At 69.0% G+C, this 100,815-nt stretch carries 100 protein-coding genes and 1 tRNA gene (1 of these 101 running past the window's edge); 46 read left to right on the top strand and 55 right to left on the bottom strand.

What is annotated here, in order from left to right; translation table 11 throughout:
• Positions 1–71: 71 nt before the first annotated feature.
• Positions 72–767 carry a hypothetical protein gene (locus tag ABN401_RS11980; protein WP_349685083.1) on the bottom strand — a complete coding sequence of 232 codons (696 nt, stop codon included), beginning with the start codon at positions 765–767 and terminating at the stop codon, positions 72–74.
• A gap of 122 nt (positions 768–889) precedes the next feature.
• On the opposite strand from ABN401_RS11980, the gene mntR reads away from it, so the two are divergent.
• Positions 890–1,324, top strand: coding sequence for a manganese-binding transcriptional regulator MntR (mntR, locus tag ABN401_RS11975; protein WP_349685082.1), 435 nt, complete (start codon positions 890–892; stop codon positions 1,322–1,324).
• A gap of 4 nt (positions 1,325–1,328) precedes the next feature.
• Here mntR and ABN401_RS11970 read toward each other — a convergent pair whose 3' ends face one another.
• Positions 1,329–1,757, bottom strand: a complete 429-nt coding sequence (locus tag ABN401_RS11970; RefSeq protein WP_349685081.1) for a glycohydrolase toxin TNT-related protein — start codon at positions 1,755–1,757, stop codon at positions 1,329–1,331.
• Positions 1,758–1,937: 180 nt separating this feature from the next.
• Here ABN401_RS11970 and ABN401_RS11965 point away from each other — a divergent pair, with 180 nt between their 5' ends.
• On the top strand, positions 1,938–3,368 hold the full coding sequence (locus ABN401_RS11965; RefSeq protein ID WP_349685080.1) for an amidase: 1,431 nt from the start codon (positions 1,938–1,940) through the stop codon (positions 3,366–3,368).
• A gap of 12 nt (positions 3,369–3,380) precedes the next feature.
• Here the strand turns inward: ABN401_RS11965 and ABN401_RS11960 are convergent, their stop codons facing one another.
• Genes ABN401_RS11960 through tadA form a run of 3 tightly spaced genes read right to left on the bottom strand, consistent with a single transcriptional unit; the run spans position 3,381 to position 5,514 of the window.
• Complete coding sequence (locus ABN401_RS11960) at positions 3,381–4,553, bottom strand: class I SAM-dependent methyltransferase (RefSeq protein ID WP_349685079.1); 1,173 nt, start codon at positions 4,551–4,553, stop codon at positions 3,381–3,383.
• Positions 4,554–4,612: 59 nt separating this feature from the next.
• Entirely contained in the window at positions 4,613–5,029 is a 417-nt protein-coding gene (locus ABN401_RS11955; RefSeq protein WP_349685078.1) for an MliC family protein, read from the bottom strand.
• A 26-nt stretch (positions 5,030–5,055) separates the two neighbouring features.
• Entirely contained in the window at positions 5,056–5,514 is a 459-nt protein-coding gene (gene tadA, locus ABN401_RS11950) for a tRNA adenosine(34) deaminase TadA (protein ID WP_349685077.1), read from the bottom strand.
• 12 nt (positions 5,515–5,526) lie between these two features.
• Here tadA and ABN401_RS11945 point away from each other — a divergent pair, with 12 nt between their 5' ends.
• From ABN401_RS11945 to ABN401_RS11930, 4 genes are read left to right on the top strand one after another with little or no spacing between them, the layout of a single operon-like run.
• Positions 5,527–7,041: a pseudouridine synthase gene (locus tag ABN401_RS11945; protein ID WP_349685076.1), complete on the top strand. Its 1,515-nt coding sequence runs from the start codon at positions 5,527–5,529 to the stop codon at positions 7,039–7,041.
• A gap of 3 nt (positions 7,042–7,044) precedes the next feature.
• Positions 7,045–7,620 carry a 16S rRNA (guanine(966)-N(2))-methyltransferase RsmD gene (rsmD, locus tag ABN401_RS11940; protein ID WP_349685075.1) on the top strand — a complete coding sequence of 192 codons (576 nt, stop codon included), beginning with the start codon at positions 7,045–7,047 and terminating at the stop codon, positions 7,618–7,620.
• 56 nt (positions 7,621–7,676) lie between these two features.
• Positions 7,677–8,660, top strand: coding sequence for a dienelactone hydrolase family protein (locus tag ABN401_RS11935; protein WP_349685074.1), 984 nt, complete (start codon positions 7,677–7,679; stop codon positions 8,658–8,660).
• Positions 8,657–9,679 carry a Kelch repeat-containing protein gene (locus ABN401_RS11930; RefSeq protein WP_349685073.1) on the top strand — a complete coding sequence of 341 codons (1,023 nt, stop codon included), beginning with the start codon at positions 8,657–8,659 and terminating at the stop codon, positions 9,677–9,679. Before ABN401_RS11935 ends, ABN401_RS11930 begins: the two co-directional genes overlap by 4 nt.
• 139 nt (positions 9,680–9,818) lie before the next feature.
• Here ABN401_RS11930 and mutL read toward each other — a convergent pair whose 3' ends face one another.
• Positions 9,819–11,672 carry a DNA mismatch repair endonuclease MutL gene (mutL, locus tag ABN401_RS11925; RefSeq protein ID WP_349685072.1) on the bottom strand — a complete coding sequence of 618 codons (1,854 nt, stop codon included), beginning with the start codon at positions 11,670–11,672 and terminating at the stop codon, positions 9,819–9,821.
• A 213-nt stretch (positions 11,673–11,885) separates the two neighbouring features.
• Here mutL and ABN401_RS11920 point away from each other — a divergent pair, with 213 nt between their 5' ends.
• Positions 11,886–12,461 (top strand): DUF4287 domain-containing protein, encoded by a 576-nt coding sequence (locus ABN401_RS11920; RefSeq protein WP_349685071.1) that lies wholly within the window; start codon positions 11,886–11,888, stop codon positions 12,459–12,461.
• A gap of 116 nt (positions 12,462–12,577) precedes the next feature.
• Positions 12,578–13,027, top strand: a complete 450-nt coding sequence (locus ABN401_RS11915) for a helix-turn-helix domain-containing protein (RefSeq protein ID WP_349685070.1) — start codon at positions 12,578–12,580, stop codon at positions 13,025–13,027.
• Between the two features lie 304 nt (positions 13,028–13,331).
• Here ABN401_RS11915 and ABN401_RS11910 read toward each other — a convergent pair whose 3' ends face one another.
• On the bottom strand, positions 13,332–14,480 hold the full coding sequence (locus ABN401_RS11910) for a GNAT family N-acetyltransferase (RefSeq protein ID WP_349685069.1): 1,149 nt from the start codon (positions 14,478–14,480) through the stop codon (positions 13,332–13,334).
• Between the two features lie 193 nt (positions 14,481–14,673).
• Entirely contained in the window at positions 14,674–15,132 is a 459-nt protein-coding gene (locus tag ABN401_RS11905) for a RidA family protein (protein ID WP_349685068.1), read from the bottom strand.
• Positions 15,133–15,231: 99 nt separating this feature from the next.
• On the opposite strand from ABN401_RS11905, the gene ABN401_RS11900 reads away from it, so the two are divergent.
• The 3 genes from ABN401_RS11900 (at position 15,232) to ABN401_RS11890 (ending at position 17,131) form a co-directional block, all read left to right on the top strand.
• On the top strand, positions 15,232–16,158 hold the full coding sequence (locus ABN401_RS11900) for a hypothetical protein (protein ID WP_349685067.1): 927 nt from the start codon (positions 15,232–15,234) through the stop codon (positions 16,156–16,158).
• Between the two features lie 246 nt (positions 16,159–16,404).
• Positions 16,405–16,480: transfer RNA gene (locus tag ABN401_RS11895), tRNA-Thr, on the top strand.
• Positions 16,481–16,498: 18 nt separating this feature from the next.
• Entirely contained in the window at positions 16,499–17,131 is a 633-nt protein-coding gene (locus tag ABN401_RS11890) for a TetR/AcrR family transcriptional regulator (protein WP_349685066.1), read from the top strand.
• A gap of 269 nt (positions 17,132–17,400) precedes the next feature.
• Here the strand turns inward: ABN401_RS11890 and ABN401_RS11885 are convergent, their stop codons facing one another.
• From ABN401_RS11885 to ABN401_RS11875, 3 genes are all read right to left on the bottom strand, one after another.
• The gene (locus tag ABN401_RS11885; RefSeq protein WP_349685065.1) at positions 17,401–18,153 is read right to left on the bottom strand and encodes a prepilin peptidase; all 753 of its coding nucleotides are present in this window, start codon (positions 18,151–18,153) and stop codon (positions 17,401–17,403) included.
• A gap of 179 nt (positions 18,154–18,332) precedes the next feature.
• Entirely contained in the window at positions 18,333–20,222 is a 1,890-nt protein-coding gene (gene feoB, locus ABN401_RS11880; protein WP_349685064.1) for a ferrous iron transporter B, read from the bottom strand.
• Entirely contained in the window at positions 20,223–20,495 is a 273-nt protein-coding gene (locus ABN401_RS11875) for a FeoA family protein (protein ID WP_349685063.1), read from the bottom strand.
• Positions 20,496–20,777: 282 nt separating this feature from the next.
• On the opposite strand from ABN401_RS11875, the gene serS reads away from it, so the two are divergent.
• The 9 genes from serS to ABN401_RS11830 all read left to right on the top strand — a co-directional run bounded on the left by serS (position 20,778) and on the right by ABN401_RS11830 (position 29,720).
• A complete protein-coding gene (gene serS, locus ABN401_RS11870; RefSeq protein WP_349685062.1) occupies positions 20,778–22,190 on the top strand; it encodes a serine--tRNA ligase in 1,413 nt (470 codons plus the stop codon).
• Positions 22,191–22,361: 171 nt separating this feature from the next.
• Entirely contained in the window at positions 22,362–23,195 is an 834-nt protein-coding gene (surE, locus tag ABN401_RS11865) for a 5'/3'-nucleotidase SurE (RefSeq protein WP_349685061.1), read from the top strand.
• 58 nt (positions 23,196–23,253) lie between these two features.
• On the top strand, positions 23,254–23,898 hold the full coding sequence (locus ABN401_RS11860) for a protein-L-isoaspartate(D-aspartate) O-methyltransferase (protein ID WP_349685060.1): 645 nt from the start codon (positions 23,254–23,256) through the stop codon (positions 23,896–23,898).
• A gap of 277 nt (positions 23,899–24,175) precedes the next feature.
• Positions 24,176–25,228, top strand: coding sequence for a peptidoglycan DD-metalloendopeptidase family protein (locus ABN401_RS11855; RefSeq protein ID WP_349685059.1), 1,053 nt, complete (start codon positions 24,176–24,178; stop codon positions 25,226–25,228).
• Positions 25,229–25,355: 127 nt separating this feature from the next.
• Entirely contained in the window at positions 25,356–25,682 is a 327-nt protein-coding gene (gene yajC / locus ABN401_RS11850) for a preprotein translocase subunit YajC (RefSeq protein ID WP_349685058.1), read from the top strand.
• A 32-nt stretch (positions 25,683–25,714) separates the two neighbouring features.
• Positions 25,715–27,307, top strand: a complete 1,593-nt coding sequence (gene secD / locus ABN401_RS11845; protein WP_349685057.1) for a protein translocase subunit SecD — start codon at positions 25,715–25,717, stop codon at positions 27,305–27,307.
• Entirely contained in the window at positions 27,307–28,275 is a 969-nt protein-coding gene (gene secF, locus ABN401_RS11840; RefSeq protein WP_349685056.1) for a protein translocase subunit SecF, read from the top strand. The genes secD and secF overlap by 1 nt, the downstream gene beginning before the upstream one ends.
• A gap of 199 nt (positions 28,276–28,474) precedes the next feature.
• Complete coding sequence (locus tag ABN401_RS11835; RefSeq protein ID WP_349685055.1) at positions 28,475–29,095, top strand: hypothetical protein; 621 nt, start codon at positions 28,475–28,477, stop codon at positions 29,093–29,095.
• Complete coding sequence (locus ABN401_RS11830; protein WP_349685054.1) at positions 29,088–29,720, top strand: squalene/phytoene synthase family protein; 633 nt, start codon at positions 29,088–29,090, stop codon at positions 29,718–29,720. Before ABN401_RS11835 ends, ABN401_RS11830 begins: the two co-directional genes overlap by 8 nt.
• On the opposite strand, the gene ABN401_RS11825 is transcribed toward ABN401_RS11830, so the two are convergent.
• Positions 29,689–30,600, bottom strand: a complete 912-nt coding sequence (locus ABN401_RS11825; protein ID WP_349685053.1) for an oxygenase MpaB family protein — start codon at positions 30,598–30,600, stop codon at positions 29,689–29,691. The two genes, ABN401_RS11830 and ABN401_RS11825, sit on opposite strands and share 32 nt — an antisense overlap.
• A 219-nt stretch (positions 30,601–30,819) precedes the next feature.
• On the opposite strand from ABN401_RS11825, the gene ABN401_RS11820 reads away from it, so the two are divergent.
• The gene (locus tag ABN401_RS11820) at positions 30,820–31,206 is read left to right on the top strand and encodes a hypothetical protein (RefSeq protein WP_349685052.1); all 387 of its coding nucleotides are present in this window, start codon (positions 30,820–30,822) and stop codon (positions 31,204–31,206) included.
• On the opposite strand, the gene trmFO is transcribed toward ABN401_RS11820, so the two are convergent.
• Positions 31,207–32,604, bottom strand: coding sequence for a methylenetetrahydrofolate--tRNA-(uracil(54)-C(5))-methyltransferase (FADH(2)-oxidizing) TrmFO (gene trmFO / locus ABN401_RS11815; protein ID WP_349685051.1), 1,398 nt, complete (start codon positions 32,602–32,604; stop codon positions 31,207–31,209).
• A gap of 98 nt (positions 32,605–32,702) precedes the next feature.
• On the opposite strand from trmFO, the gene ABN401_RS11810 reads away from it, so the two are divergent.
• The 3 genes from ABN401_RS11810 to ABN401_RS11800 are packed head-to-tail and all read left to right on the top strand — an operon-like array spanning position 32,703 to position 35,403.
• Positions 32,703–33,512, top strand: coding sequence for a hypothetical protein (locus ABN401_RS11810; RefSeq protein WP_349685050.1), 810 nt, complete (start codon positions 32,703–32,705; stop codon positions 33,510–33,512).
• Complete coding sequence (locus tag ABN401_RS11805; RefSeq protein WP_349685049.1) at positions 33,509–34,483, top strand: hypothetical protein; 975 nt, start codon at positions 33,509–33,511, stop codon at positions 34,481–34,483. Before ABN401_RS11810 ends, ABN401_RS11805 begins: the two co-directional genes overlap by 4 nt.
• Positions 34,484–34,512: 29 nt before the next feature.
• Entirely contained in the window at positions 34,513–35,403 is an 891-nt protein-coding gene (locus ABN401_RS11800; RefSeq protein ID WP_349685048.1) for a hypothetical protein, read from the top strand.
• A 3-nt stretch (positions 35,404–35,406) separates the two neighbouring features.
• Here ABN401_RS11800 and uvrA read toward each other — a convergent pair whose 3' ends face one another.
• The 4 genes from uvrA to ABN401_RS11780 form a co-directional block, all read right to left on the bottom strand.
• Positions 35,407–38,340 carry an excinuclease ABC subunit UvrA gene (gene uvrA, locus ABN401_RS11795; RefSeq protein WP_349685047.1) on the bottom strand — a complete coding sequence of 978 codons (2,934 nt, stop codon included), beginning with the start codon at positions 38,338–38,340 and terminating at the stop codon, positions 35,407–35,409.
• Between the two features lie 139 nt (positions 38,341–38,479).
• Entirely contained in the window at positions 38,480–38,920 is a 441-nt protein-coding gene (locus tag ABN401_RS11790; RefSeq protein ID WP_349685046.1) for a flagellar basal-body protein FlbY, read from the bottom strand.
• The gene (locus ABN401_RS11785; RefSeq protein WP_349685045.1) at positions 38,917–39,234 is read right to left on the bottom strand and encodes a rod-binding protein; all 318 of its coding nucleotides are present in this window, start codon (positions 39,232–39,234) and stop codon (positions 38,917–38,919) included. Before ABN401_RS11785 ends, ABN401_RS11790 begins: the two co-directional genes overlap by 4 nt.
• Positions 39,234–40,340: a flagellar basal body P-ring protein FlgI gene (locus ABN401_RS11780; RefSeq protein WP_349685044.1), complete on the bottom strand. Its 1,107-nt coding sequence runs from the start codon at positions 40,338–40,340 to the stop codon at positions 39,234–39,236. Before ABN401_RS11780 ends, ABN401_RS11785 begins: the two co-directional genes overlap by 1 nt.
• A 181-nt stretch (positions 40,341–40,521) precedes the next feature.
• On the opposite strand from ABN401_RS11780, the gene ABN401_RS11775 reads away from it, so the two are divergent.
• Both ABN401_RS11775 and dksA read left to right on the top strand, forming a co-directional pair.
• Complete coding sequence (locus ABN401_RS11775) at positions 40,522–40,947, top strand: flagellar assembly protein FliX (protein ID WP_349685043.1); 426 nt, start codon at positions 40,522–40,524, stop codon at positions 40,945–40,947.
• Between the two features lie 180 nt (positions 40,948–41,127).
• Complete coding sequence (dksA, locus tag ABN401_RS11770) at positions 41,128–41,562, top strand: RNA polymerase-binding protein DksA (RefSeq protein ID WP_349685042.1); 435 nt, start codon at positions 41,128–41,130, stop codon at positions 41,560–41,562.
• 4 nt (positions 41,563–41,566) lie between these two features.
• Here the strand turns inward: dksA and ABN401_RS11765 are convergent, their stop codons facing one another.
• From ABN401_RS11765 to flgK, 13 genes are all read right to left on the bottom strand, one after another.
• Entirely contained in the window at positions 41,567–42,325 is a 759-nt protein-coding gene (locus ABN401_RS11765; protein WP_349685041.1) for an SDR family NAD(P)-dependent oxidoreductase, read from the bottom strand.
• Positions 42,326–42,364: 39 nt separating this feature from the next.
• A complete protein-coding gene (locus tag ABN401_RS11760) occupies positions 42,365–42,718 on the bottom strand; it encodes a VOC family protein (RefSeq protein WP_349685040.1) in 354 nt (117 codons plus the stop codon).
• A 7-nt stretch (positions 42,719–42,725) separates the two neighbouring features.
• Entirely contained in the window at positions 42,726–44,240 is a 1,515-nt protein-coding gene (purF, locus tag ABN401_RS11755; protein WP_349685039.1) for an amidophosphoribosyltransferase, read from the bottom strand.
• A gap of 29 nt (positions 44,241–44,269) precedes the next feature.
• A complete protein-coding gene (locus tag ABN401_RS11750; protein WP_349685038.1) occupies positions 44,270–44,866 on the bottom strand; it encodes a CvpA family protein in 597 nt (198 codons plus the stop codon).
• A 172-nt stretch (positions 44,867–45,038) separates the two neighbouring features.
• Positions 45,039–46,403: a DNA repair protein RadA gene (gene radA, locus ABN401_RS11745; protein ID WP_349685037.1), complete on the bottom strand. Its 1,365-nt coding sequence runs from the start codon at positions 46,401–46,403 to the stop codon at positions 45,039–45,041.
• Positions 46,404–46,477: 74 nt separating this feature from the next.
• The gene (locus tag ABN401_RS11740; RefSeq protein WP_349685036.1) at positions 46,478–47,080 is read right to left on the bottom strand and encodes an ABC-type transport auxiliary lipoprotein family protein; all 603 of its coding nucleotides are present in this window, start codon (positions 47,078–47,080) and stop codon (positions 46,478–46,480) included.
• Positions 47,077–48,015, bottom strand: coding sequence for an MlaD family protein (locus ABN401_RS11735; RefSeq protein WP_349685035.1), 939 nt, complete (start codon positions 48,013–48,015; stop codon positions 47,077–47,079). Before ABN401_RS11735 ends, ABN401_RS11740 begins: the two co-directional genes overlap by 4 nt.
• Before the next feature lie 9 nt (positions 48,016–48,024).
• Positions 48,025–48,825 (bottom strand): ABC transporter ATP-binding protein, encoded by an 801-nt coding sequence (locus ABN401_RS11730; protein WP_349685034.1) that lies wholly within the window; start codon positions 48,823–48,825, stop codon positions 48,025–48,027.
• The gene (locus ABN401_RS11725; protein ID WP_349685033.1) at positions 48,822–49,940 is read right to left on the bottom strand and encodes an ABC transporter permease; all 1,119 of its coding nucleotides are present in this window, start codon (positions 49,938–49,940) and stop codon (positions 48,822–48,824) included. The genes ABN401_RS11730 and ABN401_RS11725 overlap by 4 nt, the downstream gene beginning before the upstream one ends.
• A gap of 107 nt (positions 49,941–50,047) precedes the next feature.
• Positions 50,048–51,595 (bottom strand): UdgX family uracil-DNA binding protein, encoded by a 1,548-nt coding sequence (locus tag ABN401_RS11720; RefSeq protein WP_349685032.1) that lies wholly within the window; start codon positions 51,593–51,595, stop codon positions 50,048–50,050.
• Between the two features lies 1 nt (position 51,596).
• A complete protein-coding gene (locus ABN401_RS11715) occupies positions 51,597–52,838 on the bottom strand; it encodes a putative DNA modification/repair radical SAM protein (protein ID WP_349685031.1) in 1,242 nt (413 codons plus the stop codon).
• A 57-nt stretch (positions 52,839–52,895) separates the two neighbouring features.
• Complete coding sequence (locus tag ABN401_RS11710; protein WP_349685030.1) at positions 52,896–53,825, bottom strand: flagellin; 930 nt, start codon at positions 53,823–53,825, stop codon at positions 52,896–52,898.
• Positions 53,825–55,945, bottom strand: a complete 2,121-nt coding sequence (flgK, locus tag ABN401_RS11705; RefSeq protein WP_349685029.1) for a flagellar hook-associated protein FlgK — start codon at positions 55,943–55,945, stop codon at positions 53,825–53,827. Before flgK ends, ABN401_RS11710 begins: the two co-directional genes overlap by 1 nt.
• 369 nt (positions 55,946–56,314) lie before the next feature.
• Between flgK and ABN401_RS11700 the strand changes: the two genes are divergently transcribed.
• From ABN401_RS11700 to sciP, 4 genes are all read left to right on the top strand, one after another.
• Positions 56,315–57,838, top strand: a complete 1,524-nt coding sequence (locus tag ABN401_RS11700) for a flagellar hook-length control protein FliK (protein WP_349685028.1) — start codon at positions 56,315–56,317, stop codon at positions 57,836–57,838.
• 3 nt (positions 57,839–57,841) lie between these two features.
• Complete coding sequence (locus tag ABN401_RS11695) at positions 57,842–58,591, top strand: flagellar hook assembly protein FlgD (RefSeq protein WP_349685027.1); 750 nt, start codon at positions 57,842–57,844, stop codon at positions 58,589–58,591.
• 12 nt (positions 58,592–58,603) lie between these two features.
• The gene (locus ABN401_RS11690; protein ID WP_349685026.1) at positions 58,604–60,046 is read left to right on the top strand and encodes a flagellar hook protein FlgE; all 1,443 of its coding nucleotides are present in this window, start codon (positions 58,604–58,606) and stop codon (positions 60,044–60,046) included.
• 173 nt (positions 60,047–60,219) lie between these two features.
• Positions 60,220–60,504: a CtrA inhibitor SciP gene (sciP, locus tag ABN401_RS11685; protein WP_349685085.1), complete on the top strand. Its 285-nt coding sequence runs from the start codon at positions 60,220–60,222 to the stop codon at positions 60,502–60,504.
• 66 nt (positions 60,505–60,570) lie between these two features.
• Here sciP and ABN401_RS11680 read toward each other — a convergent pair whose 3' ends face one another.
• Complete coding sequence (locus ABN401_RS11680) at positions 60,571–61,416, bottom strand: acyl-CoA thioesterase (RefSeq protein WP_349685025.1); 846 nt, start codon at positions 61,414–61,416, stop codon at positions 60,571–60,573.
• Positions 61,417–61,594: 178 nt separating this feature from the next.
• Between ABN401_RS11680 and ABN401_RS11675 the strand changes: the two genes are divergently transcribed.
• Complete coding sequence (locus ABN401_RS11675; protein WP_349685024.1) at positions 61,595–62,098, top strand: winged helix-turn-helix transcriptional regulator; 504 nt, start codon at positions 61,595–61,597, stop codon at positions 62,096–62,098.
• 9 nt (positions 62,099–62,107) lie between these two features.
• Here ABN401_RS11675 and ABN401_RS11670 read toward each other — a convergent pair whose 3' ends face one another.
• The 8 genes from ABN401_RS11670 to ABN401_RS11635 all read right to left on the bottom strand — a co-directional run bounded on the left by ABN401_RS11670 (position 62,108) and on the right by ABN401_RS11635 (position 70,948).
• A complete protein-coding gene (locus ABN401_RS11670) occupies positions 62,108–64,036 on the bottom strand; it encodes a S9 family peptidase (RefSeq protein ID WP_349685023.1) in 1,929 nt (642 codons plus the stop codon).
• A gap of 83 nt (positions 64,037–64,119) precedes the next feature.
• The gene (locus tag ABN401_RS11665; protein WP_349685022.1) at positions 64,120–64,683 is read right to left on the bottom strand and encodes a hemerythrin domain-containing protein; all 564 of its coding nucleotides are present in this window, start codon (positions 64,681–64,683) and stop codon (positions 64,120–64,122) included.
• Entirely contained in the window at positions 64,676–65,833 is a 1,158-nt protein-coding gene (gene mnmA, locus ABN401_RS11660) for a tRNA 2-thiouridine(34) synthase MnmA (RefSeq protein WP_432763557.1), read from the bottom strand. Before mnmA ends, ABN401_RS11665 begins: the two co-directional genes overlap by 8 nt.
• Before the next feature lie 112 nt (positions 65,834–65,945).
• Entirely contained in the window at positions 65,946–67,058 is a 1,113-nt protein-coding gene (locus tag ABN401_RS11655; RefSeq protein WP_349685020.1) for a hypothetical protein, read from the bottom strand.
• A gap of 47 nt (positions 67,059–67,105) precedes the next feature.
• Positions 67,106–67,765: a 3-oxoacid CoA-transferase subunit B gene (locus tag ABN401_RS11650; protein ID WP_349685019.1), complete on the bottom strand. Its 660-nt coding sequence runs from the start codon at positions 67,763–67,765 to the stop codon at positions 67,106–67,108.
• Positions 67,765–68,469 carry a CoA transferase subunit A gene (locus ABN401_RS11645; RefSeq protein WP_349685018.1) on the bottom strand — a complete coding sequence of 235 codons (705 nt, stop codon included), beginning with the start codon at positions 68,467–68,469 and terminating at the stop codon, positions 67,765–67,767. The genes ABN401_RS11650 and ABN401_RS11645 overlap by 1 nt, the downstream gene beginning before the upstream one ends.
• A gap of 182 nt (positions 68,470–68,651) precedes the next feature.
• Positions 68,652–69,494 (bottom strand): DUF1365 domain-containing protein, encoded by an 843-nt coding sequence (locus ABN401_RS11640; RefSeq protein WP_349685017.1) that lies wholly within the window; start codon positions 69,492–69,494, stop codon positions 68,652–68,654.
• 86 nt (positions 69,495–69,580) lie between these two features.
• Positions 69,581–70,948 carry an NAD(P)/FAD-dependent oxidoreductase gene (locus ABN401_RS11635; RefSeq protein WP_349685016.1) on the bottom strand — a complete coding sequence of 456 codons (1,368 nt, stop codon included), beginning with the start codon at positions 70,946–70,948 and terminating at the stop codon, positions 69,581–69,583.
• 178 nt (positions 70,949–71,126) lie between these two features.
• Here ABN401_RS11635 and ABN401_RS11630 point away from each other — a divergent pair, with 178 nt between their 5' ends.
• The 7 genes from ABN401_RS11630 (at position 71,127) to ABN401_RS11600 (ending at position 77,373) form a co-directional block, all read left to right on the top strand.
• On the top strand, positions 71,127–72,161 hold the full coding sequence (locus tag ABN401_RS11630) for an SAM-dependent methyltransferase (protein ID WP_349685015.1): 1,035 nt from the start codon (positions 71,127–71,129) through the stop codon (positions 72,159–72,161).
• A 10-nt stretch (positions 72,162–72,171) separates the two neighbouring features.
• Entirely contained in the window at positions 72,172–72,585 is a 414-nt protein-coding gene (locus tag ABN401_RS11625; RefSeq protein WP_349685014.1) for a DUF2177 family protein, read from the top strand.
• A 69-nt stretch (positions 72,586–72,654) separates the two neighbouring features.
• Positions 72,655–73,578 carry a peptidase gene (locus ABN401_RS11620; RefSeq protein ID WP_349685013.1) on the top strand — a complete coding sequence of 308 codons (924 nt, stop codon included), beginning with the start codon at positions 72,655–72,657 and terminating at the stop codon, positions 73,576–73,578.
• Positions 73,579–73,668: 90 nt separating this feature from the next.
• Complete coding sequence (locus ABN401_RS11615) at positions 73,669–74,568, top strand: SGNH/GDSL hydrolase family protein (protein ID WP_349685012.1); 900 nt, start codon at positions 73,669–73,671, stop codon at positions 74,566–74,568.
• The gene (locus ABN401_RS11610; RefSeq protein ID WP_349685011.1) at positions 74,565–75,365 is read left to right on the top strand and encodes a GDSL-type esterase/lipase family protein; all 801 of its coding nucleotides are present in this window, start codon (positions 74,565–74,567) and stop codon (positions 75,363–75,365) included. Before ABN401_RS11615 ends, ABN401_RS11610 begins: the two co-directional genes overlap by 4 nt.
• Positions 75,366–76,769 carry an MBOAT family O-acyltransferase gene (locus tag ABN401_RS11605; RefSeq protein WP_349685010.1) on the top strand — a complete coding sequence of 468 codons (1,404 nt, stop codon included), beginning with the start codon at positions 75,366–75,368 and terminating at the stop codon, positions 76,767–76,769.
• 10 nt (positions 76,770–76,779) lie between these two features.
• Entirely contained in the window at positions 76,780–77,373 is a 594-nt protein-coding gene (locus tag ABN401_RS11600; protein ID WP_349685009.1) for a hypothetical protein, read from the top strand.
• Positions 77,374–77,464: 91 nt separating this feature from the next.
• Here the strand turns inward: ABN401_RS11600 and ABN401_RS11595 are convergent, their stop codons facing one another.
• From ABN401_RS11595 to ABN401_RS11580, 4 genes are all read right to left on the bottom strand, one after another.
• Positions 77,465–79,141, bottom strand: a complete 1,677-nt coding sequence (locus ABN401_RS11595) for an alkaline phosphatase D family protein (RefSeq protein WP_349685008.1) — start codon at positions 79,139–79,141, stop codon at positions 77,465–77,467.
• A 157-nt stretch (positions 79,142–79,298) separates the two neighbouring features.
• Positions 79,299–81,863 carry a TonB-dependent receptor gene (locus tag ABN401_RS11590; protein ID WP_349685007.1) on the bottom strand — a complete coding sequence of 855 codons (2,565 nt, stop codon included), beginning with the start codon at positions 81,861–81,863 and terminating at the stop codon, positions 79,299–79,301.
• A gap of 107 nt (positions 81,864–81,970) precedes the next feature.
• Positions 81,971–83,521 (bottom strand): DUF1501 domain-containing protein, encoded by a 1,551-nt coding sequence (locus ABN401_RS11585; RefSeq protein WP_349685006.1) that lies wholly within the window; start codon positions 83,519–83,521, stop codon positions 81,971–81,973.
• A 10-nt stretch (positions 83,522–83,531) separates the two neighbouring features.
• Entirely contained in the window at positions 83,532–85,277 is a 1,746-nt protein-coding gene (locus ABN401_RS11580; protein ID WP_349685005.1) for a DUF1800 domain-containing protein, read from the bottom strand.
• Between the two features lie 247 nt (positions 85,278–85,524).
• Here ABN401_RS11580 and queC point away from each other — a divergent pair, with 247 nt between their 5' ends.
• The 3 genes from queC to ABN401_RS11565 are packed head-to-tail and all read left to right on the top strand — an operon-like array spanning position 85,525 to position 87,340.
• Complete coding sequence (gene queC / locus ABN401_RS11575; protein ID WP_349685004.1) at positions 85,525–86,241, top strand: 7-cyano-7-deazaguanine synthase QueC; 717 nt, start codon at positions 85,525–85,527, stop codon at positions 86,239–86,241.
• Complete coding sequence (gene queE, locus ABN401_RS11570) at positions 86,238–86,873, top strand: 7-carboxy-7-deazaguanine synthase (RefSeq protein ID WP_349685003.1); 636 nt, start codon at positions 86,238–86,240, stop codon at positions 86,871–86,873. The genes queC and queE overlap by 4 nt, the downstream gene beginning before the upstream one ends.
• Positions 86,873–87,340, top strand: a complete 468-nt coding sequence (locus tag ABN401_RS11565; protein ID WP_349685002.1) for a GNAT family N-acetyltransferase — start codon at positions 86,873–86,875, stop codon at positions 87,338–87,340. Before queE ends, ABN401_RS11565 begins: the two co-directional genes overlap by 1 nt.
• Here ABN401_RS11565 and ABN401_RS11560 read toward each other — a convergent pair.
• The 5 genes from ABN401_RS11560 to ABN401_RS11540 are packed head-to-tail and all read right to left on the bottom strand — an operon-like array spanning position 87,337 to position 90,045.
• Entirely contained in the window at positions 87,337–87,609 is a 273-nt protein-coding gene (locus tag ABN401_RS11560; RefSeq protein ID WP_349685001.1) for a hypothetical protein, read from the bottom strand. The two genes, ABN401_RS11565 and ABN401_RS11560, sit on opposite strands and share 4 nt — an antisense overlap.
• A 49-nt stretch (positions 87,610–87,658) precedes the next feature.
• Positions 87,659–87,964: a BrnA antitoxin family protein gene (locus ABN401_RS11555; protein ID WP_349685000.1), complete on the bottom strand. Its 306-nt coding sequence runs from the start codon at positions 87,962–87,964 to the stop codon at positions 87,659–87,661.
• A complete protein-coding gene (locus tag ABN401_RS11550; RefSeq protein ID WP_349684999.1) occupies positions 87,945–88,202 on the bottom strand; it encodes a BrnT family toxin in 258 nt (85 codons plus the stop codon). The genes ABN401_RS11555 and ABN401_RS11550 overlap by 20 nt, the downstream gene beginning before the upstream one ends.
• Before the next feature lie 25 nt (positions 88,203–88,227).
• Positions 88,228–89,313, bottom strand: a complete 1,086-nt coding sequence (aroC, locus tag ABN401_RS11545; RefSeq protein WP_349684998.1) for a chorismate synthase — start codon at positions 89,311–89,313, stop codon at positions 88,228–88,230.
• A 12-nt stretch (positions 89,314–89,325) separates the two neighbouring features.
• A complete protein-coding gene (locus ABN401_RS11540; protein WP_349684997.1) occupies positions 89,326–90,045 on the bottom strand; it encodes a DnaJ C-terminal domain-containing protein in 720 nt (239 codons plus the stop codon).
• A 77-nt stretch (positions 90,046–90,122) separates the two neighbouring features.
• Between ABN401_RS11540 and pdxH the strand changes: the two genes are divergently transcribed.
• The gene (gene pdxH, locus ABN401_RS11535; protein WP_349684996.1) at positions 90,123–90,797 is read left to right on the top strand and encodes a pyridoxamine 5'-phosphate oxidase; all 675 of its coding nucleotides are present in this window, start codon (positions 90,123–90,125) and stop codon (positions 90,795–90,797) included.
• Positions 90,798–90,801: 4 nt separating this feature from the next.
• Here the strand turns inward: pdxH and ABN401_RS11530 are convergent, their stop codons facing one another.
• Genes ABN401_RS11530 through ABN401_RS11520 form a run of 3 tightly spaced genes read right to left on the bottom strand, consistent with a single transcriptional unit; the run spans position 90,802 to position 92,762 of the window.
• On the bottom strand, positions 90,802–91,437 hold the full coding sequence (locus tag ABN401_RS11530; protein WP_349684995.1) for a TetR/AcrR family transcriptional regulator: 636 nt from the start codon (positions 91,435–91,437) through the stop codon (positions 90,802–90,804).
• Positions 91,438–91,488: 51 nt separating this feature from the next.
• The gene (udk, locus tag ABN401_RS11525; RefSeq protein ID WP_349684994.1) at positions 91,489–92,142 is read right to left on the bottom strand and encodes a uridine kinase; all 654 of its coding nucleotides are present in this window, start codon (positions 92,140–92,142) and stop codon (positions 91,489–91,491) included.
• A 26-nt stretch (positions 92,143–92,168) separates the two neighbouring features.
• Complete coding sequence (locus ABN401_RS11520) at positions 92,169–92,762, bottom strand: hypothetical protein (protein WP_349684993.1); 594 nt, start codon at positions 92,760–92,762, stop codon at positions 92,169–92,171.
• A gap of 182 nt (positions 92,763–92,944) precedes the next feature.
• On the opposite strand from ABN401_RS11520, the gene ABN401_RS11515 reads away from it, so the two are divergent.
• Positions 92,945–94,594, top strand: coding sequence for a long-chain-fatty-acid--CoA ligase (locus ABN401_RS11515; protein ID WP_349684992.1), 1,650 nt, complete (start codon positions 92,945–92,947; stop codon positions 94,592–94,594).
• A gap of 3 nt (positions 94,595–94,597) precedes the next feature.
• Positions 94,598–95,311, top strand: a complete 714-nt coding sequence (locus tag ABN401_RS11510) for a DUF1499 domain-containing protein (RefSeq protein ID WP_349684991.1) — start codon at positions 94,598–94,600, stop codon at positions 95,309–95,311.
• Here ABN401_RS11510 and ABN401_RS11505 read toward each other — a convergent pair.
• A complete protein-coding gene (locus ABN401_RS11505; protein WP_349684990.1) occupies positions 95,296–96,198 on the bottom strand; it encodes an MBL fold metallo-hydrolase in 903 nt (300 codons plus the stop codon). The two genes, ABN401_RS11510 and ABN401_RS11505, sit on opposite strands and share 16 nt — an antisense overlap.
• A 67-nt stretch (positions 96,199–96,265) precedes the next feature.
• Here ABN401_RS11505 and ABN401_RS11500 point away from each other — a divergent pair, with 67 nt between their 5' ends.
• Positions 96,266–96,415, top strand: coding sequence for a hypothetical protein (locus ABN401_RS11500; RefSeq protein ID WP_349684989.1), 150 nt, complete (start codon positions 96,266–96,268; stop codon positions 96,413–96,415).
• A 144-nt stretch (positions 96,416–96,559) separates the two neighbouring features.
• Here ABN401_RS11500 and ABN401_RS11495 read toward each other — a convergent pair whose 3' ends face one another.
• Complete coding sequence (locus ABN401_RS11495; protein WP_349684988.1) at positions 96,560–96,961, bottom strand: protein tyrosine phosphatase family protein; 402 nt, start codon at positions 96,959–96,961, stop codon at positions 96,560–96,562.
• Between the two features lie 114 nt (positions 96,962–97,075).
• On the opposite strand from ABN401_RS11495, the gene ABN401_RS11490 reads away from it, so the two are divergent.
• A complete protein-coding gene (locus ABN401_RS11490; RefSeq protein WP_349684987.1) occupies positions 97,076–97,642 on the top strand; it encodes a hypothetical protein in 567 nt (188 codons plus the stop codon).
• A 159-nt stretch (positions 97,643–97,801) separates the two neighbouring features.
• On the opposite strand, the gene metH is transcribed toward ABN401_RS11490, so the two are convergent.
• The gene (metH, locus tag ABN401_RS11485) at positions 97,802–100,468 is read right to left on the bottom strand and encodes a methionine synthase (RefSeq protein ID WP_349684986.1); all 2,667 of its coding nucleotides are present in this window, start codon (positions 100,466–100,468) and stop codon (positions 97,802–97,804) included.
• Between the two features lie 151 nt (positions 100,469–100,619).
• Positions 100,620–100,815, bottom strand: the final stretch of a protein-coding gene (locus tag ABN401_RS11480; protein WP_349684985.1) for a homocysteine S-methyltransferase family protein. 872 nt of this gene lie beyond the right edge of the window; only the last 196 of its 1,068 coding nucleotides appear in the window; its start codon lies beyond the right edge, outside the window — the gene reads right to left on this strand; the stop codon is at positions 100,620–100,622.

Raw genomic sequence — 100,815 nt, 5'->3', positions numbered from 1 at the left:
ATAGTTCGACGCTCGACACCGAATGACGAAAGGGCCCCCCGGAGCGATCCGGGGGGCCTTTTTCGTTGCGGTCAGCGCCGCGTCTCGAAGGTCGGGATGACTAGGTCCGGGTCGACGTCCGAGGTGTCGATCGGCGAGGCGAGGGAAAGCCGCTGGTCGGTTAGACGCAGCGGGGGCGGAGACGGCCGCGCGGCCCGTGCCTGTGCCCGGCGATGGACCGCCTGGCCCGCGAACAGGGCGGCAGCTCCCGCCAGCGCGCCGGCGAAGAACAGCGAAAGACCGGCGAGCGCGCCCTCCCACCAGTTCGGCCGGGCGAGGGCGGAAACGCTTTCGGCCGCAGCCGGCCGCGACGGGGCTCGGGCCGTGGCGGGTTCTGGCAGGCGCATCAGGGTGCCGCCGCGCGCCATCAGCATCGGGACATTGGCGGCCGGCACGACGGCGTAGGCCCCCGGGCCGGTGCGCATCAGGGCGATGTCCTGATCCAGCAGGGCGGTGCCGAAATCCTGAAGCAGGGCCTCGTCGCCGTACCAGCCGTCGGCGCGGAAGGTGACCGGGCCGTCCACCGCCGGATCGACGGTCAGGTCGCGCGCCAGGGCCCCCACGACGACGTCCTGGGCGGCCTCGGGCGCCGGGGTGTCGGTGAAGCTGAAGACGTAGAACTGCAGCGGCTCGGCGGCCTGAGGCAGGACGGGGGCCGCCGCCCGCGCGGGGGCCGCATCGCTGAGCACGAGGCCGATCAGAAGGGCGATCACGAGACGCGGGGTCATGGAAGGGATCGATACCACCCTCTGTCCCTGGCGTCCCTTCACGACAGGACGATGAAATCGCGGGCTGATGGTCTAGTCTGGCGCGACTCGCGGGCCGTGACCCGCGTCTCGTGGAGACCGCCGTGGTCCAGGTTCCCGGCGCGGCGCGCAGAGCCGCCGCCTTTCGTCGAATGAGGGACGCCCGCTCCAGCGAGGTGGCGGAGGACTATGTCGAACTGGTCGGCGACCTGATCGCCGAGACGGGGCAGGCGCGGCTGACCGACCTCGCCGACTGCCTGGGCGTCGCGCCGGCCACGGCGGCCAAGGTCCTGCAGCGACTGCAGAGGGACGGGCTGGTCGAGACCCGGCCCTATCGATCCATCACCCTGACCGAGGCGGGCGAGCGGATGGCCGACGCCTCGCGCGACCGGCACCGGATCGTGCATGAGTTCCTGCTGGCGCTGGGCGTCACCGGAGAGACGGCGGAAGCCGACGCCGAGGGCATCGAGCACCATGTCAGCCCGGAAACTCTGCGCCTGTTCGAGGCCCTGACCGAACGGCTGCGCAAGGCGGGTTGAGCCGTCAGGGCAGGGGTATGGGGTCGGAAAAGCTGTCTGTCGGGATCAGCTGCAGCAGCTGGACCTGACGTCCGCCGCCCGGCTGTCCGAAGGCGGGGGCGGCGATGCCGACCTTCATCCGGGTGCCCGCCGGAACCGTGACGACGGAGTAGGCCTCCGCAATGTTCTCGGGCGGCAGGGCCAGGCTCTGGCGGACGCTGTCTCGGGAGGTGGGCGGTGTCGGCGAAAGCCAGGCCCCCAACCGGCTCGCGCCCCCGCCATAGGCGCGGTAGAAGATCATGACACGGTCGGTCTGGACCTCCTCGGCCGGACCCAGCCAGGCCTCGACCAGCACGGCCGGCGGCGGCGCATAGACGGCCGTGGGTGCCGACGGCGTGGCACAGGCCGCGAGCCCCAGCGTCAGGGCGACCGACAGCATGAGCACAGGGGCCATGAGCGCCCGGCGCGCGGCCGAGAAAGCCCGAGTGAGTCCAGTTGGCATGACGGTGTTCCCCCGCGCCGAAGCTACACCGCCGGCTCGCGGCGGCAAGTCGCAGATCGGCCGGGCTGTTCACAGACGCGATGCTGGCGCTAGGGTGACGGGACGCCGGTCCGGCGATGGGGAAATGCGATCATGAAGACGAGGATGATGCTGGCCGTGTCGGCGGCGGTGCTGGCGATGGCGAGCGCGGCGTTCGCCCAGACCTGGGGCGGTCCGGCGGCGGTGCTGCGCGACGAGACCCTGGCCAACAGCGTCATCCTGTGGGCCCCGGGCGTCGGTGCGGTCGAATGGACCCCGGCCGACGGCATCGACGGCATGCCCATCCTGCTGAAGGACAATATCGAGACCCGCGACATGCCCACGACCGCCGGCTCGCTGGCGCTGGCCGACAACGCGCCGGGCCGCGACGCGCCTCTGGTGGCCCGGCTGCGCGCGGCCGGGGCTGTGATCCTGGGCAAGGCCAACCTGTCGGAATGGGCCAATATCCGCTCGTCCAACTCGATCTCCGGCTGGAGCGCGGTCGGGGGGCTGACGGTCAACCCCTATGACCGGGCGCGCACGGCCTGTGGCTCGTCGTCCGGTTCGGCGGCGGCGGTGGCCACGGGCCTGGCTCCCGTGGCGATCGGCACCGAGACGGACGGCTCGATCACCTGCCCGGCCTCGGTCAACGGCGTGGTGGGCTTCAAGCCAACGGTGGGACTGGTCAGCCGCACCCACATCGTGCCGATCAGCCATTCGCAGGACACCGCCGGCCCTATCGCCATGGACGTGGCGACCGCCGCGACCGTGCTGAGCGCCATCGCCGGGTCCGATCCGGCCGATGTGGCGACCGCCGAGGCCGACACCCACGCCATCGACTTCCGCGCCGCGCTGGACGCCGATTCGCTGCGAGGCACCCGGCTGGGGGTGCTGCGCTATGGCGTGTCGAACTATTCCCCCGACACCCAGGCCGCCTTCGAGGCGGCGCTGGCGTCGCTGCGGGCTGCGGGGGCCGAACTGGTGGAGATCACCACCGCCCCGGCGATGCAGGGCCTCGGTCAGGCCGAGCTGATGGTGCTGATGTACGAACTCAAGGCCGATCTGAACGCCTATCTGGCCTCGACCGACGCGGCCCAGGTGCCGACGCGGACCCTGGCCGACGTCATCGCCTTCAACGAGGCCGAGCCGCGCGAGACGGTGCTGTTCGGCCAGGAACTGTTCGTCCAGGCCGAGGCGACCAGCGGGCTGGACAATCCCGAATACATCGCCGCGCGCGCCAACTCCCTGCGGATGGCGGGGCCGGAGGGCATCGACCGGATGCTGGCCGACAACGCGGTGGTCGCCCTGGTGGCGCCGTCCACCTCGCGCGCCTGGACCAACGACCGGGAAGACGACGACAACGGCCAGGGGTCGGCCAGCCGCCTGCCGGCGATCGCGGGCTATCCGCACCTGACCGTGCCGATGGGCATGGATCGCGGCATGCCCGTGGGGCTCAGCTTCATCGGGGCCAGGTGGGACGACGCCCGTATCCTGTCGCTGGGCTATGCCTACGAGCAGTCGAGCCCGCGCCCGCCCCGTCCCTGAGCCGCCGCGCCCCTAAACCATCCGCATCCAGAAGGAGGCGCCATAGAGGTTGATGTCGGCCATCTTGCCGGGCCTCAGCCGGGTGTTCGCCTGTGCCCGCAGCGCCGGGTCCAGGTGGGCGAACCAGCAGGGGAACAGGATCTCGAACCGCTCGGACCCGAACAGCAGCGCGGTGCCCAGCAGATACTGCTCGTTCCACAGTCGCGACAGGTGCCCCGAGATATAGTCGTACGGCAGGTAGATGTCGTGGATATGGACGATCACGCCCGGCTTCAGCCGCGGCAGGATTTCCATGAAGAAGACGGTGACGTCCGAGCCCTGGAAGCTGCGGTGCGAACTGTCCAGGAACAGGATGTCGTCGGCCTCCAGCGCGTCGAAGATCGACAGGTCGCAGTCTTCCAGCGGCGAACGGATGACCACGTCCACCATCTCGTCGATCTGGTTCCTCGGCTGGGGATCGATCGAGGTCATGTGGGTGCGCAGGCCGTATTTGTCGACCGCGCGCTTGGCGAACTTGGTGGAGACGCCGGAGCCGATCTCGATGAAGCGGGCCGGGTTCTCGCGCTTGAGGATCTGGGTCAGCACCATGCCGTCCAGCGGCGGGAACCAGCCGTTCAGCCACAGCGGGTTGCGCATCTCGTAGGTGCCGAAGGTCGGCACGTCTTCGTAATCGGAGATGCTGTCGCCGATCTCGTCGATCAGGGCGGCATAGCGATCGCGACCCTTTTCCAGGATGGCCGTCAGTTCGGGATGGGACGGGCGACCTTCGCCCTGGCGGACGATCGCCTTGTATTTGTAGTCCACGACGGTGAACGGATACTCGGCCCGCTCATGTGAGAAGGCCAGGACCGCGGGCATGGGCTTCAGGCCCGCGTGGGCCCGGTCGTGGGCGGCCTTGGCGCCCGGCGCGTCGCCGGCGATCTGAAGCGCGGCGGCCAGATCGTGCCAGGCCTTGCGGTTGTCGGGTTCGGCCTCGGTCGCCGTCCTAAGCGCGGCGATGCCTTCCTCGACCTTGCCCAGCTTGACCAGGCTGACGCCCCAGAGGTGGCGCGAGGCGACGTGGTCGGGCACCGCCTTCAGGATCCGCCCAAGGCTGATCTCGGCGTGGTTCAACAGGTGATACCGCAGCCATTCCGAGCCGGCGTCGAAGTCTTTCTTCTGGGCGGGGGTCAGGGTCTGGGACATGGTCGCCTTAAGGACGAGCCGGACCGCGTTGACAACCCTGTTCTTCGGCCCCGTCGCGATCAGTCGATGGCGCGGCAGTCGGAGGGTTCACGCCCGTCGGCCGTCCAGGTGGCCAGCAGGCCCTCGCCGCGCAGCTCATGGGCGCTGGCGCGGTACCAGATGCCGTCGACGGCCCGTTCCCTGTACAGATCGATCGCCTCGCCGCTGGAGTTCCGGACGGTGGCCATGTCGCGCGGGTTGTCGAAATCGACCGACAGGCGCTCGCCGTTGTCGCACAGATAGACGGTGCGGATGACCCGGTTCAGGGCCCGGTCCTGAACCTCCGCGCCGGTGCGCCGCCGCGCCGTCTGGGCGTCGATGGCCCGCTGGCGCACGGCCTCGCCGTCGGTCGGTGCCTCGCGCGGCTCAGGCCCGCAGGCGGACAGGGCCATCAGGGCGACCGGGGCCAGGACGACGGACGACAGAAACTTGAGCATCGAAAATCCCTAACAGCCAGGCTTGGCTAACGGGCCGGAGCGACCCCCGTTCCGCGCCGGGCACGGAAGAAGCCGCGCAGCAGATCGGAGGCCTCCGAGGCCAGGACGCCGCCCTCGATCGTGGGGCGATGATGCAGGGTCGGCTGTTCGAACAGGCGCGGTCCGTGGACGACCGCGCCGCCCTTGGGATCGTCGGCCCCCCAGACCACGCGACTGATCCGCGCGTGGCTGATCGCCCCCGCGCACATGGCGCACGGCTCCAGCGTGACATAGAGGGTCAGGCCCGTCAGGCGGTAGTTGCCGAGCGCGGCGGCGGCCCGGCGAATCGCCACGATCTCGGCATGGGCGGTGGGATCGTGGCCGGCGAGGGGGGCGTTGGCGCCCTCGGCGACGACGTCTCCGGTCGCCTCATTGACCAACACGGCCCCCACGGGAACCTCGCCCGCGTCCGCCGCCGCTTGCGCCAGGGCCAACGCCATGCGCATGAACCGCTCATCATGGCCCGCCATACCGACGACAACGACAAGAAGCCCAGGCCGCGTCAAGACCTGCGCGCGCACAAGCCGGGAGACCGGCCCAAGGGCGGCGCCTCGCGCCCCGGCTCGGCCTCGGCCGCCCGCTATGCGCCGATCGAGAAGGCGGCCGAGGGACGCGGCTCCGGCGGCGGCACCGGCCGCGCCTATCCGGCCGACAAAGGGGCCCGGCCCGAGCCGCGCGCGCCCAAGGCGCCTCGCGCGGGCGGCAAGCCCGGCGGCAAGGCCGGGGCCAAGGAGGCTCCCGCCGAGCCCAAGCGCACCGAACGGATCGCCAAGGCCATGGCGCGAGCGGGCATCGCCAGCCGCCGCGAGGTCGAGCGGCTGATCGGCCTGGGCAAGGTGGCGGTCAACGGCCGCATCCTGGACACGCCCGCCACCCTGGTGACCCGCGACGACGTCATTACGGTCGACGGCAAGCCGATCGCGGCGACCCAGGCGACGCGCGTCTGGCGCTACAACAAGCCGGTCGGCCTCCTGACCAGCCACAACGACCCGGCCGGACGGCCGACGGTGTTCGACGCGCTTCCCGCCGGCCTGCCGCGCGTCATCTCTGTCGGGCGGCTCGACATCAACACCGAGGGTCTGCTGCTCCTGACCAACGACGGCGAACTCAGCCGCGCACTGGAACTGCCGGACACGGCCCTGGTGCGTCAGTACCGGGCGCGGGCGAGGGGGCGGGTCACCCAGGCCGAACTGGACGCGTTGAAGGACGGGGTGACCGTTGACGGCATCCGGTACGGCCCCGTCGAGGCGACCATCGACAAAGCCAAGACCAACGAGGGCGGCGACCCTTCGGCGAACCTCTGGATCAGCGTCCAGATCACCGAGGGCAAGAACCGCGAGGTCAGGAAGGTGCTGGAATCGGTCGGCCTGACCGTCAACCGGCTGATCCGCCTGGCCTATGGCCCGTTCCAGCTGGGCACCCTGGCGGCGGGAGCGGTCGAGGAGGTCGGGCCCCGCGTCATCCGCGAACTGCTGGCCGCCCACATCCGCCCCGAGAACATGCCCCAGGGCAATACGGTGGAGACGCCGGCCCCCGTCCCCGGCCGCCGAACCGGCGCGCCCAAGGTGGTCGGCAAGTCCGGCTCGGCCATCGCAGACCCGTCGAGGAAGCCCAGCCGCGTCCGCGCCGCCGGCACCGCGACCGAGGAAGCCACCGCCCGCGCCGCGCGGCCTCCGAAGAAGACGGGCTGGGCCAAGGCCGCACCGCGCGATTTCAAGGCTGCGGCCGGCAAGAAGGCCTGGGCCCCGCGCGAGGGCGCCTCGGCGGACGGCGAGCGGCCCAAGCGCGCCTTCAAGCCGCGCGACGACAAGATGATCGGGCCGAAGTCCGCGACCTGGGCCCGCGACGCGGACAAGGCCAAGCGCGACTTCAAGCCTCGCGCCAGTGGCGGCGGCGGTAAGCCCGCCGGACGAACCGCACCAGGCGGTCCGAGGAAGCCGTCGGGTCCGCGCGGACCCCGCTCGGGCGGCTGATCCATGCGGATCGTCGCCGGCAAGCTGAAAGGTCGCGCCATCGTCGCGCCGGAGGGGCAGGGCACGCGCCCGACGTCCGACCGGGCGCGACAGGCCATCTTCAACGTGCTGGAACACGCCGCCTGGGCCGAGCCCCTGCAAAGCGCGCGGGTCATGGACCTGTTCGCCGGATCGGGCGCCCTGGGGTTCGAGGCCATGAGCCGGGGCGCGGCCTTCGCCCTGTTCGTCGAGACCGACGAGGACGCGCGCGGGGCCATCCGCGACAATGCCGACGCCTTCGGCATCATGGGGGCGACGCGTGTGCATCGACGCAGCGCCATCGACCTTGGCACCCGGCCCGGCTCGGACGGCGAGGCCTTCGACCTGGCGTTTCTGGATCCTCCGTACGGTAAGGGGCTGGGGGAACAAGCGCTGGCGCGGCTGATCGAGGGCAACTGGCTGACGCCCGGTGCGATCGTGGTGTTCGAACGCGGCTCCGACGAGCCGGAGATCGAGACGCCGGGCTATGAGCGGCTGGACGACCGTGACTATGGGGCCGCATGGGTGCTGTTCCTTCGGCGAACGCGCGACCGGGACTAGACTCGCCGGTCGGAAACCCGTGACCTGCGGCATCGTCAGCAGAACAGGCTATCACCATGTCGCTCAGCCTCATGCGCCGGACCGTCCTGTCCATGGTCGCCGTCGTCGCCTTCATCGGAGCGGGAGCGCAGGCGCGGCAGCACGAGGTGGTGGCCACGCCGCTGTCCGGTATTCCGCACGCGGTCGCCTATGCCACGCAGGGCGATACGCCCCGGCCGGTCGTCGTGATCCTGCATGGTGCCGAGGGCGGGACCGAAGCCGGGGACCGGTTCGGGCCGATCCTGGCACGGATGGGTTATGTCGGAGTGGCCATGCCCTACTATTCGCCCAATTGGGGCGACTTCGGTCCGCCGCCCGCCCAGCCGGAGCTCGCAGGCAGTTTCATCGACATCCGCATCGATCAGCTGGCGGCGCTGCGCGAGGCGCTGCGAGCGCTTCCCGCCGCCGACGTCGACCGGTTCGGATTGCTGGGCGCCTCCAAGGGCGCGGAGTTCGCCCTGATCGCGGGCAGCCGCTACGACTGGATCGACGCCATCGTCGCCTATGCGCCGACCGACGTGGTCTGGGAGGGCTGGGGTCTGGAGACCATCGAGGCCGAGGGCACGCGGTCGTCCTTTTCGTTTGAGGGCCGGCCCCTGGCCTGCATGCCCTATCGCGGTTTCGTCGAGGGTCTGCTGGCGGGACCCGGCAACGCCGATCTGCGCGCCATTCACGCCAACGGCCGCGCCGACCACCCCGAGCGCGAGGCCGAGGCCCGGATACCGGTCGAACGCTACGCGGGTTCGCTGATCCTGATCGCGGGCGAACGCGACGCCCAGTGGGATTCGGCCTCCGCTACCCGGGCCATCGCAGCGTCGCGGGCTCCCGCCGGGCTGGATACGACGGCGCTGATCTATCCTGACGCGGGCCACGACCTGGTTGGCGACGGCAGCCCGCGCGACGCCAGCCGCAGCGGCGGCACGCCCGAGGCCAATGCCGCCGCGCGCGCCGAGGCCTGGCCCCAGGTCGTCGCCTTCCTGGAGCGGACGCTGAAGCCATGACCTCGATCGACCGCCGCTCCCTTCTGATCGCCGCCGGAGCCGTCGCCCTTTCAGGCCCCGCGCGCGCCCAGGGCGGGTGGAACACGCGCGCCCCGCTCCCCTGGCCGGTGCAGGAGATCTATGCCGCCGTCTGGAACGGCCGGATCGTGACAGCGGGCGGGTTGGTGGGGCGACCGGGTGGCCAACCGCTGCATGTCGAGGACCGGGTCGGGCTCTACGATCCCGCCGCCGACGCCTGGAGCGAGGGGCCGGCGCTGCCCCAGCGCCGCCACCACCCGATGATGATCGGCGACGATGCGCTCGGCCTGTTCGCCGTCGGCGGCTATGGAGTCAGCCCGGCCGGGGAATGGACCGGCATGCGCGAGGTCTGGCGGCTGGACGGCGAGACCTGGGTCCGGGCCGCGTCCCTGCCGGAGCCGCAGGGCGAGGCGGTCGGGCTGGCGCACGGCGGGCGGCTGCATCTGGTCGGCGGGCGGTCTCCGGCCGGAGCGGCGAACGGGGGCTGGACCGATCAGGCCGATGTGGCGACCCACCGGGTGCTCGATCCGTCGGTCGGCGGCTGGCACGAGGCGCGCCCGGCCCCGACGGCGCGGAACAGCGCGGCCGGCGCGGTGCTGAACGGGGCGCTGTGGGTCGCAGGAGGGCGCACGGTGCGGGGCGGCGGGACCGGTCAGCTGGATCGCTATGACCCCGGCGAGGACCGCTGGGACACCCTGGCCCCCATTCCGCGCTCGACGGCGGCGGGCCAGCAGGTCGGCGGAGGTCTGGCCATGCTCGCGGTCGGCGGGAAACTGGTGGCCTTCGGCGGCGAGTGGTTCGCGCCCGGCGGGGGAGGCGTGTTCCGCGAGACCTGGATCTATGACCCGGCGACGGACGCCTGGACGGCGGGTCCGGACATGAAGACCCCGCGCCACGGCCTGGCGGCGGCGGCGGTCAGGGACACGGTCTACGCCATCGCGGGCGGGGCGGTGGTCTCGGGCGGGCAGGCGGTCGGCACTGTGGAGGCGTTGCGGCTCTGACGCCTCTCCCTCCCCGGAACGGGGAGGGTGGTCGGCGCGCAGCGGAGACCGGGTGGGGACGGCAAGGCAAGCCAGACTCTGACGTCGCCTGTGCATCGCCCGGCCGCCCCCACCCCGCCGCAGGGGGAGGAAGACGAGATCACCGCCGCCCGAACAGCTTCTCCAGATCCGCAAGCTTCAGCTCCACATAGGTCGGCCGGCCGTGGTTGCACTGGCCGCTGTGCGGGGTGGCCTCCATCTGCCTCAGCAGGGCGTTCATCTCCGGCGCGCTGAGCACGCGGCCGGCGCGGACGCTGCCGTGGCAGGCCATCGTCCCGCAGACCTCGCCCAGCCGTTCGGACAGGGCGAGCGCCGCGCCGTGTTCGGCCAGGTCGTCGGCGATGTCGCGGATCAGGCCCTGGACGTTGGTGTCGCCCAGCAGGGCCGGCGTCTCGCGCACCAGAACCGCCCCGCCGCCGAAGGGTTCGACGATCAGGCCCAGCTGCGCCAGTTCGTCGGCGCGGGCGATGACGCGGTCGGCCTCGGCGGGGTCGAGCTCGACGACCTCGGGGGTCAGGAGGGCCTGGCGGGTGACGGAGCCTTGCGCCATCTGGGCCTTCATCCGCTCGTAGACGAGGCGTTCGTGGGCGGCGTGCTGGTCGACCACGACGATGCCGTCGCGGGTCTGGGCGACGATGTAGGTGCCGTGGACCTGGGCCCGGGCGGCGCCCAGCGGCTGGTCGATGGGGTCGGCCGGGTTGGGCGCGCCGGACTGTTCGGGCCAGGCGGGAAAGCCGGGCGGCGGGCTCTCGACGCGGGCGCTCCTCTCCGACAGGCCGGGGATGTCCTGGTTGGCCGCCACAGGCCGGTCCCAGCCGGTCCAGCCGCTGAACCCGCCGGCGAATCCCTGCGACGCCTGGGACGAGGGGCTGAAGGCCGCGCCCGTGTGCGCCGTGAACCCCGCCATCACGCTGTCGGCGACGGTGGTCGAGGCGCGGTGGCCGGCGGCGGCGAGGGCGTGGCGGAGCGCGCCGACGATCAGGCCGCGCACCAGGGCGGGGTCGCGGAAGCGGACCTCGGCCTTGGCCGGATGCACGTTCACGTCGACGAACAGCGGGTCGATGTCGAGGAACAGCGCCGCCGCCGGATGCCGGTCGCGCGCCAGGAAGTCGGCGTAGGCGCCCCGCAGCGCCCCCTGCAGCAGGCGATCGCGCACCGGGCGGCCGTTGACGAACAGATACTGATGCGCGCCGTTGCCCCGGCTGTAGGTCGGCAGGCCCGCATAGCCGGACAGGCGAATGCCCTCGCGCGACTGGTCGATCAGGAGGGCGTTGGCCTCGAAGTCGCGACCCAGCAGGGCGGCGAGCCGCTTCAGCCGGCCCTCGTCGCCGGGGTGTTCGGCGGGCAGGCGCAGCACCGTGCGGCCATCGAGGTCGAGGGTGAAGGCGACCGCCTCGTGCGCCATGGCCTGGCGCTTGATCTCCTCGGAGATGGCCATGGCCTCGGCGCGCTCGGACTTCATGAACTTCAGCCGGGCCGGGGTGGCATAGAACAGGTCGCGCACCTCCACCCGCGCACCGTGGGGGCCGGGGAAGGCGGCGGGGGCGATCGGGCGCTGGTCGCCGCCCTCGACGGTGATCTGGTGGGCGTCGCCGCCGGCGCTGCGGCTGGTGATCGTCAGGCGGGCGACCGAGCCGATGGAGGGCAGGGCCTCGCCGCGAAAGCCCAGGGTGTGAATGCGCAGCAGGTCGACGTCGCCGGCGTCGTCGGGCTCCAGCTTGGAGGTGGCGTGGCGCTCGACCGCCAGCGCCAGCTGGTCCGGGGCCATGCCGTGGCCGTCGTCGGCGATCAGGATGCGCGACAGGCCCCCGCCGTCGGCCTGAATCTCGATGCGGCGCGCGCCCGCGTCCAGGGCGTTCTCGACCAGTTCCTTGATGGCGCTGGCCGGACGTTCGACCACCTCGCCGGCGGCGATGCGGTTGACGGTCTCGGGCGGGAGGCGGCGGATGGGCATGGGATTCGGCAGGGTAGCGCGTTGGTGCGCCCCGGCGAAGGGCGGGCCGCAGGCCGGCAAGAGGTTCTTCACAGCGGGCACGGCGGAAGGAAAGCCACGGAGAGCACAGCGGGACCCCGTGCGTGCACGCGACGATGCTCTCGCCGTGTTCGCCGTGATACGTTGTGATCGCTGTGATGAACCCCTTTCGGGGTTCGGCTCGGAGCCAAGACCATGACCACGATCCAGATGACCGAGCGTCAGAAGACATGGTTCGCCTCGCTGCAGGCGAACCTGGAGGCGCAGACCGGGCGGTCGCTGGACGCCTGGGTCGAGGTGCTGAAGGCCTGTCCGGAGACGGGCAGGAAGGCGCAGGCCGCCTGGCTGAAGGCGAACCACGGCCTGGGCATCAACCACGCCTCCACCGTCATCTCCGCCGCCGATCCGGGCGGGCTGGGCTGGGACGATCCCGACGGCCTGCGCGCGGCGTTGTGGAAGGATGCGGGCTCGCTGGCGATCCTGGAGGCGGTGGAGCGGATCGCGGCGGGCGTCGACGGCGTCGTCCCGACCCAGAGGAAGGGTTACACCGCCTGGAGCCGGTCCGTTCAGTTCGCCGCGATGCGCCCGCTGAAGGGCGGCCGGGCGTTGCTGGGCCTAAAGCTGGAGCCGGAGGCCTCGGCGCGGCTGTCGGCGGCGGTGAGGAAGGAAAGCTGGTCTGAGCGGCTGACGGCGGTGGTGGAGCTGGACGCCGCGGCGGCGGTGGACGGAGAGATCGCGCGGGTGTTCGCGGCGGCGGCGGAGCGGGGGTAGGGCGTGATCTCGCTACAACCCTCACCCAATGGAGGTGGAGGCGCGCAAAAAAACGACACAGATGTCACCTATTAGAATAGATCACTTGCTCGCTGCACAGGCTTTCTACTAAGTCGATGGTTATGGAAGCTACGATCTCACTTCAGGCCGGAACGACAGGGCTGCCACCAGCCCCTGAAGCGGTTCCAACTACGATCAAGGATAAGTGGCAGGGAGCGGTCACCCAGGGGTCAGGCTTTGTGGCCGTTCCAGTTGCCCTGCTGCGCTTGCAAACAAGGTATCGTCTGAGCCCAACCGAAATGCTGGTGCTGATCAATTTGCTGGCGCACTGGTGGGATCCCGCACGCGCCGTGTTTCCCCGCTCGACTACGATTGCCAAGCGCATGGGGATCGACACTCGCACTGTGCAGAGGGCCACCTCCAAGATGGAGAAAGCTGGGCTGATTACGCGCGGAATCGACGCAGACGGTCGTCGCGTCTTCAGCTTCGAAGGACTGGTCGCCAAACTGGTCCGTGATGTTCCTGTCGCCTACTCGGCTCAGGCGCAGGAAACCCACGGGTCCTAGCGCGGATGATCCGGCTCCCGACCCTAAGGCCTCGGCAACCAGCCCCTCTAGAACTAGGGAACGAGGAAGCTGCGCCTTCTAAGCGGTGGGCCGGACGAGTCGACGTCAAGGTCGATGTCGCAGCATGCATTCGCAATGGCCTTGGAGGTTTGACCCTCCTCATCTTGGCCATTGCAACTCTCGTGAACCCTGACCACCCACCCATTCCGCTCGCAGCAGAAACAATTTCGGGGATGATGGCGAGGTAGTCGTCTCTCAGGACGGACCGTTGAGGCGTCTCGGAAGCGGACTATCAACTACGGCCCTAGCCCCGATACGGCGACAACTCCGCCGTCAGCCCTGCGATCTCCGCCTCCACGCCCCGCCGTTCCTGCTCCAGATACCGCTCCACCGGGACTCGCAGGGCCATGTCGGCGATGTGGTTGGCGGAGTAGACGGGGGTGGGAAGGTAGCCTCTAGCGATCTTGTGCTCGCCTTGCGCGCCCGCCTCGACGCGGGACAGGCCGCGCGAAATGGCGAAGTCGATGGCCTGGTAGTAGCAGAGCTCGAAATGGAGGAAGGGCACCTCCTCCAGCGCGCCCCACTGGCGGCCGTACAGGGCGTCGCGGCCGATGAAGTTCAGGGCGCCGGCGATCGGCGTGTCATCCCGGAAGGCCATCATCAGGGCGATGCGGTCGGCCATGGTCTGGCCCACCAGCGAGAAGAAGGCGCGGGTCAGGTAGGGGCGGCCCCATTTCCGGCTGCCGGTGTCCATGTAGAAGGCGAAGAAGGCGTCCCAGTGGGCTTCGGTGATGTCCGCCCCGGTCAGGACACGGATATCCAGCCCGGCCTGGGCGTCGCGGCGTTCGCGGCGGATGGTCTTTCGCCGGTTCGACGACAGGGCGGCGAGGAAGTCGTCGAAGGTCTGATACCCCTCGTTGCGCCAGATGAACTGCATGTCCTGGCGCAGCAGCAGGCCCTGGTCGCCCATCAGCCGCCACTCCGCCTCGGTCGGGAAGTTGACGTGCAGAGACGACAGGTCCAGCCGATCGCACAGGGTCAGGGCCCCCTGGATCAGGGCCTGGCGCACGGTCGCGGCGTCCGCGTCGGGGCGGACCAACAGGCGCGGGCCGGTCGCGGGGGTGAAGGGCACGGCCGACAGCAGCTTGGGATAGTAGCGCCCGCCCGCGCGTTGATAGGCCTCGGCCCAGTTGTGATCGAAGACGTATTCCCCCTGGCTGTGGCCCTTGAGCCAGAGGGGCATGACGCCCAGCACCCGGTCGTCGGGGTCGCGCAGCGTCAGGTGCCGCCCCGCCCAGCCCGCGCGCGGCACCGCGCTGCCCGAGGCCTCACAGGCGTGCAGGAAGTCGAACGACACGAACGGATCGCCGGTCGGCGCGGCGCAGGCGTCCCACGCCTCGCGCCCGATGGCCGAGAGGGTGTCGTGGACCTGGAGGGTGAAGTCGGCGGTCATTTTCCTTCTCCCCTTGCGGGTAGAGGAAGCGCGCACCGCGCGCGAGCGACGGGTGGCTCGCGAAGCGAGACGGATGAGGGGTGAAACTCGGTCTGCGAAATGAGGGCTATCCGAACCAGCGCGTGCGCGTTCCCATACCCCTCATCCGGCCCTCCGGGCCACCTTCTCCCACAAGGGGAGAAGGGACATTTCGTCACCGCACCTCCACCACCGCGTCCACCTCGACGGCGAAGCCGAGCGGCAGCTGATAGACGCCGACGGCCGAGCGGGCGTGGCGACCCGCGTCGCCGAACACCTCGACCATCAGGTCCGAACAGCCGTTGATGACCGCCGGAATGGCGGTGAAACCCGGGCCCGCCTGGACGAAGCCGCCCAGTTTGACGACGCGGACCACCCGGTCGAGGTCGCCGTCCAGCGCGGCGTTGATCTGGGCCAAGAGGTTGATGCCGCACAGGCGCGCGCCGGCGTTGGCCTGTTCCGGGGTCACGTCCTCGCCGACCGTGCCCTTCAACCCGCCCGAGGCGTCGTTCGACAGCTGGCCCGAGATGTGGAGCAGGTTCCCGGTCCGCACGAAGGGCACATAGTTGGCCACGGCCGCGGCGGGCTGGGGCAGGGTGATGCCGAGTTCGGTCAGGCGGGCGGCGATGCTCATGTCAGGGCTCCATAGGGGGTCGCGGGCGGTTTAGCGCGGCGGCAAGACGTCTCGCCAGTCCTTAAAGGTTCGCCAACCGCCGTGTGGCATGCTCCCCCGATGGAAACGCTCTCGCCCTCTCAAGTCGCGGCGTTCAACGCCGTGCGCGCGCGCCTGACGTCCGACGAACGGACGCGGGTCGACATCGCCTCGGTGGAAGCCGTGGACCCGGCGGTCGCCGCCGCGCCCCACTGGAACTTCGACCTGCCCAGCCACGCGGCCGACGCGGCGCTCGGCCCCGACGCCACCGACTCCCTGCGCCGCGCCCTGGTCGCGACCTGGGCGCTGGAACTGCCGGGCCGGGCCAAACAGGCGCGTCTGCCGGGCGAGGTGATGGAGCTCTATCCCTACTGGCTGGACAAGATGGCCGAGTTCCTGACGGCGGCGGGCGACGCCGACGCGGCCTACGACGCCGACCACTGGGCCAAGGACGTGCGCATGGCCCTGGTGCTCAGCGTGCCCGGCGCCCTGACCCAGACCATCGACCTGTCCTCGCCCATGGGTCCGGGCCAGGTGGTCAGGAACGGACGCGAGGGCCACGGCTGGAGCCAGCTAGTTCACTACGTCCGCGCACAGGGCTGGAAGAAGCCCTGGCTGGAGGTCCACACCGAGAGCCGTCAGCTGGCTGACTTCAACGAAGCCGGCTGGGACCGCGCCTGGGCGACGGCCGCGGCCATCTGCAAGACGCGGCCGGAGCTGGCCGGCATGATCGGGTCCAGCTGGTTCTACGATCCGCCCCTGGAGACCATCAGCCCGCGCCTGGCCTATCTGCGGCTGAACCCGCTGAAGGGCGGCGCCTTCATCATCCACCAGGGCCCGGCGCCGATCCATTCCGAGCGCGCCGGCGCCAGTTCGCCGACGAGGAAGGCCCTGATCGACAGCGGGGAATACACGCCGGCGTCCTGGCTGGTCGCCTGGCCCCGCGCGACCCTGATCCCCTGGGCCGAACAGCGGGCGGCGTCGATGTCGATGGCCGAAGCGGCTTGAATGCTGCGTAAAGTCCGAGCGGGGCGGCGAGCTGTGACTTTTCTTCTCCGCTCATCCCGGCGAAAGCCGGGACCCAGTTCTTAAGTGAGGCGGGGTCGATCGCTCGCTGCTGGTCGAACATGACGGCCATCGCCCAAAGCACTGGGTCCCGGCTTTCGCCGGGATGAGCGGAGTGGAGTGCAATGCGCTCGCCGTGGTCCCAGATCGCTTGCGCCCCTCGCGTCGGGCCAGCTAAACCCCGCGCAGGCCGGCTTAGCTCAGTTGGTAGAGCGCCAGTTTTGTAAACTGGATGTCGCGGGTTCGATTCCTGCAGCCGGCACCACTCTTTCGCGGCCTCCCCATGCCGGAACGCACCATCAACAAGCTGGGACACCGCATCGGGGCGCGGGGCGGACGCACGCGCGACGTCATCCTGGAGGCGACGCGGCGGCTGCTGGACCGCAGGCATCTGGGCGAGATCCGGGTGGCCGATGTGGCGAGCGAGGCGGGATTGTCGCCGTCGAATTTCTACACCTATTTCAAGACGGTCGAGGAGGCGGTCCTGCTGCTGTGCGAAGCGGTGGCGGCGGATTTCCAGCCCCTGGCGCGGCATCTCGAGGGCGACTGGTCGGCGGAGAACGCTTTTGGCGCCGCGCGGGCCTATGTGGTGGACGTCCTGGCGATCTGGGAGCGGCACGGCCCGGTGCTGCGGATCGAGCACATGCTGGCCGACAAGGGCGAGGCGGGCTTCGTCGACTCACGGGTGCGGCGTCTGCGGCGCGTCCACCTGGCGTTCGAGCGGCGGATCGCGGTGGCCCATGCGACGGGCTATCACGCGGCGGGGCTGGACCCCCGGCTGACGTCCTACGAGGTCGCCAATCTGGTCGAGTCGGTCGCGGCGGGCTTCGAGCTGATGCGGCGCGGCGAGACCCCGCCCGAGGCCATCATCGACACCACGGCCCACATCGTCGTGAAACTGGTGACGGGTCGATAGCGGCGTCTGGTTGTGGGGAAACGGTCCAACCTCATTCCGCCATCCTCGGACTTGATCCGAGGATCAGATGCAGGACGGTCTCGTAAGGCGAGGTGAGGCAGGATCGTGAGATCGCGTCCTCTTTCGAGTCGCGGACAATCCGATCCTCAGATCAAGTCCGAGGATGACGGAGGAGGTTACAACACCTAGTTTCAATACTTTGATTTCATTATCTCACCTTGATTCTTAGAAGTTGGACTCGTTGCACCCGGTACCCGCCGAGTCCAATCTCACCCCCCGATCGGGCCGTAGAGCCAGGTCAGCCAGAGGCCGATGGCCAGGAAGGTCCCGAACGGCAGGCGGTCGGCACCGCTGACCGATCGGCGGGTGATCAGCAGCGTCAGCACCACGCTGAACCCCGCCGCGCAGGCCCACAGCAGGACGGAGGGCAGACCCTGCCAGCCCACCCAGGCCCCGGCCCCCGCGAACAGGATCGGGTCGCCCCCGCCCAGTCCCTGACGGCCCCGGACGCGGCGATAGAGCTCGGCCAGCAACCACAGCGAGGCGAAGCCGGCGACCGCTCCGATGATCTGATCGATCGGCCAGCCGCCGGCGATCACGGCGGCGGCGATCAGGCCGGTGGCGATCAGCGGCAGCGTCAGCTCGTCCGGCAGCCAGAAATTCTCGGCGTCGATCAGGGCGATCAGCAGCAGCTGCCAGCCCAGGGCGGCGGTGGCGACGCTCCAGGTCAGGTCGCCCGCCCCGGACAGGGCGGCCCACACGCCGATCGCCGCGGCGGCGGCTTCAATCAGGATGTAGCGCGGCGAGACGGCGGCCCCACACATCGCGCACCGCCCCCGCTGGATCAGCCAGCTGAACACGGGAACCAGCTGCCAAGGCTTCAGCGTCTCGCCACAGCTCATGCAGCGCGAGCGGCCCAGGACTATGTCTTCCTCGCGCGGCATGCGGACCGTCACGGCGGCGATGAAGCTGCCGAAGATCAGGCCGAGGACGGCGAACAGGATGGGGATCAGCAGGTCCAACTCATCTCCGTGCACCCCGGCGAAGGCCGGGGTCCAGATGCGGATTCGATGGCGGGATCATTGCACAGAACAGCGTCATCATCGGACGTCCGTGTGTGGATCTGGACCCCGGGCCGGAGTTTATCCTCGGGCCGGCGAAGCCGGACCCGGGCGTCGGGGTGCACGGGAAGGGGGGTGGCTTACCCCCCTCCCAGCGCCACCGCCACGCGATAGGTCACGAACGCCGCCAGGTAGGCCAGGGCGAACATGTAGACGACCATGACCCACATCCATTTCCAGCTGTTCAGCTCGCGCTTGACCACGCCCAGTGTCGCCACGCACTGGGGCGCGAAGACATACCAGGCCAGGAAGGCCAGGCCCGTCGCCAGCGACCACTGCGCCGCCAGGGTGGTGGCCAGCAGGCTGCCCGCGCTCTCGGCGTCGGCGATGGCATAGACGGTGCCCAGCGCCGCGACCGCGACCTCGCGTGCCGCCATGCCGGGGATCAGGGCGACGACCATCTGCCAGTTGAAGCCGATGGGGGCGAACAGCGGCTCCAGCGCCTGGCCCGCCATGCCGGCGAAGGAATAGTCGATGGCCGGGCCGGACGCGCCCTCGGGCGGATAGGGAAAGGTCGAGGCCGCCCAGACCAGGATCATCAGAGGCAGGATGATCCGGGCCGCCCGCTCCATGAAGATCCTGGCCCGGGTCCACAGATTGAACAGCACGTTCCGGGCGTCCGGCCGCTTGTAGGCCGGCAGCTCCATCATGAAGGGCTCGACCGCGCCCCGCCAAAGCACCTTCCTGATGACGAAGGACACTGCGAGCGCCGAGACGATGCCCGCCGCATAGAGACCGAACATCACCAGCCCCTGCAGATTGGCGAAGCCCCAGACCGTCTGCTGGGGAATGAAGGCCGCGATGATCAGGGTGTAGACCGGGATGCGCGCCGAACAGGTCATCAGGGGCGCGACCATGATGGTGGTCAGCCGGTCCCGCTTGGCGTCGATCACGCGGGCGGCCATGACGCCGGGAATGGCGCAGGCGAAGCTGGACAACAGGGGGATGAAGGCGCGCCCGTGCAGCCCCGCCCCACCCATGATCCGGTCCATCAGGAAGGCCGCCCGCGCCATATAGCCCAGGTCTTCCAGCAGGATGATGAAGGCGAACAGGATCACGATCTGGGGCAGGAAGACCAGCACGCCCCCCACGCCCGCGATCAGGCCGTCGACGATCAGGCTCTGCACCAGGGGCCAGACCGGGCCGGTGTCGGGCACGACCGAGGCGACGCCCGCGCCGACGATGCCGAACACGGCCTCGATCCCGTCCATGGCGGGGGTGGCCCAGGCGAAGACGGCCTGGAACATGACGAACAGCAGGGCCAGCAGGATCACCAGCCCCCCGACGGGATGCAGCAGGACGCCGTCGATCCGGCCGGTCAGGGTGTCGGGGCGTTCGGGCGGACGCACGCAGTCGCGCATGATCCGCTCGGCGCGACCATGGGCGGCGCGGATGGCGGCGGCGTCCGGAGCCGTCCACTGGCCCTCGGAGCTTTCGGACCAGGCGGGCGCGGCAGCGGCCTCGATGGCGCTGACCAGTTCGGGGATGCCGCGCTTCCTCGTCGCGGTGGTGGTGATGACCGGCACGCCCAGGCTGGCGGACAGGCGCTCGAGGTCGATCCGCAGGCCCTGGCGTTCGGCGATGTCGAACATGTTCAGCGCCAGGACCATGGGCCGCCCCACGGCCTTCAGCTCCAGGATCAGGCGCAGGACCAGCCTCAGATTGGTGGCGTCGGCGACGGCGACGATGACGTCGGGCGCGACCTCCCCTTGCAGGCGGCCCAGCACCGCGTCGCGGGTGACCTCCTCGTCCGGGCTGCGGGCGCGCAGGGAATAGGTGCCGGGCAGGTCCAGCAGGGCGATGGACCGGCCGGACCTCGCCTGGACGCGCCCTTCCTTCCGCTCGACGGTGACGCCGGCGTAGTTGGCGACCTTCTGGTGGGCGCCGGTCAGGGCGTTGAACAGGGCGGTCTTGCCCGAGTTGGGATTGCCGACCAGGGCGACCCGGAGGGGTCTGACAAGGGCGTCCATCTATTCGGCGGCTTCGGCGAACAGTTCGACGGTCAGGTTCGCCGCCTCGTGACGGCGCAGCGCCACCCGCATGTCGTCGACCTGCAGCGCCATCGGGTCGCGGCCGAACAGGCCGTTGTGCAGCAGCTGGACGCGGGCCCCCTCGATCAGGCCCAGTTCCAGCAGACGACGCTCCAGCTCGGCGGCGTGCGCGTCGGTCCCGCCCGGCTTGACCCGGGTGATGACGCCCCGGTCGCCCAGGCGCGCGTCGGACAGGGAGATGACGGTGCTCATATTGCGACTGCTTATCAGGCGCGGGACGGGGGCGTCCAGAGCATGGGGTGAGCTTGTCGCTGCGGCCGTTGCTTTCTCCCTCCCCCTTGTGGGGAGGGACCGCGAGCGTCAGCGAGCGCGGGTGGGGTCGTGTGTGCGGAGTGCGATGTCCTGTTCGCACCCCACCCTGGCTCCGCTGCGCTCCGCCGTCCCTCCCCATGAAGGGGAGGGAGAGTTCGAGCGTTTGCCCCTTCCGGCGACGCCCGCTAGACCGTCCGCTCCTCCTGACGAAGACTGCCTGCCATGCACGACATCCGCGCCATCCGAGACAATCCCGAAGCCTTCGTCGCGGGCTGGCGGTCGCGCGGCGTGGAGGACGCGCAGGCGATCGTGGACCAGGCGCTGGCGCTGGATCAGGAACTGCGCGCCGCCCAGACGGCAGGGCAGGAGGCCCTGGCCAAGCGCAACGCCGCCTCCAAGGCCATCGGCGCCGCGATGGGCAAGAAGGACATGGCCGAGGCCGACCGGCTGAAGGCCGAGGTCGAGGGTTTGAAGGCCGAGATCGCCTCTTCGGAGGAGACCGAGCGGAGCGTAGGTGCCGCCCTGCGAAAGCTGCTGTCCGAGCAGAAGAACCTGGCGGCGGACGACGTGCCGGACGGCGAGGACGAGGCGGGCAATGTCGAGGTCTCGCGCTGGGGCAAGCCGCGGGAGAGCGGCCCGGCCAAGGACCACGCCGACCTGGGCGAGGCGCTGGGGCTGCTGGACTTCGAGGCGGCGGCGAAAATGTCGGGCGCGCGGTTCGCCGTGCTGAAGGGCGGGCTGGCGCGGCTGGAGCGGGCCATCGGCCAGTTCATGCTGGACTTGCAGACCGCCGAGCACGGCTATCTGGAGGTCAATCCGCCCTACCTCGTCCGCGACGAGGCGATGTTCGGCACGGGGCAGTTGCCGAAGTTTGAGGAGGATTTGTTCGCTACCGCAGCTCTCGGCCCCTTCGCATACTTGGCAGACACTATGGCCGAGTTCATGGACGCCGGACTGCCTGAGAAGGGTCTCGGCACATATGCCGCGTCTTTCCTCAACGAGGTCGACGATGCCCGCAGCGCCCGTCGCTACCTCATCCCCACCGCCGAGGTCTCCCTGACCAACCTTGTGCGCGAGACGATCCTGGCGGAGGACGAGCTCGCCACGCCCATGCGGCTGACGGCGCTGACGCCGTGCTTCCGCGCCGAGGCGGGGTCGGCGGGGCGGGATACGCGGGGGCTGATCCGGCAGCATCAGTTCTCCAAGGTCGAGCTGGTCTCGATCGCCCGGCCGGAGGACTCCGAGGCCGAGCACGAGCGGATGACGGGGTGCGCGGAGGCGGTGCTGAAGGCGCTGGACCTGCCGTTCCGGCGGATGCTGCTGTGCAAGGGCGACATGGGGTTCTCGGCACGGAAGACCTTCGACCTGGAGGTCTGGCTGCCCAGCCAGGGGACCTATCGCGAGATCAGCTCCTGCTCGAACTGCGGGGACTTCCAGGCCCGGCGGATGGACGCGCGCTTCAAGCGGGCCGGCGAGAAGAAGACCGAGTTCGTCCACACGCTGAATGGCTCCGGCCTGGCGGTGGGGCGGACGCTGGTGGCGATCATGGAAAACTATCAGGACGAGGGCGGGCGGATCGCCGTGCCGGAGGTTCTGCGTCGATATATGCCCGAGGGGGTTACGCATGTGGGGTGACCGCCGGTTTCCTTCTCCCCTTGCGGGAGAAGGTGGCCCGGAGGGCCGGATGAGGGGTACGGCGACGCGGACGAGGTGTGTCCTTGAAGCGCCCCTTTCAGCGACCGAGTTTCACCCCTCATCCGACCTCGCTTCGCTCGGCCACCTTCTCCCGCAAGGGGAGAAGGGGTCTTGAAAATCCTCCTGACCAACGACGACGGGATCGAGGCCGAGGGGCTGGCGTGCCTGGAACGCATCGCGCGGACCCTGTCGGACGACGTGTGGGTGGTGGCGCCGCAGGAGGAGCAGTCCGGCAAGGGGCGGGGGATCACCCTGACCGAGCCCCTGCGCGTCAACCGGTTCGGCGAGCGTCGGTTCGCGGTGACGGGGACGCCGACGGACTGTGTCGTGCTGGCGGTCAACGACCTGATGCCGGAGCGGCCCGATCTGGTGTTGAGCGGCGTCAACCGGGGGCACAATGTGGGGGAAGATTGCTCCTATTCCGGCACGGTGGCGGGGGCGTTGCAGGGGATGGCGTTCGGCATCCGCTCGATCGCCCTGAGCCAGAGCCTGGAGCGGTTTCACGACGAGGTGACGGCCCACTGGGAGACGGCCGAGGCCTTCGCGCCGGCCATCATCAGCCGCCTGCTGGCCCAGCCGTGGAACGCAGGCGTGGTGATGAACCTGAACTTCCCCGCCCGGCCGCCCGAGGCCGTCACCGAGGTCGAGGTGACGACGCAGGGCTTCCGCCAGGCCGGAGAGATGCACGCGGTCAAACGCACCGACCTGCGCGGCCGCGACTACTACTGGATGAGCTTTCGCGGGACGAAACAGGACCACGCGCCGGGCACCGACCTGCGCGCCATGGACGACGGCAAGATCTCGGTCACGCCCCTGCACATCGACCTGACGCACCGCGAGAGCGTCCACGACCTGAAGGGCATCCTCGGGGGCGTGCCGCCCAAGGAACTCTCCCCCCACTGGGGGGAGACAGGACGCCCAGCGTCCAGAGGGGGGCCCGAATGAACGGACTGGCCCCCCTCGGCCTCGCAAGGGCGAGGCCTCTCCCCCCAGGGGGGGGAGAGTGAATTTGCGCGACGACCGGGCCGGGCGGTTGATCCTGTCGCTGCGGCAGCAGGGGGTGACGGACCCGCGCGTTCTGGCGGCGATGGAGTCCATCGACCGCGCCGTCTTCGTCCATGAGAAATTTCTGGACCAGGCCTGGGAGGATCAGGCCCTGCCGATCGACTGCGCCCAGACGATCAGCCAGCCCTATATCGTCGGCCTGATGACCCAGGCCCTGATGGTCGAACCCCGCCACCGGGTGCTGGAGATCGGCACGGGCAGCGGATACCAGTGCGCGGTCCTGAGCCGGCTCGCGCGCTATGTCTATTCGGTGGAGCGGTATCGCAGCCTGATGGTCGAGGCCGAGGCCAAGCTGAAGACGCTGGAGATCGACAACGTCATCACCAAACATTCCGACGGAGGGCTGGGCTGGCCTGAACAGGCGCCGTTCGACCGGATCATGGTCACGGCGGCGGCCCCGACTGAGCCGACCGAACTGCTGAAACAGCTGAAGCCCGGCGGGGTGCTGGTGGCGCCGGTCGGGCGGACGTCGGTGCAGATGCTGCATCGCTATGTGGGCCAGGACGACGGCAGCTTCCGCCGCGAGAGCCTGTGCGAGGTCCGGTTCGTGCCCCTGGTCGAGGGGACGGCGAAGGAGGGGTAGGCGGGATGTCTCCTCCCTGTCGGCCGCTTGGCCGATGGGGAGGTGGATGCGAGCCCTTGCGAGCAGACGGAGGGGTTCTTGACCCGCAGGCAGTGTCGCCGCGTCAAGAACCCTTCCGTCACTTCGCTTCGCTGCGTGCCACCTCCCCATTCGCCAAGCTGCGAACGGGGAGGAGACTGAGACCCATTAACCTTTCCGCCCCACTTTCGCGCGCTTTGGCGGCTTGGCTTGGAGCGCGACGCGGGGCATGTCGGGCATGAAGAACGGGGAGGGGCCGATGGCTTTCGGACAATGGATCAGGGCGGGCGTGATCGCCCTCCTCGGCATGGCGGCGACGGCCTGCGTCAGCTATCCGGAGGCTCCGCGGTACTCGACCCGGCCGATGCCCGGATACGGCGGGACCGCGCCGGTTCCGCCCGGCTATGCGCCGCCCGCCTATGGCAACACGCCCGCGCCGCCGGTCTATGAGGCCCCGCCGCCCGCGACCGCTCCGGTCGAGCGGATCGAGGGTGGGGCCCTGCCGCCGCCCTCGAGCACGGGCGGTTCGACCTATTCGCCGCCGCCAGCTTCTGCGCCTCCCGCCTATGTGTCCCCCTCCGCGCCGGTGTCGGTCACCGCGGGCGCCGCCTACACGATCCAGCCGGGAGATACGATCTCGGGCGTCGGACGCCGGTTCCAGACCCCGGTCCAGACCCTGATCGACCTGAACGGCCTGGGGCCGCGCGGCGCGATCGCGCCCGGCCAGTCGATCATCCTGCCCGACAGCGCCATCGACACGGGCTCGGACCCCTATGCGACCGGGCCCACGCCCATTGGCGTCATCGTGCCCGAGAACGGGATCGCGCCGCCGCCCCCGCCGCCGCCGTCGGGCAATCCGGCCGCCCCGCCTCCGCCGCGCCAGCCCGCGAGCAGCGGACAGACGGGCACAGCCGCGCCCGGCTCGGTCGCCCTGCAATGGCCGGTGCGCGGCGAGATCGTGCGGCGTTTCGGGCCCGTCGGCCTGGGCGAGCGCAACAACGGCATCAACATCGGCGCGCCCGCCGGGGCCAGCGTGGTCGCGGCGGCGGATGGCCGGGTGGCCTATGTCGGCGACGACCTGGTGGGGCAGGGGCTGACGGTGCTGATCGTCCACCGCGACGGCTGGCGCACGGTCTATGGCCACCTGGGCTCGGCCACGGTCGACGACAACCAGGACGTCCGCGCGGGCCAGCAGATCGGCACGGTCGGCCTGACCGCCGGCGACGGTCGACCCTCGATCCACTTCGAGACGCGACGCATGCGAGGCGACGAGCCGGTGGCGATCGATCCGGTGACGGTGCTGCCGAGGTAGATCGCCCTCTCCCTAGGGGAGAGGGATCGATGGACGTTGCATCCCGTTACGCTCGGCCCTAGGTATCGCGCCTCGTTTTCAATGGGCGCCCGACTGCGAGGCCTGCCCTCCTGTCGGGGAAGACACCATGACCACCACCGCTGACGGCGGCATCGTCGCCTTGATCGTGCAGTTCCTGCCGTTCGTCGCCATCTTCGTGCTGTTCTACTTCCTGCTGATCCGGCCGCAGCAGAAGCGCGCCAAGGAGCACCAGGCGCTGATCTCGGCGGTCAAGCGCGGCGACGTGATCGTGCTGTCGTCGGGCCTGATCGGCAAGGTGACCCGCGTCGAGGACGCCGAGGTCAACGTCGAGATCGCGCCGTCGGTCAACGTCCGCGTGGTCAAGGGCATGATCGCCGAGGTCCGTAACCGCACCGCCATCGCCGCCAACGATTCCAAGCCCGCCAAGGCCTGATCCGCTCGTTCGCTGAACCGGAACCCTAGTCCATGATTCAGCTGTCGCGCTGGAAGGTCATCCTCGTCGTCCTGGCTCTGGTGTTCGGGGTGCTGTTCGCCCTGCCGAACATGCTGAGCCCGGCTCAACGCAAGGCGATGCCGGGCTTTCTGCCCAAGGGCACGCTGAACCTGGGTCTGGATCTGCGAGGCGGATCGTATCTGCTGCTCGAGGTCGACACGGTCGAGATGCGCGAGAAGCGCGTCACCAACCTGCTCGAAGACGTCCGCGTCGCCCTGCGTGAAGAGCGGATCGCCACGACCGCCATCGCCCGCGAGGAACGCGGCGCCCTGGTGACCCTGTCCAGCCCGGCGCAGCAGGACGCGGCCTTCGAGGCCCTGCAGCTGGCCGCCGGCGCGCCCGGCGCGAACGGCCAGTCGGACCGGCTGGCCCAGCGCGTCGGTTCGGACCGGGTGCGGCTGGCCTTCACCGACACGGCCTGGAACGGCATGGCCTCCCAGGCCGTGGACCAGTCGATCGAGGTGGTGCGCCGCCGGATCGATTCGCTGGGCACGCGCGAACCCTCCATCACCCGCCAGGGCGCCGACCGCATCGTGGTCCAGGCCCCCGGCGAGAGCGACCCGGCCGCGCTGGAACGGGTCATCGGCCAGACGGCGCAGCTGACCTTCCAGATGGTCGACGTCGACAATCAGGCCCAGGCGCTGCAGTCCGGCCTGATCCCGCCGGACGCCGAGGTGCTGCAGGACGAGGTCGGAACCCCCTATCTGGTCAAGCGCCGCATCCTGGTCTCGGGCGAGAACCTGACGCGCGCCAGCGTCGGCGCGGACCAGAGCGGTCGCCCCGCCATCGACTTCCGCTTCGACGGCCAGGGCGCGCGTCGCTTTGGCGAGGCGACGGCCCAGAACATCGGCCGGCCCTTCGCCATCATACTGGACGGGCGGGTCATCTCCGCTCCGAGAATCAATGGGGCGATCACCGGGGGAACGGGTCAGATCGAGGGCGGCTTCACCATCGAATCGGCCTCGGAACTGGTCAATCTGCTGAACGGCGGGGCCCTGCCCGCGCCGCTGTCGGTCGAGGAACGGCGAACGGTGACGGCCGAACTGGGCGCCGACGCCGTGGCGGCGGGGGCCCTGTCCACGGCGATCGCCTTCGTCATCATCATCGCCTTCATGATCCTGTCCTACGGCTTCCTGTTCGGCGGCGTGTCGGTGCTGGGGCTGCTGCTGAACGGCCTGATGATCATCGCCGCCATGTCGATGACGCAGGCGACCCTGACCCTGCCGGGCATCGCGGGTCTGATCCTGACCTTCGCCGTGGCGGTGGACGCCAATGTGCTGATCTATGAGCGGATGCGAGACGAGGCGCGGGCCGGGCGGTCCGTCATCGCCTCCATGGACGCGGGCTTCAACAAGGCCTGGGGCACGATCCTGGACGCCAACGTCACGACCCTGGTGGCGGCGCTGATCATGTTCATCTTCGGGGCCGGACCGGTGCGCGGCTTCGCCTGGACGCTGAGCATCGGCGTGTTCACCTCGGTGTTCTCGGCCGTGTTGGTGGCGCAGGTGCTGCTGGCCTACTGGCTGAAGGCGCGCCGTCCCAAGAAACTGCCGATCGCGGAGTGATGGCGATGACCTGGTGGCCCCTGATCAAGATCGTTCCGATCAAGACGAACCTGAAGTTCGTCCGCTTCGCCAAATTCTTCGGCGCGCTGTCGGCGGTGCTGTGCGTCGCCTCGATCATCAGCGTCGTCTATCCCGGCATGGTCCTGGGCATCGATTTCCGCGGTGGGGCGGCGATGGAGCTGACCACCTCGGACGGGCGGCCGCTTGACCTGGAAGAAGTCCGGACCGCCGTGGACGGCCTGGGCATGGGCGATGTGGGCGTACAGGGGATCGACGACGATTCCAGCGCCATCCTGCGCTTCCAGATTCCCGACGGTCAGGCCCAGTCCGAGGTGGTCCAGCAGGTGCAGCAGGCGATCACCGCCGATGTCGGAGCCGTCACCTATTCCGGCGTCAGCGTCGTCGGGTCCAAGGTCTCGGGCGAGCTGTTCACCTCGGGCCTGCTGGCGCTGGGCGCGGCCATCGTCTTGATGTTCGCCTATATCTGGTTCCGGTTCGAGCCGCAGTTCGGCTTCGGTGCCGTGGCGGGCCTGGTGCATGACGTCATCCTGGTGTTCGGGCTGATCGTGCTGTTCCGGCTCGAGTTCAACCTGAACATGGTCGCGGCCATCCTGACGGTCATCGGCTATTCGATGAACGACACCGTCGTGGTGTTCGACCGCCTCCGCGAGAACCTGCGCAAGTACAAGACCATGCCCCTGCGCGACGTGATCGACCTGTCGATCAACGAGACCCTGTCGCGGACCATCATCACCGGCGTGACGGCGATCATGGTGCTGGCGGCGCTGGCGGTGTTCGGCGGGGTGGCCCTGTTCGGCTTCTCGATCGCCCTGATGGCCGGCATCATCATCGGCACCTACTCGTCGGTCTATGTCGCCGCGCCCATCATCCTGCTGTGGGGCGTCAAGCGCGGCGAGTTCGCGGAAGAGGCCAAGGCGATCAAGCTGGGGATGGCGAGCCGGCCGTAGGGTAGAGGCGGCTTCTCCCTCCCCGGAAAGGGGAGGGTGGTCGAAGCGAAGCGGAGACCGGGTGGGGACGGCCGGTTTCGCTGAACTCCGCCATCGCCTGTGTGTCGCCTCGCCGCCCCCACCCGGTCCGTTCGCGACCACCCTCCCCCGCAGGGGGCGGGAGATGTAGAGTGCGACACGACTCAAACGGGGGACATCAATGGCCGGCCTGCTCACCAACTTCAGGAACACCCTGATCCTCAGCCTCGTGCTGGCGGGGATCATGATCTTCGCCTTCGGCCGCACCGCGCCGGGCGGGTTCGACCTCAGCTTCTGGCAGGCCGTGGCGCGTTGGGCCCACGTCGGCTTCGGCATCCTGTGGATCGGGCTGCTGTACTATTTCAACTTCGTCCAGATCCGCGTCATGCCGACCATCCCCGGCGAACTGAAGCCGGCGGTGTCGAAATACATCGCGCCCGAGGCCCTGTTCTGGTTCCGCTGGTCGTCGCTCTTCACCGTGCTGGCGGGCCTGGCGATCCTCGCCCTGCGCGGTCACGGCTACGCGATGGAGGTGCTGAGCTTCGGCCTGGCGGGCGGCGTCGTCCAGGGCGACCAGGGCTATATGCTGCTGGGCGTCGGCGTCTGGCTGGCCATCGTCATGTTCCTGAACGTCTGGGGCATCATCTGGCCGAATCAGAAGCGGGCGCTGGGCATCGTCGTCGTGGACGACGACAAGAAGGCCAGGGCCGCCCGGGTCGCCATGCTGGGCAGCCGCACCAACCTGTTGCTCAGCCTGCCGATGCTGACCTCCATGGCCATGTACCAGACCCTGTTTGGCTGAGACGACCGACCTCGATGCCCAGGTCCGGGCGGCCGACCCGGACCGCTGGCTGTCCAGCCGGTTCGTCGGCGACCGGGCGGCGCGCGCCGACCTGATCGCCCTCTACGCCTTCGAGGCGGAACTGGTGGCCATTCCCACGCGTGTGACCCAACCCCTGCTGGCCGAGATGCGCTACGCCTGGTGGCGCGAGCAGATGGACGGGGTGTTCGCCGGGGTGCCGAGGAAAGGGCATCCGGTGCTGGAGGCCCTGACCGATCTGGTCGCGCGGCGGTCGCTGGATCGCGCGCCGATCGATGCCCTGATCGAGGCGCATATCGGCCGGGTCCTCGGCCAGCCGCACGACCTGGACGCCTTCTATGTCGGGCCCATGCAGGCGGCGGTGCGCGTGCTGACCGGTTCGGGGCATGAGGCCGCCGGGGTCGAGGCGGGACGGATGTGGGGGCTGGCGCAGACCGGGCGGGTGGTGGAGGCGAGGGCGGTGAGGGCGGAGGCCAATCGGAGTCTGAAAACGCTTCCGGCCGCGGCCTTTCCGGCGGTGGCCCACGGCGCCCTGATCGGGGTTTCGCCCGGCGACCCAACGCGGGCGTTGCGCCTCACCTGGGCGGTGGCGCGGGGTCGGATCTAGTCACCGTCTCGGGCCAGCGCGTCACCTCGTCGGGCCAGACACGGCGGTTGGGCGAGCCCGCATAGACCCAGCCCAGACCCTTTGCCAAGGCGCGGGCCCCGCCGTGGACGAGCGGCGATGCGGAGGGCAGGCCGTGCATCCGCCGGGCCCAGGGCGGCAGCAGGTCGGCACCGGCCGACATGACCAGACCGGCGGCCACGCCCTCGGCCCGACCGCCGATCCTCTGACGCATGACCAGGTCGGCGACCTCACGCGTGCGGGCGTCGGCCTTCAGTTCGGCGCGCATCGACTGGATCAAGGCATCGGCCCCGGCGCGGTCGGTCGGAACCGGATCGGCCCCCAGAGCGAGGCCGACGCGGGCCATCTCCGCCAGATAGGCGTTTTGATCGGCGCGGCTCATGGAGGGCTCGGCATAGCGGACCCAGGCGTCGAGGAAACTGGTCGTCTCGGTCACATGGACCCAGGCCAACAGGCGTGGATCGCTGACGCGATAGGTTGTCCCGTCGGGCAGGGTGCCGCCCAGCCGATCGTGGATGCGGCGGACGCGGTCGATGGCGGCCTGACCGTTGGCGGCGTGGTCATAGGTCGTCACGGCGATGAACTTGGCGGTCCGACGCAGCCGCCCGTGCATGTCGGCGCGGAAGTCCGAGTGGTCCCACACGCCCGCCAGCACCGCCGGATGCAGCATCTGCAGCAGCAGGCCGGACACCCCGCCGATCATCATGGTGACGATGTCGCCGTTGACCCGCCAGGCGACCGAGTCCGGTGCGAACAGGGCGTCGGCGCGGCGCAGCGCCGGTCGCTCGCCCCGCTCATAGTCGTTGAACAGCTGATTGATGCGGGCGCGAACGCGGACCTTGATGGGTTCCAGCGGAGCCATGGTCAGACAGCCGCCGTCGAGCGAGCGGCATCGCTCTGGCGAAGGAATCGGGCATCGGCGGTGGTCATCAGGCGAGAACTCCCGGACGCTGGAATGGCCGCGTGGGAGGAGCCCGGCAAGTGCGAAAACCGTCGCGGAGCGTTGATGGATCCGCCTTCATTGGCTTGCTTCGGCGTCGCCGCCGCGCTTGTCTCGTCCGACGCTGTTCGAGGAAACGCCATGCTGAGCCTGCTGATCGCCCTTTCGTTCTTGCCCGCGCAGACCGCCGTGACCGAAGCCGACTACCGCGAGGCGGTGGGGTGCTCGGCCGTCGCCCGCGTCGCCGAGTCCTGGGCCGGCGGCAGCGACAGCCTGGGCGAGCGGATGCTGGCTGAGGGTTACAAGACCACGGCCGACCGCCTGAACGGCTTCGCCTTCCAGTTCGGCGAATACGGCGGCCTGACGGACGAAGAGATCGAGGCCGACATCGACGCGGCTCGCGGCGAGGCGAACCAGGCGGTGATGGCCAGCACGACCCCGGCCGAGTTCCGCACCTCCAAGGCCGAGCTGTTCCAGGCGGCGGACGTCTGCGCCCAGACCCTGATGCGGTTCAGCGCCGGGGGTTGATCAGGCCGCGTCGCGCCAGGCGGTGAGACCGGCGATCGCTCGCTCGCTCATCAACCGCTTCTTGGCCCGACCGCGATCCTTGGGCGGGATGCGGTTGCCCTCGCCGTCCTGTCGCGGAGCCTCCATCGGGGGCAGAAGTCCATAGTTGACGTTCATCGGGGAAAACCGCGCCCCCTCAAGGTGGCCGCCGGTGATGTGCTCGACCAGGGCGCCGATGGCGGTATGGGCGGGCGGGGCCTCCAGCGTCTGGCCCAGCCGTTCGGCGGCGGCGAGACGACCGGCGAGCAGGCCGGTGGCGGCGCTCTCGACATAGCCTTCGACCCCCGTGACCTGACCGGCGAAGCGCAGGCGCGGCATCGGCTTCAGCCGCAACTGGCGATCCAGCAGGCGCGGGCTGTTCAGATAGGTGTTCCTGTGGAGGCCGCCCAGCCGCGCGAACTGGGCGTTCTGCAAGCCCGGGATCATCCGGAACACCTCGGCCTGGGCCCCGTGCTTCAGCTTGGTCTGGAAGCCGACCATGTTGAACAATGTGCCCAGCGCATTGTCCTGACGCAGCTGGACGATGGCGTGCGCCTTGACCGTGGGGTCGCGCGGATTGGTCAGGCCGACGGGCTTCATCGGGCCGTGCCTCAGGGTCTCGCGGCCGCGCTCGGCCATGACCTCGATAGGCAGGCAGCCGTCGAAATAGGGGACGTTCTCCCACTCCTTGAACTCGGCCTTGGGACCGGTCAGCAGGGCGTCGATGAAGGCATCGTAGGTGGCCTTGTCCATCGGGCAGTTGACGTAGGCGGCGGCGTCGCCTCCGGGGCCCTCCTTGTCGTAACGCGACTGACGCCAGGCGACGTCGAAGTCGATCGTCTCGGCGTGGACGATGGGGGCGATGGCGTCGAAGAACGACAGGCTCTCCTCGCCGGTCAGCGTCAGGACGGCCTCGGCCAGGGCCGGAGAGGTCAGAGGGCCGGTGGCGACGATGACGTTGTCCCAATCCTCCGGCGGCAGGCCCGCGATCTCCTCGCGCACGAGAGTGACCAGCGGGTGGGCCAGCAGGCGCGCGGTGACGGCGGCGGAGAAGCCCTCGCGGTCGACGGCGAGAGCCCCACCGGCCGGGACCTGGTTGGCGTCGCCGCAAGCCATGATGACGGAATCGAGCGCCCGCATTTCGGCGTGCAGCAGGCCGACGGCGTTGTACTGCCAGTCGTCGGACCGGAAGGAGTTGGAGCAGACCAGCTCGGCCAGCCCGTCGGTGTGATGGGCGTCGGTCGTGACCCCCGGACGCCGCATCTCATGCAGGATCACGGGCACGCCCGCCTGGGCGATCTGCCAGGCGGCCTCGGAGCCGGCGAGGCCGCCGCCGACGACGTGGATGGGGGCGAGGGACGTGGGGGAGGGCGTGGACATGCGGCTTTCTAGCCACGCGAGGACGGTTCGTCAGCCGCAGTCTGTCAGGCGCGGCGTCGCAGGGCTATAAGAGCCGCCACGCTCAGCGAGGGGGCTTGATGAGCCACAGGGATGTCGGAAGCCGGCGGCTGAACCTTCAGCGTGCGCTGGGTGATGCGGTCGCCGCCATGCCCCGCCTGTGGGCGGGTGCGGTCGCGGCCTTGCTGGCGCTGGCCGGCGTGTGCCTGGTTCCCGTCTTGCTGCCGGTGCCCGATGATCTGTCAGGCATCGCTCCCGGCGTGGCGACGGTCCTGGCCCTCGTCGCAACCGGGGCTCTGGCACGGCTTTCGATCACGCCGGACCTGAAGGGCGCGCGGGCGCTGGGCCTGGGGCCCGGGGGGCTGCAGTTCAAATGGCCGGAGCTGAGACTGGTGGGCGCGGCCCTGCTGTGCCTGATCTTTCTGGCCATGATCGTGTCGATCCTGGGTCTGGTGGTGCTGGCCATCTTCGGCGGCGCGGAACTGGACGTCGCCGCGATCCAGGCGCGGGATTGGGCGGCGGTGGGCGCGCCGTGGAAGCTGGCTGTGCTGGCCGTCGTCGGGATCGGGGCCGTGGTGGTGCCGCTGGTCCTGCTGGTGCGGCTGTCGCTGTTCGTGCCCGCGACGCTGGGTCGGCGACAGATGGTGTCGCTGAACAGCATGGGCATCGCCTACGGCAGCTTCTGGGCCCTTCTGGGCGGGCTGATCGTGACGTCGGCACCGGCGATCGCCTTGCTGGGTCTGATCGGGGGTGGGGCACTGACCGGTGCGGTGGCCAGTGTCGTCTGGGTCGCCGGCGTGGTCGGGGTGCAGTTGCCGGTCACGCTGGCGTTCCTGGGGGCGGCCTATCGCCAGCTGGAGTATTGGTCGCCCGAGGAGGCGTCGGCATGAGGCCCGGGTTTTCGATCGGGGACGCGGTCGGCGCACCCTTCCGTCTAGCGTTCAAACGGCCGCTGGCGACCCTGGCCTGGGGACTGGTCCTCATGGTGCCGTCGGTCGTGGCCATCTGGGCATTCGCCCCTTTCGTCATCCAGGCACTGGAGACGGGCGACGCCGGAGTGCTGGCCGCCGAGGGCGCGGTCAGCGACTTCGAGAGCCTCAGCCAATACATGGCGTTTCAGGCGTGGAGCGGGCTGTCGAACATTCTGGGGCTGCTGGCGACCCTGCTGGTCACGACCGCAGTGATCCGGGCGGCCACGGCCGGTCGGCGCGGGGACAGCGCGGCGTTCCTGAGGTTCAGCCGGGACGAGTTCCACGTCGCGGTGATCGGTATCGCCATCGTGGTGGGGACTGTGGTGGTCTGGATGCTGATCGGCGGCCTGATCCTGGGGTTCGCGGTGGCGGCGGGGGTGTCCGGTGGACAGATGAACTGGGCGGCCCTGGTCGCCGTCGGCATCGGCCTGATCGGGGTGTTCGCGACCCTGGTGATCTGGGGCCGGTTGTCGCTGATCGCGCCGGCCGCGGTCATCCTGAAGTCCCTGGCCTTCGACGAGGGCTGGAAGGCCGGCCGGGGGCAGACGGGGCGTCTGTTTCTGCTGATGCTGATCCTGCTCGCCGTGACCCTGCTGATCGGGCTGTTCGTGTTCATGCTCCTGCTGATCGCGGCGGTGGCGATGGGGGCCGGACTGGCCAGCATGGGCGATCCGGGCGACTGGGACGACGCGGCGGTGGAGGCCTGGATGCTGGCCCAACTGCGAAATCCCTGGCCGATGCTGGGGATCGGGGCGGTGCTGTTGCCCGTGGTGGCCTGGCTCGCGGGCTTCTCGCAGGCGCTGTGGACCGCGCCGTTCGCGGTGGCGGCCGACGGATTGGTCCAGCGGTCCGATCCGGCCGGGGCTGACGACGACACCGCCGCCCGATAGGGTCGCGCCCAACAACCAGAGGATTCGCCATGCGCTTTTCAGCCACCGAGGCCGCGTTCGAAGGGTTCCGGATCGTGCGGAGGAATCCGCTGGCCATCGTCTTCTGGGGCCTGGCCTATGTGGTGTTCTTCGTCGCCTTCTTCGCCCTGGTGGGCGGGCAGCTGGCGGGGGTGATCGCCCAGGCCGAGGCGCTCCAGGGCGGCGAGCCGGACGTGTCGGACCTGCAGGCTCTGGGTCAGAGCTATTTCACCATCCTGGGGCTGGGCGCGCCGTTGGGCCTGCTGCTCAGCGCCGTGCTGAGCGCGGGCGTCGCGCGGGCGGTGCTGAACCCGTCTCAGAAGGCGTTCGGCTACCTTCGGCTGGGGCCCGACGAGCTGCGGGTGCTGGCCGTCAATCTGATCCTGTCGATCGCCTTGGGTGTGGGTTTCTTCGTTCTGGCCATGATCGTCGGCGTGGCCGCGGGCGTGGTGGCGCAGGGAAATCAGGGCGCGGGTGTGCTGGTCGGGGTGTTGCTCGGGCTCGCCTTCGCCGTGCTCGCCATCTGGATCGCGGTTCGCCTGTCGCTCGCCGTGCCGCTGACCATGGCCGAGAAACGGATCGCGCCGTTCGCCTCGTTCGGCGTGACCAAGGGGCATTTCTGGCCACTGCTCGGCATGGCGGTGATCGCCTTCATCATGTCGATCCTGGTCAGCCTGCTGGGCAGCGTGATCGCCCTGCCGATCATGATGTTCACCGGCGGCGGTCTGGCGCAGTTGGCCGGGCTGGAGGGTCAGTCGACGGCCGCGATTCTGCAGACCGCCGGTCCCGGCCTGCTGGCCTGGGGCGTGGTCAATGCGATCGTCTCGGCCTTGCAGCTGGCGGTGCTGTATGCCCCGTTCGCCGCCGCCTATCGCGACATCAAGGGGCCGCCGCACGCGTGACGGTCAGGCGCTGACAGTCTTCTTGGCCGGCTTGGCCTTGGCCTGAGGCAGGCCGGCGACGCGCGCCCTGCGGCGCGTCTCGTGGCGATCCAGCACCTCCTTCAGGTATTTTCCGGTCCAGCTGCGCGGGTTTTCGGCAACCTGTTCGGGCGTGCCCAGGGCGACGATCTCGCCCCCGCCGTCGCCGCCCTCGGGACCGAAGTCCAGCAGGTAGTCGGCGACCTTGATGACATCCAGATTGTGTTCGATCACGACGATGGTGTTGCCGCTCTCGACCAGCTCCTGAAGCACCTCCAGAAGCTTGCGGGTGTCCTCGAAATGCAGGCCGGTGGTTGGTTCGTCGAGGATGTAGAGGGTCTTGCCGGTTGCCCGCTTGGACAGTTCCTTGGACAGTTTGACCCGCTGGGCCTCGCCGCCCGACAGGGTCGTGGCCGACTGGCCGACCTTGACGTAGTCGAGGCCGACGCGGCTGAGGGTCAGCATCTTGTCGCGGATCGGCGGCACGGCCTTGAAGAACTGACCCGCCTCCTCGACCGTCATGTCCAGCACGTCCGAGATCGACTTGCCCTTGAACACGATCTCCAGCGTCTCTCGGTTGTAGCGCTTGCCCTTGCAGACGTCGCAGGTGACGTAGACGTCGGGCAGGAAGTGCATCTCGATCTTGATCAGCCCGTCGCCCTGACAGGCCTCGCACCGCCCGCCCTTGACGTTGAAGCTGAAGCGGCCGGGGCCATAGCCGCGCGCCTTGGACTCCGGCAGTCCGGCGTACCAGTCGCGAATCGGGCCGAAGGCGCCGGTGTAGGTGGCGGGATTGGACCGGGGCGTCCGGCCGATCGGCGACTGGTCGATGTCGATGACCTTGTCGAAATGCTCCAGCCCCTCGATCCGGTCGAAGGGGGCGGGGGCGTCGGACGCGTTGTGCAGCCGGCGCGCGGCGGCCTTGTACAGGGTCTCGATCGTGAAGGTCGACTTGCCGCCGCCCGACACCCCCGTGACGCAGGTGAACAGGCCGACGGGAATCTCGCCCGTGACGCCCTTCAGGTTGTTGCCCGTCGCGCCGCTGATCTTCAGCATCTTCTTGCGGTTGACGGGGCGGCGGCCCTCGGGCGGCAGTTCGATCTCGCGTTCGCCGCTCAGGTATTTGCCGGTCAGGGATCTGGGGTTGGCCAGGACCTCGGCGGGCGTTCCTTGCGCGCAGATTTCCCCGCCGTGAACGCCTGCGGCCGGGCCCATGTCGATGACGTAGTCGGCGGTCAGGATCGCCTCTTCGTCATGCTCGACGACCAGGACGGAGTTGCCGAGGTCGCGCAGGCCCCGCAGGCTGTCCAGCAGGCGGGAGTTGTCGCGCTGGTGCAGGCCGATCGAGGGCTCGTCCAGCACATAGAGGACGCCGGTCAGGCCCGAACCGATCTGCGAGGCCAGGCGGATGCGCTGGCTTTCGCCGCCCGACAGGGTGCCCGAGGATCGCGCCAGGCTGAGGTAGTCCAGGCCGACGTTGTTCAGGAAGCGCAGCCGGTCGGTGATCTCCTTGAGGATGCGACGACCGATTTCCAGCTGTTTGGCGGTCAGCCGCTCCTCCAGCGTCGAGACCCAGAGGAAGGCCTTGGAGATCGACAGCATGTTGATCTCGGAGATGTCCGAGCCGTCGACCTTGACCGCCAGGGCCTCGGGCTTCAGCCGCTTGCCGCCACAGGCCTCGCACGGCGTCTCGGCCTGGAACCGGCCCAGTTCCTCGCGGACCCAGGCGCTGTCGGTCTCGCGCCAGCGGCGGTCGAGGTTGGGGATGACCCCCTCGAACGGCTTGGAGACCTCGTACTTCCGGGCGTTGTCGTCATAGACGAACTTGATCTTCTCGGTGCCCGTGCCGTGCAGGATGACGCGGTGCGCCTGTTCCGGCAGCTCGCGCCAGGGCTTGTCCATCGAGAACCCGTAGTGCCGGGCGAGCGCCTGCAGCGTCTGGGTGTAGAGGGGCGAGGGGCCACGCGACCATGGGGCGACGGCCCCCTTGTGCAGGGCCTTGTCGCGGTCGGGGATGACCAGGTCGGCGTCGAACGCCAGCTTGACCCCCAGGCCGTCGCACACCGGGCAGGCGCCGAAGGGGTTGTTGAAGCTGAACAGCCGGGGCTCGATCTCCGAGATCGTGAAGCCGGAGACCGGACAGGCGAACTTCTCGGAGAAGACGATGCGCCGCGGCTCCTCGCCCTCCGGCGCGGACGCCCACTCCGCCGTGGCGATGCCGTCCGCCAGATTGAGGGCCGTCTGGATCGAGTCGGCATAGCGCGGCTCCAGCCCGGCCTTGGTGACCAGGCGGTCCACGACGATGTCGATGTCGTGCTTGAACTTCTTGTCCAGGGTCGGCGCGTCCTCGATGGCGTAGAATTCGCCGTCGATCTTGAGACGCTGATAGCCCTGGCGCTGCCAGTCGGCGATCTCCTTGCGATACTCGCCCTTCCTGCCCCGGACGACGGGGGCCAGCAGCAGGATGCGTTCGCCGTCGGGCAGGGCGGACAGCTTGTCGACCATCTGGCTGACGGTCTGGCTCTCGATCGGCAGGCCGGTGGCGGGCGAATAGGGCACGCCGACCCGAGCCCACAGCAGGCGCATGTAGTCGTGGATCTCGGTGACCGTGCCGACGGTCGAGCGGGGGTTCTTCGACGTCGTCTTCTGCTCGATCGAGATGGCGGGCGACAGGCCCTCGATCAGATCTACGTCGGGTTTGCCCATCAACTCCAGGAACTGGCGGGCGTAGGCGCTCAGGCTCTCGACATAGCGCCGCTGGCCCTCGGCGTAGATGGTGTCGAACGCCAGCGAGGATTTGCCCGAGCCCGACAGGCCGGTCATGACCACCAGCTTCTCGCGCGGGATGTCGACGTCCACGCCCTTGAGGTTGTGCTCGCGCGCGCCGCGCACGCGGATGAAGTTGTGCTTTTCGGTCATGGAGTCCGGGAAAACGCGAGAGAGCCGGACGGGTGTCCGGGGCAGCATCGCTATATGGGGACCAAGCCCGCCGATTCAGCAAGAACAATGTGGGAACATTGCGGCGCTGTTGCCACGCCCTGTCAGCAGGAAGGCACCATCAGGCCGTGCGATTCAGAGTGACCGCGCGGCTGTCGCCGGCATAGGCCTGGCCGCCTGAGCCATAACCCGTTCCAAGCGCGCGGGCGCCGGCGACTTCCTGGGCGATGGCGCGGACAAGGCCTTCGGAGATGCTGCGCGCGGCCTCGACTGTGCGGGCGTGGATGGCCAGGGCGGCCTCGAACGCCTCGGTGGCGCGGATCAGGGCGGTGCGGTCGGCCGCGGGGGCAGCAGAGATCAGGCCGGGGTTGGCCTTCACCTGGGCAGTTTCGCGGCGATAGGCGTTGGCCAGTTCCTGCGTCTCTGCCAGATCTGCGGCGACGTCCTGGGGGCGACGGGAGGCGAAGGCGTCGGTCTCTCGTTCCAGACGCGCCGTCAGTCGATCGGTCAGATCGGTGAGGCGACGCAGATAGGCGGCGGCGGTGGTCGGGTCCTGGGTCATGGGAGGGTCTGGGCGCTCTGCTGCGACTGCATGCGGATCATCTCGGCCATGACGGTGTCGGCCAGGCCGACGCCCCCGGACTGGACCGTCTTCTTGGCCATCTCGTCGATCAGGAAGCTGCGCCAGGTCGCCTCGGCTTCGCCGCCGCCGAACAGGCCGTCGGTCTGAAGGCCCTCGAACATCGGCTTCAGCATCTGGGACAGGAAAGAGGCCTCGAACCGCTCGGCCGTCTCACGCATGCGGCGGGCATCCGTGGTGGAGGGCGCGGTGGGGTTGGGCGCAAGCAGGGACGGGGAAACGGCGAGGTCGCTCATCAGATCACCTCGATATCGGCTTGCAGCGCGCCCGCCGCCTTGATGGCCTGCAGGATGGAGATCATGTCGCGCGGCGAGACACCCAGGGCGTTCAGGCCGTTGACCAGGGTGGACAGCGAGGTCGAGCCGTCGACCAGCCGGATCTCGCGGCCCAGCTCCTCTTCGACGGTCACGTCGGACTGGGGGACGACCACGGTCTCGCCCTGGCTGAAGGGGGCGGGCTGGCTGACCTGGGGGTTCTCCTGGACGGAGATGGTCAGATTGCCCTGGGCGATCGCCACGGTGGAGATGCGGACGTTCTCGCCCATGACGATGACGCCGTTGACCTCGTCGATGATGACCCGGGCGGGGGTGTCGACGGCGACGGGCATGTTCTCGACCCGGCTGATGAAGCCGGCCATGCCCAGCGCGGGCGGCGGGCGCAGGGTCACGACCGAGCCGTTCTCGGCCAGCGCCGTCGACGGATAGGTGGCGTTGATGGCGGCGGCGATCCGCTGGGCCGTGGTGAAGTCGGGATTGCGCAGCGTCAGGCGGACTTCCTGCAGGCTGTCGAGATTGAAGCCGGTCTCGCGCTCGACCGTGGCGCCCGAGGCGATCCGTCCCGCCGTCGGCACGCCGCGCGTGACCGAGGAGCCGGAGCCACCGGAGCCAGAGACCGAGCCCGTCTGGATCGACCCTTGCGCCACCGCATAGACCTCGCCGTCCGCGCCCTGGAGGCTGGTGACCAGCAGGGTCCCGCCCAGCAGGCTCTTGGCGTCGCACAGGCTGGATACCGTCACGTCCACCCGGGCGCCGGGTGTGGCGAAGGGCGGCAGTTCGGCGGTCACCATGATGGCGGCCAGGTTCTTGGAGTTGGCGTTGGCGCCCCGGATGTTGACGCCCAGACGCTCGGTCATGCCTTCCAGCGACTGACGGGTGAAGGGGCAGTTGCGCAGGCTGTCGCCCGTTCCGTTCAGACCGACGACCAGCCCATAGCCCACCAGCTGGTTGGTGCGGACGCCCTCGATCGAGGCGATGTCCTTGATGCGCGACTGGGCCACCGCCGGGCCCGCGAGGGCGACCGACAAGGCGAGAGGCGCGAGGAGGGCGGTAAGCAACTTCTGCATGGACCAGCTTTCGAGCGAGGTTCTGGGCCCCCCGATGCAGAGATCGTGCCGGGCGAAAACTCGAGCGTTATCAAGGAGCCGATCTTTCCGGTGGTCGGGGCACCGGCAAATCCTGCCCAGGCATTAACCAAACGGTGACGGTCATCCGGCGATGGTGAGCCATGCTCCGGAGTTCCCTGACATGAAGGTCACCGGCCCCTACGGACCCGGCCCGGCGACGCCCGGTCGGCCTGCGCGCGCCTCTGGCGGGTTCGCCGTCGGACAGGCCTCCGCGACCGGCGGGACGGCCCCGGCCCAGTCGGCCGCGCCGGCCTCGGGCGTGTCGGACGTCTCGTCCCTGATGGCGCTTCAGGGCGTCGAGAGCGCGACGGAGCGGCGGCGTCGGGCGATCCGTCGCGGCGGAGGTCTTCTGGATCGGCTGGAGGAGTTGAAGCTGGCCCTGCTGTCGGGCGAGACCGGCGAGGCGTCGCTGGAGCGGCTCTCGCGCTCCCTGCGCGAGGAACGGCCGGAAGACGCCGATCCGGTCCTGACCGGGGTGCTGGAGCAGATCGATCTGCGGGCCGCCGTCGAACTGGCCAAGGCCGAAGTTCGCCGCAGCGCAGCATAGGCCCCGGATTCCACAGACCTATCCCCGGATCGTCGAACCGGGTGATGAAGAAATGTCACGCTTTCGTCTGTAACAGAGCTTGGCCGCGATCACGGACGCGAGATGCGTGTTGCCGCGACTCTCCCACCTGCCTATACGCCGGGTTGCGCCACGGGGGGCGCTGTTGAGAGTGTGAGTGCGATGACCGCATTGGCCTCGATCCCATCGGACGAACCGGCCGGCTATCGGCCGTCGGACGACGAGCCGTTCATGAACGAGCGGCAGCTCGCCTATTTCAAGGGAAAGCTGCTGGCCTGGAAGGACGAGATCCTCCGCGAGTCCAAGGGCACCGTCGTCAACCTGAAGGCCGAGACGGAGAACCATCCGGACCTGGTCGATCGGGCCTCATCGGAGTCCGACCGCGCGCTGGAGCTGCGCACCCGCGACCGGCAGCGCAAGCTGATCTCCAAGATCGACGACGCCCTGCGCCGGATCGAGGACGGCTCCTACGGTTACTGCGAGGACACCGGTGAGCCGATCGGCCTCGGCCGTCTCGAAGCCCGTCCGACCGCCACCCTGTCGGTCGAGGCCCAGGAACGCCACGAGCGCCGCGAGCGCGTTCACCGCGACGACTGATCGATCAGATCAGCGCTTCCGGCGGCAGAGCGGCCTTCCACGCCTTGAACGAGACCCGCGTGGGCGGGATCACCTTGCCGCTCGCCAGCTCGACGACCAGAGGGCCGATCTCCGACGGGTGCGGGACGGTCTCGGGATCCTCGCCCGGATAGGCCTGGGCGCGCATCTGGGTGCGCATCCGGCCGGGGTCCAGCACGCTGACGCGAATGGGGGTGTTCTCGATCTCGTCGCCCCAAGACAGGATCATCGCCTCGGCACCGGCCTTGGTCGCGGCATAGAGCCCCCAGAAGGCCTTGGGCTCGCGCGCCAGACTGGTGGTCAGGTGAATCACACGCCCGGCGTCGGACAGACGCAACAGCGGCTCCAGCGACCGGATCAGGCGATAGGTGGCGGTGAAGTTGGTCTTCTCGATCTTGGCGAAGCCGCGCGGGTCGATGTGGCTGACCGGCGTCAAGCCCTGCGCGCCCAGGGTCGCGGCGGCGTGCACCCAGACGTCCAGCCTGCCGAACCGCTGGAAGATCGCCCCGCCCAGGCGGTCGATACCGCCGCCGTCGACCAGATCAAACGGCACCAGCGTCGCGTGGCGGCCGGTGGCGGCATAGACGGCGTCGTCCAGCTCCTCGAGCGCACCCTGGGTCCGGCCGGTCGCGACGATGTGGGCTCCTGCTAGAGCCAGGGCGAGGGCGCTGTGATAGCCGATGCCGCGCGAGGCACCGGTCACGAGGGCGATGCGGTCTTCGAGGGGCAGGGTGTCGTTGGTCATGGCGCCTGATAGCGCGTGCCGCCCCGCTTCGCCATGCGGTCAGGCGTAGCCGGGAGCCGGCTGCCACAGGCCGAAGCTGACGCCCTGATCGTCCGAGACCACGGCCGAGCGACCGGAAGGGCTGTCGGACGGCACGGCGGCGCGGCCCCCCAGTTCGTTCACCCGGGCGCAGGCGGCGTCGACGTCGGCGACCTGGAAGTACAGATGCGAGAAATCGCGCTTCTCGCCGCGCACGATGCCGAACGTCACCGACCCGTCGGCCTCGGTGACATGGGCATAGGTCGACTTCGAGGAGTGGGCATCGAAGGTCCAGCCGAACAGCCCGGAATAGAAGGCTTTGGCCTTTGTCAGGTCCGGGGTGTCCAGGGTGAAATAGCCGAGGCGGTTTTCCATCGAGGGATCAAGCGCTGACCAGCAGGGAAAGTTGCCGGTTGGTCAGTTCGCGGCCGCCCTCTTCGATCTCGCGATCAAGCAGGCGGGTCGGATAGTCGCCGGTGAAATAGTGGTCGGTGAACTGGGGCGCGGAGGCGTCGCGGCCGGTCTCGCCCATGGCGCGGTACAGGCCTTCGACCGAGAGGAAGCCGAGCGAGTCGACCTCGAGGAAGGCGCGCATCTCTTCCATCGTCTTGTTGGCCGCGATCAGCTGGTCGCGCTCGGGCATGTCGATGCCGTAGAAGTCGGGCCACAGGATCGGCGGGCTGGCCGAGCGCAGGTGGACCTCGCTCGCCCCCGCCGCGCGGACGGCGCGGACCAGCTTCACCGAGGTGGTGCCGCGCACGATGGAATCGTCGATCAGGACGACGCGCTTGCCCTCCAGCACCGACCGATTGGGGCTGTGCTTCATGCGCACGCCCAGCTGGCGGGCGCCCTGGCTGGGCTGGATGAAGGTGCGGCCCAGATAGTGGCTGCGGATGATGCCCATCTCGTAGGGGATGCCGCTCTCGTGGGCATAGCCCAGCGCCGCCGGGACGCCCGAGTCGGGCACGGGCACGACCACGTCGGCCTGGATCGGATGCTCCTGGGCCAGGCCGTGGCCCATGCGCTTGCGCACGCCATAGACCGAGCGGCCGTTCACGACGCTGTCGGGGCGCGAGAAGTAGACGTATTCGAACAGGCAGGGACGGGCGGCGCGGGCGGGGAAGGGCTTCAAGGAGGTCAGGCCGTCCTCGTCGATCACCACCACCTCGCCGTGCTCGACGTCGCGCAAGAAGGTGGCTCCGATCTGGTCCAGGGCGCAGGTCTCGGACGCCAGGACGTGGGCGGTCCCCAGCTTGCCCAGCACCAGCGGTCGGATGCCGAGCGGATCGCGCGCGCCGATCATCTTCTTGGGCGTCTGGGCGACCAGGGCGTAGCCGCCCTCGATGCGGGCCAGGGCGTCGATGAAGCGGTCGACGATGCGCGCCTTCCGCGACCGCGCGATCAGGTGGAGGATGACCTCGGAATCCGACGTCGACTGGAAGATCGACCCCTCGGCGACCAGCTGGTTCCGCAGGAACAGGAAGTTGGTCAGGTTGCCGTTGTGGGCGATGGCGATGCCGCCCGTGTCCAGATCGGCGAACATCGGCTGGATGTTGCGCAGGAAGCTGCCGCCAGCGGTCGAGTAGCGGGTGTGGCCGACGGCGGCATGGCCGGGCATGCGCTTGGGCAGGTCCGATCCGCCGAACGCCTCGCCCACATGGCCCATATGGCGTTCGGTGTGGAAGCGATCGACGTTGACCGAGGCGATGCCGCAGGCCTCCTGGCCGCGATGCTGAAGCGCGTGCAGGCCCAGGGCGACGATGGAGGAGCCCTCGTCCTTTTCGCCCCCCCACACGCCACAGACGCCGCACTCCAGGCGCGGGCGGTCGTCATCGGCGTCGCGATGGTGTTCGCGATGCACGACGGGGGCGGAGATGGCGTGGTCCAGCTTGATCATCGTGGCGGCTCCGATGACAGGCGAAAAACTTACTCTGGGGCGGTCGGCGGCGAGGTAGGCCCGGATTGCGCCGGGGGCAAGGCGTCTTCGTCGGAAAAGCCTCTGCGAACGGACGAATCCACGACCGGACTGATGGCGTCCGCGCCGCGGCCGATGCCGGGCAGGATGATCTGGATGGCGCGGGCGGCTCCGGCGCTGAGCGGGCGAAGCGCCGCCTCCGACAGCCAGCGCGGCGTTCGCTCGCCCGGCAGGGCCGCGACGATGACCAGGTGAATGGCCCCCAGCAGCACCAGGGCCCGGCCCGAGCCGACGAGGATGCCCAGCAGCCGGTCGATGCCGCCCAGCGTCGGGTGGGCCTGGGCCTTCTTCGACAGAACCGAGCCGAAGATGCGGATGCCGAAATAGACCAGCAGGAAGGAGGCGATCGCCGCGAAGATGGAGCCCGCCCAGTCCGGATCGATCAGGGCGCGCCCGACCGGGGCCGTCAGCGGCAGGGCCACCAGCGCCAGAAAGGCCGCCAGGACGAAGCTGAGCAGGGTGATGATTTCGCGCGTGCCTCCGCGCACCCAGCCGGCCGCGGCCGAGGCGAGGATGACGAGCAGGGCGAAGGCGTCGAAGCCGGTCATTCCCTACGTCTCCTCCCCATCTTCGATGGGGAGGGGGACCGCGAAGCGGTGGAGGGGTTCTTGACGCCCCACGGATCGTGTCTGGTTCAAGAAGAACCCCTCCGTCTCTTCGCTACGCTACGATCCACCTCCCCATTCGCCAAACGGCGAACAGGGAGGAGACGATGTGCTTCTAATAGCGACTCTGCGAGATTCGTTCGACGGCTTCGGTCAGTCGGCTGACGGGCGTGATCGCCACGCCACCGCCCTTGACCGTCAGGGGCGGCGACAGGGCCTGGTCGAAGCCCAGCTTGTGCGCCTCGCGCAGCCGGGCCTCGGCGCGGCCGACCGCCCGGACCTCGCCCGACAGGCTGATCTCGCCGAAGACGATACAGCCCTGGGGCAGGGGGGTGTCGGTCACGGAACTGATCAGGGCGGCGGCGGCGGCCAGATCTGCGGCGGGCTCGTTGATCCTCAGGCCGCCCGCGACATTCAGATAGACGTCCTGATTGCCGAACCCGACGCCGCAGCGCGCCTCCAGCACCGCCAGCACCATGGCCAGGCGCCCGGTGTCCCAGCCGATGACGGCCCGCCGGGGCGTGCCATAGGCGGACGGAGCGACCAGGGCCTGAACCTCGACCAGTACGGGCCGGGACCCCTCGATGCCGGCGAAGACGGCCGCCCCGGCCGCGCGCTGGGTGTTTTCGCCCAGGAACAGGGCCGAAGGGTTGGACACCTCCGTCAGGCCCGCGTCGCCCATCTCGAACACGCCGATCTCGTCGGTCGCGCCGAAGCGGTTCTTGCCGGCGCGCAGGATGCGGAACGGATAGCCCCGCTCGCCCTCGAAGCTGAGGACCGCATCGACCATGTGCTCGACGACGCGGGGACCGGCGACCTGGCCGTCCTTGGTGACGTGGCCGACCAGGACAACGGCCGGGCCGCCGGCCTTGGCCAGCCGCACAAGCTCGCCGGCGCAGGCCCGCACCTGGGTGACCGAGCCGGGTCCGGCCTCGTGCGCGTCGGACCACAGGGTCTGGATGGAGTCGACGACGACGATGTCGAATTTCTCGCGCTTCAGGGTGCCGAGGATTTCGCGCAGCGCCGTGGCGCTGGCCAGTTCCACGGGGGCATTCGCCAGCCCCATCCGCTTGGCGCGGGAGCGGATCTGTTCGATCGCCTCCTCGCCCGAGATATAGGCCACGCGCCGGCCAGCGAGCGCCGCGCGCCCGGCGACGTCGAGCAGCAGCGTAGACTTGCCGACGCCGGGATCGCCGGACAGCAGGATGGCCGAGCCGGGAACGACGCCGCCGCCGCAGACGCGGTCGAACTCGGCCACGCCGGTGGTGATGCGGGGCGGCTCGGGCGTTTCGGACTGGAGCGATTCGAACGCCAGGCCCCGACTGCGCGCCGTGGCGGCGGGCTTCAGCGCGCCGGGTGGGGCCGATCGGCCCTCCTCGACGATGGTGTTCCAGTTGCCGCACGCCCCGCACTGGCCCGACCACTTGCCGTGGACCGCGCCGCAGGACTGACAGACATAGATCGCACCGTCTCTGGCCATGCGCCGGGGATAGACGATGCGGTGCGCCGAGGGGAGGGGGCGTGTGTCCCCCTACGTCCGCGTTTGACGTAGCCCTAGCCGGCGTTCGCCTCGGTCCAGGTAACGAGGCGGGTGTTCAACTCACGCGTGGCCAGGTCGAAAGCCTGGGCAATGGCGGAGATGCGGTTCTCGCCCGCCGACTGTTCGAAGGTGAAGACCTCCTCGGCCACAACGGTGCGCTCGGGGAAGCGCAGCAGGCGGGCGCGGGCGCTGATCGCCACGACCGGCACGGCCCCCTCATAGTCGTAGCGCGCCTCGAAGCTGCGGACATCGACGTCCAGGATGCGCGTGACCGGCGTCAGCTCGCGTCGGCCGATCATCCGCACCGTCCGCGCCTGACCGGCGAACGCGCTCTCGATGCTTTGGACATAGAGCTGCTGGGCGGGCGAGACCCAGCGCGCGCCGCCGATATAGGCCGCCTCGACCCCGGTCACGCCCAGAATGCGGTCGCCGCGCGAGGCCGCGGGGAACTCGACGGCGCGCAGCCGGACCTGGACGGGCGCGTCGATCGTGGCCGTCATCGGGGCCCCGGCGCTCTCGCCGAAGCGATACAGCTGGACCGGGTCGGGCGAGGACAGCAGCGCGCAGCCGGACAGGGAGACGGCGGCGGCCAGGGCGACGGACAGCGTGCGGATCACGGCTGGACCTCCAACTCTTCGGATTGCGGACGGCTGATGAAGTCGCGCGGACTGGCGCGCACATCGTCGATCAGGCCCTGGAGCGAATTGGTCGCTTCCTGCAGGCCCTGAATGGCCTCCAGCAGCTGAGGCACGCCGGTGGTGGCGACCTCTCCGACCGGGCCTTCCAGAGCGTTGGCCGTTCGGTTGATCGAGGCGATGGCGGTACGCGCATCGGCGGTGGCGGCGTTGATGTTCTCGACGGCCTCGGCCCCGTCCTCGTTGATCAGACGGCGGGCGTCGGCGCCCAGGGCCTGGTATTCGGCGATGGCGGCGTTGGCGGTTTGGAGCGCCTTCTCCAGGTCTTCGAACATGCCCTTGCGCGCTTCCAGCTCGGCGGTGAGGGATTCGATGTTCCTCAGGCTGGTCGAGAAGCTGCGCACATTGTCGTCGGACAGCACGCGGTTGATGCGGTTCAGGGCGTCGACGGTCTGGGCCAGGACGGTGCCGGAACCGCTGAGCAGTTCTGCGATCGGCGAGGGCTGGCTCTGGATCACGGGCACGACGTTGTCGGGATACTGGGTCTTGAGCAGGGCGCTGCCGTCGGTGCCGGCGGTCACCTGGATGTAGTTCAGGCCGGTGATGCCCTGCGGCTCCAGCTGGGCGCGGCTGGTGACGCGGACCGGTGTGGTGGCGTCCAGGCGCACGCGGGCAATGACCTGGTCGCCCTGGTTCGGATCCAGGTTCAGGTCGGTGACTTCTCCGACCCGGATGCCGTTGAAGTGCACCTCGCCGCCCTCCGACAGTCCGCGCACCGGTCCGTAGAAGACGATGTCGTAGATGTCGTAGTCGTCGTTGAACTGCAGCCGGGCCAGCCAGATGGCGAACACCGCGAGCGCCGCCAGTAGGGCGACGGTGGCGATGCCGACGGCGGCGTAATGGGCGTCTCGTTCCATCGGGTCCCCTCAGGCGGCCTTGGTTGCCGCGCGACCGCGCGGCCCCAGGAAGTATTCCTTGATCCACGGGTGGTCGGATGTTTCCAGCTCCTGCACCGTGGCCTTTTCGATCACCCGCTTGTCGGCCAGGACCGCGACCTTGTCGCAGATGGCATACAGGCTATCGAGGTCGTGGGTGATCATGAAGACGGTCAGGCCCAGGTCGTCCGACAGCTTGCGGATCAGGTCGTCGAACGCCGCCGCCCCGATCGGGTCCAGCCCTGCGGTCGGCTCGTCGAGGAAGATCAGCTCCGGGTCCAGCGACAGGGCGCGAGCCAGGCCGACGCGCTTTCGCATGCCGCCCGACAGCTCCGCCGGCTTCTGGTGATGGCTCTCGGGCTTGAGGCCGACCATGGCGATCTTCATCTCCGCCAGTTCGCGGATGGTGTCGTGCGGCAGGTTGGTGTGCTCGACCATGGGCGAGGCGACGTTCTCCAGCACCGTCAGGCTGCTGAACAGCGCCCCCTGCTGGAACAGGACGCCGGTGCGCCGCTCGATGTCGGCGGCCTGGGCCTCGGTCAACGCGCCCCGGTCGTGGCCGAAGATGCGGATGGCGCCCCCCTCGGGGTCCTTGAGGCCGATGATGGAGTTCAGCAGGACGGTCTTTCCAGTGCCCGACCCGCCGACGACGCCGAGAACCTCGCCGCGGACCACGTCCAGATCGAGGTCCTTGTGGATCACCTGATCGCCGAACTGGCTGAGCAGGCCGCGCACCTCGATGAGGTTTTCAGGCTTGGCGGCGGCGGCCGTGTCGTTCGCCGGGGCGCTCACAGGTTCAGCTCCAGGAAGATCAGGGCGAACACGGCGTCGAGCGCGATGATGGCGAAGATGGCCTGGACCACGGCGGCGGTGACCCGGCGGCCCAGGCTCTCGACGTCGCCAGCCACGGCCATGCCCTGACGACAACCGATGGCGGCGATGACGATGGCGAAGACCGGGGCCTTGATCATGCCGACCATCAGGTGCTGGCCCATCAGGGGATCCTCGCTGACGCGCTGGATGAAGAAGGCGGGGCCGTAGTCCAGCTGGCTCCAGGTCACCAGCGCTCCGCCCATGAAGCCCGCCAGCATGCCGACGAAGGTCAGCAGCGGCATCATCACCAGCATGGCCGCCAGGCGCGGGATGACCAGGGCTTGAAAGGGGTTCACCCCCATGACCTGCATGGCGTCCACCTCCTGGTTCATCCGCATCGAGCCGATCTCGGCCGCGAAGGACGAGGCCGAGCGACCGGCCAGCAGGATGGCGGTGATCAGAACCGCAAGCTCGCGCAGCACGGCGACGGCCACCAGCTGCACCGTGAAAACGCCCGCCCCGAACTGGGTCAGCAGGTTGGCCCCCAGGAAGGCGATCACCGCGCCGATGAAGAAGTTGGTCACGGCGATGATCGGCAGGGCATCCAGCCCCGCCCGGTCGGCCTGGCTGACCCAGGCGGCCCAGCGGATGTCGCCCGGTCGGCGGACCGCGTGGCCGCTGGCCCCCATCAGCCGCCCAAGGAAGGCCATGGACAGCAGGAACTCGGCGCCCGCGTCGTGGACGCCGTGGCCGATCTTGGCGAAGAAGCGGGTAAGGGACGGAGGGCGTGGGGCGGGGCCGGCGGTCTGACGCTCCAGCGTCTCGACCATGGCATAGATGCGGCCGGCCTCGGGACGGGTATCGAAGGCTCCACTTGGGATGGCGCAGCCCGAGGCCTGGACCAGCGCCAGGGCTCCGGCGGTGTCGAACCGGCCAAGTTCGGTCAGGTCGACGCTTTGCACCGAACGACCTTCGAGACGGTCGCCAAGCTTCACCGCCGCCTTGCCGAGCGACATGGTGGTCCAGTCGCCGGAAAGCTTCAGCACGGCACCGCCGCCGCCCGCGTCCTCGATCTGGAAATCCGCCGTGCTCATGCGACCACCCTTAGCCGAGCCCGCGCGAATCGCGAACGCCGCAGGTTGCGTAACCGCGTAATCAAAGCGGGCGCGTCGTCGGACTGCAACAGCTGATGACTTACGGCCTACAGCAGGGCCCGGACGCGCTGCAGATCGCGCACGAAGGCCTCGCGCTCCCGGACCCTGGCCGCCTCGTCCGGAAGGCGGAGCAGATACGAGGGGTGGATGGTGATCGTGGCGATCGATCCGTCCGCCATGGTCAGGGCCTGACCGCGATCCTGAGTGACCGCGACCTTGCGGCCCAGGACCCCCAGCGACGCGGTGGCACCCAGCGCCAGGGTGACAGCGGGCTTCACCAGCCGCCGCTCCTGATCCAGCCACCAGCGGCAGGCGGTGACTTCCGAGGCGACGGGGGTCTTGTGCAGCCGCCGCTTGCCGCGCGGCTCGTGCTTGAAGTGCTTGACCGCATTGGTGACGAAGACGTCGTCGCGATCGATGCCGGCGTCCTCCAACGCCTCGTTCAGAACCTGACCGGCAGGGCCGACGAAGGGGCGGCCGGCAAGGTCTTCCTGATCGCCCGGTTGCTCGCCGACGATCATCAATTTCGCCTGTTTGGGCCCCTCGCCGCAGACGCCCTGGGTGGCGTCACGCCACAGCGGACAGCGGCGACAGGCCTGAACCCCATGGCGGAGCTCATCGAGGGTCGAGGCGACGAAGCCCTCGTCGTACGATCCGTCGCGGACATGGCGCGCGATGGCCTTGGACAGGCGGGCGTTGGGTTCGGTGGGGGCGGCCTGGACCATGGTGTCGGTGCGAGCGCGCGAAGCGGCGACCAGTTCCGGGATCAGCTGGGCCTCGGGCAGGTTCTTCCAGTACCGCTTTGGCATCTCGCCCTGCATGGTCCTGGTCTTCAACCGGGCCGGGTTGAAGGTCGAGGCGTAATAGGTCTTCCAGAACTCCTCGATCTCGTCCTCCCGGGGCGCGTCTTCGGGCCGAGCGCCGGGGCCGAACGTCAGGGCCTCTCCGTCCCAGAAGCAGGAGCCGTCGGGCGTCAGGATCGACCACCGCATCGTCGTGAAACGCCGGACGAAGAAGCCCGCCGTCCGTTCCAGCACCCTGTGGGCCGGCTCGAACCAGGCGACATACGCCTCGCCCGCCTCGTCCTCGACCAGCCGGAACCGGACGAAGGCCTTCATCTTGTGCGAGGCGCGACTGACGTTCTTGGCCCGCTCCATCGCGTCGGCGACGTCGGGGTCGGAGACGATCCTCATCAGATCGGGCTGGTCGCGCAGCCGCCACAGCAGCCGGTACATCAGGTCGAACCGGTCGGCGGAGCGATGCAGGATCACGTCCTGGGCCACCTCGACGAAGGCCTTGGGGACAGTGAAACTCTCCTCCCTCTGTGCACCCCGGCGAAGGCCGGGGTCCAGATCACGGACGCCGCTGGAGGAGGGTGGGGCTGACCCGGCGGTATCCTGAACGCCTCCTTGCGAGTGCGTTTCTGGACCCCGGCCTTCGCCGGGGTGCACGGGAGAGAAAAGGTCGCTGGTGTGGGCTTGTCCCCGCACGACGAACCGCGCCTCGGCCGGCTCAACCCCCGCCAGACGGAACCGCCGCGCGGCCGCGCGCCAGCCGTCGAAGTCGGTCTCGTGCGCCAGTTCCGCGGTGGCCATCTCAGAACAACGTCAGCTGATCCGGCTTGGGTTCCGGCGCGATCCGCGCGCGCAGATCGACGGCGTCGGTCAGGCCTCCGGGCGTCCAGTCCAGGGTGGTGATGAAGGGGCGCACCTTGTCGATGCCGCGACACAGCCGGGCGACGTCCTCCAGCCTCAGCGTCCTGTAACGCCGGACCGAGATCATGCGGTTGACCGACTTCACCCCCAGACCCGGAACGCGCAGCAGCCGCTCGCGCGCGGCGGTGTTCACGTCCACCGGAAACTCGGCCCGCCGGTTGAGCGCCCAGGCCAGCTTCGGATCGATCGCCAGATCCAGCATCCCATTCACGGTCGCCTCGCCGATCTCGGGCGGCGAGAAACCATAGAACCGCATCAGCCAGTCGGCCTGATACAGCCGATGCTCGCGCATCAGCGGGGGCCGGGATACCGGTAGGGCTGAGCTGGCATCCGGAATCGGACTGAAGGCGGAATAATAGACGCGGCGCAGGCCATAGCCGCCGTAGAGGGAGGCGGATCGATCGATGATCTCGGTGTCCGGCGCGCCGTCGGCCCCCACGATCAGCTGGGTCGACTGGCCGGCGGGCGCGAACTTTGGCGGGCGGGCCTTGGCCTTCTTCTCGGGACGGGCCGCCTCGACCTGGCGCCGCACGTCCGCCATGGCCTTCTTGATGACGCCGACGTCCTTCTGGGGGGCCAGTCGCCCCATGGCCTCGTCGCGCGGCAGCTCGATGTTGGCCGACAGCCGGTCCGCATAGAGGCCCGCCTCCTCGACCAGCTTGGGATCGGCTTCCGGAATCAGCTTGAGGTGGATGTAGCCACGGAAGTCGTGCTCTTCTCGCAACTTCTTGGCCACCAGGACCAGCTGCTCCATCGTATAGTCGCCTGAGCGGATGATGCCCGACGACAGGAACAGGCCCTCAATGTAATTCCGGCGATAGAAGTTCAGCGTCAGCTCGACCACCTCGTCCACGCTGAACCGCGCGCGCTGCACGTTCGAGGACGTCCGATTGACGCAGTAGACGCAGTCGTAGATGCAGAAGTTGGTCAGCAGGATCTTGAGCAGGGACACGCACCGCCCGTCCGGCGTGTAGGCGTGGCAGATGCCCATGCCCTCGGTCGAGCCGATGCCCTTGCCCCCGCGACTGTCGCGCTTGGAGGTCCCGGACGAGGCGCAGGACGCGTCATATTTTGCGGCGTCGGCGAGGACCGAGAGTTTGCGCCGGAGATCGAGCTGAGCCATATGTTGCCATTATGTTCTCATTCAAGAGTCATGGCTAGGGTCAGCAAGTCGCAGGCTTCAACGCAGATAGTTCAGCAGCGACACTTCGCGCAGTTGGCTGACCACCTGGGCCGAGGCCTGGACGGCGATCTGTGACAACTGCAGGTCCGTCACCGCCTGAGCCAGGTCCGCGTCGGTCCGGTCCGAGACCAGCTCGTTCAAGGCCGTGATCTGGGCGGTGTGGCTGACCGACATCTGGTCGATCCGCTTCTGCAACGAGCCGTTGCGGGACGCCACGTCGACCGTGTCGTTGCGCGCCGCGTCCAGGCGCGACAGCTGCGCGGTGAGGAAGGCCTTCTGGGCCTCGGTCGGCTTGCCGGTCAGGGGGCCTGTGGCGGGGTTGTCGTGGTAGTCCTTGATGTCGCGGAAGATCTGAAAGACGTCGGTGCCGAGTTCATTGGCCAGGTATCCGGTCTCGACCGAGGTGTTCTCGGCGACGCGGGACACGGGTTTGATGGTGTCGTTGCCAAAGGTGTCGGCCACGGTCGCGGCGGCGGCGAGATCACCGAGCGTGCCCACCGACACCGGCGGATTGCTGGTGTCGGCCCCGGCGAACAGATAGCCGCCTTGGTGGCGCGCGTTCAGACCGTTCGAGACCGACTGGAAGAAGCCCTCCAGTTCCAGCATCAGGGTGCCGGCCGAATCCGAGGACAGCACGCCCGCAACGGCTTCGCGCGCGCCGCCGACCCCGTCGATGATCTGGTTCAACGCCAGGTCCTGGGCCCCCAGGCGGGCGGCGACGACCTCGCCGGTGTCGAGGAAGCCCTGCACCCGGCTGACCGCGCCCTTCAGCGCGGTCAGGGTCTCGGAGCCGCGCCCGAAGCCGGTCAGGTCGGTGGCGACCTTCTGGGTCGAAACGCGCTGGGAGGCGTCGGCCTGACGCTGCTGCGAGGCCATCAGGTCCAGTAGGGCGGATTGATAGTTCCCGGTGGTGGAGACGCGGCTCATCAGACCATCCTCAGAAGCGTGTCGTACATTTCACTGGCCGCCTGGATCAGCCGGGCGGAGGCGTTGAAAGCCTGCTGATAGACGGTCATCAGCACCAGTTCCTCGTCCAGGTTGACGCCCTCGTGGTTCGACTGGCGAGCCTGGGCCTCGGTGGCCAGGGCGACGGCGCTGTCGCGGCGGGTCTTGGCGGACTGGGCCTTGCCGCCGATCTCACCGGACAGTTCGGACGCGTAGCGCGAGACTGACAGGCTGCCGCCCGGGCTGTCGCCGGCGGCGGAGAAGCGCGCGGTGACCTGTCCGGCGTCCGCCAGGCCCAGGGCACCCCGGCCGTCGCCTGTCGACAGGGCGGCGGTGCCGGGCGCGGCCGAAAGGTTCAGTTGGGCCAGCGCCAGCTTCGACGGGCTCTGCTGGATGTCGGTGCGCACCTTGAAGCCGTCCGCGCGCGAGGCGCGAACGCCGCCGCCCAGGCCGAACAGCTCGGTCGCCGAGACCCCCGACGGAACCTGGGTCGTCGTGTCGGCCAGGACGCTGAGGCGGGGCGCGGGATCTCCGGAGGCGGTGAACTTCAGCTCGCCCGTCGTCGTGTCCAGCGCGTAGGCGCCATAGCGGCCGATCCCGGTGGCGGTGCTGTTCAGGGCGGTGACCAGGTCGGCGACGGTGCCGCCCGCCGGGATGGCCACCTGGATGTCGCGGATGCGCGCGCCGTCGGCTCCGGTGAAGCGGAAGGTCAGGGTCTCGCCCGCTGTGAAGCCGTGAGGCGAAGTCGCCGTCAGGCCCAGGTCGTAGAAAGACGGACGGTCGCTGGTGATCAGGTCGTTCAGGCCGAAATAGTGCGAAAAGCCGCGCCCGGCCTTGGTGCTGGGATTGGCCGCATCGTCGGCGATGGCGATGCCGTTGGTGCCCGCCGCCGTCAGACTGAGCCGTCCGTTGGTGAAGCTGGCCGTCGCCGCCCCGCCCAGGGCGGTGTTCAGGTCGGCCAGGAAGCTGGCGGGCGTCGAGGCCGCGCCGTTGATGGTCAGGGTTCCGCCCGAGAAGACGATGTCGGCCCGCGTCGTGATCGCGCCGGTCGTGGGATTGACCACGGCGATGCTGGTCCCGCCGGTGAAGCCGGTCAGGGCGGTCTGAAGCGACTGGCCGACGTTCTTGCCGGTCAGGGTGGTCGGCGGCGGCACGGCCGAGTTGGCGTTGTGGGCCCGGTTCAGTTCGTCAGCGACATGGGCGACCAGTTCGGCCAGCCGCTCGGCGGTCTGGGGCGCGTCGACGTCGCGTAGTTCCAGCAGGCCCTTGATCTCGCCCGACTTCAGACCCTCGGCCAGCGGACGCTTGGTCGCGCCGGGCTCCGTGACCCAGATCTCGTTGAAGCTGGTCTCGGCGTTGACGGTGCCGGCCCTGTTGTACTCCAGCGTCGCCGCGCCGTTGCCCGCCAGCAGGACGCCCGCGCCCGTGCGGATCGACACGCCACCGACCGCCCGCTGGGTCACCTGCACGTCCAGGATCGACGACAACTCGCCGACCAGTCGGGCCTGCTGGGTCTGGGCCCCGGAGGCGTCGCCGTCCAGGACCACCGCCCGGGCGATATCCAGGTTCAGGGTCTCGATCTGCTGCAGCAGGCTGTTGGCCTTCTCGACCGCGCTCTTCAGCCGGCCGTCGGCGTCTTCGCGCACGGCCTGGATCTGGCTGGAGATGCGCGAGGCCTCGTCCAGGACGCTCTGCGACTTGAACAGGGCGTCCTGGCGGCGCGGGCCGCTGGTCGGGTCTTCGGCGGCCACGGCGAAGGACGAGAATATGTCGTCGATCTGCGAGAAGAAGCCGGTGTCGCCGCCCGGGTCGCCAAACAGGGACTGGATGCGGTCGTACAGTTCGTAGCGCACGCCCTGACGGCTGGCCTCGGCCCCGGCCGACAGGGAGGCCGCCTGGAGGAACCGATCCGTCGCCAGGCGGATGCGCGCGACTTCGACGCCCGAGCCCACGCCCTGGGTGGTCAGCGAGACCTGGTCGGCGATCTTGCGGACATATCCCGGCGTGTTGACGTTGGAGACGTTGTCCGAGACCACGCGTAGCTGGGTCTGGGCCGTCTGCAGGCCGGAGTTGGCGATGTTCAGGATGGAGTTCAGGCTCATCCGGTTAACCCTCCGCCCGGCAAGCCCTGCCCGGAACGTTGCGAAGTTTGCCCAGCCGCCATGGATCGGCGATCGGACATCCCGTTGTTTTGACTAGATAAAGAATCGCGACGGCGTTTCATGATCCAGTTGACGCGCAAGTGGCGGGCCAGTCGCTCGGTTGGCACCGCCACCGGGCAAAAAACGTCACCGGCGCGGCAAGAAGCGTCCGTCGCCCGACGGTTCAGGAGCGGCGCGTACACGGAAATTTCCTCGCTATGACAGTGGGTTGACGCCCCGGTCGGGATCTGGCCCGGCGTTTGCGACGGCGGTTCCGAAAGTTCCGGCGCAGCAGGCGCCACGCCCTCCAGACAGAACCGCCTGCGCCCCATGTCGACATCCGCCTTCGCCGCCGTCCTCGGCCCGATCACCGGGTCCACCGCCCCCGCCCGGGGGGTGAAGGCCGATGCGCGCCCGACGAGCGACGACGGGGATTTCGCGACGGCGCTGAGGGTTTCGCCTGCGAGCGACGTCGCGGCTGAACCGACGCCGGTCCGCGCCGGGAAGGGCCGCGAAGAGGTCGCCGCGACCGAGATCGCCGAGGCCGCGCCCGCCGTCGCGCCGCTCGTGGACGTCCCTGCGACGGTCGCGACGGCCGCTGTCCCGCCTCCGGTGCTTATCCCGGAAGCGCCCCAGGCTGATGTAGCCGTCGGTGTCGCTCCGGCCGCCCCGGCCCTGGTGGAAGACCAGGGTGACGCCGACGCTCTCGCGGGGGTCGCCCCGAGCCCCGACGATGAGCCCGCTCAGGCGTCCTCGCTCCCGGTGGTGGACCTCAAACGGCCTGCGCAAGCCAGTGCCGTCGTCGAAGCCGCTCAGGCCAAGTCCGCTGTAGCCGACCCATCGCAGCGAAAGCCGCTTCCAGTCGAGGCCGCCGAACCCACCGCCGCACCGACCGAGCCCAGGGTCGTCGCGCCACCCGCCTCGGACCGGGCCCGCGAGGTGGCGGCCGCGCGCTCCGCCGTTCAGAACTCCCTTCAGCCTCCTGTTCGGCCCGCCAAGGGTGCCGGGGGGGCGTCCGTCGCAACCTCGCCTGTGCCGGTCGAGGGCGCGGCTTCGCCTGAGGGTGAAGTGGAGCCCGCCGCTCCGCTGGCCCCGCCGCTGCCGGCCGAGCCGGGCCGCGTGCGCGACGTCATCGACCGGGCGACCACGCGCGCCACGAGCGACGCGCCCTCCGCCGATTCCAACGCCTCCGCCTCTGGTGCCGCCAAGTCGACCGAGTCGACGGGGTCGTCGTCGACCGCCGCCGTCCCGCCGAAGCCCGCACCCGCGAGCGAGATCGCACCACCGCCGGTCGCCTCGACTCTGGTGGCCGAGGAGCCCCCGACGACGCAATCGGGCGCCGCCCCCCAGCCCGTCCCGGAGGCTCAAGCCGCCGAGGCCGCTCAGGCACCGGGCCTGTCCACCCTGTCCCGGACAGCGGTCGAGACCACCGCCCAGATCGCCGCCCAGATCGTCCGCAGGCTGGAGGGTCGCTCGACCCGCTTTGAAATGGCCCTGACGCCCGAGGGGCTGGGCCGCGTCGACATCAGTCTGGACATCGAAGCCGACGGGTCGCTGCGGGCGACATTGGCGTTCGACAACCCGGTCGCGGCGACCGACCTGCGGGGTCGCGCCGACGAACTGCGCCGCCAGCTGACCGACGCCGGCTTCACCCTGGCCGACGACGCCCTGTCGTTCGCCGATCGCGATCCGTCGGCGGGGCAGGGCGGTGGTTTCGACCGCCCCTCGGACCGCCACAACGCCCGCGCCTTCGGGGCCGCCTCGCGCCTGTCGGTCGAGGCTGACGCGTTGGCCCAGGCCCCGAGCTGGATTCAACTCAGCCCGACGCCGAGCGGCGTCGATATGAAGGTCTGATCCATGATCGACGCCCTCACCACCACGACCGAGGCTGCCAGCCGGACGAACGCCAGCCGGACCAGCCTGGTCTCGAACTTCGAGACCTTTCTGAGCCTGCTGACCGCCCAGCTGAAGAACCAGGACCCGTTGTCGCCGCTCGATTCCAATGAGTTCACGGCTCAGCTGACCCAGATGACGGGCGTCGAGCAGCAACTGCTGACCAACGACCTTCTGACCAGTCTGCTCGCGGCCCAGCAGGGCGGGGGCTTGTCGGGGGCCACGACCTATATCGGCAAGGACGCCACGGCCGTCTGGTCGGCGGCGCGGCTCGAGGGCGGTGAGGCGGCCTGGAGTTATGAGCTGGGCGCGTCCGCCTCGTCGGCCGAACTGCAGGTCCTCGATTCGACCGGCAAGGTGGTCTGGACTGGCCCGGCCCCCGAACGGACCGAGGGCACCCATGACTTCGTCTGGGACGGCAAGACCACCGCCGGCGGACAGCTGACCGACGGCGGGGTCTACACCCTGAAGGTTGTCGCCAAGAACGGGACCGCGGACGTCGACGCCCAGGTCCTGACCCGCGGCCGGGTCACCGGCGTCGAGATGTACGACGGTCAACCCTACCTGACGATCGGCACATCCATCGTGCCCCTCAGCGCCGTGATCGGCGTCGAGGAGCGGACGGCCGAAACCACCGAACCGCCGGCCGAGGACGACCCCGGCCTGATGTCCTCGATCGCCTCTGCTCTCAATCCCCTCAAGTTGCTTTCCTAAGGAACTCCCGCCATGAGCATCAACTCCGCCCTTCTCGCCGGCGTATCCGGGCTGACGGCCAACTCGGCCGCCCTCGCCGCGATCTCGCAGAACATCGCCAACGTGAACACGGTTGGCTACAAGCGCACCTCGGCCGAGTTCTCGACGGTCGTGAACTCCCAGAGCGCGGGCACCGGCTATTCGGCCGGCGGCGTGCTGGCCAACCAGCGCAACTTCATCTCCCAGCCCGGACAGTTGCAGCGGACCACGTCCTCGACGGACCTCGGGATCGCCGGTCAGGGCTTCTTCGTCACTACCGAGAAGGCAGAGAACCTGGACGCCGGTGACGCCCGCCTGTTCACGAGGGCGGGCGCCTTCCGGGTCGATAGCTTCGGGTATCTGAAGAACACCTCTGGCCTGTATCTGCAGGGCTGGCCCGTGGATTCTGACGGCAATATCGCGACCGACCCGTCGGACCTGAACCGGCTGCGCTCGATCAATGTCGGCTCCGTCGGCGGCACGGCCGAGGCCTCGACCCGCGCGCAGCTGAACGCCAACCTGCAGTCCAGCCAGGCGGTCTCGCCGGACTTCGCGACCTACAACGCCACGACCAATCCGATGTCGATCTACGATGCCGAGGCGGGCACCGGGTTCAGGCCCGACTTCCGCATCACGGTGCCGATCTCGGACTCCAAGGGTGGCCAGAGGACTCTGGCCTATTCATTCCTGAAGACCGCGAACTCCAACGAATGGCTGGCCGAGGTGCACGTCATTCCCGCGACGGACATCGACAACGGCACGACGACGCCGGAAACGGGCATACTGAGGTCGGGCCGGGTCCTGTTTACCCAAGACGGCCGGCTGGACGTGGACGGCATGATCGCCGCGGAAACGGCGACGCCGGGCTCGATGCTGTTCGCCGATCCCGCCGCCGCCGTCGTCTCGCTGAACGCCTCCGACTCGGCCGTGGTGCCCAGCTTGACCGCTCCCAAGTGGGCCACCACCCTCGGTATCGACGATCAGGCGGTCACCTTCGATCTGACCGCCTCGGCGGGCGGGCTGACGCAGTACGACTCGGACTCCATCGTCCAGGCCGTGGTCACCAACGGTACGGCTTTCGGCAATCTGTCGAACATCGAGATCGACGACGAGGGCTTCGTCACCGCCATCTTCGATAACGGCGTGACGCGCCGGATCGCCCAGGTCGCCCTGGCCACCTTCACCAGCGCCGACAGCCTGACGACCGCCAACGGCAACGCCTACCGGGTCAGCCAGGGCTCGGGCACCTATAATCTGAAAGCACCGGGCACAGGTGGTGCGGGGCTGATCGGGGCGTCGCAGCTGGAAGCCTCGACTGTCGATCTGTCGGCGGAGTTCACCGGCCTGATCACCACCCAGCGGGCCTATTCCGCCTCCTCCAAGATCATCACCACAGCCGACGAAATGCTGGCTGAGCTCATCAGCATCAAACGCTGATATTCAGGTAACGCGTCGTTAGACTGAATGAATCATTACTCAAAAATCGCTGAACGGGGCCGGTACGGCGGGGCTGGATGTTATGTCTTCCTTCACCACGACGCTAAACCGGGCCTTAGCGGCGGCGCGCTACAAGTCTCGTTCATTGGTGGTGGTGAATGAGGCATAAGCCCATGTTGCAAGAGCGTCGCGTCAACAAGGACGGCGAACAATATGTGGTCGGTCCGACGGGCACGCCCCTGACGATGCGCGACCTGCCGCCGCCCAACACGGATCGCTGGGTCATCCGTCGCAAGGCCGAGGTCGTGGCCGCCGTCCGCGGGGGTTTGATCCCGCTGGAGGACGCCCTGACCCGCTATCGTCTGACGGCCGAGGAGTTCCTGGCCTGGCAGAAGGCGATCGACAAATGGGGCATGCAGGGCCTGCGCACCACGCGGATCCAGAACTACCGCTCCTAGTCCCGCCTCCCCGAATGCAGGACGGCCGCGCCCGGTGACGGGAGCGGCCGTTTCGCTGTCCGGCGTTCAGTCGCTTCGAGGCGGACGGGTGGGCACCAGCTTGCGTCGTTGCCGGGCGAGCGCGAGGGGTAGGCCGGACGGGGAAAAGGCGACGCCGTCGTCCAGCGCCCAACCACCGCCCACGTCGCGCACCGTGAACTGAAATACTGCCCATCCCTCCGGCGACGTCTCCGGGGTCAGGGGCTCGATGAAGTCATAGCGCAGGTCGACGCTGGCCGAGATGACGGGGGGGCCGCGCAGAACCGTCATGTAGGCGGGGAAGATGCCGTCCAGCAGGAAGCAAAGGTCCCATACGTCCAGAGGCTTGTGTTCGGCTGTACGCATCCACAGGCGCAGCGTGGGATCGGAGACGTCGTTGCCGCCCGCGAGCCGGGGCCCGCCGTCGAAGCGGCGCTCGATGTATCGGGTGAACGAGGGAGCCAGGGTCGGGTCTACGGCAGTGTCGTCCAGAGCCTGGAACGGGGTCGTGGGCGGCGTCAGCGGTTTGATGGAGGGGCTGGGCGAGACCTTGCCGAAGGTCGCGAGCGCAGACAGCGCCGGGCGACCCGGCTGACCCGCCTCGATCCTGGCGTAGGCGACGGAGCGGCCGCCGCGCAGCAGGGTCGGGGTAAAGTCGCACGCCTCGAACCGGGCCGCGGCCAGATACTGGATCGTCAGAGTTTGCAGAGGCACCGTCAATCCGAGGCCTTCGCTCGCGGCGCGCGCGGCCAACGCCGCCATCAGGCCGCCGAAGGGTGCCCCCTTGTCGGGGTCCATGGCCAGGGCCGCGTTCGAGAAATCCCGTGTCAGGTTCGTCGTCAGACGCCCGTCGCCCGAAGGCGTCAGCGTCAAAGCCTCGGTCAGAGTCTGCATGGACGCGGCCTTGTCTTGGAAAAGGAGACGGGCGGAAGCCTGCCTCCGCCCGTCAGTCATGGGAATGCAGGAAACGCCGCGTGCCAGACGCAATGTTCGTTGCCAAACGAGACTGACTGACCGCGTCGTTTTTGGCAACCCTCTTGCCAAACCGCTGACGCAGGGTCACTTTCAGGCCATGGGACGCACCGCCGACTATTCACGCCAGAGCTGCTCGATCGCCGCGACGCTGGAGGTCATCGGCGATCCCTGGACGCTGCTGGTCATCCGCGACGCCTTCCAGGGCATCAAGCGGTTCGAGCAGTGGCAAGAGCGGCTGGGCGTGGCGCGCAATGTCCTCGCCGCGCGGCTCAAGACACTCGTCCAGCACGGGATCCTGGAGCCCCGGCTCTATTCCGAACGGCCGCCGAGGAACGAGTATGTGCTGACCGCCAAGGGCCGGGCCCTGTCAGACGTCCTGATCGTCATGCACGGCTGGGGTTCCCAGCACCTTTACGGCGAGGTCGATTCTGGCGTGACCTTCACCCACAAGACCTGCGGGGCCGAGCTGAAGCCGCGCGTGGCCTGCTCCTGCTGCGGCGAGATCGTCCGGCGGCGCGACACCGACATCCACTTCCACGCCAACCGGCCGACCGTCGGTGATGTCCTGCCCAAGGAGGCCGCCTCCGAAGAGGCGGCCTAGGCAAAGGGCTTAGTCCGCGTCGCGGACGTACTGGTTCAGGAAGGTCAGATAGGCCTCCTGGGCGGTGATGCGGTTGTCCCGACGCTGGAATCCGTGGCCCTCGTTGGGGAACAGGACATATTCGACCGGCACGCCGTTGGCGCGGATGGCGGCGACCAGGTCGTCGCTTTCGGCCTGCAGCACGCGCGGATCGTTGGCCCCCTGGACCACCAGCATTGGCCGCTGGATGTTCTCGGTGTGGAACAGCGGCGAGATGGCGCGGTGGCGTTCGGCGTCGGTGGCCGGGTCGCCCATCTCGTCATACAGGGCCACGCGGTTGGCCCCCCACCAGGCCGGGATCGATTCCAGCGTACGCTCCCAGTTGGTGACGCCGAAGATGTTGACCCCCGCCTCGAAGGCGGTCGGATGAAACGCCAGGGCGGCGGCCGTCATATAGCCCCCGTAGGACCCGCCCATCACCGCGACCTGGTCGTCGGCGACCCAGTCCTGATCCCGCAGCCATTGTCCGCCGGCGACGATGTCGCGCAGGTCTTCCTCGCCATGACGCTTGTCGTCCATGTGGAAGAAGGTCTTGCCGTAGCCCGAGCTGCCCCGGTTGTTGGCCCCCAGCACCGCATAGCCGTGGTTCACCAGATGCTGGACCATGGCGCTGTAGCCGCGCCGCGTCTGGCCGCCGGGTCCGCCGTGGACCAGGACGATGGCCGGAACCGGGTTCTCGGCCGAGGCCCCGTGCGGGCGGTACAGGATCGACGGGATCATCACCCCGCCCTCGGCCGGGTAGCGGACGACGGTGGCCTCGACCAGCACGTCCTCATCGATCGCCGGGTTCAGCGCCGTCGTCAGGCGGTTCGCCGCACCGTCGGAGAGGCTGGCGGTGAAGATGTCGGACGGCGAGGTGTCCGACAGCACGGTGAAGGCGATCCGGTCCTCGGTCGGGTTGAAACGCACGGCCCCGACGTCGCCGCCGGGAATTCCCGTGACCGCCACCGGCCGGCCCGTCGTGGTGTCGGTGATGGTCACCTCGGTCGAGCCGTCGGCGTTCAAGGACGAGACGCGGTAGCGGCCCGACGGCGAGAAGGCGACGTTGGAGACGTCCCACTCCGCCTCGATCAGGGGGGCGGTGTCGCCGGTCGCCAGGACCATGCGGCGGGCCTGGGTGAACTCTCCGAACTGGTCGGTGCCGTAGATCAGCGAGGCGTTGTCGGGCGTGAAATCATAGACGCCGTGCGAGATGTTCTGCTCGGGCGTCACCAGACGCGGCGGCGTTCGCGCTTGCAGGTCCACCAGATAGATGTCGGAGCGGGCGCTGGAGACGTTCTTCGTCAACGCCAGCCAGCGGCCGTCTCCCGAGATGGCGTCGGGGAAGAAGCCGTCGTTCTGGAACACCATCCGCGATTCATAGGTCTCGGCGTCATAGGCGATGACGTCGAACGAGGCCGGGTCGCGGGCATTGGAGGTCAGGTAGAAGGTCTTGCCGTCGTCGCTCCAGTCCAGGAAGCCAGCCTTCAGGTTCTCGCCCGGCGTCAGGTCGCGCAGGGTGCCGTCCAGTTCGCGCACATAGACGTGGTTCAACTCGTCGCCGCCGCCGTCGGTGGTGACCAGAACCCGTCCGTCGGTCGGGAAGTAGCTGATGCCGAAGGTCGCCGTGGTGGTCGAATTGGTCAGCGGCACAGGCTCGCCGCCCGCCACGGGCAGGGCATAGGCGTTGAACACCCCCGTCTGGTCCGACGAGATCAGGATCGACCGGCCGTCCGGCGAGAAGGCGCCGACGCGCGAGCCGCCGTTCAGCTGATAGCTGCGGTTCTCGAAGAACTGGGCGGCGGAATAGGTCGGGTGGGCTGAGGCCTGGGCCAGGGCAACCGGCTCGCTGGGCGGCGCGGCGAGGGCGGGTGCGGCGGCCAGAAGCGCCAGGACGGAAACGAGGTGAATGGTACGCATTGGACGAGCCCCTTCGGTGTGATCACGATCTCCGCGCGAATAGGAGCACGCGCGAACCGCTTTGTCTGCGACAGAGTGGCGTCTCAGTGGGCGAAGGCGTCGGCGTGGCGGGTGATCAGGGGGATGACGATGTCCTCCTCGTCTTCCAGGTGCCGGTCGGTCTGGCGCGAAGCGCGCTCCAGCGCGTCGGCCAGATGGGCGGCGTGGTCGGCGGCGTCGGGCGCGCCGCTCGCCAGCGCTTGATGGAAGCCCAGCCCGGCCTTGAACAGGGCCTCCAGCTGGCCGTGGATGGCGTCGTGGTCGGCGTCCAGCAGGTCGATACCCGCCGTGATCCTGGGCTCGACCCGGCGCATGACCGGGAAGTAGTGGCCGGTCTCGACCCGGTGGTGCCCATCCAGATGCTGGAGGTAGGCCTGGAGCGTCGGGATCAGCCCACGATGCAGCGAGACCAGATCACCGCCCGCGTGCCAAGCCGCCACCTGACCGGCCATCGCAGCCTGCTTTTGGCGAAAGCCGCCGTGCATCTGCAGCCAGAAGCGCGCGACCTCGCCCAGTTCGGCGTCATGCCAGCGCAGCCGGGGATAGGTTTCCAGGAGCCAGCGGTGGGCCTCGGGCAGGGCCTGCCGAACATCCAGCGCGTCAGACAAGATCGACGGCCGTCGTCGTGGCGATGAAGCCACCGCCCAGCAGACGGTCGGGATCGGCGGGGTCATAGAGGGCGCAGGCCTGGCCGGGAGCCACGCCTTCCTCGCCGGTGTCGAACACCAGGGCCACCGCGCCGTCGCGCATGTCCAGCCGGGCCGGGGAGGGCGGCCGGGTCGAGCGGACGCGGGCCAGGACGGTCGTCCCGGCCTCGGCGGCGTGTTCGATCGAGGTCGCGTCGCCCAGCCAGTTGGTCTCGTCCAGCGTCAGGGATCCGGTCAGCAAGGCCTCGCGCGGGCCGACGACGACGCGCCGCGTCTCCGGCTCCAGCTTCGTTACGAACAGCGGCTCGCCCACGGCGACGTTCAGCCCCCGGCGCTGGCCGATGGTGAAGTCGGTGATTCCGCCGTGTGCACCCAGGACGCGGCCGTCCATGTGCACGATCTCGCCCGCTTCGCGCCCCTGCGGGCGTAGCCGGTCGATCAGGGTCCGGTAATCGCCGGACGGGACGAAACAGATGTCCTGACTGTCGGGCTTGGCGGCGATCCGCAGGCCCAGTTCGACCGCCACGCCCCGCACGGCGGGCTTCTCCAGTCCCGCCAGTGGAAAGCGCAGATAGTCGAGCTGATCCCGCGTCGTGGCGAACAGGAAATAGGACTGGTCGCGCGACGGGTCGATGGCCTTCCTCATCTGCGGCCGACCATCCGGACCGACGGCGCGGCCGACATAGTGGCCCGTCGCCATGGCCTCGGCCCCCAGATCGCGGGCCACGTCCAGCAGGTCGCGGAACTTGACCGTCTGGTTGCAGCGGATGCAGGGCACGGGCGTGCGCCCCGCCAGATAATCGTCGGCGAACTGGTCGATGACGGCGTCGCGGAACCGGCTCTCATAGTCCAGCACATAGTGGGGAATGCCGAGGGTCTCTGCGGCCAGGCGGGCGTCGTGGATGTCCTGTCCCGCGCAGCAGGCCCCCTTCTTCTTCAGCGCCGCGCCGTGGTCGTAGAGCTGCAGCGTCACGCCGACGACGTCATAACCCGCCCTGTGCAGCAGGGCCGCCACCACGGTGGAGTCCACCCCGCCGGACATGGCGGCCACGATCCGCGTCCCGGTCGGCAGGCCGACGGCCGCGCGCGCTCTCTCGATCGCCGCGTCCATGTCGGGCGCGGCGATATCGGGGATCGGGCACAAGGGCTCGGCCAGGATCGACGAAGAGGGCGTCATCGCGCGCATATAGAGGCGATGGCGGCGGAATTCGAGACCGTCGGACTCAGGCGGCCGCGCGGGTCTCCACCATCGGCTCCCGGGCGCGCGGCGTGAGTTCCGCCAGACGCGCCTGAGCGGCGGCGACCGCGCGTTCGGCTGTCGAGAGATCCGCGACCAGGGCGTCGCGGCTTTCGACCAGGCGTGTTCCGTCCGGCCGGACCTTTCGCGGCCGCTTGCCGGCCAGGCCCAGGGCCTCTCGCCAATCCGCGCTCCAGGCCTCGATACCTTCACGCGCGGCGGCGAGGGCGGCCGGGACCGTGTGGTCGGCGTTCTGGAGCGCGCGGATGCGGGGCAGGGCGGCGATCGTTCGCGCGCGAAGCCGGGCGAGCGTCTCCAGGCGTCCTTCGAGCGGGTGAGGCAGGGCGGCGACCGCGGCGGGGTCGCTCTCAGGGTGAGCCTCAGCCGCCTCGCTGACCGAGACTGGCGGTTGCTCCTTCTCGGCGCCCGGGGCGTGGATATCGCCAGGCGCGGCCTGGGTTTCCATGTCGCGGGAGGGCGGCTGGAACCGCGCTTCCGCGTCCGCCTGGGCTTCGACGGGGTCCATCTCGGCCTCGGCCGGCGCTGTTTCCGCGCCCGCTGGCGTGTCGCTGGCGTCCTCGAAGGCGGCTGCCGCTTCGGGCGGCACAGGACTGGCTTGCTGCTGCACCGCGCGGTCGGCCAGCCAGCCGCGGCCGGCGGCGACGTGGTCGTCGAGATCGGTCAGCCCGGCCCGGAGTTGGGTCCAGAGCGCCTCCAGATCGTTGCCGCGACGGACGATGGCCCCGCCGCGATCCGCCAGATCGGCCGCGCCGGACGCCGCCGTCTCGGCCGCCGCAAGGTAGGCGGCGCGGAAGGCTTTCAACCGCTTGCCCCGACTGTCGAACAGGCCCGCCAGGCCCCGTCGGGGCTCCAGCCGGGCGGCGTCCAGCCCCGTGACGCGATCCCGTACATGGGTCAGCAGGGCGGCGGCCTCGGCGTGGGGGGCGGAGCCGCTGATCGCGTCCAGACGTTCCAGAGCGGCCTCGACAGGGACAAGGACAGACTCGGCGAAGGCCGCACCGGCTTCGGCGTCGTCGGCCATGGCGGCCCGGATCGCGACGATCCGGTCCGAAGCGGTCGGCGGCGAGCCATCGGTCATGTCACCCTCCATCGCCCGGCTCTCTGACGGGGCCGATTTCGGATTAACTATGCCGCAGCCTTGAGGGTTTGTGAAATCGAGTAGGCCGCCTCGGTCCTGGCCGCGACCTCGTCCAGCGTCACGCCCTCGGCCAGCTCGATCAGCTCCAGCCCTGCGCCGCCCGGTTTGACGTCGAAAACGCACAGGTCGGTGATGATCCGGCTGACCACGCCTGTGCCGGTCAGGGGCAGGGTGCAGGCCTTCAAGACCTTGGACTGGCCGTGCTTGTTGGCGTGCTCCATGACGACGACCACGCGCTTGACGCCCGCGACCAGGTCCATGGCGCCGCCCATGCCCTTCACCAGCTTGCCCGGGATCATCCAGTTGGCGATGTCGCCGTTCTCGGCCACCTCCATGGCGCCCAGGATCGACAGGTTGATGTGGCCGCCGCGGATCATGGCGAAGCTGTCGGCCGAACTGAAATAGGCGCTCTCGGGGATTTCGGTGATCGTCTGCTTGCCAGCGTTGATCAGGTCAGGATCGACGTCTTCGTCATAGGGGAAGGGCCCCATGCCCAGCATGCCGTTCTCGGACTGCAGGGTGACCTCCATCCCGGCCGGGATGTAGTTGGCCACCAGGGTCGGGATGCCGATGCCGAGGTTCACATAGAAGCCGTCCTGCAGTTCCTGGGCGGCGCGTTCGGCGAGCTGTTCGCGGGTGCGGGGCATTATGCGGTCTCCCGGATGCGAATTGTGCGCTGCTCGATGCGCTTCTCGAACGTGCCCTTGATGATGCGATCGACGTAGACGCCGGGCGTATGGATCGCGTCGGGGTCGAGGGAGCCGGTCGGCACGATCTCCTCGACCTCGACGACCGTGACCTTGCCCGCCGTGGCCATCATCGGGTTGAAGTTGCGGGCTGTCTTTCGGAAGACCAGGTTGCCGCGCTCGTCGGCCTTCCAGGCCTTGACGATCGACAGGTCGGCGACGAGGCCGGTCTCCATCACATAGTCGCGGCCATCGAAGGTCCGGACTTCCTTGCCCTCGGCGACAAGGGTGCCGACGCCGGTGGCGGTGAAGAAGGCCGGGATGCCCGCGCCGCCCGCCCGAATGCGTTCGGCCAAGGTACCCTGCGGATTGAACTCAAGCTGCAACTCGCCGGCCAGATACTGGCGTTCGAACTCCTTGTTTTCGCCGACGTAGGACGAGATCATCTTGGCGATCTGACGCGTCTCCAGCAGCTGACCCAGGCCGAAGCCGTCGACGCCCGCGTTGTTGGAGATGACGGTCAGGGCCTTGACCCCCGTGTCGCGCAGCGCCGCGATCAGGTTTTCGGGGATGCCGCACAGGCCGAAACCGCCGGACATGACGGTCATGCCGTCGAAGGTCAGCCCCTCCAGCGCGGATTCGGCGTCAGCGTAGATCTTGCGCATCGCTCTCCCTTTTTCACTCTACGGTGAATATGGCCCTTGATCGTTGTCCTTACGGCGAGTGACGTGCGGCGGCAAGCTGCGAGACCTCGACCTGCGAATGATGGTGCGAACCGTCTGAATGGTCTGAAAATCCCCTCTCGGCCTGTCGGTGGAGATGGGGGCGCGAGCAAGGCGGAGCAAGGTCAGGACGTGTGGGGCGATCCCACCGTCAATGGCTCGGGCGGCGCGGGGCGGTCGCGATAGCGCGCGCCCTTCAGCATCATCTTCAGCGCCTCCCAGTGGATGCCGGCCGTGACCTTCCAGGTCAGGAGCGGATGGGTGACGAAGGCGCGCAGCAGTTCGGCGTCCGTCAGCGGACGGCGATGCCCGGCGAACGACGCCGTGAGGATCGGCGTGTCGCCCCGTCGAACCGCGACCACGACCGACACCGCCTCGCCTGGCGGCTGGACGGTGAAGTCGTAGGTCAGGGCCATGTCCATATAGGGCGAGACGAAGAAGCGTTTTTCGGTCGTCTGGCGGATCGGGCCGGACGGCTGATCCTCCGGCAGGGCGACGACGTAGCTGTGGCGCTCGTGGAAGGTGTTGGTGACTTCATAGACCAGGGCCGCGATCGATCCGTCGGGCGAGTGGCAGAAGTAGACGCTGATCGGATTGAAGCCGTAGCCCAGGATGCGGGGCATGGTCAGCAGCCGGATCACTCCGCCCCGAAGGTCGATACCCGCAGCCGACAGGTGGGTCTCGATCTGGGCGCGAAGTGGTGTGTCGGAGCGGTCGCCGTGGTCACGGGCGCTGACACTCATCAGGCCGAACCGGCCGTGGGACAGCAGGCGGAGACGCCGGGTGGTGGCCTCGATCGCGTCGATGTCGAGCAGCAGCATGTAGAGGCCGTAGCTCAAGCGGTGCTCGAAGTTGGCGACGCGCTGATGCACGACCTCGCCGACGTAGAGGGAGCCATGATCCTCACCCGGAGCGAAGCGAACGGGGGAGGGGGACCGCGAAGCGGTGGAGGGGGCGGCTCCAGACACGGCGCGCGCGTCCGCCCCCTCCACCAGCCTTCGGCTGGTCCCCCTCCCCCGCGAAGACGCGGGGGAGGATTGCTGAATTGTCGACCTCACGCCGCCTCGGCCACGGGGCTGGTCGCCGCGCCCAGCACGATCCGCCCGCTCTCGTTCGCGACCAACCAGGGCCGGCGCACGCCGCCCAGCTGCTCGGCCACGGCGAGACCCGCCTGCAGACCGTCCTCGTGGAAGCCCGAGCCGAACCAGGCCCCGGCGAACCAGACGCCGCCTTGACCCTGAAGCGACCAGAGCTCGGATTGCGCGGCCACGGCGGCCTGATCGAAGACGGGATGCTCATAGTCCCATTCGCCGATCACCAGGGCCGGATCGGGCTCCCGCGCCGGGTTCAGGCTGACGAACAGGGGCGGGCCGGGCAGGGACTGGAGCTCGTTCATCCAGTAGGTCACGCCACCCTCGCCCGAGCGGTCGGAATAGCCCTTGTGCGTCCATGCGGCCCAGGCGTGGCGGCGTTTCGGCATGGCGGCGGTGTCGCGGTGCAGGATCGCGCGGTTGGGGCGATAGGCGATCGCGCCGAGCAGCCGGCGCTCCTCGGCCGTGGGCTGATCCAGCAGATGCAGGGCCTGATCCGAATGGGTGGCCAGGACCACGGCGTCGAACCGCTCGGTCCGACCGTCGGCGAACCGCAGCGTGGCGCCGGAAGGGTCGCGCGACACGCCGACGACGCCCGCGTCCAGCACCGTGCGACCCTGGAAGGCCGCGTGTAGGCGGCTGACATACTCCCGGCTGCCGCCGTCGACCGTGCGCCAGGTCGGCTTGAGGTCATAGGTCAGCAGATTGTGGTTCATATAGAACCGCACGAAGGACGCCGCCGGATAGGCCGACATCTGGCCCATGGAGCAGGACCAGATCGCCGCGGCCTGAGGCAGCAAGTGCGCCTCCTTGAACAGGTCGCCATAGCCGTTGCGGCTTAGATAGGCGTCCAGCGTCTCGCCGGTCCGTTCCATCTCGGCCAGGTCCCTGGGGGCCTGCTTCTGGAACCGCAGCAGGTCGGAGATCATCCGCCAGAACTTCGGGCTGACCCAGTTCCGCTTCTGAGCGAACAGGGCCGGGATGCCGTGGCTCGAGTATTCAAAAGCTCCGTCGTCGATCGACACGGCGAAAGACATGTGGGCCGGCTTGGTCGGCACCGACAGGTGGTCGAACATCGCGACCAGGTTCGGATAGTTGTCGGCGTTGTAGACGATGAAGCCGGTATCAACCGCGACGGGCGCGGACGGGGTCGGGGCCTCCACCGTGTTGGAATGTCCGCCGATCCGGTCCTCGGCCTCGAACAGGGTCACATCGTGGACCTGGGACAGCAGCCAGGCGGACGACAGGCCCGATATGCCCGAGCCGACCACGGCGATCCGGCGGCGCGGCGCGCCCGGCGTGGGGTTCGACGAAACGAGATGGGCGCTCATGGGGTCTCCGGACGGCGAGGGACGACCAGATCAACTACGGCCGTGGGCCTGAGGCGGATGAGCTTTCATCCGAGCGTCACGGTCGTGCGTAACTGCCGGGTCGCCCCATGAAGCGCGGCCGTTGCGTGCGTCAACGGTTAGGCTTCGCAAGGCCCGGTCGCAATGTCAGGATCGTCGCATGAACTTCACCAATGTCGCCATTCGCCAGCTGCAGGACGCGCCCTTTCCCGACTTCGTCACCCGTCCCGCGATCCGCAGCCTGGTGACCGAGGCGCGCAAGAAGCTGGACCGCGAGGGACCGCACGACGCCGCCGCCTTCGCCCGCGAGATGGCGACCCGCGCCATCGCCGAGCACACCGACGCCGCCAACGACCAGCATTACGAACTGCCGCCCGAGTTCTTCCGCCTGTGCCTGGGCAAGCGGCTGAAATATTCCTGCTGCCTCTATCCGACCTGGACCGAGACCCTGGACGAGGCCGAGGAGGCCGCCCTGGCCGAGACCTGTCGCCACGCCGGTCTGGCCGACGGGCAGGCGGTGCTGGAGATGGGCTGTGGCTGGGGCTCGCTGAGCCTGTGGATGGCCGAGCGATATCCGCGCAGCCGGATCACCGCGGTATCCAACAGCCATGGCCAGCGCGGTCACATCGAGGCCGAGGCCCGGGCACGGGGCCTGACCAACCTGACCGTCATCACCTGCGACATGAACGCGTTCGAGCCGCCCGAGCCCGGCGCCTATGACCGTATCGTCTCGGTCGAGATGTTCGAGCACATGGCCAACTGGCGCGCCCTGCTGACCCGGGCCAAGGGATGGTTGAAGCCCGAGGGGCGGATGTTCATCCACGTCTTCACCCACCGCGACGCGCCCTACCGGTTCGATCACACCGACAACGGCGACTTCATCGCCCAGCATTTCTTCACCGGCGGGGTCATGCCCAGCCACGACCTGATCCATCAGTTCCCCGACCTGTTCGAGGTCGAGCAGGAATGGACCTGGAACGGCGTGAACTATGCCCGCACCGCCGAGGACTGGCTGACCAACATGGATCTGAACAAGGACCGGGTCTTTGAGTTGATGAGTGAGACCTATGGCCCGGCGAACGCCAAGCTGTGGGTGCGGCGCTGGCGACGCTTCTATCTGGCGACGGCGGGCCTATTCGGAAACGACGGCGGCCGGACCTGGGCCGTCAGCCACTATCGCCTCAAGCCCGCCTGAAGGACCCGACATGCTGAAATGGATCGCCGCCTACATCGGCACTGCGGCCGCCTTCGCGGCGATCGACTTCGTGTGGCTGAGCACGATGACCGAGCGGTTCTACAAGCCGGTGATCGGGCCGATCATGGCACCCAAGCCCGACATGGTCGCGGCGGTGCTGTTCTATGTCATCTACATCGGCGGCATCGTCTTCTTCGCCGTGGCGCCAGCCCTGAAGGAAGGGGCCTGGACCCGCGCGGCGCTGAACGGGGCGGCCCTGGGGTTCGTGGCCTATGCGACCTATGATCTGACCAACCAGGCGACGCTGGCAGTCTGGCAGGTCAAGCTGACGGTGGTGGACCTGATCTGGGGCACGGTCCTGACCATGGCGGCCGCGACCGCCGGCTATTTCGCGGCCAGCGCGGCCGGAGGCCGCCCGGCCTGACGATTTCTGTCAGGCAGTTGTCTTTCAGCGAGCGTTGATATCTCCTCCGTCCAGAAACGGAGGGGTGACATGACGAGATCGATCTTTGCGGTGGGATTGGCCATGGCTGCGGGGCTGTTGCTCGCGACACCGGCCCTGGCCCAGAAGCAGGCGTATCAGACCGTCGATACAATGGCGCGCGCCACCTATGGCGACTATCGGCTCAACGCGGGCTTTCCGGATGACCCCTATGTGATCTACCTGACCTCCGGCGGTCAGATCGACGCGTCGGACGTCGCCGACGGTTGCGTCGGCATGGTGGCCCAGGCCCCCGACGCTCAGTTGACCTATTCGGCGGGCAACCTGCCCCTGATCATTCGCACCAGCTCGTCCAACGACACGACGTTGCTGATCAACGGGCCGGACGGCCGCTGGTACTGCGACGACGACTCGGGCGGGGGCACCAACGCCGAGATCAGCTGGAGCAACCCCGGATCGGGCGTCTACGACATCTGGGTCGGGGCCTATGGCGGCGACAGCGCGCCGGCCGAGCTCCGCATCAGCGAACTCTATTCCGGAGGTGACGGCGGCGGCGGTGGGGGCGGCGGCTACTCGGGGTCGACCGGGACGTTCGGCGGCATTTCGCTGAACTCCGGTTTCACCCCCGACCCGCACACCGTCTATCTGACGGCGGGCGGCGGTTACGACGCCTCGCGGCTGGGCAGCGGGTGTGTCGGCATGGTCGCCGATGATCCCGACTATGTCGTCAGCTACCGGTCCGGGAGCTTCCCCTTGGTGTTCGGCGTGGATGCCGACCGCGACACGACCCTGATCGTGGCCGACGAAAACGATCGCTACTGGTGCGACGACGACGGCGGCGACCAGGCGCTGAACCCCCGGGTTCACATCACCAACCCGCGCAGTGGGGAGTACCGCGTCTGGGTCGGCACCTATTCGTCCGGCAACTCGCCCGCGACGCTGTATGTCACCGAACTGGCAGGCAACGCGCCTTAACCATTTTCCTCCCGCGTGGCGCGTGCGCCATGGCGAGACACGCGACGACCCGGCTATGATGGCCGGGTCGTTTTCGTATGGGGGCAGCGGGTGCGCGCCGGGGTCAATGCAGTCACGGCCGCCCTGGTGGTGGGCCTTCTCGGCGGGCTGGCCCTGACGCCGGACGGGCGCGCCTGGCTGCGGCGTCCGACCCTGATGCTGGGCGACAGCGCCAATGCCTCGGCGTCGCCGCCCGTGGTCACGCGCGCGGCGGTTCCGGCCGACCCGGTGGTCGCGCCCGTGGTCGCGCCTCCGACGAACCCTCTGCGGAACAAGGCGGCGCAGGGACGCCTGCGGATCGGCGTGTTCGGCGACTCCATGGCCGACGGCCTGTGGACCGCGCTCTATCGCGACATGCGCGACCATCCAGGCGTCACCGTCACCAAGTTCAGTGAGGTCTCGACCGGCCTGTCCCGCTATGACTACGTCGATATCCAGGCCAAGACCCAACGCCAGATCGCCGAAGAGCCGATCGACGCGGCGGTGATCCTGTTCGGCACCAACGACGCCCAGGGCATCAGTCTGGACGGCGTGATCCATGACTTCGGCACGGACGGCTGGAAGGCCGCCTATGCCCGCCGGATCGACGATCTGGTCGCCATGCTGCGCGGGCAGGGGATCGCGGTCTACTGGGTCGGGCTGCCGGAGATGAAGCGCGTCGGCTTCGACGGGCGGATGGATCTGATCAACGGAGTGGTCTCCGAGCGCATGGAGGCTCTGGGCGTGCCCTTCATCGAGACCGAGACCCTGACCCGCGACGCGGCGGGCGAATACGACGCCTATCTGCCCGAGACCGGGACCGGACGGCGGCGGCTGATGCGGGCCAGCGACGGCATCCATATGACCATGGCCGGCTATATCCGGATCGCCGAGCCGGTGGCCGCGCGGCTGAAGCGCGACGCCGGTCTGGAGACGCCGACCGAGGCGACGGCGGAGCCCGCCGGGGCGTGATCCGGGCCCTGGCCGTGCTGGCGGGTCTGACGGCGACCGGCCCGGCCGTCGTCCAGGAGCGACCCTGGACGCCTTTGCCCAGTCCCGTCAGCGCGACCTGCCCGGGGGGTCTATGTCAGCCACAGGGCCTCGGGGCCTTCTTCGACGCTCTGGACCGGGGCGGGAGGGTCAGCATCGTCCAGTTCGGGGACAGCCACACGGCGGGTGGCGACATCACCGGCTCCCTGCACTGGAGGCTGCGGGCGCGTTATCCGGGTCGGGACATCCAGCTGACGCCTCACGGTGTGGTGGGCGACACCCTGCGAGGCCTTGAGGCGCGCGAGCCGGTGCTGACGCCCGGCACGCCGACGCCGGATCTGGTCATCCTGGCCTATGGGACAAACGAGGGGTTCGACGACCTTCTGGACCCGGCGATCTACGAACGCCGCCTGCGCGACCAGCTCGCACGGCTGCGGAGCCTGTTTCCCCGGGCCTCCCTGTTGATCCTCGGTCCGCCCGAGGCCATGCGCGGTGAGGGGGGCGGCACCTGCGCTTCGGACCGCGACAGGCGCTGGAGGGCCCCGGCCATGCTTTCCGTGGTGCGAGACCTGCAGCACCGGGTCGCCGCCGAGGCGGGCGTCGCGTTCTGGGACTGGAGGGGCCGGATGGGAGGAGAGTGTTCGGCCCACGCCCTGACGCTCGGGGAGGCCCCGATGATGCGTCCGGATCATGTCCATTTCACCGGCGCGGGCGGCGACTGGATCGGCGGGCTGCTGTTCGACGACATCGCAGCGGCCCATGGCCGGGGAGGGCGCTAGGTGCTGTTCCCGACGCTCGCCTTCGGCGTCTTCTTCCTGTTCGTCTATTTCACCGCCTGGTCGCTGGATCGCGAAAACGGGCGCAGGAAGCTGTTCCTGCTTTTGGCCAGCTGGGTCTTCTATGCCCAGTGGGACTGGCGCTTCGTCGGGCTGCTGATCGCGTCGGCGGTGCTGAACTGGGGCGTCGCGGCCGTCATCGCCAGGGCCGATCAGGCGGGGCGCAGGAAGCTGTGGGTCGGCCTGGGGGTGGCCGCCAACCTGCTGATCCTGGGCGTGTTCAAATACTACGGCTTCTTCGTCGAACAGGCGGGCGAACTGTTGGCCCGTGTCGGCTGGGAGCGGGACCTGCCGCTGCTGGAGATCGTCCTGCCGGTCGGGATTTCCTTCTTCACCTTCCAGGGCATCAGCTACGTCGTCGACGTCTATCGGGGCAGGACGCCGCCGGCGAAGTCCCTGCTCGACGTCATGCTGCTGATGAGCTTCTTCCCGCATCTGGTGGCGGGGCCCATCGTGCGGGCTTCGGACCTCTTGCCCCAGTTCGATCGCGTGCCCCGCCTTACACGAGAGATGGCGGCGCACGGATTTCTGCTGATCGGCTGGGGCCTGTTCAAGAAAACGGTGATCGCGTCGGAGCTGTCGGTGCGTCTGGTCGATCCTGTCTTCTTCGATCCGTCCGCATACGGAGCGTTGGACCTGACGGCGGCGGTCTATGCCTATGCGGTCCAGATCTACTGCGACTTCTCGGCCTATTCCGACATGGCCATCGGGACGGCGGCGCTGCTGGGATACTCCTTCCCGCGCAACTTCGATCAGCCGTACCGGGCGAAGTCGATGCAGGACTTCTGGCGGCGCTGGCACATCAGCCTGTCCAGCTGGCTGCGCGACTATCTGTATGTGCCGCTGGGCGGGGGACGAAAGGGGCTGGTCCGCAGCTGCCTGAACGTCTTCATTACCATGCTGCTCGGCGGGCTGTGGCACGGCGCGGCCTGGACCTTCGTGGCCTGGGGCGCGCTGCACGGCGGGGTCCAGGTGATCGAGCGCCTGGGTCGCGCCGCCTTCGGCGACCGCAAGGTGATCCCGACCTGGATCGGCGTGATCGTGACCTTCCACATCGTCTGCCTGGGCTGGATCCTGTTCCGGTCCGAGAGCTTCCCCATGGCGATGGAGGTGCTGGCGGGGCTGGGGCGCTTCGAGGCGGCGACGATGGTGACGCCCTTCCTGCTGACGCTGATCGTCGGCGGCCTCCTCATGCACTGGCTGCCGCCGCGCGCGGTCGAGGGGATCGCCACCTGGCTGAAGCCCGCGCCGTCGCTGACCATGGGGCTGCTGGTCGGGGCCGCCCTCCTGCTGGTCGAGGCCGTGCGCCCCGACGGCGTCGCCCCCTTCATCTATTTCCAGTTCTGAGGGCGATGCGATGACCGACCGCCCCGACGATCCGGATACCCCGCTGGCCCCGTTCCCGACGGCCCTGCCGCAGTCGCCGTTCCCGCCGCTGGACGGCGAGACCGCGCCCTATCTGGAACAACAGGAAATCGAGGCCCCGCCTGCCGAGGCCGTCGTTGCCGAGGAGGTCGGCGACTGGATCGAGACCGCCGATGCCCACGACCTGCCGACCGCGCCTGAGCCTGTGCCCGCCAATCCGCTGCTGGCGCTGGGCCGGTTCGCCTTTCCGCCGGGCGAGCCGCCGGACGAGGAGGGCCTGGCCGCCCGCGACCGCCGCTGGACCAGCCGCGTCATCGTGGTCGCGACGGTGTTCCTGCTGATCTTCAACATCGCCTCGGTCCAGAACTGGACCCGGCAACAGGCTCCGGGGTGGGTGACGACCACGGTCGATCGACTGGCCGAGGTCTGGAGCGAGCAGATGGCGTCGCTCGGGGCCGACCGGCCGAGGGAAACGGTTCGCGAGGGGTATGAGCGCGCGCGGGAGGCGAGATGGTCTGCTTCTCCCCTTGCGGGAGAAGGTGGCCCGGAGGGCCGGATGAGCGGTACGGAGACACAGACGCGATGATCGGATGATTGGCTCGTCGGTGATGCCGGGTCTCACCCCTCATCCGACCTCGCGTTGCTCGGCCACCTTCTCCCGCAAGGGGAGAAGGAACTCAGCGCCTCGCCGGAGCCGTGATCCCGCCCTCGTCTCGCGTCACAACGAACGTCGCCACCGTCCGTGTCTCGAAGGGCTTGGCCAGAATGGTCGAGACGCTCCGTAGCTTCGCCTCGGCCCGCTCCGGCGTCAGGGTCAGCAGAAGGTAGCCCTTGGCCGACTGGTCGCAGAACACGACTTCGTCGTTGTTGGCGCTGAGCAGCGGGCCGATCGGCAGGGGGGCGACGGCGTCGCCGACGGAGGGGCTGGAGATGGCGCTGGTGCCGAACTCGACCGCGCGCCGGGCCCCGGCCGCGTCCTTCAGGTCATTGACCCAATAGGCGTGGCTGTCACCGGCCAGGACGATGGGCTGGACGCCAGCCTCGGCGAAGGCGGCATACAGGCGCTCGCGCCCCGCCGGATAGCCGTCCCAGCTGTCCAGGCTGAAGGGCACGCCCAGCTTGTAGAGCTGGATCACCTGACGGATGCCGGGCTGGACCGCCTCGGGCAGGCCCGAGATCAGGCCCTCGATCTGGGCCTCGGACGCCATGCGTGTGATGTCGGGGCCGTTGACGCGGGCCATGACCACCTGGTTGCCCAGCACCTGCCAGGGCTTCCCGGCGGCCTTCGAGGCCGTCAGCACCCCCTTCAGCCAGTCGCGCTGCGTCTGACCCAGCAGGTCGCGATCGGGGGCGGCCAGCGCCCGGCGAAAGGTCTCGACGTCGGGACGGCCGTCCACGACCGGCATGTCGGTCTCGTAGTCGAGTGGCTTGTCGCGGTTCAGCAGCCGGGTCTCGACCATGGCCAGGGTCGCCAGATCGCCGAACTCGAAGCTGCGGTTGACGTGGTCCAGCGACAGGCCACCCTGAGGCTCGCGGATCGGCATCCATTCGTAATAGGCGCGAAGCGCCGTGGCCTTCTTGACGGCGAAGTCGCCCTCGGTCTCCGGCTGGTGGTTCTCGGCCCCGTGCATCCAGGCGTCGTTGGACACCTCGTGGTCGTCCCAGACGCAGATGAAGGCGGCGCGAGCGTGGGCGGCCTGCAGGTCGGGGTCGGACTTGTACTGGGCGTGACGCAGCCGGTAGTCCGCGAGGGTCAGGATCTCGCGCGGCGGCTGGTGCAGGCGGCTGAGCTGGGCCCCCGTCGCGCCGCCGTAGTCGTTCTCGCGCGCGCCGTATTCATAGATGTAGTCGCCGAGGTGGAGGACGGCGTCGAGGCGAGGCTCGGCCGCCATGGCCTCCCAGGCATTGAACAGGCCACCCGGATAGAGCTGGCACGAGGCCACGCCCAGCACGACGTCGGCGGTGGGGCCCTGTGGGAGGGTGCGGACCCGCCCGACCGGGGAGGCGACGTCGCCGACGCGGAAGTCATAGGTGTAGTCGACGCCCGGACGCAGGCCCCCCGCGATCACCTTGACCGTGAAGTCGCGGTCGGGCGACGCCTCGGTGGTGCCTGAGGCGACAACCGTCTCGCCGCTGAGCGCCCGCCACGCGACCGGGACGGCGCGCGAGGTTGCGGCCCCCGGTGTGACCCGGGTCCACAGGACCACGCTGTCGGCATGGGGATCGCCGGACGCGACACCGTGCAAGAAGGCGACCGTCGGGGCCTGGCCGGGGGCCGCGACGACCGGACCGGCGACGGCGCCGACGCCGAGGCCGGTCAGGAGGCCGCGACGGTCGATGTTGAGTTCCGGCATGCCCGCCTACCTTACTTCCGCTCATCCCCGCGAAAGCGGGGACCGAGTGCTTTGGACGATGACTGTTTCACATTCCTCGCCGCTCTCAATCCCGCACATCGCGCCTCGTTTCAGGACTGGGTCCCCGCTTTCGCGGGGATGAGCGGAGAATTTTCGGCTAGTAGCTCACGGTCAGATTGACGCCATAGGTGCGCGGCTCGCCGGCGATGAAGGTGGGCAGGCCGAGGCCGTCGCCGGTGTTGCCCGCGTCCTTCAGGAAGTCCTCGTCGAGCAGGTTGTCACCGAACGCCTCGACCGACCAGTTGCCGGCGTTCGGGGTATAGCGGACCCGCAGGTTCAATAGACCATAGCTGTCCTGGAATTCGTCGACGGCGACGTCCGGCACGAAGTTGTTGGTCTGCAGGTTCGTCCGGTCGTTGTCGTTGTCGAAGAAAATCTCCGACTGCCAGGTGTAGGTCGGCTGAACCTCGACAGCGCCGCCGGCGACCGGCACCGACCACAGGGCGCCCAGGCTGAACTTGTGGTCGGGCGAGAGGCGGAACCGGTTTCCGTCGAAGATGCCGGCCTGGAAGCGCGAGTGGTTGTAGCCGTAGGTGGCATACAGGTCGAAGGTGTCGGTTGCCGACCACACCGCCTGAGTCTCGAAGCCGTAGCTTTCGGCCTCGCCGGCGTTCGTGGTGATGAACTGGGTGCCGACCTGAACCGTCGTCTGGAAGTTCTGGTAGTCGTAGAAGAAGACCGCGCCGTCCAGACGCAGGGCCCCGTCCATCGTCACGGTCTTGAAGCCGGCCTCGTAGCTGTCGACCGTCTCCTCCTCGACCTCGTTGAACACCGGCGCGCCGAACGGCGTGGTCGGCACGCCCGCAGCCAGCACCGCCGGGCGACGGCCCCGGGCATAGGTGGCGTAGAGACTGGCGTCCGGGCTGATCGCGTAGCGGCCGGTCAGGCGATAGGTGAAGCCGTCGTCCTCCAGGCTGCGCTCGCTGACGCTGCCGTTGCCGGCTGTGGGCTGGAAGGTCAGGCCGAACAGGGGGAAGGCGGCGCTGGCGGGGGCGTTGGCGGCGCCCGGCGTGGCAAGTTGGGTCACCAGTCCGCCGGTGAAGGCACCCAGGGCGGCCGCCTGAGCCAGCGACGTCGGCGTGCCCTGCGCGATCAGGGCGTTGATCTGGCCCTGCAGCTGGGCGACGGCCAGCAAACCGCCCGCGATGGACCGACCGTTGACGACCTGGGAACCGAAGGACGTGGTCTTGTCGTCGGTGGTATAGCGGACGCCGGCAGCGAACTCCCAGCGGTCGGTCGGCTTCCAGGTCAGGTCGGCGAAGACGTCGAAGCTATCCAGCTCGGTCTCGGTGTAGGCGTTCTCGATGTGGCTGGCCTTCAGGTTCGCGGCGATGCCGGCGCGGGCCGGCGCCGGAATGCCGAACCCGCCGAGCAGCGGCTGCAGGAAGGCCTGCGACGCATAGACCGAGCGCGGCAGGAAGGTGGTGCCGACCGCCGCAGGATTACCGTCCAGGATGCCGGCCAGCTGGGCCAGGGCGATCCGTTCGTCGATCTCGATCGGCGATTCCGAGTCGTTGTCCTCGCGGAAATAGCCGGCGCCGACGAAGCCCGAGAACTGGCCGCCGTTGTCCCAATTGAGGCGCAGTTCCTGGCTGAACTGGTCGCCGTTCGAGATGCCGATACCGGTCAGGATGGGCAGGGAGATGCCGTCCGGGTCGAAAGTCTCGGAGGTCTCGAAGCTGCGGATGGCGGTGGTGGAGGTCAAGGTCAGGCTGTCGGACAGATCATAGCGGGCCAGGCCCGTCACGCCCCAGACCTCGCGAGTGATGCCCAGCCTGCTGCCGTCGATGTTGGTCGAGGGCGTCAGGGCCGCGCCGTCGGACGGCTCGCGACCGCCGAGGACCGCGCCGGTGTCGGGGTTCTGCGCGTCGTAGAAGACCGAGCGGAAGCTGACGCCCGAGGGGTTGTCGACCTGGAAGTTGCCGATCAGGTCGAAGCGGAAGGCGTCCGACGGCTGCCAGGCGAACAGGGCGCGATAGGCCTGGGTATCGACGCTGTTGTAGTCGCGGCCACCCAGCAGGTTGTCGATATAGCCCCCGCGCGTCTTCACCCGTCCGGCCAGACGCAGGGCGGTGGTGTCGCCGAGCGGCAGGTTCACCATCAGCTCGCCCATCAGATAGTCGAGATTGCCCAGGCCCAGCCGCACCTCGCCGTATGCGGCGTCGATGTCGGCCTTGTTCTGGATGACGTTGACCGCTCCGATCAGGGCGCCCCGGCCGTACAGGGTCGATTGCGGGCCCTTGGCGACCTCGACCCGCTCGATGTCGAACAGCTCGACGAAGGCGCCCGGCGCGCGCGAGATCGACACGCCGTCCTGATAGATGGACACGCGCGGCTCGTCGGCGGCGCCGGTCGAGTCCGACGTGATGCCCCGGATCACGAAGCCGGGGTTGTTGGGCGACTGGTTCTGGACGATCAGGCCGGGCACGAAGGCCGACAGTTCTTCGAAGTCCTGGACGCCGAGTCCGTCCAGGAACTCTCCGTTATAGGCGGTCAGGGCGAAAGGAACCTCGATCGGGTCCTGGGCGCGCAGCTGGGCGGTGACGATCACCTCCTCCAGCTGGGTCGAATCCTGGCCGACCTGGGCGTGGGCGGCTCCGGCGATGGCGCAGGTGGCGACGGCGCCCATGAGCACGGCGCGCGTGGTGAAGCGGTTCAGCATGACAATCCCCCGAGTGATGCGTTCGGCACCTAACGGGGGTTGGCATCGCCCTTACGACGGTACGGCGGCGCTTGCGTGACGCTTGGATCGTGTACGGACCGCTGATCTCAGAGGAAACCGAGACCGCGCGAGGCCATGTTCCTCAGGTTCGGGAAGATGACGTCCAGATTGCTCTCGGACACTCCCAGCCAACGCCCCATGGTCGCCCCGTACTGATCCACCGATGTGGTGGGCACCAGGTAGGACCGGCTCATGTCCGGGTTGCGGAAGGCCCCTAGATCGACTCCCAGCGTCGGGTACTGGCCGTAGATGTCGCCCCCCCGCACCGAGCCGCCCATCACCAGGTGGTGGCCGCCCCAGGCGTGGTCGGTCCCGTCGCCGTTTGTGGTGAAGGTCCGCGAGAAGTCCGAGGCCGTGAAGGTGGTCACCGCCTCGCGCATGTTCACGCCACCGAGATTGCCCAAAGCACCGTCGAAATAGGACAGGGCGTGCGCGACCCTGGCCAGGTTGTTGCCCTGGGCGGCGTTCTGGAAGTCGTGGGTGTCCCAGCCGCCCAGGCTGACGAAGAAGACCTGGCGCCGGATGCCCAGCGCCGGCGCCGCCGCGATCATGCGCGCCACGGTCTGGAGCTGGGTCGCCAGGGTATTGTTCTCGATCGCGCCGGTGATCGGGTTGCGATAGGCGGGCGCGGCGGCGACGCCGGTCACGGCCGACGATCCGAACACGGTGTTCAGCGTCGTCGAGGCCCCGATCGACCGGCCCGTGGTGGTCGCGTAGTCTGCCGCGAACACGCTGGCCGAGTTGGTGTCGGTGATGATCTCTCGCACCCGCCCGGGCGCGACGGTCGAGCCGAACAGGCTGGTGCCCGACTGACCGGTGATGACCACGGCGGGCTGGGCCCCGGTGCTCATCTGATACTGGACCACGCTCTGTCCCGACAGGAAGACCGCGTTGCCGGCGGTCGAGACGGCGGTGAACAGCGACGAGGTGCCGTTCTGACTGGACAACAGGTCGCCGAAACGTCCGCCCCAGCCGGTCCGGGCGCCCTCGGTCTGGCCCGCCTGCCAGGTCGACTGCTGGTCGTTGTGCGAGAACAGATTGGCCGGGAAGGGGACGGTCCGGGCCTCGTACTGGGCCTTGGTGATCGGCTGGATCAGGGTGCCGACATTGGCCACGACGGCCAGGCGGTCGGCATCGAAAAGGTCCTTCACCGGCTGCATGAAGGGATGCAGCGCGAAGGTCCGCACCGAGGCGTTGGTGCCGGCGGGTATGGGGTTCAGGGTGCGCGGCACGATCGGCAGGACGCCGCCCCAGGCCTCGGGAGAATCGGCCGCGGACACTCGCCCGGTGACCGCGTTGGTCGCTCCGACCGGCGTGGGTGGCGTGCCGACCGGCATCAGGGCGATGGGGTCGTTGCCGGTGTTGCGGGCCGCGAAATAGCGTCCCCAGCTGTCGTTGTCGGTGGCCAGCACCATGTTGTGGCTGTCGTTGCCGCCGAACAGGAAGACGCAGACCAGGGCCCGGTAGTCCGGCGCGCTCTGGCTGGCGGCATTGCCGGCGGCGGCCAGCTGGGCGGCGAAGGGCGCGGCGGCCCCCAGCATCGACATGCCGCCGGTGATCCGCAGCAGCTGGCGGCGGGTGTATCTTCCATGGGTCATCGTCCCGCCCTCACCGCTGGACCAGATATTCGGGCGAGACCATCGTCATATAGACGGCGAGCCTGGACCGGTTGAGCAGGGCCGTATTGATCGCGGCCTGGTTCGCGCCCGTCGCGGCCGGGACGGCGACCGAGTTGACGCTCTCGACGATCCGGGCCCTCAGCGTCGACGACATCTGGCCGTAAAGCAGCATCCGGTTCATCCGGTCGGCCAGGGCGTTGGCGTCGTTGGCCAGAGCGACCTCGCGCGCATAGGCCGAGCGAACGTCCGAGCCGGTCCCGATGCCGTTGCCAATGGCGGCCTGCATGGTGTTGGCGTAGCCGGCGACGGTGACCTCGTCGACGATCTGGAACTCCGGCACGGTCAGGTTCTGGGCTCCCGCGCGGGTGTTGGGCGGCACATATCCGGGTCGGAAGAAGTTGAAGACCGAGGGGCTGGCCAGCGCCGACTGGCCCAGCGACGTGTTCCCGCTGGTGGAGTTCAGCAGATAGTTGCCGCTGACCGAGGTCGCCCCGAAGGCGCGCATCCAGTTGGTCATCCGGATGACAGGCTCGCGGATCTTGCCGAAGGTCGCGCTGTTGGCCGAGTTGATGTCCCGGGCCTCGGAATCCAGCAGGATGCTCCGAACCACGGCCGCCAGGTCGCCCCGCACGCCCGAGCCGTTGTTGATGAAGGTGTTGGCGCAACGGCTGACATAGCCGCCCGAAGGATTGGACGTCACCAGCCGCTGGATCAGCTGGCGACAGATGAACGGCGGCACATTCACGTTGTTGAAGATGGTGTCGAGCGCGATCCTCAGATCCCCCGCCGCGTCGTTGGTCCCCGCCGGAATGGTGACCCCCAGGAAGGTCTTGGCCGTGATGGAATGGTACTGCGGATAGACGATCATGGGCCGCACGAAGGCGTCGGGATCGCGGTTGCGGCCGAAGAAGGTCTGGTTCGTCGGCGTCGGGTGGAAATAGCTGAAGCCCGTGAAGACCTTGGCCAGGTTGGAGATGTCACCGGGCGTATAGGTCGGGATCGGATTGCCCTGGGCGTCGCGCCGCACCGTGCCGTCCGGATTCAGCTCCTGCACGCCCAACGACATCAGCTGCATCACCTCGCGGGCATAGTTCTCGTCCGGCGTCCGTCCCGTCGCGGGATCCTCGCGCTGGTTGGCCAGATGGGTCAGATAGATTCCCATCATCGGATGCAGCGAGACCTGCTCCAGCAGGGTCCGGTAATTGCCGAACGCGTTGGCCCCCAGCATGTCGTAGTATGACGCCGCGCCCCGCACATCGATGTTGGCGTCCGTCAGCGAGATGACGAAGATCTCCGACAGGGCCAGCTTCATCCGTTCGCGGAGCTGGGCCTGACCGGTCGCGGAATAGAGCCAGAAGCTTTCGTAGAACTGGTTGGGGCTCAGGTTCGCCGTCGGGTTGGTCAACCGGATCTGCGCCAGCCGGTTCTCGACATAGGTCTGGTGCGACGACGAGGGCAGGGCGATCTGGGCGTTGATCCAGGCGGCGTAGCCCTGGGTCTTGACCGCGTCGATCTCGGCGTCGGTCGGGCCGAATGTGGCCTGCGTCAGGAGTTTGGCGGCCCCCGCGTCGGAGATCGACGCGGCCGGCGGGGGCGTGGGCGGCGTGCCGCCTCCACCGCCGCCGTTTCCTCCGCCTCCGCCTCCGCCGCTACCCCCGCACGACGCCAGGCCGACGATGAGCGCGATGGGAAGCGCCAGCCGGCGGGCCCTGTCGATGAATGGTCTTGTATCCACGCCTGTCCCCCGACCCACGCGACGTCTTTCGATGACGCTACGACTGTTGGACGCGAACCGTGAACGGATTCCGTCGCGACGTGGTGAGTTTCAGCTTCACCGTGTGGGTGGCCGTCCGTTTGCGCGGAAAATGACTGTCCACGCCGGTCGTTTTGCGACGGCAGGACGAGTGATGTAGGAGGAAAACACACGCCTTCATCATTCCCTTGTCGATGCGCGCGGCCGACCGGCCGACCGCAGGGCCGTCATGACCGAAACCCCGCCGAACCCGACCTCCGCCCTCGTCCTCTTCTCGGGCGGGCAGGACAGCGCGACCTGCCTCGCCTGGGCGCTGGAGCGGTACGAGCGGGTCGAGACGGTCGGCTTCGACTATGGCCAGCGCCATGCGGTCGAGATGCGGGCCCGACTGAACGTCCGCGACGCCATGCTGCGGGCCCTGCCCCGTCTCGCCGGGCGGCTGGGGTCCGATCAAGTCGTCGACCTCACCGGGTTCGGCGCGATCGGCGAGACGGCGATGACGACCGACCGCGCCATCGAGATCGGCGCGCGGGGCCTGCCCACCACCTTCGTGCCGGGGCGCAACCTGGTGTTTCTCAGCGTGGCGGCGGCCCTGGCCGACCGGCGCGGGCTGGACGTCCTGGTCGGCGGCATGTGCGAGACGGACTTCTCGGGCTATCCCGACTGCCGTCGCGACACGATAGAGGCCATGGGCCGGGCGCTGAGCCTGGGCCTCGACAAGCCGGTGCCGATCGAGACGCCGCTGATGGCCCTGACGAAGGCCCAGACCTGGGCGCTGGCGGACCGCGTCGGCGGGGCGGCCCTGGTCGATTTGATCGTCGAGGACAGCCACACCTGCTATCGGGGCGACCGCGCGCACCGTCACGCCTGGGGCTACGGCTGCGGCGAATGCCCGGCCTGCGATCTGCGCGCCGCCGGTTGGGCCGAATGGACGGCGTCCGCATGACCTATTCGGTCAAGGAGACCTTTCTGACGATCCAGGGCGAGGGCGGGCAGGCCGGGCGTCCGGCCGTCTTCCTCCGCTTCGCGGGCTGCAATCTGTGGACCGGGCGCGAACAGGATCGGGCCACGGCCGTCTGCGCCTTCTGCGACACCGACTTCGTCGGCACCGACGGCGACGGGGGCGGCAAGTTCGCCGACGCCGACGCCCTGGCCGATCACGTCGCCTCGTTCTGGATCGGTCGGATCGGTGACCCTCGGCTGGTCGTCTGCACGGGCGGCGAGCCCCTGCTGCAACTCGACGCCGCCCTGATCGCGGCCCTGAAGACGCGGAGCTTCGAGATCGCGGTGGAGACCAACGGCACGCTCCCGGCCCCTGACGGCATCGACTGGGTCTGCGTCAGCCCCAAGGCGGCCGCCCCCGTGGTGCAGACGAGGGGCCAGGAGCTGAAGCTGGTCTATCCGCAGGCCCTGGCCATGCCGGACCGGTTCGAGGACCTGTCCTTCGACCGCTTCTGGCTGCAGCCCATGGACGGGCCCGACCAGACGGCCAACACGGCGGCGGCCATCGCCTATTGCCTGGCCCACCCGAAATGGCGGCTCAGCGTCCAGACACACAAGTATATCGGGGTGCGGTGATGCGCCTTCGCCCTTATGCGCCGGGCGACGAGGTCGCGATGGCGGCGCTGTATCAGAGATCGGTGCGGGTGCTGGGACCGGCCGATTACACGCCGGCGCAGGTCGAGGCCTGGGCGGTCGCCGGACCGACGGCGGCGCGTTTCGCCGAACGGATGGCTGATGGCCGCCGTGCCTTCATGGCCGAGGCCGATGGAGGGACCCTGGTCGGTTTCGTCGATCTGGAACCGGACGGCCACATCGACTTTCTCTACGCCGCGCCGGAGGCCAAGGGCACAGGGGTCGCCGATCGGCTGCTGGACGTGGTCGAAGTCGGTGCCCAGGCAGACGGCATCGAGCGACTGTACTCAGAGGCCAGCGAGGCGGCGCGACGCTTCTTCCAACGACGGGGCCTCGACGTTCTGTATCGCCGGGATTTCGAGGTCGGCGGCGTGGCGATCCACAACAACGCCGTGGAGAAGCGGCTCTAGCAGGGTCGACCCTGGCGCTGTCGCTCTTCGCAGCGGCGTTGCTCGCGTTCGTAGTCGCGCTGCTCGCGCTCGCGACGGGCGCGGGTCTCCTCATCCGAGGTGGTGACGGCGTCCACGCCCGCGCCCACCACAGCCCCGGTCGCCTTGGCCGCGCCCCCGACCACGGCCCCGGCGGTGCCGACCACGGCCCCGACCAGGCACCCCTGAAGCATCAACGATCCCGCCAGCAAGGCGGACAGTGCGGCGGCGCGGCGGAGCGGCTGGGTCATGCTCCGCATCTGGCACGAACAGGGTGAACCAAAGATGACCTTCGCCGTGTCAGCCCGGCATGGCCTTGCGCAAGGCGTCGTTCATGCGGCTTTGCCAACCGGGGCCGGTGGCGCGGTAGCGTTCCAGGATGTCCGTATCGACGCGAAGAGAGATCGGCGTCTTGGTCGGTCCCTTCTGGGTCCCGCGCACGGGGCGCGGCGTGTTTGGAAACGCTTCGAAGATCCACTCGGGGAACTCGTGGGGCCGCAGCGCGCGCGCGAAGTCCTCTTCCGTCCATTCAGGATTGTCGGGGTCGGTCAGGTCGGGTTCGAAATCGTCGTCGAAAACGTCCGGCTTATTCTTCAGGAAGGACATGACGCCGAAACTCCTTCTTGTGCGCCCGCCGCAGGCTGATCGCTCGTCGTCGGCCGTCCCGCAGCGTAAAGATCAGGCAGAACGTCTTCCCCTGAATCCGGCCGAACGCCCGCCAACGGGCCTCCGCGCGATAGGGATCCGGCCAGACGACCTCGATCGACATATCGTCCGCACGGCTCAGAGAGATGCCGTGCTTGGCCAGGTTGGCGGCGTCCTTTCGTGGGTCGAACTCGATCATCGTATATACGATCTGACCCGCTGGCTCAACCGATCTGCGCGCGGTGTCTCAGCATCGCGTCGGCCAGGACGCAGGCGGCCATGGCCTCGACCACCGGCACGCCGCGCAGGGCGACGCAGGGGTCGTGGCGGCCCTTGGTGCGAAGATCGGTGTCGGTGCCGTCGCGAGTGACCGTCCGGCGCGGCGTCAGGATGGACGAGGTCGGCTTGAAGGCCACCCGCGCCGTGATCGGCTGGCCCGTCGAAAGGCCGCCCAGGACCCCACCCGCGTGGTTGGACAGGAACTCGATGCCGCCGTCCGGCCCCAGTCGCATTTCGTCGGCGTTGTCCTCGCCCGACAGCTCGGCCGATCCGAAGCCCGCGCCGATCTCGACGCCCTTGACCGCATTGATGCTCATCAGGGCGGCGGCAAGTTCGGCGTCCAGCTTGCCATACAGCGGCGCGCCCCAGCCAGCCGGGACGCCCGTGACCTCCAGCGCGACCACGGCACCGATCGACGAGCCCGCCTTGCGCACCCCGTCCAGATAGGCCTCCCAGGCCGGCACCATCTCTGCCGAGGCGGCGAACAGGGGGTTGTCGTAGACCGCGCCGAAATCGATGGCGTCGGGCGCGATCCTGTGCGGGCCCAGTTGCACCACGCCCGCGCGGATGACGACGCCATCGCCCAGCACCTTCCTGGCGACCGCGCCCGCCGCGACCCGGCTGGCGGTCTCGCGCGCCGATGACCGGCCGCCGCCGCGATGGTCGCGCACCCCGTATTTGACCTGATAGGTCATGTCGGCGTGACCGGGGCGATAGGCGCGCGCGATCTCGCCATAGTCCTTGGAGCGGGCGTCCTCATTCTCGATCTGGATGGCGACGGGCGTGCCGGTCGTGACCGGACCCGCCCCGTCGTCGAACACGCCCGACAGGATGCGCGCCGTGTCGCTCTCCTTCCTCTGGGTGACGAAGCGACTTCCACCGGGCTTCCTGCGGTCCAGCCAGGGCTGAAGATCCGCCTCGGTCAGGGGGATCAGCGGCGGGCAGCCGTCGATGACGCAGCCGATCGCCGGCCCATGGCTCTCGCCCCAGGTCGTCACGCGAAACAGATGGCCGAAGGTGTTATGGGACATGACCAGCGACGCTTAGGCCGCCAACCTCTCCGGCGTCCAGACGCGGGTGAAGCGGGCCAGCAGGTCCTCGGCCGCCGAGGGCGGATCCTCGGCGGGTGTCAGATGCACGAAGAGGTGGCCCTGACCGTGTTTGCCGCGTGCCGGCAGGCCCAGGCCTCGCAGGCGCAAGCGAACCGGGTCGGTCAGGCCCGGCGTGATCCACGCCGGCCGCGTCCCTGCGGGGGTGTGGATCTCGACCCGCCCACCGTCCGCCAGCAGGCGACGCGAGGTCGGCCACGTCATGTGCAGGTCGTCCCCGACCACGGTCAAACCCTCGCAGGCGCGAATGAGGATCGGCAGGTACAGGTCGCCACCGCCTGCCCCCGCGCCCTTCAGCCTCAGGTGTTCGCCGGTCCGCATACCGGGGGGAACGGTGACTTTCAGCGTGCGGCCGCAGAACCGCAGGGTGGCCTGTCCGCCTTTCAGGGCCTGATGGGGCGTCAGGCCGACGACCGGCAGGGCGGCGGGTCGTCGGACGGGGGCGGCCAGTGCGGCGCGTGCCCCGCCCCGGCTCTGGATCAGGCGATAGGCGGCGATGACCCGCCGAAAGCGCGCGTCGTCGCCTCCCGGCAGGTCGGGTCGCGCCGCCTTGACCGCCAGGCGGAAGGCGCGCGCCACCACCACCGTGTCCGCGGGACCGTGCAGGCCCAGGACGGCGAAGGCTTGGGACAGAGAGGGGCCGGACGCGCTCATGCGGCGAATAGGCCAGGATCATGGTCAAGAGCGGGTTAACCGTGCGGTCACGCCGGTCGCTTGTTATAGGACCGGCCATGAGCAGCGCCGTGATCCCGCCCAGCCCGACCCGCGACGAATATGCCCGCGACTATGCCGCCGCCTTGGCCGCGAACGGCGACGAAACGATCTTCGACCGGGCCGAGCCGATCGGACTGATCGTCGACTGGCTGGCCGATGCTCGGGCGCACGAGCCGAACGATCCAAACGCCATGGCCCTGGCCACGGTGGACGCCGACGGCGCGCCGGACAGCCGCATGGTCCTGCTCAAGGACATCGATGCGCGCGGCCTGACCTTTTATTCCAACGCCGAGAGCGCCAAGGGCCTGCAGCTGTCGGCCCGGCCGGTCGCGGCCCTGCTGTTGCACTGGAAGACCCTGCGTCGCCAGGTCCGCGTTCGCGGCGTCGTCGAGCCCGTCACGGCGGCCGAGGCCGACGCTTATTTCGCCAGCCGGGCGCGCGAGAGCCGGATCGGGGCCTGGGCCTCGGACCAGTCGCGGTCCCTCTCTGACCGGTCTGCGTTGGAGGCTGCCGTGGCGCGCGCGGCGGCACGGTTCGAGGGCACGGAGGTCCCCCGTCCCGAGCATTGGACGGGCTGGCGTGTCGTGCCCCGCTCGGTCGAGTTCTGGCGCGATCGGCCGTTCCGCCTGCACGACCGGTTGCGCTTCGACCGGGACCGAGAGGGCTGGGCTCGCACCCGCCTTCAGCCTTGACCGATCAGGTGCCGTAGCGCGCCAGGAAGGTCTCGACCGCGTCGGCGGCGATGTGCTCAGGATCGCGCGTCGCCTGGACCTCGTCGCCGGTGACCAGGGGCATGAAGAAGACGGGGTGCTCGATCATCCCCATCAGCTGTCCGGCGGCCCAGGATGCCTTGTCGAACCGGATTTCGCCGCGGTCCGCCAGGGTCGCCAGGGCGACGATCAGGGGCCTTCCGAAGTCGGCGCGGCCCTTGTCGAAGAAGCGCAATGCGACCTCGCGGAACCGGGGCCGTTCGGCCATCACCAGGCGAAAGACCGATCGGACGAAGGGATCGCCCATGAACCGCGCGTAGGCCAGGGCAAACCCGGTCAGCAGGTCGCGCGCCGGCCCGTCCGCCATCCGCACGCCCTCCATCTGGCGCGAGAAATCCTCTGCGGCGTCCTCGATGACCGCGCCGAACAGGTGCTCCTTGGACGGGAAATAGGCATAGAGGGTCGCGGTGGACACGGCCGCCGCCCGCGCGATCGGCTCGATCCGGGTGGCGGCATAACCCTGGGCCATGAAGAACCGGCGGGCTTCGCGGACGATGCCGTCGCGACGGGCGTCCTGGCCGGGAGAGAGGTCGGGCAGAATACCCGTAGCGTGTGAATCCATCGACGGACTGCTAGACCATCTCGCCCCGAACCGGAATACGGACGAACACCGTTACGGTTCTGCGTTCAACAACCGGCTGAGCAGGGGGTGGGCCAGCAGGGGCGCGGCGAGCCGCACGACGGCCTGGGGGTCGTCCAGGCGCACCGCCGCCGTGGCGTCCGCGACGATGAAGTCGGCCCGGGTCCGGGACGGCTCGGTCAGCCGCTCGTGGCCCGGTCGCACGGTCTTCAGATACTGGTCGATGACAGAGGACGCGGTCCGTCCGCGCTCGGCCTGGTCGCGCAACAGGCGGCGGATGAAGCGGATGTCGGACGGCGTGTCGACGAAAACGCGGATGTCGAACAGATCCGCCAGGGTGGAAGTGCAAAGCAGGTGCGTGCCCTCGACGATCACGACCGGCGCGGCCGTCACCCGTTCTCCGCCCGGCTCGCGACCATGGGTGATGAAGGAATAGATCGGGGCCACGATATCGCGGCCGGATTTCAGCGCGGCCAGGTCCTGTTCCAGCCGCTCGTGGTCGCGGGCGGCCACGTCGTCGAAGTCGAACGTCGCCGCGTCGAACCCCGGCAGGGATGCCGCGTCCCGATAGTAGGAATCCTCGCGAAGCAGGACGGCCGAGCCCGCAGGCAGCACGGCGGCCACGGTCTCGGCCAGCGTCGACTTGCCCGAGCCGGAGCCCCCGGTGATGGCGATGAGGATGGTCATGACCGGGGTCTAGCCCCCGCCAAGGCCTAGCGGAAGAAGCAGTTGCCCCCCGCCCACAGGGACTGGACCGTGGCATCGGCGGCCGTCGAGGTCAGGAAGCCGAACACATCGCCGGCGATGAACTCGGCGCCCAGGGTCGAGTCGGGCTGCATCTCGATGGTCCGGGCTTCGGCCAGGGCCGCGCGAGTCGAGCCGACACCGATCCCGTCGACCGTGGTCAGGCCCGCCTTGTCCACATACCAGCCGTTGAACTCGCCGTTCTGGAACAGAAGCTGCAGGCCAGTGGTGTAGATGGCGAACTGCGTCGGGCCCTGGCCGCACTCCTCGCCGGTGCTCTGTTCGGGGGCGACGCCGCCGGTCGAGGCGGTCACCGCCGCGATGACCGTCTCCTGGGGCGTGCCGAAGGGCAGGGCGCGCGCAGCCCCCTCGGCGTCGAAGATGCGTAAGCCCTCGCCCTCGATGGCCAGACCTCCCGCGGTCTGAGCCGGCGCGGCCGGCGTCGCCGCGGCCAGGGTCTCCGTCGGTGCCGGTGTCTCGGCGGCCGGCTCGATGGAGCGGTCGCAGGCGGCGAGGGCTGCGATCACGCCGAAGGTGAGGGCGGTGCGGGCGATCAAACGCATGACCGGGCTTCCTTTGTCTGGGTTCAAGGTGGGGGAGAGAAGGCCAAATCGGCGCGGGAGGCAACGGCGAAGCTGATCGGAGGCCGCAGCCTGCCCCTACGTCACGTTGCTTCGCCCCCGCCACCTCGGCTAGCGTAAAGATCAAGCCTCGCCTTGAGCCGGGGCATTACCGAGGAAGTGCGATGCTGGGTTTGATGCAGGACTGGCCGCTGACGGTCGACCGGATTCTGGACCATTCGAAGAACTGGCACCCGCGCCGCGAGGTCGTGACCCGCTCGGTCGAGGGGCCGATCGTGCGCACCACCTATGCCGAGATCCACGGCCGGGCCAAGCGCGTCTCGAATGTGCTCAAGGGCTGGGACGTCAAGGTCGGCGACCGCGTCGCCACCCTGGCCTGGAACACCGGCCGCCACATCGAGGCCTGGTACGGCATCATGGGCATCGGGGCGGTCTGCCATACCCTGAACCCGCGACTGTTTCCCGAACAGCTGATCTACATCATCAACCACGCCGAAGACCGCATCATCTTCGTCGACCTGACCTTCGTGCCGCTGCTCGAGGCGATCCTGCCTCACTGTCCGACGGTCGAGCGGGTGGTGGTCATGACGGATGCCGTGACCATGCCGGCGACCAAGCTGCCCAAGGCCGACTGCTACGAGGCCCTACTGGAAGGCGCGTCCGAGGACTGCGTCTGGGGCGGGTTCGATGAACAGACCGCCTGTGGCCTTTGCTACACCTCGGGCACGACTGGAAACCCGAAGGGCGTCCTGTATTCGCACCGGTCGAACTTCATCCACACCCTGCTGGGCATGCAATCGACGGTCCTGGGGCCGTCGCCAAAGGAAGTGATCCTGCCGGTCGTGCCGATGTTCCACGCCAACGCCTGGGGTATCGCCTTCGCGGGCCCGGCGTCCGGGGCCAAGCTGGTGATGCCGGGCGCGCGCATGGACGGCGCCGCCATCTATGAGCTGATCGAGACCGAGGGCGTCACCTTCTCGGCCGCCGTGCCCACGGTGTGGCAGCTGCTGCTGGCCCACTTGCGCGAGCACAATCTGAAGATCCCGACCGTCAAGCGCGTGCTGATCGGCGGCTCGGCCGTGCCCGAGAGCCTGATCCGCGCCTTCAACGACGAGTTCGACGTCGAGGTGCTGCAGGGCTGGGGCATGACCGAAACCTCGCCCATCGGCACCCTGTCGACCCTGACGCCCGAGCTGCTGGCCCTGCCCTACGACGAGCAGATGAAGTGGCGCATCAAGCAGGGCGTGCCGCCGCTGGGCGTCGAGCTGAAGCTCAAGAATTACGCCGGCCAGGAGATGCCGCACGACGGCTCGACCTATGGCCGTCTGATGGTGCGCGGCCCGACCATCGCCGGGGCCTATTTCAAGGACGAGGGCGGCGATATCCTGGACCATGAGGGCTTCTTCGATACCGGCGACGTCTCGACCATCGACGAGCACGGCTTCATGCAGATCACCGACCGCGCCAAGGATGTGATCAAGTCCGGGGGCGAGTGGATCAGCTCGATCGAGATCGAGAACATCGCCGTCGGTCATCCCAAGGTCGAGCTGGCCGCCGTCATCGGCGCGGCCCACCCCAAGTGGGACGAGCGACCCGTGCTGGTCATCAAGCTGAAGCCCGGCGAGACCCAGGACAAGCAGGAGCACTTGGACTTCCTGGTCGGCAAGATCGCCAAATGGTGGATGCCCGACGACGTCGTCTTCGTCGACGACATCCCGCTGGGCGCGACCGGCAAGATCGACAAGAAGCTGCTGCGCGAGCGGCTCAAGGACTATCGCCTGCCCGCCGCCGCGAACACGCCCGAGCGGGTCTGACGCATGACCCGGCCTTCCCGCGCAATCCGCTGGGCGCGGGTGCTGCTGGTGCTGACGGCGCTCGCGCCGCTGGTGGTTTTCGTCGCCGTGGCGGGAACCAAGACCGGCGTCTGGGACTGGCGGGTCGGCTATTCGCTGCTGACCATGCGGCTGGGCTTCGCCCTGGCCGCCCTGGGGGCCGTGGCGGCGGTCGGCGGAATCATCGTGGCCCTGGGCGAGCGCAAGGCCTGGCCTCTGGCGCTGACCGGCCTCGTCTTCGGCGGGGCGACGGCGGCGATCTTCGCCCTGCACCTGTCGTCCCACGGCCTGGGTGTCATCAACGGGGCGCCGGTCGCCGGGATCGCCGAGGCCACCACGGACCGGACCGGACCGCCGGGCTTCTCAGGCGCGCTCGCCGATCGACGCGTCGCCGCCGGGGCCACGGCCATGCCGCCCGCGGTGGACGCGTGCGACGCCGCCTCCATCCCGACCCAGGTCGCCCCCGGTGCCGCCGCCTATGCCCTGCGTGAGGCCGGGTTCGACGTCCTGGGCTTCGGCGTCGGCCGGGCGGACGGGACCCGCAGCGGCTTCTGGTTCGGCTTCACCCATGACGCGGTGATCCGCATCCGCCCCGGTCGGACCGACGTCCGCGTCGCCGCGCGCGAGGCTCGCCCCGACGGAGGCGAGACTTGCCGTCTGCTCCAGGCCATCGTCGCCGGACTTCAGCCCGAGGCGTAAACCGCGTTCAGCATCGCCTCGCCCTCAACCGTCGCCCGACCCTCGCGCACCAGTTTGATCAGGTGGGCCCACACCGACAGGCCGGCCGCCGGCCACAGGCGTGGATCGACCGTGGCATAGAGGTTCGGCACCATCTCGGCGATCGTCCGGTCGCCCGCCGCCAGCCGCGCCAGCACCTGGGCTTCGCGCGCCAGCCTGTGATCGCGATAGGCGGCGAGGAAAGGCGCGGGGTCGTTCACCGGGGCCCCATGGGTCGGCCACAGGGTCTCGAACCGGCCGTCGATCACCGCGTCGAGGCTGGCCATGTAGTCCGCCATGTCCCCGTCAGGCGGCGCGACGACGGTCGTCGACCAGCCCATGACGTGGTCGCCGCAGAACAGGGCGTTCTCCTCCTCCAGGACGAAGGCCATGTGGTTGGACGCATGACCCGGTGTCGCCATGGCACGCATCGTCCAGCCGTCGCCGTCGATCCGCTCGCCGCCCATCAGGACGACGTCGGGCGCGAAGGCCTCGTCCTCCTCTTCGTCGAGGGCACCTGAGGCATGAGTGTCGGCTCGGGGCGGCCGCATCGCCAGGATCGGCGCGTCCGTCCGCTCGGCGAAGGAGCGGGCGAGGGGGGCGTGGTCGCGGTGGGTGTGGGTGACCAGCACATGGCTCACCGTCCGCCCCTCGACCGCCGCCAACAGGGCCTCCAGATGGTCCTGATCCATCGGCCCCGGATCGAGCACGGCGACGCTCGCCCCGGGCGCGTCCCGCCCGACGATATAGGTCCCCGTCCCGGTGAAGGTGAACGGCCCAGGGTTGTTGCAGATCACGCGCTGGATCAGCGGCGAGACCCTGTCGCACCGTCCGTAGGCGAAGTCGAAGTCACGCACGAAGGGAATCATCTCGGCTCCATCTCGCCCGGCGCGGTCCTTGCCTTAACGGATCGTAAACCGTTCAGGAGCGTCCGAAATGGCCCGCGCCATAGCCTATTCTGTCTCAAATCGGCTCCAGCCCGTCGCGGCGGCGATCCTGTGTCTCATGGCGGCGCAGCTGGTCCTGGCCTCGTGCGGGGATCCCGAGCCCGTGCCCTTCGCCGCCCGCGTGGCGGTCACCCGCTAGGTCTTCCTCTCCGCTCATCCCCGCGAAAGCGGGGACCCAGTTCTTTCTGCGCTGGCTGAGATGAGCGTCTCTCGCTGTTGATCCAGACTGCCTTGCCTCACTTAAGCGCTGGGTCCCCGCTTTCGCGGGGATGAGCGGAAAAAACTAAAGTGGCAGACGGCTGAGATCGTACCCCGCTCCGGCCGCCGCCTCGCGCAATCCCTCGGGCTCCGCCCCCGCCTGACGCATCGCCAGGGCCCAGACCATGGCCGAGCGCGTGCCCGACCGGCAGAACATCAGCACCGGCTCGCGGGCCGCCAGAACCTCGCCGACCGCCGCCACCGCCGCCTCGTCCGGAAAGCCCGACACCGGGGCGTGAACGAACGCGATGCCGACCGCCTGCGCCGCCGCCGCGACCTCGGCCGCCGTCGGCTGACCCGGGTCTTCGCCGTCGGGCCGGTTCGAGACGACGGTCCTGACGCCCAGCGCGGCCGCCTCGGCCATGTCGGACAGGGCGATCTGGGGCGCGACGCGGACGGTGTCGCTGAGGACGCGGAAATCGGTCAAGGTCGGCTCCTTCGGCAATCGCGACTGGCTAACACGTCGCCATGGAAAAACCATTGCGTCGCTTCACGCGTTGTGGCGGATCACCTCTTTCTGAAACAGCCTCACGGACGTCCCATGCGCCTTCGCCTCGCCGCCTCGCTACTTGCCCTCGCCCTGACCGCCCCTGCCGCCCTGGCCCAGGACGGCCCGATCGCCACGGCGACCGGGGCGACCGAGAGCGTCGAAGCGCGCAACGCCCGCGAAGCCATCGCGTATGAGACGCCCCTGCCGCGCGGTGCGCCGGACCAGGACTATCCGCTGGTCGCGTGGTGCGCCGCCCTGGTCGAGGGTCACATCGCGCTCGGCCGCACCCTGACGGCCCCCGACGCCCTGGACCAGGACATCATGCGTCTGGGTGCCCTGGAGGCCACCGACTTCCGCGAGGCCCTGCGTGCCGGTGCCGCACGCCAGACGCCCGCTACCCGCACGGCCGCCGAGACCGCCGAGGCCGAGGCCACCGCGCGCTGGACCGAGCTGATGGCGCTGCCCGACGAGGCCGCGCGCAGCCAGGCCTTCGGCCTGTTCTTCGGCCTGCCCGGGCGGTGCGAACACGCGGCGCGGCGCGTGCGCGAGAACATCACCACCGCGCCGGTGACCCTGGAAGCGGCGGGGCTGGATGAGATGGGCGTGCCCGTTCCGTGACCCTTCTCCCCTTGCGGGAGAAGGTGGCCCGGAGGGCCGGATGAGGGGTACGGAGATGCGGATGCGCTGACGTATCGGACGCGCGCCGGTGAAACCGAGTTTCACCCCTCATCCGTCAGCCTTCGGCTGCCACCTTCTCCCGCAAGGGGAGAAGGATAACTACGCCGCCTTCACCCGGGCCTCCGCGCCCGGCTCATAGTTCAGGATCGGGGCCAGCCAGCGCTCGGCCGTTTCCACGTCCCAGCCCTTCCTTCGCGCATAATCCTCGACCTGGTCGCGGTCGATCTTGCCGACGCCGAAATAGTGGCTCTGGGGATGCCCGAAGTAGAGGCCGCTGACGGACGCGGGCGGCGTCATGGCATAGCTCTCGGTCAGGGCCATCCCGGCGTTGGCTTCCGCCTGCAACAGGCGGAACAGCGTCGCCTTTTCCGTATGATCCGGCTGGGCCGGATAGCCGGGGGCGGGGCGGATGCCCTGGTACTTCTCCTCGATCAGATCCTGGATCGTCGCCGCCTCGTCGGGCGCATAGCCCCACAGCGTCGTCCGCACTTCCTTGTGCAGCCGCTCGGCGAAGGCCTCGGCCAGGCGGTCGGCCAGGGCCGAGGCCATGATGGCGGAATAGTCGTCGCCCGCGTCCTTGAAGCGTTTGGACGCCTCCAGCTCGCCATGGCCGGCCGTCACGGCAAAGGCGCCGATCCAGTCCTCGCCCGTGGGTGACACGAAGTCCGACAGGGCCGCGTTGGGCTTGCCGTTCGACTTGGCGATCTGCTGGCGCAGGGTGTGGAAGCGGGCGATCTCGGTGGTCCGGCCCTCGTCCTCGAACACCACGATGTCGTCGCCCTCAGCATTCGCGGGCCAGAAGCCGACGACGCCCTTGGCCGTGAACCATCGCTCGTCGACGATGCGCTTCAGCATCGCCTGGGCGTCCTTGAACAGGTCCTTGGCCGCCTCGCCGACGATCTCATCGTCCAGGATCAGGGGATAGCGGCCGATCAGCTCCCAGCTGGCGAAGAAGGGCGTCCAGTCGATATGATCGGCCAGGTCGGCCAGGTCCCAGGCTTCATAGGCGCGCACTCCTGTGAAGCTCGGCGCGGCGGGCTTGGGCGCGGTCCAGTCGATGGCGACGGGGTTCTTTCGCGCATCGGCGATCGATGTGCGCGCCTTGACCTCCTGGCCACGGGCATATTGTTCGCGAATGCGGATGTATTCGTCGCGCGTCGCCGCCTCGTTGCGGTCCCTGTCGGTCTTGGACAGGAGCCCCGACACCACGCCGACGGCCCGGCTGGCGTCCACGACATAGGTGGTTGAGCCCCGGTGATAGGCCGGCTCGATCTTCACCGCCGTATGGGTCCGGCTGGTCGTCGCCCCGCCGATCAGCAGGGGAATGTCGAACCCCCGCCGCTCCATCTCGCGCGCCACGAACACCATTTCGTCCAGGCTCGGCGTGATCAGGCCGGACAGGCCGACGATGTCGACGTTGTGCTCTTTTGCGGCGTCCAGGATGCGGTCGGCCGGCACCATGACGCCCAGGTCGATCACCTCGTAGTTGTTACATTGCAGGACGACGCCGACGATGTTCTTGCCGATGTCGTGGACGTCGCCCTTGACGGTCGCCATCAGGATGCGGCCCGCCTGCTCGCGTGGCTTTCCGGCCTTCTCGGCCTCCATGAAGGGCTCCAGCCAGGCCACCGCCTGCTTCATCACGCGCGCGGACTTCACCACCTGCGGCAGGAACATCTTGCCCGCGCCGAACAGGTCGCCGACCACGTTCATCCCGTCCATCAGCGGACCCTCGATGACGTGCAGGGGCCGCTCGACCGACAGGCGGGCTTCCTCGGTGTCGGCCTCGATGAACTCGGTGATGCCGTTGACCAGGGCGTGCTCGATCCGCTTGCCGACCGGGGCCTCTCGCCAGGTCAGGTCGACGACCCGGCCCGCGCCCTTGTCGCCCTTGTAGTTGGGGGCGATGTCGACCAGCCGCTCGGTGTTGGACACATTGGTCCGCTGCGGCCGGTTCAGAATCACGTCCTCGACGGCTTCCTTCAGCGTGGGCTCGATGTCGTCATAGACGGGCAGGTCGCCGGCGTTGACGATGCCCATGTCCATGCCCGCCTGGATGGCGTGGTACAGGAACACCGAGTGGATCGCCCGCCGCACCGGCTCATTGCCGCGGAAGCTGAACGACACGTTCGACACCCCGCCGGACACGCGGGCATAGGGCAGAGTGGCCTTGATCGCCCGCGTGGCCTCGATGAAGTCGACGGCATAGTTGTCGTGCTCCTCGATCCCCGTCGCCACGGCGAAGATGTTGGGGTCGAAGATGATGTCCTCGGGCGGAAAGCCGACCTCGTCCACCAGGATCCGGTAAGCCCGCGTGCAGATCTCGATCTTGCGCGCCGCCGTGTCGGCCTGACCCACCTCGTCGAAGGCCATGACCACGACGGCGGCCCCGTAGCGCAGGCATTTGACCGCCTGCTCGCGGAACTCCGCCTCGCCCGCCTTCATCGAGATGGAGTTGACGATCGGCTTGCCCTGGACGCACTTCAGCCCCGCCTCGATCACCTCCCACTTGGAACTGTCGATCATCACCGGCACGCGGGCGATGTCGGGCTCGGCCGCGATCAGGTTGAGGAAGGTCCGCATGGCCACGGCGCCGTCCAGCAGCCCCTCGTCCATGTTGACGTCGATGATCTGGGCGCCGGCCTCGACCTGCTGACGGGCGACGTCCAGCGCGGCACCGTAGTCGCCCTCGACGACCAGCTTCCTGAACTTGGCAGAACCGGTGACGTTGGTCCGCTCGCCGACGTTGATGAAGGTGGGTCTCACTCAAAAACTCCGCTCATCCCGGCGAAAGCCGGGATCCAGTCCTTTTGCGAGGCACGGTGTCCGGGATTGATGTCAGAGCGCACTCGGAGGGACCGGTCGCCCAGAGAACTGGGTCCCCGCTTTCGCGGGGATGAGCGGAAATCAAAGGACATCACGCCACCATCTCGAACGGTTCCAGCCCCGACAGCCTCAGCGCCACCGGGCGCTCCGGAATCGCTCGCGGTGCCACGCCCGCCACTTCCTCGGCCACATGGCGGATGTGGTCCGGTGTCGTGCCGCAGCAGCCGCCGACGATGTTGACCAGGCCACTGCGCGCCCATTCCTCTATGAAGTGGGCCGTCTCGTGC

Source organism: Brevundimonas aurifodinae (assembly GCF_040195595.1).
In the GTDB taxonomy this organism is placed as follows: domain Bacteria; phylum Pseudomonadota; class Alphaproteobacteria; order Caulobacterales; family Caulobacteraceae; genus Brevundimonas; species Brevundimonas aurifodinae.
Note: the sequence above shows the minus strand (reverse complement) of the source record. Positions and strands in the feature narration are given on the sequence as shown.

Excerpts from the sequence above, each read along its gene's own strand:
- ABN401_RS11720 (WP_349685032.1), bottom strand. The coding sequence starts at position 51,595 with ATGGCCACCGCGGAACTGGCGCACGAGACCGACTTCGACGGCTGGCGC.
- yajC (WP_349685058.1), top strand. The coding sequence starts at position 25,356 with ATGACCACCACCGCTGACGGCGGCATCGTCGCCTTGATCGTGCAGTTC.
- feoB (WP_349685064.1), bottom strand. The coding sequence starts at position 20,222 with ATGGACGCCCTTGTCAGACCCCTCCGGGTCGCCCTGGTCGGCAATCCC.
- ABN401_RS11700 (WP_349685028.1), top strand. The coding sequence starts at position 56,315 with ATGTCGACATCCGCCTTCGCCGCCGTCCTCGGCCCGATCACCGGGTCC.
- ABN401_RS11900 (WP_349685067.1), top strand. The coding sequence starts at position 15,232 with ATGGAAACGCTCTCGCCCTCTCAAGTCGCGGCGTTCAACGCCGTGCGC.
- mnmA (WP_432763557.1), bottom strand. The coding sequence starts at position 65,833 with ATGGACGCGGCGATCGAGAGAGCGCGCGCGGCCGTCGGCCTGCCGACC.
- secF (WP_349685056.1), top strand. The coding sequence starts at position 27,307 with ATGGCGATGACCTGGTGGCCCCTGATCAAGATCGTTCCGATCAAGACG.
- ABN401_RS11835 (WP_349685055.1), top strand. The coding sequence starts at position 28,475 with ATGGCCGGCCTGCTCACCAACTTCAGGAACACCCTGATCCTCAGCCTC.
- purF (WP_349685039.1), bottom strand. The coding sequence starts at position 44,240 with ATGATCAAGCTGGACCACGCCATCTCCGCCCCCGTCGTGCATCGCGAA.
- ABN401_RS11810 (WP_349685050.1), top strand. The coding sequence starts at position 32,703 with ATGAGCCACAGGGATGTCGGAAGCCGGCGGCTGAACCTTCAGCGTGCG.
- ABN401_RS11735 (WP_349685035.1), bottom strand. The coding sequence starts at position 48,015 with ATGGAACGAGACGCCCATTACGCCGCCGTCGGCATCGCCACCGTCGCC.
- ABN401_RS11855 (WP_349685059.1), top strand. The coding sequence starts at position 24,176 with ATGGCTTTCGGACAATGGATCAGGGCGGGCGTGATCGCCCTCCTCGGC.
- ABN401_RS11500 (WP_349684989.1), top strand. The coding sequence starts at position 96,266 with ATGGCCCGCGCCATAGCCTATTCTGTCTCAAATCGGCTCCAGCCCGTC.
- ABN401_RS11800 (WP_349685048.1), top strand. The coding sequence starts at position 34,513 with ATGCGCTTTTCAGCCACCGAGGCCGCGTTCGAAGGGTTCCGGATCGTG.
- ABN401_RS11620 (WP_349685013.1), top strand. The coding sequence starts at position 72,655 with ATGACGAGATCGATCTTTGCGGTGGGATTGGCCATGGCTGCGGGGCTG.
- ABN401_RS11565 (WP_349685002.1), top strand. The coding sequence starts at position 86,873 with ATGCGCCTTCGCCCTTATGCGCCGGGCGACGAGGTCGCGATGGCGGCG.
- ABN401_RS11650 (WP_349685019.1), bottom strand. The coding sequence starts at position 67,765 with ATGCCCCGCACCCGCGAACAGCTCGCCGAACGCGCCGCCCAGGAACTG.
- ABN401_RS11790 (WP_349685046.1), bottom strand. The coding sequence starts at position 38,920 with ATGACCCAGGACCCGACCACCGCCGCCGCCTATCTGCGTCGCCTCACC.
- ABN401_RS11765 (WP_349685041.1), bottom strand. The coding sequence starts at position 42,325 with ATGACCAACGACACCCTGCCCCTCGAAGACCGCATCGCCCTCGTGACC.
- ABN401_RS11960 (WP_349685079.1), bottom strand. The coding sequence starts at position 4,553 with ATGTCCCAGACCCTGACCCCCGCCCAGAAGAAAGACTTCGACGCCGGC.
- ABN401_RS11890 (WP_349685066.1), top strand. The coding sequence starts at position 16,499 with ATGCCGGAACGCACCATCAACAAGCTGGGACACCGCATCGGGGCGCGG.
- ABN401_RS11595 (WP_349685008.1), bottom strand. The coding sequence starts at position 79,141 with ATGCCGGAACTCAACATCGACCGTCGCGGCCTCCTGACCGGCCTCGGC.
- ABN401_RS11555 (WP_349685000.1), bottom strand. The coding sequence starts at position 87,964 with ATGTCCTTCCTGAAGAATAAGCCGGACGTTTTCGACGACGATTTCGAA.
- ABN401_RS11805 (WP_349685049.1), top strand. The coding sequence starts at position 33,509 with ATGAGGCCCGGGTTTTCGATCGGGGACGCGGTCGGCGCACCCTTCCGT.
- ABN401_RS11520 (WP_349684993.1), bottom strand. The coding sequence starts at position 92,762 with ATGCGTTTGATCGCCCGCACCGCCCTCACCTTCGGCGTGATCGCAGCC.
- ABN401_RS11515 (WP_349684992.1), top strand. The coding sequence starts at position 92,945 with ATGCTGGGTTTGATGCAGGACTGGCCGCTGACGGTCGACCGGATTCTG.
- ABN401_RS11820 (WP_349685052.1), top strand. The coding sequence starts at position 30,820 with ATGCTGAGCCTGCTGATCGCCCTTTCGTTCTTGCCCGCGCAGACCGCC.
- ABN401_RS11585 (WP_349685006.1), bottom strand. The coding sequence starts at position 83,521 with ATGACCCATGGAAGATACACCCGCCGCCAGCTGCTGCGGATCACCGGC.
- ABN401_RS11670 (WP_349685023.1), bottom strand. The coding sequence starts at position 64,036 with ATGCGTACCATTCACCTCGTTTCCGTCCTGGCGCTTCTGGCCGCCGCA.
- ABN401_RS11825 (WP_349685053.1), bottom strand. The coding sequence starts at position 30,600 with ATGGCTCCGCTGGAACCCATCAAGGTCCGCGTTCGCGCCCGCATCAAT.
- pdxH (WP_349684996.1), top strand. The coding sequence starts at position 90,123 with ATGAGCAGCGCCGTGATCCCGCCCAGCCCGACCCGCGACGAATATGCC.
- ABN401_RS11935 (WP_349685074.1), top strand. The coding sequence starts at position 7,677 with ATGTCGCTCAGCCTCATGCGCCGGACCGTCCTGTCCATGGTCGCCGTC.
- queE (WP_349685003.1), top strand. The coding sequence starts at position 86,238 with ATGACCTATTCGGTCAAGGAGACCTTTCTGACGATCCAGGGCGAGGGC.
- mutL (WP_349685072.1), bottom strand. The coding sequence starts at position 11,672 with ATGCCCATCCGCCGCCTCCCGCCCGAGACCGTCAACCGCATCGCCGCC.
- ABN401_RS11945 (WP_349685076.1), top strand. The coding sequence starts at position 5,527 with ATGGCCCGCCATACCGACGACAACGACAAGAAGCCCAGGCCGCGTCAA.
- uvrA (WP_349685047.1), bottom strand. The coding sequence starts at position 38,340 with ATGACCGAAAAGCACAACTTCATCCGCGTGCGCGGCGCGCGCGAGCAC.
- ABN401_RS11690 (WP_349685026.1), top strand. The coding sequence starts at position 58,604 with ATGAGCATCAACTCCGCCCTTCTCGCCGGCGTATCCGGGCTGACGGCC.
- ABN401_RS11630 (WP_349685015.1), top strand. The coding sequence starts at position 71,127 with ATGAACTTCACCAATGTCGCCATTCGCCAGCTGCAGGACGCGCCCTTT.
- ABN401_RS11510 (WP_349684991.1), top strand. The coding sequence starts at position 94,598 with ATGACCCGGCCTTCCCGCGCAATCCGCTGGGCGCGGGTGCTGCTGGTG.
- ABN401_RS11490 (WP_349684987.1), top strand. The coding sequence starts at position 97,076 with ATGCGCCTTCGCCTCGCCGCCTCGCTACTTGCCCTCGCCCTGACCGCC.
- ABN401_RS11875 (WP_349685063.1), bottom strand. The coding sequence starts at position 20,495 with ATGAGCACCGTCATCTCCCTGTCCGACGCGCGCCTGGGCGACCGGGGC.
- flgK (WP_349685029.1), bottom strand. The coding sequence starts at position 55,945 with ATGAGCCTGAACTCCATCCTGAACATCGCCAACTCCGGCCTGCAGACG.
- ABN401_RS11540 (WP_349684997.1), bottom strand. The coding sequence starts at position 90,045 with ATGAGCGCGTCCGGCCCCTCTCTGTCCCAAGCCTTCGCCGTCCTGGGC.
- ABN401_RS11590 (WP_349685007.1), bottom strand. The coding sequence starts at position 81,863 with ATGCTGAACCGCTTCACCACGCGCGCCGTGCTCATGGGCGCCGTCGCC.
- ABN401_RS11955 (WP_349685078.1), bottom strand. The coding sequence starts at position 5,029 with ATGCTCAAGTTTCTGTCGTCCGTCGTCCTGGCCCCGGTCGCCCTGATG.
- ABN401_RS11600 (WP_349685009.1), top strand. The coding sequence starts at position 76,780 with ATGACCGACCGCCCCGACGATCCGGATACCCCGCTGGCCCCGTTCCCG.
- rsmD (WP_349685075.1), top strand. The coding sequence starts at position 7,045 with ATGCGGATCGTCGCCGGCAAGCTGAAAGGTCGCGCCATCGTCGCGCCG.
- ABN401_RS11725 (WP_349685033.1), bottom strand. The coding sequence starts at position 49,940 with ATGAGCACGGCGGATTTCCAGATCGAGGACGCGGGCGGCGGCGGTGCC.
- ABN401_RS11625 (WP_349685014.1), top strand. The coding sequence starts at position 72,172 with ATGCTGAAATGGATCGCCGCCTACATCGGCACTGCGGCCGCCTTCGCG.
- ABN401_RS11750 (WP_349685038.1), bottom strand. The coding sequence starts at position 44,866 with ATGACCGGCTTCGACGCCTTCGCCCTGCTCGTCATCCTCGCCTCGGCC.
- trmFO (WP_349685051.1), bottom strand. The coding sequence starts at position 32,604 with ATGTCCACGCCCTCCCCCACGTCCCTCGCCCCCATCCACGTCGTCGGC.
- ABN401_RS11965 (WP_349685080.1), top strand. The coding sequence starts at position 1,938 with ATGAAGACGAGGATGATGCTGGCCGTGTCGGCGGCGGTGCTGGCGATG.
- ABN401_RS11655 (WP_349685020.1), bottom strand. The coding sequence starts at position 67,058 with ATGACCGATGGCTCGCCGCCGACCGCTTCGGACCGGATCGTCGCGATC.
- ABN401_RS11550 (WP_349684999.1), bottom strand. The coding sequence starts at position 88,202 with ATGATCGAGTTCGACCCACGAAAGGACGCCGCCAACCTGGCCAAGCAC.
- ABN401_RS11695 (WP_349685027.1), top strand. The coding sequence starts at position 57,842 with ATGATCGACGCCCTCACCACCACGACCGAGGCTGCCAGCCGGACGAAC.
- queC (WP_349685004.1), top strand. The coding sequence starts at position 85,525 with ATGACCGAAACCCCGCCGAACCCGACCTCCGCCCTCGTCCTCTTCTCG.
- aroC (WP_349684998.1), bottom strand. The coding sequence starts at position 89,313 with ATGTCCCATAACACCTTCGGCCATCTGTTTCGCGTGACGACCTGGGGC.
- ABN401_RS11505 (WP_349684990.1), bottom strand. The coding sequence starts at position 96,198 with ATGATTCCCTTCGTGCGTGACTTCGACTTCGCCTACGGACGGTGCGAC.
- ABN401_RS11905 (WP_349685068.1), bottom strand. The coding sequence starts at position 15,132 with ATGAGCATCGCCGCCCGCCTGACCGAACTCGGCATCACCCTGCCCCAG.
- ABN401_RS11675 (WP_349685024.1), top strand. The coding sequence starts at position 61,595 with ATGGGACGCACCGCCGACTATTCACGCCAGAGCTGCTCGATCGCCGCG.
- ABN401_RS11645 (WP_349685018.1), bottom strand. The coding sequence starts at position 68,469 with ATGCGCAAGATCTACGCTGACGCCGAATCCGCGCTGGAGGGGCTGACC.
- ABN401_RS11785 (WP_349685045.1), bottom strand. The coding sequence starts at position 39,234 with ATGAGCGACCTCGCCGTTTCCCCGTCCCTGCTTGCGCCCAACCCCACC.
- ABN401_RS11910 (WP_349685069.1), bottom strand. The coding sequence starts at position 14,480 with ATGACCGCCGACTTCACCCTCCAGGTCCACGACACCCTCTCGGCCATC.
- sciP (WP_349685085.1), top strand. The coding sequence starts at position 60,220 with ATGTTGCAAGAGCGTCGCGTCAACAAGGACGGCGAACAATATGTGGTC.
- ABN401_RS11775 (WP_349685043.1), top strand. The coding sequence starts at position 40,522 with ATGAAGGTCACCGGCCCCTACGGACCCGGCCCGGCGACGCCCGGTCGG.
- ABN401_RS11530 (WP_349684995.1), bottom strand. The coding sequence starts at position 91,437 with ATGGATTCACACGCTACGGGTATTCTGCCCGACCTCTCTCCCGGCCAG.
- ABN401_RS11635 (WP_349685016.1), bottom strand. The coding sequence starts at position 70,948 with ATGAGCGCCCATCTCGTTTCGTCGAACCCCACGCCGGGCGCGCCGCGC.
- ABN401_RS11920 (WP_349685071.1), top strand. The coding sequence starts at position 11,886 with ATGACCACGATCCAGATGACCGAGCGTCAGAAGACATGGTTCGCCTCG.
- udk (WP_349684994.1), bottom strand. The coding sequence starts at position 92,142 with ATGACCATCCTCATCGCCATCACCGGGGGCTCCGGCTCGGGCAAGTCG.
- ABN401_RS11560 (WP_349685001.1), bottom strand. The coding sequence starts at position 87,609 with ATGACCCAGCCGCTCCGCCGCGCCGCCGCACTGTCCGCCTTGCTGGCG.
- tadA (WP_349685077.1), bottom strand. The coding sequence starts at position 5,514 with ATGCGCATGGCGTTGGCCCTGGCGCAAGCGGCGGCGGACGCGGGCGAG.
- ABN401_RS11970 (WP_349685081.1), bottom strand. The coding sequence starts at position 1,757 with ATGGCCCCTGTGCTCATGCTGTCGGTCGCCCTGACGCTGGGGCTCGCG.
- ABN401_RS11760 (WP_349685040.1), bottom strand. The coding sequence starts at position 42,718 with ATGGAAAACCGCCTCGGCTATTTCACCCTGGACACCCCGGACCTGACA.
- ABN401_RS11930 (WP_349685073.1), top strand. The coding sequence starts at position 8,657 with ATGACCTCGATCGACCGCCGCTCCCTTCTGATCGCCGCCGGAGCCGTC.
- ABN401_RS11780 (WP_349685044.1), bottom strand. The coding sequence starts at position 40,340 with ATGCAGAAGTTGCTTACCGCCCTCCTCGCGCCTCTCGCCTTGTCGGTC.
- ABN401_RS11680 (WP_349685025.1), bottom strand. The coding sequence starts at position 61,416 with ATGCAGACTCTGACCGAGGCTTTGACGCTGACGCCTTCGGGCGACGGG.
- secD (WP_349685057.1), top strand. The coding sequence starts at position 25,715 with ATGATTCAGCTGTCGCGCTGGAAGGTCATCCTCGTCGTCCTGGCTCTG.
- radA (WP_349685037.1), bottom strand. The coding sequence starts at position 46,403 with ATGGCCAGAGACGGTGCGATCTATGTCTGTCAGTCCTGCGGCGCGGTC.
- serS (WP_349685062.1), top strand. The coding sequence starts at position 20,778 with ATGCACGACATCCGCGCCATCCGAGACAATCCCGAAGCCTTCGTCGCG.
- ABN401_RS11915 (WP_349685070.1), top strand. The coding sequence starts at position 12,578 with ATGGTTATGGAAGCTACGATCTCACTTCAGGCCGGAACGACAGGGCTG.
- ABN401_RS11980 (WP_349685083.1), bottom strand. The coding sequence starts at position 767 with ATGACCCCGCGTCTCGTGATCGCCCTTCTGATCGGCCTCGTGCTCAGC.
- ABN401_RS11715 (WP_349685031.1), bottom strand. The coding sequence starts at position 52,838 with ATGGCTCAGCTCGATCTCCGGCGCAAACTCTCGGTCCTCGCCGACGCC.
- dksA (WP_349685042.1), top strand. The coding sequence starts at position 41,128 with ATGACCGCATTGGCCTCGATCCCATCGGACGAACCGGCCGGCTATCGG.
- ABN401_RS11710 (WP_349685030.1), bottom strand. The coding sequence starts at position 53,825 with ATGAGCCGCGTCTCCACCACCGGGAACTATCAATCCGCCCTACTGGAC.